Annotated in this window: 95 protein-coding genes, 1 tRNA gene and 1 pseudogene (2 of these 97 running past the window's edge); 49 read left to right on the top strand and 48 right to left on the bottom strand. The window is 71.6% G+C overall.

What is annotated here, in order from left to right:
* The 5 genes from ACFCXS_RS30765 to ACFCXS_RS30745 all read right to left on the bottom strand — a co-directional run.
* Positions 1-482: the 5' portion of an OFA family MFS transporter gene (locus ACFCXS_RS30765; protein ID WP_376646627.1), read on the bottom strand. It extends 910 nt beyond the left edge of the window; 482 of the gene's 1,392 nt are visible here — the first part of the coding sequence; the start codon lies at positions 480-482; its stop codon lies beyond the left edge, outside the window.
* 1 nt (position 483) lies between these two features.
* Positions 484-1,872: an OFA family MFS transporter gene (locus ACFCXS_RS30760; protein WP_376646626.1), complete on the bottom strand. Its 1,389-nt coding sequence runs from the start codon at positions 1,870-1,872 to the stop codon at positions 484-486.
* 122 nt (positions 1,873-1,994) lie between these two features.
* Positions 1,995-4,139, bottom strand: a complete 2,145-nt coding sequence (locus tag ACFCXS_RS30755; protein WP_376646625.1) for an acetate--CoA ligase family protein — start codon at positions 4,137-4,139, stop codon at positions 1,995-1,997.
* A gap of 4 nt (positions 4,140-4,143) precedes the next feature.
* Positions 4,144-5,385 (bottom strand): formyl-CoA transferase, encoded by a 1,242-nt coding sequence (gene frc, locus ACFCXS_RS30750; protein ID WP_376646624.1) that lies wholly within the window; start codon positions 5,383-5,385, stop codon positions 4,144-4,146.
* A gap of 10 nt (positions 5,386-5,395) precedes the next feature.
* A complete protein-coding gene (locus tag ACFCXS_RS30745; RefSeq protein WP_376646623.1) occupies positions 5,396-7,078 on the bottom strand; it encodes a thiamine pyrophosphate-binding protein in 1,683 nt (560 codons plus the stop codon).
* Positions 7,079-7,220: 142 nt separating this feature from the next.
* On the opposite strand from ACFCXS_RS30745, the gene sucC reads away from it, so the two are divergent.
* Genes sucC through ACFCXS_RS30730 form a run of 3 tightly spaced genes read left to right on the top strand, consistent with a single transcriptional unit; the run spans position 7,221 to position 10,845 of the window.
* Positions 7,221-8,351, top strand: a complete 1,131-nt coding sequence (gene sucC, locus ACFCXS_RS30740; RefSeq protein WP_376646622.1) for an ADP-forming succinate--CoA ligase subunit beta — start codon at positions 7,221-7,223, stop codon at positions 8,349-8,351.
* Between the two features lie 14 nt (positions 8,352-8,365).
* Positions 8,366-9,247 (top strand): succinate--CoA ligase subunit alpha, encoded by an 882-nt coding sequence (gene sucD / locus ACFCXS_RS30735; RefSeq protein WP_376646621.1) that lies wholly within the window; start codon positions 8,366-8,368, stop codon positions 9,245-9,247.
* 56 nt (positions 9,248-9,303) lie between these two features.
* Positions 9,304-10,845, top strand: a complete 1,542-nt coding sequence (locus tag ACFCXS_RS30730) for an aldehyde dehydrogenase family protein (protein ID WP_376646620.1) — start codon at positions 9,304-9,306, stop codon at positions 10,843-10,845.
* Between the two features lie 247 nt (positions 10,846-11,092).
* Here ACFCXS_RS30730 and ACFCXS_RS30725 read toward each other — a convergent pair whose 3' ends face one another.
* Positions 11,093-12,424 carry a DUF2254 domain-containing protein gene (locus tag ACFCXS_RS30725; RefSeq protein ID WP_376646619.1) on the bottom strand — a complete coding sequence of 444 codons (1,332 nt, stop codon included), beginning with the start codon at positions 12,422-12,424 and terminating at the stop codon, positions 11,093-11,095.
* A gap of 142 nt (positions 12,425-12,566) precedes the next feature.
* Between ACFCXS_RS30725 and ACFCXS_RS30720 the strand changes: the two genes are divergently transcribed.
* Positions 12,567-12,651 (top strand) — tRNA-Leu (locus ACFCXS_RS30720).
* A gap of 157 nt (positions 12,652-12,808) precedes the next feature.
* Here ACFCXS_RS30720 and ACFCXS_RS30715 read toward each other — a convergent pair.
* Positions 12,809-14,530, bottom strand: coding sequence for a sigma-54-dependent Fis family transcriptional regulator (locus ACFCXS_RS30715; RefSeq protein WP_376646618.1), 1,722 nt, complete (start codon positions 14,528-14,530; stop codon positions 12,809-12,811).
* 209 nt (positions 14,531-14,739) lie between these two features.
* Here ACFCXS_RS30715 and ACFCXS_RS30710 point away from each other — a divergent pair, with 209 nt between their 5' ends.
* The 6 genes from ACFCXS_RS30710 (at position 14,740) to fusA (ending at position 22,831) form a co-directional block, all read left to right on the top strand.
* On the top strand, positions 14,740-16,488 hold the full coding sequence (locus ACFCXS_RS30710; RefSeq protein WP_376646617.1) for an FAD-dependent oxidoreductase: 1,749 nt from the start codon (positions 14,740-14,742) through the stop codon (positions 16,486-16,488).
* Between the two features lie 78 nt (positions 16,489-16,566).
* Positions 16,567-17,436: a dioxygenase gene (locus tag ACFCXS_RS30705; protein ID WP_376646616.1), complete on the top strand. Its 870-nt coding sequence runs from the start codon at positions 16,567-16,569 to the stop codon at positions 17,434-17,436.
* Positions 17,433-18,563 carry a maleylacetate reductase gene (locus ACFCXS_RS30700; RefSeq protein WP_376646615.1) on the top strand — a complete coding sequence of 377 codons (1,131 nt, stop codon included), beginning with the start codon at positions 17,433-17,435 and terminating at the stop codon, positions 18,561-18,563. The genes ACFCXS_RS30705 and ACFCXS_RS30700 overlap by 4 nt, the downstream gene beginning before the upstream one ends.
* A 9-nt stretch (positions 18,564-18,572) precedes the next feature.
* On the top strand, positions 18,573-19,415 hold the full coding sequence (locus ACFCXS_RS30695; protein WP_376646614.1) for an NAD(P)H-binding protein: 843 nt from the start codon (positions 18,573-18,575) through the stop codon (positions 19,413-19,415).
* Between the two features lie 138 nt (positions 19,416-19,553).
* The gene (locus ACFCXS_RS30690; RefSeq protein ID WP_376646613.1) at positions 19,554-20,468 is read left to right on the top strand and encodes a YceI family protein; all 915 of its coding nucleotides are present in this window, start codon (positions 19,554-19,556) and stop codon (positions 20,466-20,468) included.
* Positions 20,469-20,788: 320 nt separating this feature from the next.
* Entirely contained in the window at positions 20,789-22,831 is a 2,043-nt protein-coding gene (gene fusA / locus ACFCXS_RS30685) for an elongation factor G (RefSeq protein WP_376646612.1), read from the top strand.
* Between the two features lie 162 nt (positions 22,832-22,993).
* Here fusA and ACFCXS_RS30680 read toward each other — a convergent pair whose 3' ends face one another.
* Entirely contained in the window at positions 22,994-23,614 is a 621-nt protein-coding gene (locus tag ACFCXS_RS30680; RefSeq protein WP_376646611.1) for an HDIG domain-containing metalloprotein, read from the bottom strand.
* A 169-nt stretch (positions 23,615-23,783) separates the two neighbouring features.
* On the opposite strand from ACFCXS_RS30680, the gene ACFCXS_RS30675 reads away from it, so the two are divergent.
* Together ACFCXS_RS30675 and ACFCXS_RS30670 are read left to right on the top strand one after the other, a co-directional pair.
* Positions 23,784-24,326 carry a hypothetical protein gene (locus ACFCXS_RS30675; protein ID WP_376646610.1) on the top strand — a complete coding sequence of 181 codons (543 nt, stop codon included), beginning with the start codon at positions 23,784-23,786 and terminating at the stop codon, positions 24,324-24,326.
* 71 nt (positions 24,327-24,397) lie between these two features.
* Positions 24,398-25,264, top strand: coding sequence for an alpha/beta fold hydrolase (locus tag ACFCXS_RS30670; RefSeq protein WP_376646609.1), 867 nt, complete (start codon positions 24,398-24,400; stop codon positions 25,262-25,264).
* On the opposite strand, the gene ACFCXS_RS30665 is transcribed toward ACFCXS_RS30670, so the two are convergent.
* A complete protein-coding gene (locus tag ACFCXS_RS30665; protein WP_376646608.1) occupies positions 25,234-26,193 on the bottom strand; it encodes an ATP-binding protein in 960 nt (319 codons plus the stop codon). The two genes, ACFCXS_RS30670 and ACFCXS_RS30665, sit on opposite strands and share 31 nt — an antisense overlap.
* Positions 26,194-26,302: 109 nt before the next feature.
* Between ACFCXS_RS30665 and ACFCXS_RS30660 the strand changes: the two genes are divergently transcribed.
* On the top strand, positions 26,303-27,835 hold the full coding sequence (locus ACFCXS_RS30660) for an ABC transporter substrate-binding protein (protein WP_376646607.1): 1,533 nt from the start codon (positions 26,303-26,305) through the stop codon (positions 27,833-27,835).
* Between the two features lie 146 nt (positions 27,836-27,981).
* Here ACFCXS_RS30660 and ACFCXS_RS30655 read toward each other — a convergent pair whose 3' ends face one another.
* Positions 27,982-28,743 carry a CDP-alcohol phosphatidyltransferase family protein gene (locus ACFCXS_RS30655; RefSeq protein ID WP_376646606.1) on the bottom strand — a complete coding sequence of 254 codons (762 nt, stop codon included), beginning with the start codon at positions 28,741-28,743 and terminating at the stop codon, positions 27,982-27,984.
* A gap of 108 nt (positions 28,744-28,851) precedes the next feature.
* Between ACFCXS_RS30655 and ACFCXS_RS30650 the strand changes: the two genes are divergently transcribed.
* The 5 genes and pseudogenes from ACFCXS_RS30650 to ACFCXS_RS30630 all read left to right on the top strand — a co-directional run.
* Positions 28,852-29,832 (top strand): zinc-binding alcohol dehydrogenase, encoded by a 981-nt coding sequence (locus ACFCXS_RS30650; protein ID WP_376646605.1) that lies wholly within the window; start codon positions 28,852-28,854, stop codon positions 29,830-29,832.
* A gap of 170 nt (positions 29,833-30,002) precedes the next feature.
* Positions 30,003-30,401: a 6-carboxytetrahydropterin synthase gene (locus ACFCXS_RS30645; RefSeq protein ID WP_030843501.1), complete on the top strand. Its 399-nt coding sequence runs from the start codon at positions 30,003-30,005 to the stop codon at positions 30,399-30,401.
* A complete protein-coding gene (locus ACFCXS_RS30640; RefSeq protein WP_376646604.1) occupies positions 30,398-31,603 on the top strand; it encodes a glycosyltransferase family 4 protein in 1,206 nt (401 codons plus the stop codon). The genes ACFCXS_RS30645 and ACFCXS_RS30640 overlap by 4 nt, the downstream gene beginning before the upstream one ends.
* Positions 31,600-32,727, top strand: coding sequence for an SAM-dependent methyltransferase (locus tag ACFCXS_RS30635; RefSeq protein WP_376646603.1), 1,128 nt, complete (start codon positions 31,600-31,602; stop codon positions 32,725-32,727). The genes ACFCXS_RS30640 and ACFCXS_RS30635 overlap by 4 nt, the downstream gene beginning before the upstream one ends.
* Positions 32,724-33,902, top strand: a pseudogene (locus tag ACFCXS_RS30630) (lysylphosphatidylglycerol synthase transmembrane domain-containing protein); the annotation flags it as partial. The gene ACFCXS_RS30635 and the pseudogene ACFCXS_RS30630, both read left to right, overlap by 4 nt.
* Before the next feature lie 143 nt (positions 33,903-34,045).
* Here ACFCXS_RS30630 and ACFCXS_RS30625 read toward each other — a convergent pair.
* The gene (locus ACFCXS_RS30625; RefSeq protein WP_376646602.1) at positions 34,046-34,774 is read right to left on the bottom strand and encodes a creatininase family protein; all 729 of its coding nucleotides are present in this window, start codon (positions 34,772-34,774) and stop codon (positions 34,046-34,048) included.
* Between the two features lie 41 nt (positions 34,775-34,815).
* Between ACFCXS_RS30625 and ribA the strand changes: the two genes are divergently transcribed.
* The 3 genes from ribA (at position 34,816) to ACFCXS_RS30610 (ending at position 37,828) form a co-directional block, all read left to right on the top strand.
* Positions 34,816-35,475 carry a GTP cyclohydrolase II gene (gene ribA, locus ACFCXS_RS30620; RefSeq protein WP_376646601.1) on the top strand — a complete coding sequence of 220 codons (660 nt, stop codon included), beginning with the start codon at positions 34,816-34,818 and terminating at the stop codon, positions 35,473-35,475.
* Between the two features lie 144 nt (positions 35,476-35,619).
* Complete coding sequence (locus tag ACFCXS_RS30615; protein WP_376646600.1) at positions 35,620-36,681, top strand: saccharopine dehydrogenase; 1,062 nt, start codon at positions 35,620-35,622, stop codon at positions 36,679-36,681.
* Entirely contained in the window at positions 36,671-37,828 is a 1,158-nt protein-coding gene (locus ACFCXS_RS30610; RefSeq protein ID WP_376646599.1) for a saccharopine dehydrogenase family protein, read from the top strand. Before ACFCXS_RS30615 ends, ACFCXS_RS30610 begins: the two co-directional genes overlap by 11 nt.
* A 9-nt stretch (positions 37,829-37,837) precedes the next feature.
* Here the strand turns inward: ACFCXS_RS30610 and ACFCXS_RS30605 are convergent, their stop codons facing one another.
* From ACFCXS_RS30605 to ACFCXS_RS30590, 4 genes are all read right to left on the bottom strand, one after another.
* Positions 37,838-39,067 (bottom strand): serine hydrolase domain-containing protein, encoded by a 1,230-nt coding sequence (locus ACFCXS_RS30605; protein WP_376646598.1) that lies wholly within the window; start codon positions 39,065-39,067, stop codon positions 37,838-37,840.
* Between the two features lie 127 nt (positions 39,068-39,194).
* On the bottom strand, positions 39,195-40,682 hold the full coding sequence (locus ACFCXS_RS30600) for an alpha/beta hydrolase (RefSeq protein ID WP_376646597.1): 1,488 nt from the start codon (positions 40,680-40,682) through the stop codon (positions 39,195-39,197).
* Between the two features lie 641 nt (positions 40,683-41,323).
* Positions 41,324-42,679, bottom strand: coding sequence for an MFS transporter (locus ACFCXS_RS30595; RefSeq protein WP_376646596.1), 1,356 nt, complete (start codon positions 42,677-42,679; stop codon positions 41,324-41,326).
* A 160-nt stretch (positions 42,680-42,839) separates the two neighbouring features.
* On the bottom strand, positions 42,840-43,505 hold the full coding sequence (locus ACFCXS_RS30590; protein WP_376646595.1) for a TetR family transcriptional regulator: 666 nt from the start codon (positions 43,503-43,505) through the stop codon (positions 42,840-42,842).
* Between the two features lie 142 nt (positions 43,506-43,647).
* Here ACFCXS_RS30590 and ACFCXS_RS30585 point away from each other — a divergent pair, with 142 nt between their 5' ends.
* Positions 43,648-44,547 (top strand): shikimate dehydrogenase, encoded by a 900-nt coding sequence (locus tag ACFCXS_RS30585; protein ID WP_376646594.1) that lies wholly within the window; start codon positions 43,648-43,650, stop codon positions 44,545-44,547.
* Here ACFCXS_RS30585 and ACFCXS_RS30580 read toward each other — a convergent pair.
* The 9 genes from ACFCXS_RS30580 to tkt all read right to left on the bottom strand — a co-directional run bounded on the left by ACFCXS_RS30580 (position 44,510) and on the right by tkt (position 55,911).
* Positions 44,510-45,235 carry a dienelactone hydrolase family protein gene (locus ACFCXS_RS30580; RefSeq protein WP_376646593.1) on the bottom strand — a complete coding sequence of 242 codons (726 nt, stop codon included), beginning with the start codon at positions 45,233-45,235 and terminating at the stop codon, positions 44,510-44,512. The two genes, ACFCXS_RS30585 and ACFCXS_RS30580, sit on opposite strands and share 38 nt — an antisense overlap.
* Positions 45,236-45,409: 174 nt before the next feature.
* Positions 45,410-46,876 (bottom strand): membrane-associated oxidoreductase, encoded by a 1,467-nt coding sequence (locus ACFCXS_RS30575; RefSeq protein ID WP_376646592.1) that lies wholly within the window; start codon positions 46,874-46,876, stop codon positions 45,410-45,412.
* Positions 46,877-46,934: 58 nt separating this feature from the next.
* A complete protein-coding gene (locus ACFCXS_RS30570; protein ID WP_376646591.1) occupies positions 46,935-47,522 on the bottom strand; it encodes a histidine phosphatase family protein in 588 nt (195 codons plus the stop codon).
* 3 nt (positions 47,523-47,525) lie between these two features.
* Entirely contained in the window at positions 47,526-48,410 is an 885-nt protein-coding gene (gnd, locus tag ACFCXS_RS30565; protein WP_376646590.1) for a phosphogluconate dehydrogenase (NAD(+)-dependent, decarboxylating), read from the bottom strand.
* Between the two features lies 1 nt (position 48,411).
* Complete coding sequence (gene pgi, locus ACFCXS_RS30560) at positions 48,412-50,076, bottom strand: glucose-6-phosphate isomerase (RefSeq protein WP_376646589.1); 1,665 nt, start codon at positions 50,074-50,076, stop codon at positions 48,412-48,414.
* The gene (gene opcA / locus ACFCXS_RS30555; protein WP_352096694.1) at positions 50,069-51,004 is read right to left on the bottom strand and encodes a glucose-6-phosphate dehydrogenase assembly protein OpcA; all 936 of its coding nucleotides are present in this window, start codon (positions 51,002-51,004) and stop codon (positions 50,069-50,071) included. Before opcA ends, pgi begins: the two co-directional genes overlap by 8 nt.
* Positions 51,001-52,674, bottom strand: coding sequence for a glucose-6-phosphate dehydrogenase (gene zwf / locus ACFCXS_RS30550; protein WP_376646588.1), 1,674 nt, complete (start codon positions 52,672-52,674; stop codon positions 51,001-51,003). The genes opcA and zwf overlap by 4 nt, the downstream gene beginning before the upstream one ends.
* A complete protein-coding gene (gene tal / locus ACFCXS_RS30545; RefSeq protein ID WP_376646587.1) occupies positions 52,671-53,816 on the bottom strand; it encodes a transaldolase in 1,146 nt (381 codons plus the stop codon). Before tal ends, zwf begins: the two co-directional genes overlap by 4 nt.
* Before the next feature lie 19 nt (positions 53,817-53,835).
* On the bottom strand, positions 53,836-55,911 hold the full coding sequence (gene tkt / locus ACFCXS_RS30540) for a transketolase (RefSeq protein ID WP_376646586.1): 2,076 nt from the start codon (positions 55,909-55,911) through the stop codon (positions 53,836-53,838).
* 136 nt (positions 55,912-56,047) lie between these two features.
* On the opposite strand from tkt, the gene ACFCXS_RS30535 reads away from it, so the two are divergent.
* Complete coding sequence (locus tag ACFCXS_RS30535) at positions 56,048-56,959, top strand: helix-turn-helix domain-containing protein (RefSeq protein WP_376646585.1); 912 nt, start codon at positions 56,048-56,050, stop codon at positions 56,957-56,959.
* Positions 56,960-57,059: 100 nt separating this feature from the next.
* Here the strand turns inward: ACFCXS_RS30535 and ACFCXS_RS30530 are convergent, their stop codons facing one another.
* A complete protein-coding gene (locus ACFCXS_RS30530; protein ID WP_376646584.1) occupies positions 57,060-58,454 on the bottom strand; it encodes a glycoside hydrolase family 16 protein in 1,395 nt (464 codons plus the stop codon).
* A 250-nt stretch (positions 58,455-58,704) separates the two neighbouring features.
* On the opposite strand from ACFCXS_RS30530, the gene ACFCXS_RS30525 reads away from it, so the two are divergent.
* The 4 genes from ACFCXS_RS30525 to ACFCXS_RS30510 all read left to right on the top strand — a co-directional run bounded on the left by ACFCXS_RS30525 (position 58,705) and on the right by ACFCXS_RS30510 (position 62,974).
* On the top strand, positions 58,705-59,214 hold the full coding sequence (locus ACFCXS_RS30525) for an SRPBCC family protein (RefSeq protein WP_376646583.1): 510 nt from the start codon (positions 58,705-58,707) through the stop codon (positions 59,212-59,214).
* Entirely contained in the window at positions 59,207-60,826 is a 1,620-nt protein-coding gene (locus ACFCXS_RS30520) for a phytoene desaturase family protein (protein ID WP_376646582.1), read from the top strand. Before ACFCXS_RS30525 ends, ACFCXS_RS30520 begins: the two co-directional genes overlap by 8 nt.
* A 43-nt stretch (positions 60,827-60,869) precedes the next feature.
* Complete coding sequence (locus ACFCXS_RS30515) at positions 60,870-61,751, top strand: SDR family oxidoreductase (RefSeq protein ID WP_376646581.1); 882 nt, start codon at positions 60,870-60,872, stop codon at positions 61,749-61,751.
* Positions 61,752-62,122: 371 nt separating this feature from the next.
* Complete coding sequence (locus ACFCXS_RS30510; RefSeq protein ID WP_376646580.1) at positions 62,123-62,974, top strand: oxygenase MpaB family protein; 852 nt, start codon at positions 62,123-62,125, stop codon at positions 62,972-62,974.
* A 16-nt stretch (positions 62,975-62,990) separates the two neighbouring features.
* On the opposite strand, the gene ACFCXS_RS30505 is transcribed toward ACFCXS_RS30510, so the two are convergent.
* From ACFCXS_RS30505 to ACFCXS_RS30490, 4 genes are all read right to left on the bottom strand, one after another.
* Positions 62,991-63,734: an IclR family transcriptional regulator gene (locus ACFCXS_RS30505; protein ID WP_376646579.1), complete on the bottom strand. Its 744-nt coding sequence runs from the start codon at positions 63,732-63,734 to the stop codon at positions 62,991-62,993.
* A complete protein-coding gene (locus ACFCXS_RS30500; protein ID WP_376646578.1) occupies positions 63,731-65,098 on the bottom strand; it encodes an alpha/beta hydrolase family protein in 1,368 nt (455 codons plus the stop codon). Before ACFCXS_RS30500 ends, ACFCXS_RS30505 begins: the two co-directional genes overlap by 4 nt.
* Entirely contained in the window at positions 65,095-66,393 is a 1,299-nt protein-coding gene (locus tag ACFCXS_RS30495) for an MFS transporter (RefSeq protein WP_376646577.1), read from the bottom strand. Before ACFCXS_RS30495 ends, ACFCXS_RS30500 begins: the two co-directional genes overlap by 4 nt.
* A gap of 128 nt (positions 66,394-66,521) precedes the next feature.
* Complete coding sequence (locus ACFCXS_RS30490) at positions 66,522-66,947, bottom strand: MarR family winged helix-turn-helix transcriptional regulator (RefSeq protein WP_376646682.1); 426 nt, start codon at positions 66,945-66,947, stop codon at positions 66,522-66,524.
* Positions 66,948-67,178: 231 nt separating this feature from the next.
* Between ACFCXS_RS30490 and ACFCXS_RS30485 the strand changes: the two genes are divergently transcribed.
* Genes ACFCXS_RS30485 through ACFCXS_RS30470 form a run of 4 tightly spaced genes read left to right on the top strand, consistent with a single transcriptional unit; the run spans position 67,179 to position 70,960 of the window.
* The gene (locus ACFCXS_RS30485; RefSeq protein WP_376646576.1) at positions 67,179-68,096 is read left to right on the top strand and encodes an SDR family NAD(P)-dependent oxidoreductase; all 918 of its coding nucleotides are present in this window, start codon (positions 67,179-67,181) and stop codon (positions 68,094-68,096) included.
* An 11-nt stretch (positions 68,097-68,107) separates the two neighbouring features.
* On the top strand, positions 68,108-68,983 hold the full coding sequence (locus ACFCXS_RS30480) for an amidohydrolase family protein (RefSeq protein ID WP_376646681.1): 876 nt from the start codon (positions 68,108-68,110) through the stop codon (positions 68,981-68,983).
* Between the two features lie 10 nt (positions 68,984-68,993).
* Positions 68,994-70,496 (top strand): long-chain fatty acid--CoA ligase, encoded by a 1,503-nt coding sequence (locus tag ACFCXS_RS30475; RefSeq protein ID WP_376646575.1) that lies wholly within the window; start codon positions 68,994-68,996, stop codon positions 70,494-70,496.
* 8 nt (positions 70,497-70,504) lie between these two features.
* Positions 70,505-70,960, top strand: a complete 456-nt coding sequence (locus tag ACFCXS_RS30470) for a MaoC family dehydratase (RefSeq protein ID WP_376646574.1) — start codon at positions 70,505-70,507, stop codon at positions 70,958-70,960.
* Here the strand turns inward: ACFCXS_RS30470 and ACFCXS_RS30465 are convergent.
* From ACFCXS_RS30465 to ACFCXS_RS30425, 9 genes are all read right to left on the bottom strand, one after another.
* On the bottom strand, positions 70,951-71,778 hold the full coding sequence (locus ACFCXS_RS30465; protein WP_376646573.1) for a PaaX family transcriptional regulator C-terminal domain-containing protein: 828 nt from the start codon (positions 71,776-71,778) through the stop codon (positions 70,951-70,953). The two genes, ACFCXS_RS30470 and ACFCXS_RS30465, sit on opposite strands and share 10 nt — an antisense overlap.
* 52 nt (positions 71,779-71,830) lie before the next feature.
* Positions 71,831-73,513, bottom strand: a complete 1,683-nt coding sequence (locus ACFCXS_RS30460) for a PHP domain-containing protein (RefSeq protein WP_376646572.1) — start codon at positions 73,511-73,513, stop codon at positions 71,831-71,833.
* A gap of 19 nt (positions 73,514-73,532) precedes the next feature.
* On the bottom strand, positions 73,533-75,368 hold the full coding sequence (locus ACFCXS_RS30455) for a LamG-like jellyroll fold domain-containing protein (RefSeq protein ID WP_376646571.1): 1,836 nt from the start codon (positions 75,366-75,368) through the stop codon (positions 73,533-73,535).
* A gap of 59 nt (positions 75,369-75,427) precedes the next feature.
* Positions 75,428-78,361: a glycoside hydrolase family 2 TIM barrel-domain containing protein gene (locus tag ACFCXS_RS30450; RefSeq protein ID WP_376646570.1), complete on the bottom strand. Its 2,934-nt coding sequence runs from the start codon at positions 78,359-78,361 to the stop codon at positions 75,428-75,430.
* On the bottom strand, positions 78,358-79,344 hold the full coding sequence (locus ACFCXS_RS30445) for an alkaline phosphatase family protein (RefSeq protein ID WP_376646569.1): 987 nt from the start codon (positions 79,342-79,344) through the stop codon (positions 78,358-78,360). The genes ACFCXS_RS30450 and ACFCXS_RS30445 overlap by 4 nt, the downstream gene beginning before the upstream one ends.
* 123 nt (positions 79,345-79,467) lie before the next feature.
* Complete coding sequence (locus tag ACFCXS_RS30440) at positions 79,468-80,316, bottom strand: carbohydrate ABC transporter permease (RefSeq protein ID WP_376646568.1); 849 nt, start codon at positions 80,314-80,316, stop codon at positions 79,468-79,470.
* The gene (locus ACFCXS_RS30435; RefSeq protein ID WP_376646680.1) at positions 80,313-81,197 is read right to left on the bottom strand and encodes a carbohydrate ABC transporter permease; all 885 of its coding nucleotides are present in this window, start codon (positions 81,195-81,197) and stop codon (positions 80,313-80,315) included. The genes ACFCXS_RS30440 and ACFCXS_RS30435 overlap by 4 nt, the downstream gene beginning before the upstream one ends.
* A gap of 126 nt (positions 81,198-81,323) precedes the next feature.
* Positions 81,324-82,601 carry an extracellular solute-binding protein gene (locus ACFCXS_RS30430; RefSeq protein WP_376646567.1) on the bottom strand — a complete coding sequence of 426 codons (1,278 nt, stop codon included), beginning with the start codon at positions 82,599-82,601 and terminating at the stop codon, positions 81,324-81,326.
* Between the two features lie 43 nt (positions 82,602-82,644).
* A complete protein-coding gene (locus ACFCXS_RS30425; protein WP_376646566.1) occupies positions 82,645-83,700 on the bottom strand; it encodes a carbohydrate kinase family protein in 1,056 nt (351 codons plus the stop codon).
* A gap of 149 nt (positions 83,701-83,849) precedes the next feature.
* Here ACFCXS_RS30425 and ACFCXS_RS30420 point away from each other — a divergent pair, with 149 nt between their 5' ends.
* The 5 genes from ACFCXS_RS30420 (at position 83,850) to ACFCXS_RS30400 (ending at position 90,901) form a co-directional block, all read left to right on the top strand.
* Positions 83,850-84,614 (top strand): DeoR/GlpR family DNA-binding transcription regulator, encoded by a 765-nt coding sequence (locus tag ACFCXS_RS30420; protein WP_376646565.1) that lies wholly within the window; start codon positions 83,850-83,852, stop codon positions 84,612-84,614.
* Positions 84,611-85,951: a 6-phospho-beta-glucosidase gene (locus tag ACFCXS_RS30415; RefSeq protein WP_376646564.1), complete on the top strand. Its 1,341-nt coding sequence runs from the start codon at positions 84,611-84,613 to the stop codon at positions 85,949-85,951. The genes ACFCXS_RS30420 and ACFCXS_RS30415 overlap by 4 nt, the downstream gene beginning before the upstream one ends.
* 57 nt (positions 85,952-86,008) lie before the next feature.
* On the top strand, positions 86,009-89,050 hold the full coding sequence (locus ACFCXS_RS30410; protein ID WP_376646563.1) for an alpha-mannosidase: 3,042 nt from the start codon (positions 86,009-86,011) through the stop codon (positions 89,048-89,050).
* A gap of 4 nt (positions 89,051-89,054) precedes the next feature.
* Complete coding sequence (locus ACFCXS_RS30405; protein WP_376646562.1) at positions 89,055-90,305, top strand: alpha-L-fucosidase; 1,251 nt, start codon at positions 89,055-89,057, stop codon at positions 90,303-90,305.
* 77 nt (positions 90,306-90,382) lie between these two features.
* Positions 90,383-90,901: a cupin domain-containing protein gene (locus tag ACFCXS_RS30400; protein WP_376646561.1), complete on the top strand. Its 519-nt coding sequence runs from the start codon at positions 90,383-90,385 to the stop codon at positions 90,899-90,901.
* A gap of 4 nt (positions 90,902-90,905) precedes the next feature.
* On the opposite strand, the gene ACFCXS_RS30395 is transcribed toward ACFCXS_RS30400, so the two are convergent.
* On the bottom strand, positions 90,906-92,042 hold the full coding sequence (locus ACFCXS_RS30395; RefSeq protein WP_376646560.1) for an ATP-grasp domain-containing protein: 1,137 nt from the start codon (positions 92,040-92,042) through the stop codon (positions 90,906-90,908).
* A gap of 257 nt (positions 92,043-92,299) precedes the next feature.
* Between ACFCXS_RS30395 and ACFCXS_RS30390 the strand changes: the two genes are divergently transcribed.
* Positions 92,300-93,160 (top strand): metallophosphoesterase family protein, encoded by an 861-nt coding sequence (locus ACFCXS_RS30390; RefSeq protein WP_376646559.1) that lies wholly within the window; start codon positions 92,300-92,302, stop codon positions 93,158-93,160.
* Positions 93,157-93,816: a 4'-phosphopantetheinyl transferase gene (locus tag ACFCXS_RS30385; protein WP_376646558.1), complete on the top strand. Its 660-nt coding sequence runs from the start codon at positions 93,157-93,159 to the stop codon at positions 93,814-93,816. The genes ACFCXS_RS30390 and ACFCXS_RS30385 overlap by 4 nt, the downstream gene beginning before the upstream one ends.
* A gap of 36 nt (positions 93,817-93,852) precedes the next feature.
* On the opposite strand, the gene ACFCXS_RS30380 is transcribed toward ACFCXS_RS30385, so the two are convergent.
* From ACFCXS_RS30380 to ACFCXS_RS30370, 3 genes are all read right to left on the bottom strand, one after another.
* Positions 93,853-94,077 carry a hypothetical protein gene (locus tag ACFCXS_RS30380; protein ID WP_031109019.1) on the bottom strand — a complete coding sequence of 75 codons (225 nt, stop codon included), beginning with the start codon at positions 94,075-94,077 and terminating at the stop codon, positions 93,853-93,855.
* Positions 94,078-94,256: 179 nt separating this feature from the next.
* Positions 94,257-94,787, bottom strand: a complete 531-nt coding sequence (locus ACFCXS_RS30375) for a toxin-antitoxin system, toxin component (RefSeq protein ID WP_376646679.1) — start codon at positions 94,785-94,787, stop codon at positions 94,257-94,259.
* Positions 94,788-94,819: 32 nt separating this feature from the next.
* The gene (locus tag ACFCXS_RS30370; RefSeq protein ID WP_376646557.1) at positions 94,820-95,479 is read right to left on the bottom strand and encodes a helix-turn-helix domain-containing protein; all 660 of its coding nucleotides are present in this window, start codon (positions 95,477-95,479) and stop codon (positions 94,820-94,822) included.
* A gap of 238 nt (positions 95,480-95,717) precedes the next feature.
* On the opposite strand from ACFCXS_RS30370, the gene ACFCXS_RS30365 reads away from it, so the two are divergent.
* The 7 genes from ACFCXS_RS30365 (at position 95,718) to ACFCXS_RS30335 (ending at position 101,895) form a co-directional block, all read left to right on the top strand.
* Positions 95,718-96,377, top strand: coding sequence for a hypothetical protein (locus tag ACFCXS_RS30365; RefSeq protein WP_376646556.1), 660 nt, complete (start codon positions 95,718-95,720; stop codon positions 96,375-96,377).
* Between the two features lie 72 nt (positions 96,378-96,449).
* The gene (locus ACFCXS_RS30360) at positions 96,450-97,604 is read left to right on the top strand and encodes an NAD(P)/FAD-dependent oxidoreductase (RefSeq protein ID WP_376646555.1); all 1,155 of its coding nucleotides are present in this window, start codon (positions 96,450-96,452) and stop codon (positions 97,602-97,604) included.
* Entirely contained in the window at positions 97,601-97,915 is a 315-nt protein-coding gene (locus ACFCXS_RS30355; protein WP_376646554.1) for a (2Fe-2S)-binding protein, read from the top strand. The genes ACFCXS_RS30360 and ACFCXS_RS30355 overlap by 4 nt, the downstream gene beginning before the upstream one ends.
* Positions 97,905-99,290 (top strand): FAD-dependent oxidoreductase, encoded by a 1,386-nt coding sequence (locus ACFCXS_RS30350; RefSeq protein WP_376646553.1) that lies wholly within the window; start codon positions 97,905-97,907, stop codon positions 99,288-99,290. The genes ACFCXS_RS30355 and ACFCXS_RS30350 overlap by 11 nt, the downstream gene beginning before the upstream one ends.
* Positions 99,287-100,177, top strand: coding sequence for a dihydrodipicolinate synthase family protein (locus ACFCXS_RS30345; RefSeq protein WP_376646552.1), 891 nt, complete (start codon positions 99,287-99,289; stop codon positions 100,175-100,177). Before ACFCXS_RS30350 ends, ACFCXS_RS30345 begins: the two co-directional genes overlap by 4 nt.
* Positions 100,178-100,182: 5 nt before the next feature.
* Positions 100,183-101,184 carry a proline racemase family protein gene (locus ACFCXS_RS30340; protein WP_376646551.1) on the top strand — a complete coding sequence of 334 codons (1,002 nt, stop codon included), beginning with the start codon at positions 100,183-100,185 and terminating at the stop codon, positions 101,182-101,184.
* Positions 101,185-101,223: 39 nt separating this feature from the next.
* The gene (locus tag ACFCXS_RS30335) at positions 101,224-101,895 is read left to right on the top strand and encodes a GntR family transcriptional regulator (protein WP_376646550.1); all 672 of its coding nucleotides are present in this window, start codon (positions 101,224-101,226) and stop codon (positions 101,893-101,895) included.
* Between the two features lie 64 nt (positions 101,896-101,959).
* On the opposite strand, the gene ACFCXS_RS30330 is transcribed toward ACFCXS_RS30335, so the two are convergent.
* From ACFCXS_RS30330 to ACFCXS_RS30310, 5 genes are all read right to left on the bottom strand, one after another.
* The gene (locus ACFCXS_RS30330; protein ID WP_376646549.1) at positions 101,960-102,895 is read right to left on the bottom strand and encodes a PDR/VanB family oxidoreductase; all 936 of its coding nucleotides are present in this window, start codon (positions 102,893-102,895) and stop codon (positions 101,960-101,962) included.
* A complete protein-coding gene (locus ACFCXS_RS30325) occupies positions 102,892-103,071 on the bottom strand; it encodes a hypothetical protein (protein ID WP_376646548.1) in 180 nt (59 codons plus the stop codon). The genes ACFCXS_RS30330 and ACFCXS_RS30325 overlap by 4 nt, the downstream gene beginning before the upstream one ends.
* Positions 103,068-104,138: a Rieske 2Fe-2S domain-containing protein gene (locus ACFCXS_RS30320; RefSeq protein WP_376646547.1), complete on the bottom strand. Its 1,071-nt coding sequence runs from the start codon at positions 104,136-104,138 to the stop codon at positions 103,068-103,070. Before ACFCXS_RS30320 ends, ACFCXS_RS30325 begins: the two co-directional genes overlap by 4 nt.
* 315 nt (positions 104,139-104,453) lie before the next feature.
* Positions 104,454-105,866 carry a non-reducing end alpha-L-arabinofuranosidase family hydrolase gene (locus ACFCXS_RS30315; RefSeq protein ID WP_376646546.1) on the bottom strand — a complete coding sequence of 471 codons (1,413 nt, stop codon included), beginning with the start codon at positions 105,864-105,866 and terminating at the stop codon, positions 104,454-104,456.
* A gap of 173 nt (positions 105,867-106,039) precedes the next feature.
* A complete protein-coding gene (locus ACFCXS_RS30310; RefSeq protein WP_376646545.1) occupies positions 106,040-108,352 on the bottom strand; it encodes a beta-L-arabinofuranosidase domain-containing protein in 2,313 nt (770 codons plus the stop codon).
* 515 nt (positions 108,353-108,867) lie between these two features.
* Between ACFCXS_RS30310 and ACFCXS_RS30305 the strand changes: the two genes are divergently transcribed.
* From ACFCXS_RS30305 to ACFCXS_RS30295, 3 genes are all read left to right on the top strand, one after another.
* On the top strand, positions 108,868-111,099 hold the full coding sequence (locus tag ACFCXS_RS30305) for an alpha-L-fucosidase (protein ID WP_376646544.1): 2,232 nt from the start codon (positions 108,868-108,870) through the stop codon (positions 111,097-111,099).
* 124 nt (positions 111,100-111,223) lie between these two features.
* Positions 111,224-111,652, top strand: a complete 429-nt coding sequence (locus ACFCXS_RS30300; protein ID WP_376646543.1) for a peptidoglycan-binding protein — start codon at positions 111,224-111,226, stop codon at positions 111,650-111,652.
* A 227-nt stretch (positions 111,653-111,879) separates the two neighbouring features.
* A complete protein-coding gene (locus tag ACFCXS_RS30295) occupies positions 111,880-112,839 on the top strand; it encodes a hypothetical protein (RefSeq protein WP_376646542.1) in 960 nt (319 codons plus the stop codon).
* Here the strand turns inward: ACFCXS_RS30295 and ACFCXS_RS30290 are convergent.
* Positions 112,818-114,101, bottom strand: coding sequence for an MFS transporter (locus tag ACFCXS_RS30290; protein WP_376646541.1), 1,284 nt, complete (start codon positions 114,099-114,101; stop codon positions 112,818-112,820). The genes ACFCXS_RS30295 and ACFCXS_RS30290 overlap by 22 nt on opposite strands.
* Positions 114,102-114,270: 169 nt before the next feature.
* Here ACFCXS_RS30290 and ACFCXS_RS30285 point away from each other — a divergent pair, with 169 nt between their 5' ends.
* A protein-coding gene (locus ACFCXS_RS30285) for a phosphocholine-specific phospholipase C (RefSeq protein WP_376646540.1) crosses the window boundary here: on the top strand, positions 114,271-115,343 show its 5' portion. 979 nt of this gene lie beyond the right edge of the window; the window shows 1,073 of its 2,052 coding nt (coding positions 1-1,073); the start codon lies at positions 114,271-114,273; the stop codon falls past the right edge of the window.

Raw genomic sequence — 115,343 nt, 5'->3', positions numbered from 1 at the left:
CAGGTGGCGTAGACGAGCCCGGCGCCGATGCCGCCGACCACGCCGAAGCCGAGGATCGCCAGCAGCACGTTGTCCAGGTGAGACAGGGCCAGGAACCCCAGCAGGCACAGGCCCGACCCGATGTACATGGCCGACCGGGCCGACAGATGGCCCTTCTCCCGCAGCCAGCCCGCCGGGAAGGCGATACCGGCCTGGAAGAACACCCAGACGCTGAGGATCCAGAAGGTGTTGCTCTGCGTCCAGCCGTGCGCGTGGGACAGGGTGTCCTCCGCGGAGCCGTACGCGTACTCGAAGACGCTGATGGCCATCATGGCGATCCACGGCAGATACACCATGATCTTGCGGGAGTGGCCGAGGATGTCCCGGTCGGTCTCGCCGACGCGGTACACACGGCCGTGGGAGTCGGTGACCTCGCGGTAGGGACGGTGTGCGGCGTCGGAGGGTAAGGGGGCGGTACGTGCTTCGTACGGATCTGCCGTCATGTCAGGCTGTGTCCTCGCCGAGCGGTTGCGGGTTGGGGGAGATGCGGCGCGTTTCCTTGTCGCGTCCCGGCGGTGTCAGGAACAGCGCCATGCAGCCGGCGAAGAGGGAGATGGAGCCGGCCAGGATGAAGGCACCGGAGTGCCCCCAGGCGCCGACGACCACGGCACCCATGCCGGCGCCCAGGCCGGAGACGAGCTTGGCGCTGTAGACCATGCCGTAGTTGGAGGCGTTGTTGTTCTCACCGAAGTAGTCGGCGGTGAGCGCCGCGAACATCGGGAAGATGGCACCGCCGCCGAAGCCGGAGATCGCGGAGAAGATCAGGAACAGGGTCAGGTTCTTGCTCTCGGCCGCCCAGAGGATGCCGTACTGGGCGAGGCCCAGGATGAGGCAGACGACCAGCAGGCACCGCTTGCGGCCGTACAGGTCGGAGAGCCAGCCGATGACGCCGCGGCCGGTGCCGTTGACGACCGCCTTCAGGGACATGGCCGTGGCCACGATCCCGCCGGCGAACCCCGCCTCCTCGCCGATGTCCACCTGGAAGGCGATGCCGAAGATGTTCACGCCGGACGTGCAGGCCAGGCAGAACCACATCAGGGCCACCCGGCCGGTCTTCCACGCCTCCTTGGGGGAGTACTGGCGCACCGCCGGAGGGTTCATCCGCAGCGAGCGGGCCGCGCGCGGGTCGTCCGGCGGGTTCAGCGGGTCGATCGTGGAGGGCCACCAGTTCTTGGGCGGGTCCTTGAAGAAGTAGCCGGAGCACGCGACCATGCCGGCCAGGAACACACCCACCGAGACCAGCACCCAGCGGAAGTTGGTCAGGTCCATGTAGCCGTTGAAGAGGAACACGAAGGGCACCGAGCCGTAGGCGAAACCGCCGTTGACGAAGCCGGTCTTGCCGCCCTTGCGCTCCGGATACCACTTGCCGACCATGTTGACGCAGGTGGCGTACACCATGCCCGCGCCCATGCCGCTGAACATGCTGAAGCCGATGTAGGCGAAGACCACGTGCGGCGCGAAGGCGAGGGACAGGTAGCCCAGCAGGGTGCCCGTCGCGCCGAGCATCATGGCCCAGCGGGCCGGCAGTTTTCCGCTCTCACGCAGTTTGCCCGCGGGGAAGGCCACCGCGGCCTGGAAGAAGACCCAGACGGTCATCATCCAGAAGATGTGCATGCTGTTCCAGCTGTGCGCCGTGTGCAGGGTGTCCTCGGCGGACGCGAACGCGTACTCGGCGGAGGAGATGCCCATCATGCCGATCCAGGGCAGGATCACCATCCACTTGCGCTTGCGGCCCATGATGTCGATGTCGGTCTCACCGAGGCGGTAGACGCGACCGTTCGCGTCGGTGACCTCCCGGTAGGGAACCGTGGTGGGCAGATCGGTCGTTGTCATGTCGTGTCGCACCCCTTGCGTCGAAAGATCTGGCCAGCGCCCCCTGTCCCATGCCTTTCGTGCGCGTGCGGGTCCCGGGGCCGGCCGACGCGCACCGTCGGCCGGCCCCCCGCTCACTCACCTCATGTACCGCCCCCCAGCCGTCCCGCCTCCCGCGCCCAGCGGTACTTCGCGCCGAGCACGGCCACCGGCTTCTCGGTCGTGTACGGATAAGCCACGACCCCGCGCTCGAAGAGGTACTGGCAGGCCTCCTCCACCTCCACGTCGCCCGCGAGCGACGCCACCACGGGTTTCTCGATCCCGCGCTCCCGGAATTCGGCCACCACGCGCGCGGTGAGCTCCGCGAACACCATGGGAGGAGTGACGATGGTGTGCCAGTAGCCGAGGACCAGCGCGTGGATGCGCGGATCCTCCAGCCCCAGCCGGATCGTCGCCTCGTACGTCGACGGCGGCTCGCCCCCGGTGATGTCCACCGGGTTGCCCGCGGCCCCGAAGGGCGGGATGAACTTCCGGAACGCCTCGTCCAGGTCCGGCGGGATCTCCATCAGGGACAGGCCGTTGTCCGTCACCGCGTCGGAGAGCAGCACCCCGCTGCCGCCCGCACCAGTGATGATCACGACGTTGTCGCCCTGGGGGGCGGGAAGCACCGGCAACGCGCGCGCGTACTCCAGCATGTCGTTCAGCCCCGGCGCGCGGATCACTCCGGCCTGCCGCAGGATGTCGTCGTACACGGCGTCGTCGCCCGCGAGGGCGCCGGTGTGCGAACCGGCCGCCTTGGCCCCGGCCGCCGTCCGCCCGGCCTTCAGCACGACCACCGGCTTCTTCGGCACGGTCGCCCGCGCGGCCTCCACGAAGGCCCGGCCGTCCTTGAGGTCCTCCAGGTGCATCGCGATGCAGTCGGTGTGCGGGTCCTCGCCGAACCAGGTCAGCAGGTCGTCCTCGTCCAGGTCCGACTTGTTGCCGAGCCCGACGATCGCCGACACACCCGTCTTGGTGGTGCGCGCGAAGCCCAGGATGGCCATCCCGATGCCGCCCGACTGCGAGGTCAGTGCCACCCCGCCCTTGACGTCGTACGGTGTGCAGAACGTGGCGCACAGGTCCTGCCAGGTCGAGTAGTAGCCGTAGATGTTCGGCCCCAGCAGGCGGACGCCGTGCCGCTCGGCGATCTCCACGATCTCCGCCTGGAGTTCGTGCTCGCCGGTCTCCGCGAACCCGGAGGGGATCAGCACGGCGTTCGGGATCTTCTTGCGTCCCACTTCCTCCAGGGCCGAGGCCACGAACTTGGCGGGGATCGCGAAGACCGCCACATCCACCTCACCGGGAACGTCCGTGACACTCTTGTACGCCTTGCGGCCCAGAATGTCATCGGCCTTGGGGTTCACCGGGTGGATCTCGCCCGCGAAGCCTCCGTCTACGAGGTTGCGCATCACCGAATTGCCGATCTTGCCCTGCTCGTTGGAGGCGCCGATCACGGCGACCGAGCGGGGCTGCATCAGCCGGCGCATCGAGGTGAGGATCTCCTCGCGCGAGTACTTCCGGCGCGGCGCGGGCTGGGACTCGGCGAGGATCACCCGGATGTCGGCCGCGACGGCCCCCTCCGCCGTGGCGATCACCGGGTTGAGGTCCACCTCGGCGATCTCGGGGAAGTCCGCGACGAGTTGGGACACCCGGCGGATCTGCTCGGCCACGGCCCACCGGTCCACGCCCGCCTGGCCGCGCACCCCGCGCAGGATCTCCGCCGACCGGATCGAGTCCAGCATCGACAGTGCCTCGTCGGCGGTCACCGGCGCCAGCCGGAACGTGACGTCCTTGAGCACCTCGACGAGCACTCCGCCGAGCCCGAAGGCGACCACCTTCCCGAACGTCGGGTCCGTGACCGCGCCGACGATGACCTCCTGTCCCTTCGGCAGCAGCTCCTGCACCTGTACGCCCGAGATGCGGGCGTCGGCGCTGTAGGCGCGAGCGTTGTCGATGATCGTGTGGAACGCGGCCCGTACGTCGGCCGCGCCCTCGACCCCGACGATCACACCGCCGGCGTCGGTCTTGTGCAGGATGTCGGGCGAGACGATCTTCATCACGACGGGCCCGCCGAAGCGCGCCGCGAACGCCACGGCCTCGTCGACGTCCGTCGCCAGTTCCTCGCCCGGTACGGCGATCCCGTACGCGTCGGCGATCACCTTGCCCTCGGGCGCGGTCAGCGCGGTCCGCCCCTCGGCCCGCACGGACTCCAGGAGGGACCGCACCCGCAGGACCCGGTCTTCCGCCATCACGTCAGATCACTCCGTTCGACTTGAGCAGGCGCACTTCCTCGTCGCCGAGGCCGAGTTCGCCGACGTACACCTCTTCGTTGTGCTCGCCGAGCAGGGGTGAGCTGGTCACGTCGACGGGCGAGTCGGACAGCTTGAGCGGGCTGCCGACGGTCACGAAGTCGCCGCGCTCGGGGTGCGGGACGGTGACGACCATCTCGTTGGCGACCAGCGAACGGTCCTCGATGATCTCCCGGGTGGACAGGATCGGCCCGCACGGGATGTTGTGCGCGTTGAGCCGCTCCAGCACCTCCCACTTGGGCAGGGTGGAGGACCACTCCTCGATCAGCTGGAACATCTTGCCCAGCTTGGGCAGCCGCGCCTCGGGCGTCGCCCACTCGGGGTCGTCGGCCAGCTCGGGCCGGCCGATGAGCTCGCTGATCGGCTGCCAGCCGACGGGCTGCACGATGACGTACACGTAGTCGTTCGGGCCGCCCGGCGCGCACTTGACCGCCCAGCCGGGCTGTCCGCCGCCGGACGCGTTCCCGGACCTGGGAACCTCGTCGCCGAAGTCCTCGTTGGGATATTCAGCGAGCGGCCCGTGTGCCAGACGCTGCTGATCCCGCAGCTTCACCCGGCACAGGTTGAGTACGGCGTGCTGCATGGCCACGTTGACCCGCTGCCCGCGCCCGGTGCGCTCCCGTTGGTAGAGCGCGGCGAGGATGCCCGCCACGGCGTGCACACCCGTCCCCGAGTCCCCGATCTGGGCCCCCGTCGCCAGCGGCGGTCCGTCCTCGAAGCCGGTGGTCGACATCGACCCGCCCATGGCCTGCGCGACGACCTCGTACGCCTTGAAGTTGGTGTACGGGCCCTCGCCGAACCCCTTGATGGAGGCATAGACGATCCGTGGATTGATCTCCTGGATGCGGTCCCAGGTGAAGCCCATCCGGTCCACCGCACCCGGGCCGAAGTTCTCGACCATGACGTCGGAGCGCCGGATCAGCTCGGTGAGGATCTCCTTGCCGCGCTCGGTCTTGGTGTTGAGGGTGATGCTCCGCTTGTTGCAGTTGAGCATCGTGAAGTAGAGGGAGTCGACGTCCGGCAGGTCACGCAACTGCTTGCGCGTGATGTCGCCGGTCGGCGCCTCCAGCTTGACGACGTCCGCGCCGAGCCAGGCGAGCAGCTGCGTCGCCGACGGCCCGGACTGGACGTGGGTCATGTCCAGGACGCGGATGCCTTCGAGGGCTTTGGTGGAGGTAGCGGTCATCGCGGGCACCTCACTTGTACATGGTCTGGTTCATGGTTCCGGGGGCGTACGCGTCGGGGTCGACCCAGACGTTGATGAGCGACGGCTTGCCGGACTCGCGGGCGCGCTGCAGGGCCGGGCCGATGTCGGCGGGGTCGCGGACCTCCTCGCCGTGGCCGCCGAGCATGCGGGCGAACTCGTCGTAGCGGACGTCGCCGAGGGTGTTGCCGATCCGCTCGCGTTCCTTGCCGTACTTGGCGGCCTGGCCGTAGCGGATCTGGTTCATGGAGGAGTTGTTGCCGACGATGCCGACGAACGGGAGGTTGTACCGGACGAGGGTTTCGAAGTCCCAGCCGGTGAGGGAGAACGCGCCGTCACCGAAGAGCGCGACGACCTCCTTGTCGGGCCGCGCCTGCTTGGCCGCGAGCACGAAGGGGACGCCGACGCCGAGCGTGCCGAGGGGACCGGGGTCCATCCAGTGCCCGGGCGACTTGGGCTGCACGACCTGACCGGAGAAGGTGACGATGTCGCCGCCGTCGCCGATGTAGATGGAGTCCTCGGTGAGGAAGTCGTTGATCTCGCTGACCAGGCGGTAGGGGTGGATGGGGGAGGCGTTCGACTTCAGGTTGGGCAGCCGCTTCTCCAGCGCGGTCTGCTCGGCCGCGCGCAGCTCGTCCAGCCACTCCTTGCGCTTGGACGCACCGCCGTTGATGCGTCCGGAGGCCGCCTCGGTGACCGACTTCAGCACCAGCCCGGCGTCTCCCACGATGCCGAGGTCGATGTCGCGGTTCTTGCCGACCGTGCGGTAGTCGAGGTCGATCTGCACGACGGTCGCGTCCGGGGACAGCCGCTTGCCGTAGCCCATGCGGAAGTCGAAGGGCGTGCCGACGATGACGATGACGTCGGCATTGGAGAAGGCGTACCGGCGGGAGAGCTGGAAGTGGTGCGGGTCGCCGGGCGGGAGGGTGCCGCGTCCCGCGCCGTTCATGTAGGCGGGGATGTTGAGGGTCCGGACCAGCTCGATGGCCGCTTCGGTGCCCCGGGTCGTCCAGACCTGGCTGCCGAGCAGGACGGCCGGCTTCTCGGCGTGCACCAGCAGGTCGGCGAGTTTCTCGATGGCCTCGGGGTCGCCGGCCGAGCGGGTCGAGGCGCGGTAGGCGCCTTCCTGCGGCACGCGTGCCTTGGCGGCCGGGACCTTGGCGTCCAGCACGTCGCGCGGAATCTCCAGGAAGGAGGGTCCGGGCGCGCCGTGGAAGCACTCGCGGAACGCCATGGACACCATGTCCGCGGCGCGGGCCGTGTCCGGCACGGTCGCCGAGAACTTGGTGATGGGGTTCATCATGTCGACGTGCGGCAGGTCCTGCAGGGACCCCATCTTGTGCTGGGTGAGGGCCCCCTGACCGCCGATCAGCAGCATCGGGGACTCCGCGCGGAAGGCGTTGGCGACACCGGTGACGGCGTCGGTCGTGCCGGGGCCCGCGGTGACCACGGCGCAGCCGGGCTTGCCGGTGATGCGGGCGTAGCCGTCGGCGGCGTGGGCGGCGACCTGCTCGTGGCGTACGTCGACGACCTCGATGCCCTCGTCGACGCAGCCGTCGTAGATGTCGATGATGTGGCCACCGCACAGGGTGTAGATGCGGTCGACCCCCTCGGCCTTCAGTGCCTTGGCTACGAGATGACCACCGGAAATCAAGTCCTGGGTGTCGTCGGGCATGGCGAAGTCCTGTCCCTTCGTAGGGGTTTGGAGCGGCTCGCAGTACATTGCATACAGTCGACGAATACTGTATGAAGCTTGTTATCCCGCATCCGGTGGGTGGTGTCCAGGGGGCGTGCGGCATTTTCAGTCAGGAGCCGAAATGGACCTGTACGAACACCAGGCAAGAGAACTCTTCGAAGAACACGGCATCTTGGTGCCGCGGGCCGAGGTGACCGACTCGCCCAAGGAGGCGCGCGGGATCGCACGCCGGCTCGGCGGCCGGGTCGTGGTGAAAGCCCAGGTGAAGACCGGTGGGCGTGGCAAGGCCGGCGGTGTGAGGATCGCCGCCGACCCGGCCGCCGCCGAGCTGACCGCGCGCCAGATCCTCGGCATGGACATCAAGGGACACACGGTCGGCACGGTGATGCTGGCCCAACCGGTCGCCATCGGGACCGAGTTCTACGTGTCCTACGTACTCGACCGCGCGGCGGGCCGCTTCCTCGCGATCGCCTCCGCGGAAGGCGGCATGGAGATCGAGGAGGTCGCCGCCACCCGCCCCGAGGCCGTGGCCCGTGTCCCCATCGACCCCGCCGAGGGAGTGACCACCGCGAAGGCGGGCGAGATCGCCGAGGCGGCGGAGCTGCCGCAGCAGGCCGTGGACGTCCTCGTACGGCTGTGGGAGGTCCTGGTCCGCGAGGACGCCCTCCTCGTCGAGGTCAACCCGCTGGTCCGCACGAAGGAGGGCCGGATCCTGGCCCTCGACGGCAAGGTCACCCTTGACGACAACGCGCGCTTCCGGCAGGCGCGCTGGGGCGCGGACGACGCGGAGCACGACGACGCGCTGGAGGCGGCCGCCGCCGCGAAGGGCCTCAACTACGTCAAGCTGGACGGCGAGGTCGGCATCATCGGCAACGGCGCCGGTCTCGTCATGTCGACGCTGGACGTGGTCGCGGGGTGCGGCGCGCGACCGGCCAACTTTCTGGACATCGGGGGCGGAGCGAGCGCCCGGATCATGGCGGACGGCTTGTCGGTCATCCTCTCCGACCCGGCCGTGAAATCCGTCTTCGTCAACGTCTTCGGCGGGATCACGGCCTGTGACGCGGTCGCCGACGGCATCGTGCAGGCCCTTCAATCCGTGCGGTTGACCAAGCCGCTGGTCGTCCGCCTGGACGGCAACAACGCGGCGCGGGGCCGGGCCATCCTCGACGAGCACGCGCATCCGCTGGTCCAGCAGGTCACCACCATGGACGGCGCCGCCGCCCGTGCCGCCGAACTCGCCGCCACGGCCTGAGGAGAGGGAACGCGATGGCCATCTACCTCACCAAGGAGAGCAAGGTCCTCGTCCAGGGCATGACCGGTGGCGAGGGCATGAAGCACACCCGGCGCATGCTCGCGGCCGGAACCGACGTCGTCGGCGGCGTCAACCCGCGCAAGGCCGGCCGCACCGTCGACTTCGACGACCGTGCCGTGCCGGTCTTCGGCTCCGTCGCCGAGGGCATGCGCGAAACCGGAGCCGACGTCACCGTCGTCTTCGTCCCGCCCGCCTTCGCCAAGGCGGCCGTCGTCGAAGCCGCCGACGCCGGCATCGGCCTCGCTGTCGTCATCACCGAGGGCATCCCCGTCCACGACTCCGTCGCCTTCGCCGCCCACGCCAAGGACAAGGGCACCCGCATCGTCGGCCCCAACTGCCCGGGCCTCATCACCCCCGGCCAGTCCAACGCGGGCATCATCCCGGCCGACATCACCAAGCCGGGCCGCATCGGCCTGGTCTCCAAGTCGGGCACGCTCACGTACCAGCTCATGTACGAACTGCGCGACATCGGCTTCTCCACCTGCGTCGGCATCGGCGGCGACCCCGTCGTGGGCACCACGCACATCGACTGCCTCGCCGCCTTCCAGGACGATCCCGACACCGAACTGATCGTCCTCATCGGCGAGATCGGCGGGGACGCGGAGGAACGCGCGGCGGCCTACATCCGCGAGCACGTCACCAAGCCCGTCGTCGGCTACATCGCCGGATTCACGGCACCCGAGGGCAAGACCATGGGGCACGCGGGTGCGATCGTGTCCGGCTCGTCCGGCACGGCCACCGCGAAGAAGGAGGCTCTGGAGGCGGCCGGGGTGAGCGTGGGAAGCACACCGACCGAGACGGCGAAGCTGGTGCTCGAGCGCCTCGCAGCGCGATAGCGGCCCGCCCGGACCGATTCCCGCCCCCGACTGTGCACCGAGAGCGGAGCAACCCCATGGCACCCACCCTCACCCTCAAGACCGGCACGTCCTGGTCCGACGCGTGGCAGCGCTGCCTCGCCGTCGCTCCCGAGGCCTTCCGCGACGACCGGCTCCTCAACCTCTGGAACGGCGCCTGGCAGGAGGACGGACGGGTCCTGCCCGCCGTCAGCCCGGTCGACGGCAGCCCTGTCGCAGGCCCACCCCGCCTGGACGGAACCACCGCCCACCGGGCCGTGTGCGCCGCACTCGACCAGCACCGCGCCTGGCGTCACCTCCCCCTGGAGGAGCGCCGGGCCCGGGTCGCGGCCACCCTCGACGCCCTCACCGAGCACCGCACGCTGCTCGCCCTCCTGCTCGTCTGGGAGATCGGCAAGCCCTGGCGCCTCGCCCAGGCGGACGTCGACCGGGCCATCGACGGGGTCCGCTGGTACGTCGACGGCGTCGAACCGATGCTCGCCGGCCGCTCCCCGCTGGACGGCCCGGTGTCCAACATCGCCAGCTGGAACTACCCGATGAGCGTGCTCGTTCACGCAATGCTGGTCCAGGCACTGGCAGGCAACGCGGTCATCGCCAAGACCCCGACCGACGGCGGTGTCGCCTGTCTGACCCTGGCCTGTGCTCTCGCCGCCCGCGAGGGAGTTCCCGTGACCCTCGTCAGCGGCAGCGGAGGCGAGCTGTCCCAGGCGCTGGTGCGGGCGCCCGAGATCGGCTGCGTCTCCTTCGTCGGCGGCCGCGACACCGGAGCCGCGGTGGCCACAGCCGTCGCCGACCTCGGCAAACGACACGTCCTCGAACAGGAGGGACTCAACACCTGGGGCTTGTGGAACCACTCGGACTGGGACACCTTCGCCGCGGTGATCCCCAAGCTCTTCGACTACGGCAAGCAGCGCTGCACGGCGTACCCGCGCTTCGTCGTCCAGCGGCACCTGTTCGACGCGTTCCTGGCGGCCTACCTCCCGGCGGTGCGCACGCTCAGGGTCGGGCATCCGCTCGCGGTGGAGCAGCCCGACGACCCGTACCCGGAGCTGGACTTCGGGCCGGTGATCAACGCGGCCAAGTCGAAGGAACTGCAGGACCAGGTCGCCGTGGCGATCGAACGCGGCGCCGTACCGCTGCACCGCGCCACGCCCGGCGACGCCCGCTTCCTGCCCGGCCAGGACACCTCCGCCTACGTCCAGCCCGTCACGCTCCTCAACCCGCCTTCGTCCTCCCCGCTGCACCACGCGGAGCCGTTCGGCCCGGTCGACACGATCGTCCTGGTCGACACGGAGGCGGAGCTGCTGGCCGCGATGAACGCTTCCAACGGCGCGCTGGTCGCCACCCTGTCCACCGACGACCGGGCGACGTACGAGCGGCTCGCCCCGCACATCCGCGCGTTCAAGGTCGGCCACGGCACGCCCCGCTCCCGGGGCGATCGCGACGAGCTGTTCGGCGGGCTCGGCGCGTCCTGGCGCGGTGCGTTCGTCGGCGGCGACCTGCTCGTGCGGGCGGTGACGCGAGGACCGCAGGGGGAGCGGCTGCCGGGCAACTTCCCGGAATACCAGCTGCTGCCCTGACCAGGGGGGCGCGTCCGGCGCCGGTTCCCCGCGGGGTTCGCGATGAGGGGGGCCGGCGTCGGACGCCGTAGCGGCCCGGCGTCCGGCGGGGGCCTGTGTGTGGTGCGGGCGAGGTCCGGCAGGTGGCCTGCGTGCGGGTGCGGGCGAAGTCCGGCAGGGGGCCTGTGTGTCGGTGCGGGCGACGCCCGGCAGCGGGCCTCGCCTGTGGGCACGGTCCGACGTCGGCCCGGCGCTCCGAGACGTCGTTTCAGCCGATGCCCTGCCGGTCCGGGCGCAGGGCGAAGTCCCGGTCCGGCGGGGTCGCCGCGGCGAGATCGACCGCCTGCCGGAGCAGTTCGCGGTGGCGCAGCAGCGGCTCCCGGCGCTCCGGCGGCGCGAGCAGGAGCAGGTCGTCGAGACCGGCCAGCATGCGCCGGGAGATCTGCGGGCTGCCGACGGCGCACCCCCGTGCCTCGGTGAACCCGAGATCCACCAGCTCGGTCCAGCCGGGCACGGGCTGCACCAGCCGCACCGCGCCGGCCCGGTCCCGGTGCAGCGCGGCGTCCAGCGGACGCCGGCTCAGCGCGGCCAGGAACTGGACGACGCGGTCCAGCGCCTGGACGGCGGTCGTCGGATCGTTGATCGCGGGGGACAGGGCACGCAGTGCGATGTCGGACAACTGCCGCAGTCCGAAACCGAGATCCTGGTGGTAGGTCCGCTCCACTCCCACCGAGATCGCGTAGCGCAGCGCCCTGCGCGGCGGGACCGGCCCGCCGTGCACCGCCAGCACGGGCATCCCGGGCACCACGAAGTCCCCGATCCGCGGGATCAGCCGCAGCACGACTCCGTGTTTGCGCCCCACCCGCACCAGGCGCGCGATGTGCACGTCCCGCAGCACTCCGGCCCGGCCCTCGTGCGGCACCCACGCGGTCTCGCTGCCCAGGCCCGGCGTGTCCGGCCCGCCCACCGGCACGGGCATGGAGGCGACCACGCGGAACGACTCCGAGGCGATCCGCGCGATCACATGGCTGATCCGCATCAGCCGCAGGGTGGCGTTCACGTACAGGACGAACAGCAGGAGGCTCAGGGCGACCATGCAGAGGGTGAGGACCGACTGCACCAGAGGCACCGTCGTGACGGCCCGGGGGTCGTCGACGCTGTCGAAGCTCGTCAGGACCAGCAGGGTCAGCACGAAGGTCGACAGGAAGACCGCGAAGGTCGCCTTGGTGATCCGGCTGCGCACGAAGAGCCGCACCACGCGCGGGGTGAACTGCCCGCTCGCCATCTGCACGGCCACCAGCGAGATGCTGAAGACCACACCGATGAAGGTCATCATCGCCGAGCCGACCGCGCTCACCACGGCCTTCGCGTCCTCGGCGAACCGCAGCAGCTCGCCGAGCGTCTCGTAGTCACCGTCCTGCTGGAGCGCGTCGACGACGGCCGCGTCGAGCGCCTCCGCGCCGACCCAGACCACGAAGACACCGACCATCGCCGCGGTGGGGGCGAACCAGAACGTGTCCCGCAAGTGCTCCCTGAGCGGCGACAGCGCACGCGGGCGACGCCCCGCCGAGGGTCTCTGCGTAACCATCCAGTCACTCATGGTGCGACCCTAGAGGTATCGGTGCGCGAGGTCCCGGACCCCCGCCAGGCGCACGGAAACGCAGGTGAAAGGCGCTCCGAAAGCTTGGTATGGTTGTCCATGTCGCCGCGGGGAACACCCCTGGCACGGCGGCAGACACCTGGTCCGGGTGGCGGAATGGCAGACGCGCTAGCTTGAGGTGCTAGTGCCCTTTATCGGGCGTGGGGGTTCAAGTCCCCCCTCGGACACAGACCAGCTCGGGCGGGTCGAGATCTTCTCGACCCGCCCGAGCTGTTGTGCTGTGGTGAGGCGCCCGAGCTGTCGGTGTCGCTCGAGTTGTCGGTGTCAGCCGAGCTGTCCGTGTCGCCCGAGGCGTTGTGCATCACCCCTCCCCCCCGGGGGGGATCAGCGCCGGTACCCCCGCAGCTTGCGGTACAGCGTCGCCCGGCCGATTCCCAGCGCGGCCGCCGCGCGAGCCTTGTTGCCCCCGTGGCGGCGCAGCGCCTCCAGGATCGCGGCCCGCTCGGCATGCTCCATCGGGCTGAGCGGACGAGCGGCCGGTCCTTCCCGGACCGCGTCCGGCAGCTCCGCCCGGCGGACCGGACCGGACACCCGCCGGTGCTCCGCGAGGGCTCGTACGACGTGAGCCAGCTCGGTGACGTTGCCGGGCCACGGGTAGCGCTCCAGCGCGTGCAGGGCGTCCAGGGTCCAGGTCAGCGGCGGTTGCCCGGGCGCCGTGCGGGGCGTGAGGGCCGGCAGGAGTTCCCGTATGTCCTCGGCGCGTTCCCGTAGCGGCGGCAGGGACACCGAGCGGGCGGACAGTTTGTCCAGCAGGCGCTGCAGGCAGGGACCGGCGGCCGCGCCGGGTGTGTAGGTGATCAGCAGCCGGCTGTCCGGGTGCTGGTCGAGCAGGGAGTTGAGCGCCGCCACGCCGGGCTGAGCGAGGCGCTCGGCGTGCCGGAGCAGGAGGAGGCGATCGGAGCGCCACCCGGGCAGGGCCTGGTCGAGGCCGGTGTCCCGCGCCGCGTCGGCGACCTGGACGGGGCTCTGCCCGAACAGCTCCCGTGCCAGCGCGGACTTGCCCGTGCCGCGCTCACCGGTGAGCAGCAGGGGCTCCCGGGAACGGGCCAGTTCGACGGCATGCCCGACGGCGTGCCGCCAGGAGACCGAGGAGCCGGTCAGGGTCACCGGCGGGGCCGGGACCGGGGCCGAGGCCTTTTGCTCCGGATCGTCGAGCGGTTCCAGGGCGGCCACGATCCCGATGGTCCTGCCGTCCCGGCACACCGGGGTGACGCGCGCGGTGCACCCGGCTCCCTCCGGCAGCGTCGCGAAGCCCGTGACGTCCGTGTCCCGCGCTCCGGCCGCCGTACGCTCCAGCACCCCGAGCACCTCGGGTGTCAGCAGCCGCTGCGCCGCCTCACTGACCAGCCGGTTGCGGCCGTCGAGTGCCGCCACGGCCCGGTCCGGCCCCCGCGCCGCCCGCAGGTAGGCGTCCAGCAACACCCGCTCGTCCCACCCGGCCCGTGCCCGCAGCTCCGTCTCGATCGCCGCGACCGTCGCCTCTGCCAGGGCCGCCTGCGGGTGCGGCGCTCCCGGGGCACACAATCGTGTCACGGCGGTCACGGTGCCCAGGATCTGTCCGCTCTGCGGCCCGAGCACCGGGACGCTGACCGCGGACACACCCTGCCACCGGTCGAGGAAGTGTTCGGGTCCGTGCACCTCGGCCCGGCCTCTCACACGCACGGCGAGCGCCGCGCTGTTGTGGCCGACCTTCTGCTCCGACAGGTCGCCGCACGCCCCGAACTCCGCCGTGTTCCCGGCCGTCCACAGCACGCGCAGCCGCTCATCGGTCAGGACGAGCACCGTCCCGTCCACGCCCCGCGCCGGGACGATCCGGTCCAGCACCGGCCGGGCGGCGCCGAGCAGTGCCGGCTCCCCGGCGAGCGGGGGACAGGTCGCCGGCGCCGCCAAGTCGTGCGGCACGCCGAAGAACCGCGCCCGCCGCCACGCCGCGACGACGTCCTCCGGCACGCCCCGGGGCAGCGGGCGCCCCGACAGGAACCGCTCGCGGGCGAGACCCAGGGAGGGCCGGGCGGTGGCTGCGGGGGAGGGGTCTGTGGTGGTCACGGCACGGCCCACCGTAACGGGTTCGGTTGAACAGGAAACAACCGCGGGTCCCGAAGCCCGGCTCCGCGGGGTCGCTCCACGAGGAACCCGGCGCCCCCTTCGCCGGAACCCGGTGTCTCGTAATGAGACACCCGCGCCCGGCCGGAGCACCCCATGATCATGCACGTTCCGCATCCGCCGCCCGAATCCCTCTTCCGCAGGAGCGCCGCATGGCCACCGTCGTCGAGACCGACGTCCTGATCGTGGGCAGCGGCCCGGCCGGTGCCTCGGCCGCGCTCGCCCTGAGCACCTACGGTGTCCCCAACATCGTGGTGACCCGCTACGCGCGCCTCGCCGACACACCCCGGGCGCACATCACCAACCAGCGCACCATGGAGGTGCTGCGCGATCTCGGCGTCGAGCAGGAGGTCGTCGCACAGGCCACCCCCCAGCAGCTGATGGGCAACACGACGTTCTGCACCAGCCTGGCGGGCGAGGAACTGGGCCGGGTGCGCTCCTGGGGCAACGACCCGCTCGTCCAGGCCGAACACGAACTCGCCAGCCCCACCCGTATGTGCGACATGCCGCAGCACCTCATGGAGCCGGTCCTCGTGAACGCGGCCGTCGCCCGAGGCACCCGGCTCCGCTTCGAGAACGAGTACCTCTCCCACACCCACGACGCCGACGGCGTCACCGCCACCGTCCGCGACCGGCTGCGCGGGGACACCTACGAGATCCGCGCCAAGTACCTGATCGGCGCCGACGGCGGACGGTCGAAGGTCGCCGCGGACGCCGGGCTGCCGATGGGCGGCCAGATGGGCGTGGCCGGCAGCATCAACATCGTCTTCGAGGCGGACCTGAGCAGGTACACCGCCCACCGCCCCTCCACCCTCTACTGGGTCCTCGCCCCGGGCGCGACGGTCGGCGGCATCGGCGCGGGCCTGGTGCGCTGCGTGCGCCCCTGGAACGAGTGGCTGATCGTCTGGGGCTACGACGTGAGCGCCGGCGCCCCCGACCTGACGACCGAGTACGCCGAGTCGATCGTCCGGAAGCTCGTCGGCGACGACGACATCCCCGTGACCGTCACCTCGTCCTCGGCGTGGACCGTCAACGAGATGTACGCCCAGACGTACGCCGACGGCCGGGTCTTCTGCGCCGGCGACGCCGTCCACCGGCATCCGCCGTCCAACGGCCTCGGCTCCAACACCTCGATCCAGGACGCCCACAACCTCGCCTGGAAGCTCAAGCTGGTCCTCGACGGCACCGCCCACCCCCGCCTGCTCGACAGCTACACCGCCGAACGGGCCCCGGTGGGACGGCAGATCGTCACCCGCGCCAACCGGTCCATCCGTGAGACCGCCCCGGTCTTCGAGGCCCTCGACGGGCTCTCCCCGCAGACCCCCGCGCAGCTGTGGGCCAACATCGCCGCCCGCAAGGACGCCACCGAGGCCGCCGAGAAGCAGCGGGCGAAGCTGCGCGAGGCGATCGCCTTCAAGGTCTACGAGTTCAACGCACACGGCGTCGACCTCAACCAGCGCTACCTCGCGGAGAGCTCCGCCGCGATCGTCCCGGACGGCACGCCCGACCCCGGCTTCACCCGCGATCCCGAACTGCACCACCAGCCGTCCACCCGGCCGGGCGCGCGGCTCCCGCACGCCTGGATCACCTCCGGCACCCGCACGCTCTCCACCCTCGACACCGTCGGCCGGGGCCGTTTCACCCTGCTGACCGGCATCGGCGGCGAGGACTGGGTGCGGGCGGCCTCGGCCCAGGACATCGAGATCGACACCGTGGTGATCGGACCCGGCCAGGAGTACGAGGACCCCTACGGTGACTGGGCACGCCTGCGCGAGACCTCCGACGCGGGCGCCCTCCTCGTCCGCCCGGACGGCTTCGTCGCCTTCCGTCACGCCGCCGCCGCTCCGGCCGCCGCGGAACTCCTCGCGGACGCGCTGCGGCGGATCCTCGGGCACGGGTGAGCGCCATCATGAGAGCACGGGTGAGCGCGCCATCATGAGAGATGGGGAAGAAGCGGACGTCGACGACGAGGAGCCGGGATGACCATCGATGCGACCAGGGCCGGCGTCACCGAGCAGGCCATCGCCAGCCTGCGCGGGACCACCGACCCGCGGCTGCGTGAACTGCTCACCGGCCTCGTCCGCCATCTGCACGACTTCGCCCGCGAGACCCGTCTCACCCAGGAGGAGTGGGCGCGGGCGATCTCCTTCCTGACGGCGACCGGCCAGGCCTGCACCGACACCCGGCAGGAGTTCATCCTGCTGTCGGACGTACTGGGCCTGTCCATGCTGGTGGAGACCCTCCACGGCGATCACGCGGCGGGGGTCACCGAGTCGACCGTGCTGGGCCCCTTCCACCTGACCGAGTCGCCGCCGCGCGCGCTCGGGGACGACATCGACCTGGTGGGCGGGGGTGAGAGGTGTGTCGTCAGCGGCCGGGTGCGATCCGCGGACGGCACCCCGCTGCCCGGCGCCGTCGTCGACGTCTGGCAGGCCGACGACAAGGGCTGCTACGACGTCCAGCAACCCGGCGTCCAGCCCGCGGGCAACGGACGCGGGCTGTTCACCGCCGACACCGAGGGCCGCTTCTGGTTCCGCACCTGCGTCCCGGCGGCGTATCCGATCCCCACCGACGGCCCCGTGGGCGGGCTGCTGCGCGCGACCGGGCGGCACCCCTACCGCCCCGCCCACATCCACTTCATCGCCGCGGCCGAAGGCCACACACCCGTCACCACGCACATCTTCGTGGCCGGCGGCGACTACCTCGACTCCGACGCGGTGTTCGCCGTGAAGCAGAGCCTCGTCCAGGACTTCACGGAGACCGACGACCCGGCGCTGGCCCGGGAGTTCGGCGTGGACATCCCCTTCCGCCACGCCCGCTTCGACCTCGTACTGGAGCGGTCCGCATGACGTTCCAGGACGAGTTCAGCTACGAAACCCGGCCCCAGCGGGTGGTCTTCCGGCCCGGCGCGGCCGTCACCGCGACCCCGGGCGAGGCGGCGCGCCTGGGCCTGAGGCGGCTGCTCGTGGTGTCCGGCAGCCGGGGCGAGCAGGTGGCGCGGGCCGTCGCAAACGCGCTCGGCGACAGCTGCGCCGGGCTGCACGCCGAAGCCCGGATGCACGTGCCCGTCGAGGACGCCGACCGGGCCGTCTCGGCCGTCCGGGCGGCCGGCGCGGACGGCTGCGTCGCCGTCGGTGGAGGCTCCGCGATCGGGCTCGGCAAGGCGATCGCCCTGCGCACCGGACTGCCGCTGATCGCCGTACCGTCGACCTACTCGGGCTCGGAGATGACGCCGGTGTGGGGCCTGACCGAGCACGGCACCAAACGCACCGGCCGCGATCCGGTCGTCCAGCCCCGCAGCGTCGTCTACGACCCCCGGCTCACCCTCTCCCTGCCGGTGGCGCTGACCGTGACCAGCGGGATCAACGCCGTCGCGCACGCCGTCGAGGCGCTGTACGCCCCGGACGTCTCACCGCTGGTGACGGTCATGGCCGAGGAGGGCGTCCGGGCGATGGCCGGGGCGCTGCCGCGGCTGGCCGGCGATCCGGCGAACCTCGACGCGCGCAGCCGGGCGCTGTACGCGGCATGGCTGTGCGGCGCGTGCCTCGGCGCGACGACCATGGGACTGCACCACAAGCTGTGCCACGTCCTCGGCGGCACCTACGGCCTGCCCCACGCCGAGACCCACACCGTCGTCCTGCCCTACGCCCTCGCCCACAACGCCCCGGCCGCCCCGCGTGCGTTGACGGTCCTGCGCCGCGCCCTCGGCAGCGACGACGTGCCCCGCGCCCTGTGGGACCTGGCCGGCCGCCTCGGCGCACCGCGCTCCCTCGCCGAACTCGGCCTGGCGGATGCCGACCTCACCCCCGCGGCGGCCCGGGCCGCGGGGGAGCCGTACGCCAACCCGCGCGAGGTGACGGAGGAGGGGGTACGGGGCGTACTGCTCGCGGCGTTCGACGGCGGCCCGCCGGACTCCGGCTCGCGGACAGAACCGGACTCCGGCTCGCGGACAGTAGGTGACCGCAAGCCTTCCTAGGGTCGTGGCATGACTCAGACGCAGCAGATCCTTGTCACCGGCGCCACCGGAACCGTCGGCCGTCAGGTCGTCGCCGAACTGCTCGAGCGGGGGCACCGGGTGCGTGCTCTCACCCGAGACGCGGGGAAGGCCGCCTTCCCGGCGAGTGTCGAGGTCGTCGAAGGCGACCTGACCGAGCCGGACAGCCTGGCCGCGGCCCTCGACGGCGTCACCGGCCTGCACCTGATCACCTTCGGGGACACCGCCTTCAGCCCGTTGGAGACCGGCCCCCGGATCCTGGAACTCGCCCGCTCCGCCGGTGTCCGCCGCGTCACCGTGCTGCACGGCGGCGGCCCCACCCCGCTGGAGGACGCCGTGCGCGCCGCCGACGGCGTGGACTGGACCGTGCTCATGCCGGTCGAGTTCATGGCCAACGCCCTGGAGTGGGCGGACGGGATCGTGGCCTCCGGCGAAGTGCGGGAGCCGTTCGTCGACCGGCTGAGCGCGATGGTCCACGAGGGCGACATCGGCGCCGTGGCCGCGGTCGCGCTCACGGAAGAGGGCCACGGCGGCCAGGAGTACGTGATCACCGGCCCCGACGTCCTCACCGTCGGCGACAAGGTGAAGACGATCGCGGCGGCCGCCGGCCGGGAGATCACCCTGGTCGAGCTGACCGAGGAAGAGGCTCTCGCGCAGTGGCGGGCGACGGGCCTTCCGGAGGACGTCATCGGCTTCCTGCTCATGGCGTACGGGAACACCCCGGAGGTGGGCCGTACGGTCTCGGGCACCGTGGAGAAGGTCACCGGCCGGCCCGCCCGCACCTTCGCCGGGTGGGCCGCCGAGCACGCGCACCGCTTCGGGGGACGGTCGTGACTGTCTCGTATTGAGACACCCGTGCCCGTGCCCGGCCCGTCAAGATCGACAAGGGGGTGTGACCGCAGCAAGGTGCGGCCGTCGGCATGCGCTGAATCGCCGACCGTACGGCCGCACACCCGAAGAAAGGTGACCACCATGGCCCTCGCACTGCTCCGGCGCCGGTGGCTCAAGAACACCTCCGCCGCAGCGGCGGGTCTCGCCCTCCCCCTTCCCGACGGCGCGGGCGCCGTGGCCCGCGAGGTCGTCGACCCGATGGGCTCGCCCCTGGCGTCCGCGGACGTCACCGTCACCGCCCTGGACACCCACCGCGTGGCCGCCCGCGGCACGACCGATCCGTACGGGTACTTCCTCGCGGCGCTGCCGCCCGACCGGTACAGCCTGCTCATCTCGGCGGAAGGCCTGCGGCCGCACCGCGAGACGATCGAGACGGGCCCGGGCGCCCCGACGAACCCCGAGCGCGTCTGGCTCCAGCCCGCCGAGGCGCTTCAGTTGCCGACGCCGGGAACCTGGCTCTTCGACCCGCCGCACACGGCGATCCGGTTCATCGCCAAGCACGTCGGGATGGCCCATGTGCACGGCCGTTTCGAACGCTTCGAGGGCGGCATCCGGATCGCCCCGGACATGGCCGACTCCCGCGTGCAGGTCCGGATCGATGCCTCCAGCATCACCACGGGCAACACCACCCGCGACAACCACCTGCGATCCGCCGACTTCCTCGACGTCGAGCGCTTCCCGTACATCGACTTCACGAGCGCCCGCTTCGCCTACCGGGGCGGCAGCAAGTGGACGCTGCAGGGCTCCCTCACGATGCACGGCGTCAGCCGCTCGGTGTCCCTGGACACGACGTACCTCGGCAGCGTGAACGGCGGCTACGGCCAGGAACTGCGCTGCGCGGCCCTGGCGACGGCGGAACTGCACCGCGAGGACTACACGCTCAACTGGCGCTCCATGCTGGCCCGCGGCATCGCGGTCGTCGGCCCGACGGTCCAGCTGGAACTCGACGTCCAGGCGATGTACCGCACCCACGACACGCCCACCCCGCCGGAATAATCCCTGGCTCCTCATCCCACGGTCTCCCTACACTCACGGACGGACCCGGCGCCGCCTACCGAGCGCCGGGCACATCGCGACGAACGAAGGGAGACGGCCATGCGTGACCACACCGCTGTCGCCGTCTCCCTGCCGCGCCACGAGGTGATCCTCGTGTCTTCGTCGTTCCGGTGCCCGCTGCGCGGCGGCACCGGCTGACCGGGTCGAACGCCTCAGACACCCATAGGCACTGACGTAACGTCAGTTTCGGTGCCATCTTCTCCGTTCTGCCCCGAAATCGCGCTGCCCCGTTTCCCGATCGCACCGAAAGGCCCCGGGCTGTGCGTACCCACTCGAACCCGCTCTCCGTCGTCCGCAACCTCGGTATCCTCGCCCACGTCGACGCAGGCAAGACCACCGTCACCGAACGGATCCTGTTCGCCACCGGCACCACCCACAAGCGCGGCGAGGTCCACGACGGCACCACCGTCACCGACTTCGACCCGCAGGAGCGTGACCGGGGCATCACCATCTTCGCCGCGGCGGTCAGCTGCGCCTGGGACGCTCACCGGATCAACCTCATCGACACCCCTGGGCACGTCGACTTCGCCGACGAGGTGGAGCGTGCGCTGCGGGTGCTCGACGGGGCGGTCGCCGTGTTCGACGCGGTCGCCGGTGTGGAGCCGCAGAGCGAGTCGGTGTGGCGGCAGGCCGACCGGCACGGCGTACCGCGGATCGCGTTCGTCAACAAGATGGACCGTGCCGGGGCCGACCTCGACATGGCCGTGGCGTCGATCCGGGAGCGACTGCACCCGGCGCCCCTGGTCGTGCAGTTGCCGATCGGAGCGGAGGACACCTTCACCGGCGTCGTCGACCTGGTGCGCATGTGCGCACTGCTGTGGGACGAGGGCGGCTCGGTCGAGGAGACGCCGGTGCCGGACGTCCTGCGGGACGAAGCCGTCGCACGCCGCCGCGCGCTGGAGGAGGCCGTGGCGGAACTGCACCCGGGCGCGCTGGAGGAGTTCTGCGGCACCGGCACGCTCTCCGAGGGGGCCCTCACCTCGGCATTGCGCGAACTGACCCGGGACGGTGACGGCGTGGTCGTGCTGTGCGGCTCCGCCTACCGCAACCGCGGTGTCGAACCGCTGCTGGACGCCGTCGTGGCCTACCTGCCGTCGCCCCTGGACGTGCCCCCGGTCAGGGGCACCCACGAGGGCGAGGAGCAGGAGCGCGCCGCCGACCCGGCGGCACCGGTCACCGCTCTCGCGTTCAAGGTGCACGCCACCCCGACGGGACGCCTGACCTGTCTGCGCGTCTACTCGGGCACGATCGAGAAGGGGGACACCCTGTGGGACGCGAGTGCGCGGCGCACCGAGCGGGTCGGACGGATCCTGCGCGTCCAGGCGGACCGGCACGCCCCGCTGGACCGGGCGGTGGCCGGGGACATCGTCGCCGTGACCGGGCTGAAGTCCGCACGCGCCGGCTCGACCCTGTGCGCGCAGCACACGCCGCTCGTCCTCGAACCGCCCGGGGTCGCCGAACCGGTGGTGTCGGCCGCGATCGAGTCCCGCCGGGCCGGTGACACCGACCGGCTCGCGTCGGGGCTGGCGCGGCTGACCGAGGAGGATCCCTCGCTGGTCGTGCGGACCGATCCGGAGACCGGGCAGACGGTGCTGTCCGGCATGGGTGAACTGCACCTGGAGGTGGCGGTCGAGAAGCTCCGGCGGGAGCTGGGACTGGAGGTCAACGTCGGTCGTCCCCGGGTCAGCTACCGCGAGACCGTCGGCCGGGGCGTGTCCGCTCTGGTGTACCGGCACGTCAAACAGGACGGCGGGGCGGGGCAGTTCGCCCATGTCGTCCTCGACGTGGAGCCGTGCGCGGAGGGAGGCTTCGCGTTCCGCTCGGCGGTGGCCGGAGGGCGGGTGCCGCAGGAGTACGTCCGGGCGGTCGAGGCGGGCTGCCGTGACACCCTGACCGAGGGGCCGCTCGGCGGTCACCCGGTCACAGGGCTGCGCGTCACGCTCACCGACGGGGCGACCCATGTGAAGGACTCCTCGGACACGGCGTTCCGCACGGCCGGCCGCCTCGGTCTCCGTGAGGCCCTGCGCGCCTGCGCGATGGTCCTGCTGGAGCCGGTCGTCGAGGTCACGGTCACCGTGCCCGAGGACGCGGTCGGCGGTGTGCTCGGCGATCTCGCCGCGCGGCGCGGCCGGGTGACCGGTTCGGTCAGCCGGGCCGGTGCGGCCGTCGTCACCGCCTCCGTGCCGCTGACCGAACTGTTCGGCTACGCGACCCGGTTGCGCAGCCGTACGCAGGGCCGCGGCACGTTCACGGCCCGTCCCACCGGCTACGCGCCCGCACCGGTCGCGACGCCGGTGCGGTAGGTACAGAACCGGCCCCTCCCTCCCCCGCCGGGGGGAGGGAGGGGCCGGTGCGCTGCTGGCCACGGGTACGAGACCACCGTCGACGGCACCGTGGACGTCCCCGTCGTCGGTGGTCCGGTGCCGTTGATGACGCGCTCGTACTGCCCGTTGCCGCCGAGAGTTCTACGCCTGAACGGAGGTCGCAGTGGCGTCTCCCGGCTCGAAACCCGGCAAGCCCCCGGTGAGGTCCGGCTCGCCGAACTCCGAGCGCAGCGCCTCGAAAGCGGTCACCTTGTCCTCGCCGAAGCGGCGGACGTAGGCGGCGTATTCGTCGGGGGAGAGGAGCACCGACGGCCGGGACTTGGTGTGGAACTTGTCCGCGTACATCACCAGCCTCTCCTCCTCCGTCACCGCGACAAAGTCGGCGGGAGGGAGGGGCAGTGCCTGGCTGACGATGTCGTGCCGTGTGAGTCCCACTCCGGTGTGGTGGGAGCAGAAGCGGCGGAGAGCCTCGGGGAAGCCCTCCGCTTCGAGGATCTCGTGGCCGAGCAGGCCGTGCCGGATGTAGTTCGCGTGGTCCAGCCGTCCGTCATCCCCGTAGAGGCGGTAGACGCCGATGTCGTGGAGGAGGCAGCCGGCGCGGACCAGCTCCGCGTCGAGGTGGGCGAGGTGGGGTGCCGAAAGGAGCTGCTCGGCGATTCCCGTGACGATCTCGCAGTGCCTGTGGACCAGGGTGAACGCCTCGGTGGTGGGCGCGTACTTCTCGTGCAGCGCCCGGATCTCTGCGGGGCCGGGAATCCTCATCGGGGGAGCGTAGCAACCGCTCGTCCGGCCGGGCCGGGAAGTTCCCGCAGCGGCACTTTTCACGCGATCGGATGGTGCCTCCGGGAGCGGGCACCCGCACGGCCTGCGGGCCGTTCGAGCTGGTGACGGGACTTGTCGTCCATTCTCAGCAAGGAGACGGGAGCACACCATGGGCCTGCACTTCCACCGCAACCCCGACGGCACCACGACAGGGCGCAACGAGGCCAACGGTTTCAGCGTGACACACGCCGAAGAGGAGGAGGTGAAACGGCAGTTGTACGAGGACGCAGGGTGGGAGTACACGCCTCCTCCACCCCCGGTTCGGCCCGGGTTCCATCGGTTCTCCTTGGTGCACGACGAGTTCCGGGCCTCCGGGTTCGGGGACGAGAGGTACGCGGGGCTGCGGGCCCACCCGCCGGAGGGGTGCGTGCCGGTCGACCGGGGGCGCTTCGCCCTGGAATGCGAACGGCGGGGGAAGACACTCCTGGACGCGGTCGCCGGCACGGTCGCGGAGGTCCGCCGAGAGCACGGCCTGGTCATGAACAGCCTGGGAGTCGAGAAGCCTCAGGAATGGTTCGACGCGGACAGCAAGGACGGATACGCCGCCGAGATCGTCGCGCACCTGGTAGTGATGGCAGCCGACCGCGCCCGACTGCTCGGATACGGGCGCAAGGACGTGGTCCGGCTACTCGATGCCACGGGGATCGAGTAGTGGACGCCCTGGTGGGCGGGGACCGCGAAAATCCGTTGTCCGGGACGTCGCCTCCTGACAAGGTCGCGCGCATGCCCGCTTTCACCGCACCGGACGGCACCACCTTGGCCTACCACGTGACGGGAGACGGACCGCCCCTGGTCTGCCTCCCGGGTGGCCCCATGCAGGACTCCGTGTACCTGGGAGACCTCGGTGGTCTGACGGCCCGCCGCACTTTGATCCGGCTGGACCTGAGGGGCACGGGCCAGTCCACGGTGCCGCGAGATCCGGTGTCGTACCGCTGTGACCGGCAGGTCGGCGATGTCGAGGCGCTGCGTGCGGAGCTGGGCCTGGAGCGGGTCGATCTGCTCGGGCACTCGGCCGGGGCGAACCTGGCCGTGCTGTATGCGGCCCGGCATCCGGAGCGCTTGGGCCGGCTCGTGCTCGTCACACCCAGCGTCTTCGCGGTCGGCCTCGCCGTCACCGCCGAGGACCGGCTGGAGACGGCGCAGCTGCGCCGGGACGAACCCTGGTTCGCCCCGGCGCAGGCCTCCCTGGAAGCGATCACGTCCGGCCGGGCGAAGCCCGCCGACTGGGACACGGTCGCCCCCTTCTGGTTCGGCCGGTGGGACGACGAGGCGCACCGGTTCCGCGCTGCCGAGCAGCAGCAGCGCAATGACGAGGCAGCGGCCCGGTACGCCTCCGAGGGTGCCTTCGACCCCGGCGCCACGCGTGCCGCTCTCGCCGAGTTGCCCTCACCGGTTCTCGTCCTCGCCGGGGAGTACGACATCGCCGCGCCCGTGCGCGTGATGACTGAGTACGCCGGTTTGTTCCCGCAGGCGGAACTGGCCGTGCAGAGCAGTGCGGGGCACTTTCCGTGGCGGGACGGGGCGGGTGCGTTCGTGACGGCTCTGGCGGCTTTCCTGGATCAGGCGTCCGCACCGATGCCCGGGACATAGTCCGGGTCCACCTGTGCCGCCAGGTCCTCGCCCGTGCGCGCGTCCGCCCAGGCATGGACGTTGCGCAGGTGGAACTCCACCGCGTGGCGGTGCAGCCGATGCCAGTCGCGGACCTCGGCGTCGACCGCCTCGCGCAGGACCGTGAGGGCATGGCCGTTGTGCGGTTCCAGCGACGCCAGTGCGTCCGGGCCGGACCCCGTTCGGCCCTGTTCCGCGGCGCGGACCCAGGGGGAGTGGACCAGGTGGGTCAGCAGGTCGTCGCCCACCTGTTCCTTGAGGAAGAGCAGATCGTCCTCGCAGGTCACCTTGTTGCCGACGACCGCGATGCGGACCCCGAACCGTTCGGCGTGGTCGCGGTACTGGCGGTAGACCGAGACGCCCTTGCGGGTGGGTTCGGCCACCAGGAACGTGATGTCGAAGCGGGTGAACAGGCCCGAGGCGAACGCGTCCGCGCCCGCCGTCATGTCGACCACGACGTATTCGCCCGGGCCGTCCAGCAGATGGCTCAGATACAGCTCCACCGCACCCAGCTTGGAGTGGTAGCAGGCAACACCCAGGTCGGACTCGTCGAACTCGCCCGTCACCATGAGCGGGACGCCCCCCGCCCGGCCGACGTGCCGGGCGTGCAGTTCGTCGTCGCCGAGCGGACGCAGGAGTCGGGACCCGCGGCCCGGCGGAGTCGTTTTGATCATCGACTCGGAGGAGGGGATGCGGGGGTTGTCGCCTCGTAGGTAGTCCTTGATCTCGGGCACGTGTGCGCCCAGGGGGAGTGCGGACTTCTCCTCACCGCCCAGCGCCTCGGCCAGGTGCTGGTTGATGTCGCCGTCGACGGCGAGGACCGGCGCGCCGGAGCGTGCCAGGTGGCGGGAGAAGAGCGCGGACAGCGTGGTCTTGCCGCTGCCGCCCTTGCCGACGAACGCGATCCTCACGACAACCCCACCTTGTTGAAAATGGATGTCATGTGGCTAGGTTTAGGGAGTGGTCGTCGCCCTTGTCAAATTGCTTGAGCCATTCGGGATTCACCTTGGTGCATAGGATGTGCAAGTGCGTATTTTCAGCAGTAAGAGTGCAGCCCGGTTCCTGGCTCCCCTCGTCCTCCTCACCCTTCTCCCGGGGCTGTCCGGCTGCTTCGTCTCTCCCACCGGGGAATCGTCGTCGAGGGGTGGGCCGTCGGGGCCCCGGTTGAGTGTCGCCCTCGCCTTCCCGCCCGCCGAGAACCTCTCGCCGTACGGAGCCGACGCCACGCTGCTCAGCCGGCTCGGCGTCACCGAGGGGCTGACCGCCCTGGACGCCAACGGTGCAGCGACCCCCGCGCTCGCCCGGTCCTGGCGCCGGGAGGACGACCGCACCTGGCGGTTCACACTGCGCGAGGCCACCTTCCAGGACGGCACGGACGTCACCCCGGCCGCCGTGGCCGCCGCGCTCACCCACGCCACGAAGGCCCGGCCCGCTCCCACCGCCCTCGCCGGAGTCACCCTCAGCGCCGAGCCCGACGGAGACAGCGGCGTCCGTATCACCACCGCCGACCCCGACCCCGTCCTCCCCCTGCGGCTGGCCGGTCCGAGTCTGGCGATCCTCTCCCCGAAGGCGTACGGGAAGGAGGGCGAGCGCCCGGGTGCCCCCACCCCCGTCGGCGCCGCCACCGGTCCCTTCGAGATCACCAGGGTCGACGGCGCCTCCGCCACCCTCGACCGCTACGCGGACTACTGGGGCGGCCTCGCCCACGCCTCCGGTGTCGACGCCCGCTTCGTCAAGGACGGCACCGCACGCGCCAACGCCGTCCGCACCGGGGACGTCGACATAGCCGAGGCGATCCCCGTCGCCCAGGCCGCCACACTCGACAAGCCCACTCTCAAGGAGGCCGGTACCACCCGGACCACCAGCCTGCAACTCAACACGCGGACCGGTCCCTTCAAGGACCCGGCGCTGCGCGCCGCCGCCCGCACGGCGATCGACACCTCGGCCCTCGTCAAGGGCGTCTTCGAGGGGTACGCCGACCCCGGCGCAGGCATCTTCGGACCCGCCGTCACCTGGGCCGAGAGCAAGCGCGTCAAGCCGGCCGGGCGCGCGAAGGCCGCCCGGCCCGACGGTGCGTCGATCACCCTCGCCACCTACGACAACCGGCCCGAACTCCCCGAGGTCGCCCAGGTCGTGCAACAGCAGCTCCAGAAGGCGGGCTTCACGGTGAAGCTGGAAGTGCGCGAGTACTCACGGCTGGAGAGCGACGCGCTCGCGGGGAAGTTCGACGCGTTCATAGGCGCCCGCAACAGCCTCCTGGACACCGGCGACCCCGTCGGCGTCCTCGGCAGCGACTACACCTGCGACGGCGGCTACAACCTGGCCCGGCTGTGCGACAAGAACGTCGACCGGGCTGTCGCCGAGGCCGTCGGGACCGACGGCACCGGTGAGCGGCAGGACGCCGCCATGGCCGCCGAGGCCGCGATCCTCGGCACGGACGCGGTCGTGCCGCTGGCCCACCAGCAGATCGTCGCCGGTGTCTCCACCAAGGTCCGGGGCGTCCTGCTCGACCCGTACGAGCGGGCCCTGGTGGGTGCCGGAACGCGTCGCTGACGGGCCGGTTCGGGCGGGCGGCTTCGTGCCGATCACTCAGCGAGCGCCCTGCGCGCCTCGGCCGCCCCGACCTGCGGCCGGATCCACCGGTACCTCCCGCACATCGAGGCGGCTCGCGGCCGGTGCGGGTCGTGAGCGGCCGGGTGTCAGCCGGCGACCAGCTCGCGCACCTGCCGTGAGGCCGGGCTTTGCTGGATCCGCGAGGTCCGGTACAGCCACAGCACGTCCCGCCCGAACGACCAGACCAGCAGGCCCAGCGCCAGGGCCGCGACCCCGAAATTGGCCGCGTACGGCAGCAGATCGGCGCCCGCCAGGAGCAGCAGCACACCCTGCAGCGCGGCGACGGTCTTGCGGGCGGTGCTCGGCGGGAGCGCGGCGGTCAGCCAGGGCCACACCTTGGCCGCGGCGACGAAGACGTAGCGCATGCCGCCGATCAGCAGCACCCACGGGCCCAGTTGCATCGACACGTACACGCTGAGCACCAGGATCAGGAAGGCGTCGACCTCCATGTCGAAGCGTGCGCCCAGCGGGGTCGAGGTGCCGGTGCGACGGGCGACCTTGCCGTCGACGCCGTCGAGGATCAGCGCCACCGCCGTCAGACCGACGAACAGCGACACCGGCGGTGAGCTCTGGAACGAGTCGGCGACCAGGGCCGTGACCCCGCCGACGAGGGTGGCGCGGCCGAGGGTGACCCGGTTCGCAGCGCCGAAGGAGCGCAGCCGGGAGCGGTGCAGGGCCCGGGAGAGCACCGCCCAGGTGGCGATCGCGAACGCGAGGCCGCTGAGCCAGCCCGCCGGCCCCATCCCGATCGCCGTGCCGATCAGGGCCAGCAGCAGGATCTGCACGCCCGCCCCCAGGGCGGTCTCCTGCTGTACGAGCCTCGCGTCGTAAGTGTTGTTCAGGGCCACCGAACACCCTCCGGCCGTGTGACAGAGTCGATCAACGCCGCTACGTTGTGCGCGGCCTGTGCACCCCTCGGTACGCAAGCAGCTTCCCGATCGTTCAGGAGGACTTCGATGAAGCACACCGGAGGCGCGTTCTGGATCGACTCGCCCGGACAAGGTGCGATCCGGGACGTCGCCCTGCCGGCGCCCGGCGAGGGCGAGGTGCTGGTCCGCACGCTGTTCTCCGGCGTGAGCCGCGGTACCGAGACGCTCGTCTTCCGCGGTGGGGTGCCCGCCAGCCAGCACACGGCCATGCGCGCGCCCTTCCAGGAGGGCGACTTCCCCGGCCCGGTGAAGTACGGCTACCTCAACGTCGGCGTCGTGGAGGAGGGGCCCGCAGAGCTCACCGGCCGCACGGTGTTCTGCCTCTACCCGCACCAGACGCGCTACGTCGTCCCGGCCGCCGCCGTCACCCCCGTCCCCGACACCGTGCCCGCCGAACGGGCCGTGCTCGCCGGGACCGTGGAGACCGCCGTCAACGCCCTGTGGGATGCCGCGCCCCTGGTCGGAGACCGGATCGCCGTGGTCGGCGGTGGCATGGTCGGCTGCTCGGTGGCCGCGCTCCTGGCCCGGTTCCCCGGGGTCCGCGTCCAGTTGGTCGACGCCGACCCGTCGCGCGCGAAGATCGCCGAGGCGCTCGGCGTCGGCTTCGCCACCCCCGAGGACGCCGACGGCGACCGTGACCTGGTCGTGCACGCCAGCGCCACCGAAGCGGGCCTCGCCAGGTCCCTGGAGCTCCTCACCGCCGAGGGAACCGTGCTCGAACTCAGCTGGTACGGCGACCGGCAGGTGAGCCTCCCACTCGGTGAGGCCTTCCACTCCCGTCGGCTCGTCATCCGCAGCAGCCAGGTCGGCACCGTCTCCCCGGCCCGCCCGAACCGCACCTACGCCGACCGGCTCGCCGTCGCCCTCGACCTGCTCGCCGACCCCGCGCTCGACGCCCTGATCACCGGCGAGTCCCCCTTCGAGGACCTGCCGGACGTGCTGCCCCGGCTCGTCTCCGGCGAGGTTCCCGCACTGTGCCACCGCGTCCGTTACGACGAGAGCGATTGACGCATCGGCTGACGATTCGTTCCATCCGGTACGAGTTGGCGACGACAAGAGGGCCTGACCTCAGAAAAGACGTACGACAGGCTGAACAGGGGAAGGCGACGGGCCGTACTACTCGGCATCCCCGGCACCGAGAGCGGGGAGCAGACGCGCCGCACCTGGAGGGTCGTCCGTTGTTCAGCATCACCGTCCGCGATCACATCATGATCGCCCACAGCTTCCGTGGCGACGTCTTCGGACCCGCGCAGCGCCTGCACGGGGCCACGTTCCTCGTGGACGCCACGTTCCGGCGCGAACAGCTGGACGAGGACAACATCGTCGTCGACATCGGGCTGGCCACCCAGGAACTCGGCGCGGTCGTCAGCGAGCTGAACTACCGCAACCTCGACAACGAGCCCGACTTCGCCGGAGTCAACACCTCCACGGAGTTCCTCGCCAAGGTCATCGCCGACCGGCTCGCCGAACGCATCCACAAGGGTGCGCTGGGCGAGGGCGCCAAGGGCATCGCGGGCCTGACCGTCACCCTGCACGAGTCGCACATCGCCTGGGCGAGTTACGAGCGTGCGCTGTGACCGACACGACCGTCGAACGGCCCGAGCACATGGGCCCGGCACCGGCACGGCTGAATTATGTTCCCGTGCAGCACGCCTCCCTGAAGAACGCCGAGATCATCCCCATGTCCCTGCGCACCGTGCACTTCGTACTGCCGGGCGGCATCGACGACCCGACGGCCCCCAGCGGCGGCAATGCCTACGACCGGCGCGTGTGCCTGGACCTGCCCGGCTTCGGCTGGCAGGTGACCAAGCACGCCGTGGCCGGTGACTGGCCCCGGCCGGGAGCCGACGCCCGTACGGAACTGGCCCGCGCCCTGGCCGCGCTGCCCGACGGATCCGTCGTGCTTCTCGACGGGCTGGTGGCCTGCGGCGTGCCGGAGATCGTGGTGCCCGAGGCGGAACGCCTGCGCATGGCGGTCCTCGTCCACCTCCCGCTCGGCGACGAGACGGGCCTGGACGCGGCGGTCGCCGCCGAACTGGACGCCAAGGAGCGGGCGGTGCTGCGGGCGGTGCCGGCGGTGATCGCCACCAGCGACTGGGCGGTCCGCCGCCTGGTCGCCCACCACGGCCTCCCGCCGGAGCGGGTGCACGTCGCCGCTCCCGGCGCCGACATCGCGCCGCTCGCGCCCGGCACCGACGGAGTGTCACGTCTGCTGTGCGTGGCCGCCGTGACCCCGCGCAAGGGCCAGCACCGGCTGGTGGAGGCGCTGGCCGCGGTGAGCGACCTGCCGTGGAGCTGCGTGTGCGTCGGCTCCCTGACCCAGGACCCGGAGTACGTCGACCATCTGCGGACCCTCATCGGGAAGCACGGCCTTCAGGACCGGCTGGAGCTGGCCGGTCCCAAGTCCGGCCCCGCGCTCGACGCGAGTTACGCCACCGCCGACCTGATGGTCCTCACCTCCTACGCCGAGACGTACGGCATGGCGGTGACCGAGGCGCTGGCCCGGGGCATCCCGGTGCTGGCCACAGACGTGGGCGGGCTGCCGGAGGCGGTCGGCCGCGCCCCCGACGGCGGGGTGCCGGGCATCCTCGTGCCGCCGGAGAACCCCGCCGCCATCGCCGCCGAACTGCGCGGCTGGTTCGGCGAGGCGGACGTACGACGCCGTCTGAAGGCCGCCGCCCGCAGCCGTCGCGCCGCCCTCGACGGCTGGGCGACGACCGCACAGAGCCTGGCGGCGGTACTGCGCCGGCTCCCGACCGAACCCCGGAGGGCCGCATGACGAACCCGGCGACGACGACCCAGCAGAGCGGGGCGATCCCGGCACAGCCCGGGCCGAGGGAGGTCACGGGCGTGACGGACGGCGTACTTCCTGACGGGAAGCCCGGTTCGGCGCAGACCACGGCAACGGGCGTCGCGGGCGCGGTTCCCGGCGGGACCGCGGGAATCGCGGGCCTGGGCTCCAGCGTGGAGTTCGTCCCGGGGTACGCGCCGGACGCCGTCATCCCCGGCGCCGGACCCAGTGGCAGGCCCGGCTCGCGGCCCACCGTCAAACTGCGTGAGGCCAACCCCGACGACCCGCCCCGGTACGCGCCCGAGTGGCTGGAGTTGCGGGAGCCGGCCGATGCCGCCGCACGGGCGCACGACCTGCTCGACCCGCTGCGGATACGGCTCGCCAACCTGCCGGGCAGGTCGGGCGTCGTCATTCACGACCTGGGCTGCGGCACCGGCTCGATGGGCCGCTGGCTCGCGCCCCGCCTGGACGGCGCCCAGCACTGGATCCTGCACGACCGGGACCCCTACCTGCTGCACTTCGCCGCCGTCTCCTCCCCGCGCTCGGCCGCCGACGGCTCCCGGGTCACCGTGGAGACGCGCCGGGGCGACGTCGCCCGCCTCACTCCGGACGCCCTGCAGGGCGCGTCACTGGTGACGGCGTCCGCGCTGCTGGACGTCCTCACGCGTGCGGAGATCGACACGCTCGTCGCGGCATGTGCCGGAGCCGGCTGCCCCGCCCTGCTGACACTGTCCGTCGCCGGGCGCGTGGAACTGACCCCGTCCCACCCGCTGGACGCGGAGATCGCCCGGGCGTTCAACGACCACCAGCGTCGCGACGACCTGCTCGGACCCGACGCGGCCACCGCTGCGGCGGAGGCGTTCTCCGAGCACGGCGCGACCGTTCGGCTGCACCCGAGCGCCTGGCGGCTCGGCCCCGACGAGGCCGCGCTCACCGAGCAGTGGCTGCGTGGCTGGGTCGGCGCCGCCGTCGAGGAGCGCCCCGAACTGCGGGCCGAGGCCGACGTCTACCTGAGCAACAGGCTGGCCGCCTGCGCGGCGGGCGAGCTGCGCGTCACCGTCCACCACGTCGACCTCCTGGCCCTGTCCCGCCCGGTGGGCGGAGCGTCATGAGCCCGCAGGCGACGGGCACGCGCCCGCGCACCACCCTCACCGGGCAGCCCGGATCGCCCACGACCGCCGGCGGCACCCGTGTGCCCGCGCCCTCAGGCCCGGTGGACACGGGCCGGGCGGACGCGGTCGTGCCGCGCCCGGTGGTGGTCGACGGGGGCGAGCCCGCCGCCTCGGCGGCCGGCCCCACCCGGACGGCCGAATCCCCGACCACCCGTCACAGCCCGGACGTCACCAGCTCGGACGTCACCGGCCCGGACGGCACGGGACTCGACGGCGCCGGCCCGGAGGGCTCCCGTGAGCAGGACGGCACCGGTACGTCGGCGCCCGGTGCGGTCCGCGCGGCCCTGGCCCGCCTCGGCTCCCCGAAGGCCCGTACGCATCTGGGCACCATCGCCGGGATCGCCATCCTGGGTGTGCTGTTCTGGCGCCTCGGTACCGGTGTCTTCCTGGACGGACTGCGGCGGATCGACGGCATGTCGCTGCTGCTCGCACTCGGCATCGGGCTCGTCACCACCGTGTGCAGCGCCTGGCGGTGGGCGATCGTGGCCCGGCGACTCAGGATCCGGCTGCCGTTCGGGCCGGCCGTCGCCGACTACTACCGCGCGCTGTTCCTGAACGCGGCCCTGCCCGGCGGCATCCTCGGCGACGTGCACCGGGCCGTGCGGCACGGGCGGAGCGAGGGGGACCTGCGGCGGGGCGTGAAGGCCGTCGTCCTCGAACGGACCGCCGGACAGCTCGCGTTGTTCGCCGCCGGGGCCGTCGTCCTGCTGACCATGCCCTCCCCGGTACTGGCCCAGGCCCGGCACATCGCCCAGCTCGCGGTCCTGACCGCACTCGGCGCACTCGCCGTCGTCCTCGCCCTGCGCATGAACCGCGCGGCACCCTCGCCCCGGGGCCGCAGGCTGCGCGCGTTCCTCGCCGAGGCCCGCGAGGGGTTGCTGTCGCGAAAGAACGGGCCCGGAGTGGTTGTCTCCTCCGTGGTCGTGCTGGCAGGTTACGTCGCGATGTTCGTACTCGCCGCACGGGTCGCCGGGACTGCCGCCTCCGTGGCCGTCCTGCTGCCCCTCGCCGTCCTCGCCCTGCTGGCGATGGGTCTGCCGCTGAACGTCGGCGGCTGGGGGCCCAGGGAGGGCGTCACCGCCTGGGCGTTCGGCGCCGCGGGCCTGGGCGCGGGCCGGGGGCTCGCCGTCGCGGTCGTCTACGGGGTGCTCAGCTTCGTTGCGAGCCTGCCCGGCCTGATCGTGCTCGTCGCCCGCTGGTACGCGGGCCTGCGGGCCGGGGACCGGGCGGCTCCCGGGGCCCCGGCGCCGCGGGGTGACTACGCGTCGGAGGTCAGCATCGAGAAATACGCCCCGAAGGAATCCGCGAGGCTCGCCAGGAGTTCCTTCCCCTTTTCCGCCGACCCCAGCGAAGGACGGCCGATGACACCGGAATCGGTATAGCCGGACATGCCGAGGGTCAGCAGATGACGCCGGTCGTCAGCGACGAAATCGGAAGTCTCATAACCGGGACGGAGCATTTCGGGATGAGCGTGCAGAAGGACGGAGGTCTCGATTTCCCCCGCGTGCATGTCGGTGAGCAGCGAGGTGACCACACCCGCCCGCTCGCGCGCCGCCTCCCAGTCCTCCGCGGCCGGGAAGAGCGCCATCCGCTCGCCGCGGGCGGAGGACTCCTGAACCACGTTGCCCAGCACGTAGTTGCCGCCGTGCCCGTTGACCACCACCAGGGCGTCGACCCCGGACCGGCGCAGCGAAGCCGCAATGTCCCGTACCACCGCATGAAGGGTCACCGAGGAGATGCTGACGGTCCCCGGCCAGGCCGCGTGCTCGTGCGAGCACGAGATCGTCACCGGAGGAAGGAGGTGCACCGGATACGCGCCGGCTATCTCCCGCGCGACGGCACAGGCGACGAGCGTGTCGGTCGCCAACGGAAGATACGCGCCGTGCTGTTCGAAGCTCCCCACGGGAAGCACAGCGACCTGCCGTGAGACGCCGGCAGTTCGCGTCCGTACGTCTTCCGTGGTGTCCGCCGGCACCAGATCACTCATATCGTCACGGCCTTTCGTCTCTGCTTAGGAACTCGAGAATCATGACAGACAACATTGGCGTACTCGGCAAGAAGGCACCGCAGCGGACCGGCGTGGAACGCGTCGTGAATGCCCCCTTGCCCACCGTGTACGGGAAATTCCAGGCGATCGGCTACATGGACCACGACCGCGGTGACGAACAGGTCGCGCTGGTCTACGGCGAGATCGGCGCGGACGACGTCCTCATCCGGCTGCACTCGGAGTGCCTGACCGGCGACGCCTTCGGCTCCCAGCACTGCGAGTGCGGTGACCAGCTCGACGCCGCCCTGCGCGCGGTCGTCGCCGAGGGCGCCGGTGTCGTGGTCTACCTCAGAGGGCATGAAGGCCGGGGCATTGGCCTGCTCGCCAAGCTGCGTGCGATGGCCCTGCAGGCGGAGGGCCTGGACACGGTCGAGGCCAACCTCGCCCTCGGCCTGCCCGTGGACGCCCGCGACTACGGTGTCGCCGCCCGGATCCTGGAGGACCTCGGCGTGCGGTCGGTGCGGCTGATGTCCAACAACCCGCGCAAGCGCGAGGCGCTGGTGGACCACGGCATCACCGTCGCCGAGACGGTGCCGCTGCTGATCCCGCCGTGCGAGAACAACATCACCTATCTGCGCACCAAGCGGGAGCGCCTGGACCACCACCTGCCCCACCTGGACGCGGTGGTCAGCTCCTCCTGACCGGCAACGCAGGTCCGGGTCTCCCGACGTGAGCTGGGCGAATCCGACGCGACCCTGAGGCGGGCCGCGTACGCTTCGTGGACGTCCGCCCCTTGAGCGTCGGCCCTTCAGCGGCCGACGCCTCACGCCGGAGGCCCACCTGGTATGACCGAGCTCCATCTGTGGCTGCGCCACGAGGCCCGCACGACCGAGCGACGCACTCCGATCGTGCCCGACGACGCCCGGCGGCTCGTCGGGCACGGAGTGGAACTGACCGTCGAGGAGTCCCCGCAGCGGGTCTTCCCGATCGAGGAGTACGAGGCGGCCGGCTGCCGTGTCGCGCCCGCGGGCTCCTGGGTGACGGCGCCCCGGGACGCCGTCGTGCTCGGCTTGAAGGAACTGCCCGACGCACCGGCGGGACTGACGCACCGGCACATCTTCTTCGGCCACGCCTACAAGGGCCAGCCGGGAGCGGCGGACCTGCTGGGCCGGTTCGCCGCCGGAGGCGGGGCGCTGTTCGACCTGGAGTACCTGGTGGACGGCACCGGACGGCGTCTCGCCGCCTTCGGGTTCTGGGCCGGTTATCTGGGCGCCGCCCTCGCCGTGCTCCGGCACCGGGGCCGGCTGCGGGCACCGCTGACCCCCACCACCAAGGAACAGCTGGACGAGACGCTGAAGCCGGAGGCCGCCGACGCCGGGTTCGCAGGTCTTGTCATCGGCGCCCTGGGCCGCAGCGGCCGCGGCGCCCGCACGGCCTTCGCCACCGCCGGTGCCGACCCGGCCTGCTGGGACCTCGCCGAGACCCGCGACCTCGACCGTGCCGCCCTGCTGCGGCACGACGTGATGGTCAACGCGGTGCTCGCCACCACCCCCGTCCCGCCCTTCCTGCGCGCGCAGGACCTCGACGCCCCCGACCGCCGCCTGCGCACCGTGTGCGACGTGACCTGCGACGTCGGTTCCCCGCTCAACGTCCTTCCGGTGTACGACGAGACCACCTCCTGGGACGAGCCGGTCCGCCGGCTGCGCGACGAGCCCCCGCTCGACCTGATCGCCATCGACAACCTGCCCTCCCTGCTGCCGCTGGAGTCCAGTACCGACTTCTCGGCCGCCCTGCTGCCCCACCTGCTCGACTTCGGCGTCTCCGGTGCCTGGGGACGCTGCCTGGAAAGGTTCCGTGAGGCGTTTCGCGCGCACGGCCTCGACAAGGGAGAGTTCCTTGACCACTGAACCGGCACCGGCGAGCGGCACCGTCCACTGGATCGGCGCCGGCCTGTCCACGGGCAGCGGTCTCGCAACGCTGTGCGACACCGCCGATCGGGTACGGCTCTGGCACCGCACCGAGAGCCGCGCCGCCGACGCCCTTCGCGGCCTCGGTCTCGCCGACCGGGCCGAGCCCCGTGCGTACACGCTGTCCGCGCTCGCCGGCGAACTCGCCCCGGGCGATGTCGTCGTGTCGATGCTGCCCGCGCCGGAACACGCCCCGCTCCTCACCGAATGCGTACGCCAGGGGGCGCACTTCGCGTGCTCCAGCTATGTGTCGGAGGCGGTGCTGGAACAGGTGCCCGCCGCCTTGAAGGCCGGGCTCGTCGTCCTCACCGAGGCAGGGCTCGACCCGGGCATCGACCACCTGTTCGCCCACGCCCTGGTCGCCCGGGCCCGGGAGGCGATCGGTGACGAGACGCCCGCCTCGTACACCTTCACGTCCTACTGCGGCGGGGTCCCCGCCGTCCCGAACGACTTCACGTACCGCTTCAGCTGGGCCCCCGCGGGTGTCCTGAACGCCCTGCGCTCCCCGGCCCGTTACCTCGAGGGCGGTGCGCAGACGGTCTCCGAGCGGCCCTGGGAGGCGACCCGGCGGCATGTCGTCGACGGGGAGACCTTCGAGGTCTACCCCAACCGGGACAGCGTCCCGTTCGTCGCGCAGTACGGGCTGCCGGACGTCTGGACACCGGCCACGTTCGTCCGTGGCACCCTGCGTCTGGAGGGCTGGCTGCGTGCCTGGGACGGTGTCTTCGAGGAGCTGAAGGCCGGCGACGACACCCGGATCGCCGCCCTGGCCCGGGAGCTGGCCGCCACGTACCCCACCACGGACGACGACCGTGACCGGGTGGTCCTGGCCGTGTCACTGGAGGTGCGCGCCGAGTCGGGGCGCACGTGGAAGGGCGGCTACCTCCTCGACCTGGTCGGCGATGCCGAGGAGAGCGCGATGGCCCGCTGCGTCTCACGGACTCTCGCCCTCGGCGTCCGCCACGTCCTGGACGGCTCCCTGCCGCCCGGCCTGAACCGCGCAGCGGAGACGGCCGCCCGGTCCGAGGAGTGGCTGCGTGAACTCGCGCACGAAGGCGTGCAGTTCAACCTGCGGGTGGACCATTAGCGGAATCGTTCAGTCCGTCAGGGCCTCGTGGATGAGCCGCTTGAGGTCCTTGAACACCGTGTGGGAGGTCCTGGGCCGTACCTGCGTCATGAACTGCACCGTCAGATCACGGCCCGGATCGACCCAGAACGTCGTCGTGGCCACGCCGCTCCAGCCGAAGGCGCCGCGCCCTGACGGGACCAGGGTGCGGGACGGGTCGATCACCACGGAGCAGTTGAGGCCGAAGCCGAGCCCGTCGTTGCCGGGTTCGTCGTGGGCGGGGCGGCTGCCGAAGGCCCGCAGGTCGGCGCCGCCGGGCAGGTGGTTGCGGGTCATCTGCTCCACGGTCCGCGCATCGAGCAGCCGCACGCCGTCGAGTTCGCCCCGGCGGCGCAGCAGTTCCATGAAACGGTGGTAGTCGTGGGCCGAGCACACCATGCCGCCGCTGCCCGACAGGAACCGCGGCCGGCCGCGCAGCGGCAGCCCCGCGATCGGCTCGATGCCGCCGCCCTCCGTCTCCCCGTACATCTCGGAGAGCCGGGGCGCCTGTGCGTCCGTGACGTGGAAGCCCGCGTCCGTCATGCCGAGCGGCCCGAAGATCCGCTCCGCGCAGAACACGTCGAGCGGTTGCCCGGACACGACCTCGATGATCCGGCCCAGGACGTTGCTGGCCACCGAATAGTTCCACTCGGTGCCCGGCTCGAACTGCAGCGGCAGACTCGCGTACACCTCGATGGTCTCGGCCAGGTCCGCGCCCGGCGGTACCGACGACTCCAGGCCTGCCTCGCGGTACAGGGCGTCCACGGGGTGGGTGTGGTAGAAGCCGAAGGTCAGACCCGAGGTGTGGGTCATCAGATGCCGCACGCGTATCGGGCCGTCGGCCGGGCGGGTCTCGACGTCCGGCCCTTCGCCGCCGACGTAGACCCGCGGCTCGGCGAAGGCGGGCAGGTGGGCGGAGACCGGGTCGTCCAGCGACAGCCGCCCCTCCTCCACGAGCAGCAGCGCGGCGACCGCGGTGACCGGCTTCGTCATGGAGTACACCCGCCACAGCGTGTCCGGCTCGACCGGCAGCCCGGCCGCGATGTCGCGCCGGCCGTGTGTCGTGAGGTGGGCGACGCGTCCGGCCCGGGCGACGGACACGAGGAAGCCCGGCAGACGCCCCTCGTCGACCAGCCGGGCGAAGTTCCGGTCCAGGCGGCCCAGCACCTGCGGATCCAGCCCCGCCTCACCCGGATCGACCTCTTGTCGCAGCTGTGCCATGGCTCGTCTCCCGTCGCGCTGGTCGAGATGAGATCCGGCATACCCCGCCCGGACCGCCTCAGACACCCATCGCGGTGCGGGAACGGTTCATGATCGCGCCGGAACGGCTGAGCGAGGACCCCGAGGGTCAGGACGGCACGGCCGGGCAGCTGGTGCCCCGCGGTGGGACGGCCAGGCCGGTGAGGTAGCCGTTCACCGCGTTCTCCATGCACGGCCCGCTGGTGACACTGCCGTGCCCGTGACCCTCGTAGGTGAGCAGCACACCGCTGCGGCCGAGCTGCCGGGTCACCGAGACGGCCCACGGGTAGCCGGTGGCAGGGTCGTGCAGCGCGTTGGACACCAGGATCGGCGGGGCACCGTTCACCTCCAGACGGTGCTGCGGGTTGGGGGTCGGTGCGCCCAGACACGCCGCCGTCATGTGGAGGGGCAGCAGGTGGGGCAGGTCGGGCGCGGTCGTGTTCATCATCGCGACGAGCGAGGCGTACTCCCGGTGGTCGCGTACCGGCAGGTGCCAGTCCGAGCAGAAGACCGGGGTGGCCGGAGGCAGTGGCGCCGTCGAGGTGGGCGACGCGGGCAGCGGCTCGCTCGCGTCCATCGCCGCGATCGCCGTGGCCAGGCCCGCGTGGTCGGCCTGGTAGAATTTCCGGAACGCGATCCTGTTGACCAGGTCCGAGGACGACAGCGAGGTGCCGGGCCGCGCCGGGTCCGCCAGCTCCCCGCGCCCGGCCCGGGCCAGCAGGCCCCGCCAGACGGCACGGACGTCGCGGCCGTGCAGCGCGCAGTCCGCGGCACCGTCGCACCACTTCACGAACTCCCGGAAGGAGTCCTGTGCCGTGGCCGCCTCGGACCGCAGGAAGGCGCGGGTGGTCGGGACGCTGTGGTCCATGACGCTCTCCAGCACCATCGCGCGCACGCGGCGCGGGTAGGTCTCGGCGTACTGCGCCCCGAGCATCGTGCCGTACGAGCTGCCGTGGAAGGTCAGTTTCCGCTCGCCGAGGGCGGCCCGCAGGGCGTCCAGGTCCCGCACCGTCTGGGCGGTGTCGAGGTGGTCGAACACCGGGCCGGTACGGGACCGGCAGTCGGCGCGGAGCCGCCTGTTGTAGGCGGTGGTGGCGTCGAAGTCGGCCTGGTCCTTCATCGCGGGCGAGGGCCGCTCGGCGAGCAGGGCGCCGGAGCAGGTCACGGGGTTGCTGCCCCCGACGCCGCGCGGGTCGAAGCTGACGAGGTCGAACCTGCGGCGGACCTCGGGACTGAACCGGCCGGCACCACGCACCACTCTCTCCACACCCGAGTCGCCCGGCCCGCCGGGGCCGAACACCAGGGAGCCGACGCGGGCTCCGGGACCGGTGGCCTTGCGGCGGGCGACGGCGAGGTCGAACCGCGGCCCGTCCGGGTCGGTCCAGTCGACCGGCACCGAAAGTGTCGCGCACTCGGCTCCCGGCGCCGCCGGGTCGTCACACGGCGCCCACCGCAGAGCCCCGGCCGCGGCGGACGGTGACGCGTGGCCGACAGGTGCGGCGACGAGGCCGGCCAGGACGGCCACGGCGGCGCCCACGGCCGTGGCTGTGCCCCGGACGTCGACGCGCCGCGACAATGATCTGCCCCTGAACGGCATGGAGCCTCCTGGCGAGAAAAGGCGGATGTGTCAGGCATGCGGATCCGGCCGGGAACCTGACATCACGTTAGGTGTGGGGCCACCTCAGTGGTGCTGCCGTCAGGGTCTTTTCCGGGTCGGGTCGGGGACCGCTCAGGGCCGCTCAGGAAGTCAGGGCTGAGGGCGGCCGGGCGTAAAAGAGCGGTCGGCCCACCGGACGGCCGCCCCGCGCGGGGCTCGGGCCTACCGGAAGCCGAGGCGCGGATCGGTGCCGGCCGCCGGCGTTGCCCCCGGTGACGAGGAAGATCTTGCCCTGGGCGGACGGCAGCCGGTGAACGTCCCACGGCCGGTTCCGGTTGCGGAAGACACGGTGACAGGCTCCTTGCTCTTGGGGAGGCCTGCTCAGGAGGAGCACCAACCCGCCCAAGGTCGCAACCTCCGCCGACGTACCGCCGACAGGAAGACGGGCACCGCCGGCAGAAACACGGACACCGCCGACAGACTGCCGACACCCTCCGGAGAAGCACCGAGAGCGATCGGTGAAGGCCCGGGGGAGGCTCCTCAGGGGCGCGGGGAACTGCGCGAACGCCCCCCACGCACCCGCACCCGAGGACCACCCCCGACCTGGCCTCCTCGCAAGCCGTCTGCGGACAACGGGGGCGTCAGGCCGTCACCTTCTCCGGCTGCGCGGCCCCCAGCCCGCCCCGTTCCCCCAGCGACTCCGTGGGAATCCGGTGGGTCTCCCGCGCCGACAGCGCGGCAAGCACCGGCGGCACGCACAACGCCGCCGTGAACAGCGCCACCCCCGACCAGTCGTCGCCCCCGGGCCCGGCGATCCGCGCCGCGAACGTCACCGCGAACCCGGCCGCCGCGAAACCGATCTGCGTGCCGATGGCCACGCCGGACAGCCGGACCCGGGTCGTGAACATCTCGCCGTAGAAGGCGGGCCACACCCCGTTCGCGGCGCTGTAGACCACGCCGAAGCAGACGATGCCCGTCAGGAAGGTCAGCGGGTAGGAGCCCGTGGAGACCGCCCACAGGTACAGGAACATCGTCACCGCGCTGCCGGCCGCGCCGATCAGGAACACCGGGCGGCGCCCGATCCGGTCGGACAGCGTCGCCCACAGCGGGATCGCGGCGAGCGCGACGACGTTCGCCAGGGCGCCCACCCACAGCATGGCCGTACGCGACATGCCGACCGCGTCGCTCGTGGCGTACGCCAGTGCCCACACCGTGAAGATCGTGCTGACCGAGGCGATCAGCGCGCCCGCGATCACGCGCAGCACATCCGCCCAGTGCTCGCGGAGCAGGATCACGAGGGGCAGCTTGACCACCCCCTCCTCGGCCTGCTGGGCGAAGGCCGGTGTCTCGTCCAGCTTGCGGCGGATGACCCAGCCGACGACGGCGACCGCGACGCTCAGCCAGAAGGGCAGCCGCCAGCCCCACGACAGCAGCTGGTCCTCGGGCAGCGCGGCGACCGGGATGAAGACCAGGGTGGCCAGCAACTGGCCGCCCTGCGTGCCGCTGAGGGTGAAGCTGGTGAAGAAGCCGCGCCGGCCCGGTGGCGCGTGCTCCAGCGTCATGGAGTTGGCGCTGGCCTGCTCGCCCGCCGCCGATATGCCCTGGAGCACCCGGCACAGCACCAGCAGGACCGGGGCGAGGCCGCCGACCTGGTCACGGGTCGGCAGACAGCCGATGAGGAACGTCGACAGACCCATCAGCATCAGCGTGAAGACCATGATCTTCTTACGGCCGAGCTTGTCCCCGAAGTGCCCGAGCACCAGCGCGCCGACCGGGCGGGCCGCGTACGCGACACCGAACGTGGCGAGCGACAGCAGGGTCGCCGTGGCCGGGTCGGACTCGTCGAAGAACACTTTGGGGAAGATCAGCGCGGCGGCGCTGCCGTAGATGAAGAAGTCGTAGTACTCCAGGGCGCTGCCGATCCAGGCGGCGGTCGCGGCTTTCCCGGGCTGACCGGGCGGGGCGGCGGGCCCTGAGGGCATGGCGGGGACGGACACGGCGGCTCCTTCGGGGGCTCCGCGCGGAGGCGGGGCGGGGCGACGGACGAACAGAGGGGCGTGCCGGATCGCGGCTAATTAACCCACTGGGTAGTTAGTAGGGGATGGCCAGTGATGCTGCGCCCGTGTGTTGCCGGTGTCAAGGGGTCGTGTCCCGGGTTCAGCGGGCCGTGCGCTCCGCCGTCAGATACGCGATCACCATGTCGCCGAGCATCGCGCGGTAGTGCGCGCGCTGCGCACCGTCGAGCAGGTCGCGGCCGAACAGGGCGCCGAAGGTGTGCCGGTTGGCCACCCGGAAGAAGCAGAAGGAGGAGATCATCGCGTGCAGGTCGACGGCGTCGACGTCGGCCGTGAACAGGCCCGACTCCTGCCCCGAGGCCAGGATCCGGCGGATCACGTCCAGGGCGGGGGAGCCGATCGCCCCGAGCATCTCGGAGCCGGCGATGTGCTGCGCCTCGTGGATGTTCTCGATGCTGACCAGGCGGATGAAGTCGGGGTGCTGCTCGTGGTGGTCGAAGGTCAGCTCGGCCAGGCGCCGGATGGCCGCGACCGGATCCAGATGGTCGACGTCGAGCTGCTGCTCGGCCTCCCGGATCACGCCGTACGCGTGCTCCAGCACAGCCGTGAAGAGCTGCTCCTTGCCGCCGAAGTAGTAGTAGATCATCCGCTTCGTGGTGCGGGTGCGGGCGGCGATCTCGTCGACCCGGGCGCCGTCGTAGCCGGCCCGGGCGAACTCCTCGGTGGCGACGTCGAGAATCTCGGCCCGCGTGCGGGCGGCGTCACGGATGCGCTCGCCGGATCGTGCCGGTTCTTCGACGCTGGTCATCAGGTTCCTTCGGGCGGAGGGTCCGGTGCCGGTGATTCTAGAAGCAGGGGCCCGCCCGCCCGTGGGGTCTTCCCGAGCCCGCGCTCGACTGATATAGCTAACGTACTAGTTCGTACATTAGCGAGCCGCTCGGGAGGCGCGCGTGCCCAAGGAGTCGTATCTCGTCGGACTGATCGGGTCCGGCATCGGCCCGTCCCTCAGTCCGGCGCTGCACGAGCGGGAGGCCGGCCGGCAGGGCCTGCGCCTGATGTACCGGCTGATCGACATCGACACCCTCGGCGTTCCGCCCGAGGCGGTGGGCGATCTGCTGCGGGCCGCCCGTGACCTGGGCTTCGACGGGCTCAACATCACGCATCCCTGCAAACAGCTCGTCATCGAACACCTGGACTCGCTCGCCCCGCAGGCCGAGGGGCTGGGCGCGGTCAACACCGTCGTCTTCGAGGACGGCCGCGCGGTCGGCCACAACACGGACGTCACCGGCTTCGCCGCCTCGTTCGCGCGCGGGCTGCCCGACGCGCCGCTGGAGAGGGTCGTGCAGCTGGGCGCCGGTGGGGCGGGGGCGGCCGTCGCGCACGCCATGCTCACCCTCGGCGCCGGGCGGGTCACCGTCCTCGACGCCCTGCCCGAGCGGGCCGCGGCCCTGGCCGGCTCCCTGAACCGGACCTTCGGAGAGGGCCGGGCGGCCGCCGCCTCCCCGGACCGGCAGGCGGAACTCCTCGCCCGGGCCGACGGCATCGTCCACGCCACCCCCACCGGCATGGCCGCCCACCCCGGCCTGCCCCTGCCCGCCGGGCTGCTGCACTCCGGACTGTGGGTGGCCGAGGTGGTCTACCGCCCGCTGGAGACCGAGCTGTTGCGCACGGCCCGCGCCCTGGGCTGCGCCACCCTCGACGGCGGCGGCATGGCCGCGTTCCAGGCCGCCGACGCGTTCCGCCTGTTCACCGGCCGGGAACCCGGCGCCGCGCGGATGCTGGCCGACCTGACCGAACTGGCGCCGGGGCAGATCACTCCGTCATGGGCAGGCACTCGGCGAGCAGGCTGACGACGTCACGCCAAGCCCGCTGCGCGTGCCGTGGGTGGTAGCCGACGCCGGGGACCACCGTGTGGTCGACCGGTGGGTGGTGGAAGGCGTGCAAGGCGCCGCCGTAGACCACCAGGCGCCAGTCGACGCCCGCGGCCTGCATCTCGGCGGTGAACGCTTCCCGTTGCGCGGGCGGCATGATCGGGTCCTCCGACCCGACCCCGGCCCACACCGGGCAGCGGATGCGCGCCGCTTCGCCCGGCCGGCCCGTGGTGGTTGCGTTGACTGTCCCGATCGCGCGCAGGTCGACGCCGTCGCGACCGAGTTCCAGCGCGATTGCGCCTCCGGTGCCATAGCCGACGGCGGCGATCCGGTCGGGGTCGGTCCGCGGCTCGGCGCGGAGCACGCCGAGCGCCGCGTGGCCGATGCCCCGTAGCCGGTCGGGGTCGGCGAGCAGTGGCATGCAACGGGCCCGCATCTCCTCGGGGTCGCCCAAGTAGCGCCCTCCGTGGAGGTCGAAGGCCAGTGCCACGTATCCCAGTCGGGCGAGCGCATCGGCTCGGCGGCGCTCGACGTCGCTGAGCCCCACCCCCTCGGGCCCGACCAGGACCGCGGGCCGGCGGCCGGCGCCGGCCGGGAGCGCGAGGTGCCCGATCATCGTCAGCCCGTCGGCCGCGTACTCGACCGTGCGTGTGGTGACTGTCGTCATGAGCCCCGACTGTAGTGATCGCCGAGCCAGGTGCGGCCGGTGTTCTGCCGCTGGCAGAAGACAGGTCTCGGGCGTTCTTCCGGAAGCACCCCGTCGGCAGTTCGGCTGAGCCGTAGGTCCCGGTTCGCGGCGCGTACGGCGGCGAGGCCCTCGGCGAGTTCGGAGCACGGGCGCTCACTGGCGGCTGACGGTCCGGGTGATGCCGGTGACGACGGTGGTGGCGAGGATCCAGCCCGTGAGCACGAGGGCGTAGGAGAGCCACTGGTAGCCGTCGGTGGGGGCGAACGCGGCCTCCTGGCCGAAGGAGATCACCGGCAGCAGCAGGTCGAGGGTGTAGAAGACCGGGTTGAACTGGGGTGCCTCGTCCGGCTTCAGCGGCGCGGGATGGTGCAGCGCGTAGACGAGCGAGCCGGCCATCAGCAGCGACACCAGCCAGCCCGCTGCCCGCAGGGGGCGGAAGCCGTAGCCGACGGTGGCGTCCTGCACATGGCCCCACAGCCGGCCGTACCAGGGCAGGGTGTCACGTCTGCGGCGCTGCTTGGCGAGCTGGACGAGCCGGGCGGCGGGATCGTCGCCGATCCTGCGGTAGGCGGCGGTCAACTGCTCGTAGGCGTGCGGGACGTAGCCCTCGCCGTCCCGTTCCAGCATCGCCAGCCGCCGCTCGGCGGGCTCGTGCGGGGTGAGGGAGGTGTAGACGAGACTGTTGAGCAGGACCTCGTCGGGCACCACCTCCGGCTCCAGGAACAGCACGTCCAGCTGGGCGCGGCGCAGGTTGAGGATGCCCTCCATGCGAGGCCCCTTGCGCAGCCAGAGTTCGCCGATGGTGCAGCTGCTGGCCCGCAGCGCCGCGTCACCCGGATTGGCCAGGGTCGCGTGCGACAGGTCGAGACGGCCCGCTATGTGCGCGCCGCGCAGGCCGATCCAGCCGAGCACGTCCGCCTCGCGCAGCCTGGTGTCGCCCTCCACCGTGAGGGTCTCCGCGTCCAGGGCCACCTCGCCCGCGCCGACCCGCAAACGCGCCTCGTTGAGGTCGATCGTGCCGTCGACCGACGCGCCGGACAGCCGTACCTCGCCGCATGTGCGCAACCCCGGCGCCGACAGGCCCTCCCCGATGGTCACATGGTTGAGCTGGAGTGCCGGCTGACCGGCGGGCGGTTCGCCGATGTCGGCCCCGTCCATGAACAGCGCGCCGGAGATCTGCGCCCCGCCGAGCCGTACGGGCCCGCCGAACCGGCAGTCCGACAGACGCAGCACGCCGTCCACGCGCAGGGTCTCGGCACTCAGGGCGGGCAGGACGGAACCGCGCAGGTTCAGCTGCCGCAGTCGCGCCGCGTACAGCACGGGCGGGTCCTCGAAGAAGCAGTCGCTGAGGCGCACGGGGTGGTCGACATCGGCGTACTGGAGGAGCAGTTCCCCGGTGATCCGCGCGCCGGCCAGCCTGAGGGCGGCGGTCTCCCCGTCCTCCTGCGGGGCGCTCAGCAGCAGTGCCCGCACCACGGCGGCCCGTACGGTCCGTTCGGGGCCCCATTGCGCGCCCCGTGCCGGGTCCTGGTCCGCCGCGTCCCGGAAGTCCACGTCCTGGCCGCGCGGAAAGGCGCGCCACACCCGCTCCTCGGCGGGCGTCATGTCGTCGATCTCCATCAGCGGGGACTCTGACGTGCCCGGCCGGAGGTGTCAACTCACCTCCGGCCGGGGCGCGTTACGCCCGGGTGTTCCACTCCGCGATCACAGGCCGGCCGTGCTCGGCCGACAGTCGGCAGACCGTCCCGGTCTCCAGCCGGAACAGCCGTCCCTCCGCCGGGGACAGACCCAGCCTGCGGGCGGTCAGCACACGGAGGAAATGGCCGTGCGCCACCAGCATCACGTCCCCCTCGGGCAGTGACTTCTCCGCCCGGGACAGCACCCGGTCGGCCCGTTCGCCGACCTCCTCGGGCGACTCGCCCGGCTCGCCGTCGGGGCCGGGCGGGCTCCCGTCGGTCCACAGGTCCCAGCCGGGACGGGTGCGGTGTATCTCCTCGGTGGTGACGCCCTCGTAGGCGCCGTAGTGCCACTCGTGGAGGTCCGCGTCCTGCACGGTCCCGGTCAGGCCCGCGAGTTCGGCGGTGCGCACCGCGCGGCCGAGGGGGCTGGTGAGGACCAGTGCGAAGGGGCGGTCCGCGAGGAGCGGGGCGAGCGAGGCGGCCTGCTCCTCACCGCGTGGGGTGAGGGGCAGGTCGGTGAAGCTGGTGTGCTGTCCGCTCCGGCTCCACTCCGTCTCGCCGTGGCGGACCAGCAGCAGATCTCCCACGTCCTACGCCTTCTTCGCCGACTCGACGGCGTGACCGCCGAACTGGTTGCGCAGCGCCGCGATCATCTTCATCTGCGGCGAGTCGTCCTGCCGGGAGGCGAACCGGGAGAAGAGCGAGGCGGTGATCGCGGGCAGCGGCACGGAGTTGTCGATCGCGGCCTCCACCGTCCAGCGTCCCTCACCGGAGTCCTGGGCGTAGCCCCGCAGCTCGGTGAGGTGCTCGTCGTCGTCCAGGGCGTCCACCGCCAGGTCGAGCAGCCAGGAGCGGATGACGGTGCCCTGCTGCCAGGAGCGGAACACCTCGCGGACGTTGTCCACCGAGTCCACGGCCTCCAGCAGCTCCCAGCCCTCGGCGTAGGCCTGCATCATGGCGTACTCGATGCCGTTGTGGACCATCTTCGCGAAGTGCCCGGCACCGACCTTGCCGGCGTGGACGTAGCCGTACGGGCCCTCGGGCTTGAGCGCCTCGAAGATCGGCTGGAGCCGGTCGACGGTCTCCTTCTCGCCGCCGACCATCAAGGCGTAGCCGTTCTTCAGGCCCCACACGCCGCCGGAGACGCCCGCGTCGACGAAGCCGATGCCGCGCTTGCTCAGCTCCTCGGCGTGCTTCTCGTCGTCCGTCCAGCGCGAGTTGCCGCCGTCGACCACCGTGTCGTAGGGCTTGAGAAGGCCCCCGAGCTGGTCGATGACGTGCTGGGTGGGGTCGCCTGCCGGGACCATGACCCAGACCGTGCGGGGCGCTTCCAGCTGGTTGACGAGGTCGGCCAGACTGCTCGCGTCCGACTTCTCGGGATTGGTGTCGTAGCCGATGACGGTGTGGCCGGCGTTGCGCAGACGCTCGCGCATGTTGCCGCCCATCTTGCCGAGACCCACAAGACCGATCTGCATGTCAGCTCACTTCCCGAAGTTTGCGGTAGGCGGCCACCAGCGCGGCCGTGGACGGGTCGAGACCGGGGACGTCAGCGCCCTCGGTCAGGGCGGGCTCGACGCGCTTGGCGAGCACCTTGCCGAGCTCGACGCCCCACTGGTCGAAGGAGTCGATGTTCCAGACGGCGCCCTGCACGAACACCTTGTGTTCGTAGAGGGCGATGAGCTGACCGAGGACCGACGGGGTCAGTTCGGTGGCCAGGATCGTCGTGGTGGGGTGGTTGCCCCGGAAGGTGCGGTGCGGCACCTGCTCCTCGGGCACGCCCTCCGCGCGGACCTCCTCGGCGGTCTTGCCGAAGGCGAGCGCCTGGCCCTGCGCGAACAGGTTGGCCATCAGCAGGTCGTGCTGCGCCTTCAGTTCGTCGCTCAGCTCGGCGACCGGCCGGGCGAAGCCGATCAGGTCGGCCGGGATGAGCTTGGTGCCCTGGTGGATGAGCTGGTAGTAGGCGTGCTGCCCGTTGGTGCCGGGCGTGCCCCAGACCACCGGCCCGGTCTGCCACTCCACCGGTTTTCCGTCGCGGCCCACCGACTTGCCGTTGGACTCCATGTCGAGCTGCTGGAGGTAGGCGGTGAACTTGGACAGGTAGTGGCTGTAGGGCAGCACCGCGTGCGACTGGGCGTCGTGGAAGTTGCCGTACCAGATGCCCAGCAGGCCCAGCAGCAGCGGGGCGTTGGCCTCGGCCGGGGCGTTGCGGAAGTGCTCGTCGACGATGCGGAAGCCGTCGAGCATCTCCCGGAAGCGGTCCGGGCCGATCGCGATCATCAGGGACAGGCCGATGGCGGAGTCGTAGGAGTAGCGGCCGCCGACCCAGTCCCAGAACTCGAACATGTTGTCCACGTCGATGCCGAAGCCGGCGACCTTCTCCGCGTTGGTCGACAGCGCGACGAAGTGCTTGGCCACCGCCTTCCCGTCGCCCCCGAGCCCCTTCAGCAGCCAGGACCGCGCCGAGGTCGCGTTGGTGATCGTCTCGATCGTGGTGAAGGTCTTGGACGCGACGATGAACAGCGTCTCCGCCGGGTCCAGGTCGCGCACCGCCTCGTGCAGGTCCGAGCCGTCCACGTTCGACACGAAGCGGAGCGTCAGCTCCCGCGCGGTGAACGGCCGCAGCGCCTCGTAGGCCATGGCCGGGCCGAGGTCCGAGCCGCCGATGCCGATGTTGACGACGTTGCGGATCCGCTTGCCGGTGTGGCCGGTCCACTCCCCGGAGCGCACCCGGTCCGCGAAGGCGGCCATCTTGTCGAGCACGGCGTGCACGGCCGGGACGACGTTCTCGCCGTCGACCTGTATCACCGCGTCCCGCGGGGCGCGCAGCGCGGTGTGCAGCACGGCCCGGTCCTCGGTGGTGTTGATCTTCTCGCCGCGGAACATGGCATCCCGCAGCCCGAACACGTCGGTGGCCGTGGCCAGCTCCTGCAGCAGGGCCAGCGTCTCGTCGGTGACCAGGTGCTTGGAGTAGTCGATCCGCAGGTCGCCCACGTGCACCACGTAGCGCTCGGCGCGGCCCGGGTCCGCCGCGAACAGCTCACGCAGCTCCGGTTGCGGCAGGGCGTCCGTGCGGTGGTCCTCCAGGGCGGTCCACTCGGGGCGCCGGCTGAGCCGGGGGGAGTCGGAAGGGGAGTCAGACATGAGCGGGGGTCTCCTCTGTCGCCTCGCCGTTCAGGGCGATGGCGTACATCTCGTCCGCGTCGAGGCGCCGCAGCTCCTCGGCGATCAGTTCGGAGGTCGCGCGGACCTTCAGCGCGAGGGTGCGTGACGGCTGGCCCGGCAGGGTCAGCGTGGCCAGCGGCCCCTCGGGGCGGTCGATGACGATCTCGCCGTGCTCGGTGCCCAGGCGCACGGCGGTCACGACCGGCCCGGCGGTGACCACGCGGTCGACCCGGACGTGCAGCCGCGCCTCCAGCCAGCGGGCCAGCAGCTCGGCGGCCGGGTTCTCGGCCTCGGCCTCCACCGCCGCGGAGACGATCCGCGCCCGGGCCTGGTCCAGCGCGGCCGCGAGCATCGAACGCCAGGGCGTCAGCCGGGTCCAGGCGAGGTCGGTGTCGCCGGGGGCGTACGAGCGGACCCGGGCCTGCAGCGTCTCCAGCGGGTTCTCGACGGCGTACAGGTCGGTGATCCGTCGCTGGGCCAGTGCGCCGAGCGGGTCCTTGGAGGGCACCTCGGGGGCGTCCACCGGCCACCACACCACCACCGGCGCGTCCGGCAGCAGCAGCGGCAGCACCACCGAGTCGGCGTGCTCGGACACCTCGCCGTAGGTCCTGAGGATCACCGTCTCGCCGGTGCCCGCGTCGGCGCCCACCCGGACCTCGGCGTCCAGCCGGGAGGACTGGCGGTCGCGCGGCGTGCGGGCGTGCCGCTTGATGACGACCAGAGTGCGCGAGGGGTGCTCGTGCGAGGCCTCCTCGGCCGCCTTGATGGCGTCGTAGGCGTTCTCCTCGTCCGTGACGATCACCATCGTCAGGACCATGCCCACGGCTGGTGTGCCGATGGCGCGGCGGCCCTGCACCAGCGCCTTGTTGATCTTGCTTGCCGTGGTGTCGGTCAGGTCGATCTTCATGGCCTGCGCCAGCTCCGTCCGTCTCGTGCGAGCATCTCGTCCGCTTCCCCGGGTCCCCAGCTGCCCGAGGTGTACTGTGCGGGCCTGCCGTGCGTGGCCCAGTACTGCTCGATCGGGTCGAGGATCTTCCAGGACTCTTCCACTTCCTGGTGACGGGGGAACAGGTTGGCGTCGCCCAGGAGCACGTCAAGGATCAGCCGTTCGTACGCCTCGGGGCTCGATTCGGTGAACGACTCGCCGTAGGCGAAGTCCATCGTGACGTCCCGGATCTCCATCGACGTCCCGGGCACCTTCGAGCCGAAGCGGACCGTCATGCCCTCGTCCGGCTGGACGCGGATGACGATCGCGTTGGAGCCCAGTTCCTCGGTGGCGGACGAGTCGAAGGGGGAGTGCGGCGCCCGCTGGAAGACGACGGCGATCTCCGTCACCCGGCGCCCGAGACGCTTGCCGGTGCGCAGGTAGAACGGGACGCCGGCCCAGCGGCGGTTGTCCACCTGGAGCCTGATCGCGGCGTAGGTGTCGGTCGTGGAGGAGGGGTCGATGCCGTCCTCCTCCAGATAGCCGCGCACCTTCGCGCCCCCCTGCCAGGCCGCCGCGTACTGCCCGCGCACGGTGTTCGCCCCGAGGTCCTGCGGCAGCCGCACCGCCTTGAGGACCTTGAGCTTCTCGGTGAGCAGCGAGGGGGCGTCGAAGGCGGCCGGCTCCTCCATCGCGGTCAGCGCCATCAGCTGGAGCAGGTGGTTCTGGATGACGTCACGGGCGGCGCCGATGCCGTCGTAGTACCCGGCCCGGCCGCCGATGCCGATGTCCTCGGCCATGGTGATCTGCACGTGGTCGACGTACGACCGGTTCCAGATCGGCTCGAACATCTGGTTGGCGAAGCGCAGCGCCAGGAGGTTCTGGACGGTCTCCTTGCCGAGGTAGTGGTCGATGCGGAAGACCTGCTCCGGATCGAACACGTCGTGCACGATGCGGTTGAGCTCCTCGGCCGACGTCAGGTCGTGCCCGAACGGCTTTTCGATCACCGCCCGGCGCCAGGAACCCTCGGGCGCGGCGGCCAGCTTGTGCTTCTTCAGCTGCTGGACGACCTTCGGGAAGAACTTCGGCGGCACCGACAGGTAGAAGGCGTAGTTGCCGCTGGTGCCCCGGGAGGCGTCCAGCTCCTCGATGGCGGAGCGCAGCTGCTTGAACGCCGTGTCGTCGTCGAAGTCGCCCGGGATGAACCGCATGCCCTCGGCGAGCTGCTGCCAGACCTCCTCGCGGAACGGGGTCCGGGCGTGCTCGCGGACCGCGTCGTGCACCACCTGCGCGAAGTCCTGGTCCTCCCAGTCCCGGCGGGCGAAGCCCACCAGGGAGAAGCCCGGCGGCAGCAGACCGCGGTTGGCCAGGTCGTACACCGCCGGCATCAGCTTCTTGCGGGACAGGTCTCCGGTGACGCCGAAGATGACGAGCCCGGAGGGCCCCGCGATCTTAGGCAGACGGCGGTCGCGTGCGTCGCGCAGGGGGTTCTCGAAGTGGGTGTCGGCGTGCTCCGTACGGGGAGCGTGACCGCTCACCCCGCTCTGCTCGACTCCGGCCGCCTCCTGGGCGGCCAGGGCCTCCTTCTCCTCCTTGGTCCCCTTCGTCTCCTGTTCGGCCGTCTGGGGGATGCCCTCGATGCCCTCGCTCATTCCGCGTCAACTCCCTTGTCGTTCAAGGACTTGGTGACCGCGTCCAGCAGCTCCTGCCAGGCCACCTCGAACTTGGCCACGCCCTCGTCCTCCAGTTGCCGCACCACCTCGTCGTATGCAATGCCGAGCCGTTCGACGGCCGCCAGGTCCGCGCGTGCCTGGGCGTAACCGCCGGAGACGGTGTCGCCCTGGACGTCGCCGTGGTCGGCGACGGCGTTCAGCGTGGCCTCCGGCATGGTGTTGACCGTGCCGGGGGCGACCAGCTCGTCCACGTACAGGGTGTCCTTGTAGGCCGGGTCCTTCACACCGGTGGAGGCCCAAAGGGGGCGCTGCCGGTTCGCGCGGGCCCCGCCCAGCGCCTGCCAGCGCGCCCCGGTGAAGACCTGCTCGTACGCCTCGTAGGCGAGCCGCGCGTTGGCCAGGGCGGCCCGGCCCTTCAGGGCGAGGGCCTCCTGTGTGCCCAGCAGCGTCAGCCGCTTGTCGATCTCGGCGTCCACACGGGAGACGAAGAACGAGGCGACCGAGTGAATCGCGGACAGGTCGAGGCCGTCCGCCTGTGCCTTCTCCAGCCCCGCGAGATAGGCGTCCATCACCTCGCGGTACCGCTCGAGCGAGAAGATCAGCGTCACGTTGACACTGATACCCGCCCCGACGACTTCCATGATCGCGGGCAGGCCCGCCCGCGTCGCCGGGAGCTTGATCATCACGTTGGGGCGGTCCACCAGCCAGGCCAGCTGCCGGGCCTCGGCGACCGTCGCCCGCGTGTCGTGGGCGAGGCGCGGGTCGACCTCGATGGAGACCCGGCCGTCCCGGCCGCCGGTCGCGTCGTACACCGGGCGCAGGACGTCGGCGGCGGCCCGGACATCGGCGGTCGTCATCATCCGGACGGCCTCGTCGACCGTCACACCGCGCACCGCCAGGTCGGCGAGCTGCTCCTCGTAGCCCGCGCCCGAGCCGATGGCGGCCTGGAAGATGGACGGGTTGGTGGTGACGCCGACGACGTTCCTCGTGGCGACGAGTTCGGCCAGGTTGCCGGACTCGATCCGCCGGCGCGACAGGTCGTCGAGCCAGATCGACACGCCCTCGTCGGACAGGCGCTTGAGTGCTCCCGCATTCGCGGTCGCTTCGGACACAGTGATCATCTTCTTTCGGGCGGTCGGTTCAGCCACGGGCGGCGGTGAGGGATTCCCGCGCCGCGGCGACGACGTTCTCGGGGGTGAAGCCGTACTCGGCGAACAGGGTCTTCGCGTCGGCGGAGGCACCGAAGTGCTCCAGGGAGACGATGCGTCCCGCGTCCCCGACGAAGCGGTGCCAGGTCAGGCCGATCCCGGCCTCGACGGCGACCCTGGCCTTCACGGACGGCGGAAGCACGCTGTCGCGGTACGAACGCGGCTGCTCCTCGAACCACTCCACGGACGGCATCGACACCACGCGGGTGGGCACGCCGGCGGCCTGGAGCTGCTCGCGCGCACCGGCGGCGACGTGCACCTCGGAACCCGTGGCGATGAGGATCACCTGGGGCGCGCCGCCCTCCGCCTCGAACCGCACGTAACCGCCGCGCGCCGCGGCCGGGTCCGGCTCGTAGGTGGGCACGCCCTGGCGGGTGAGCGCGAGGCCGTGCGGGGCCGGGGCGGTGCCGTGCCGCCTGAGGATCTCGGCCCAGACGACCGCGGTCTCGCCCGCGTCGGCCGGGCGTACGACATTCAGGCCCGGGATGGCGCGCAGCGCGGCCAGGTGCTCCACCGGCTGGTGGGTCGGGCCGTCCTCGCCCAGGCCGATCGAATCGTGCGTCCACACGTACGTCACCGGCAGCTGCATCAGGGCCGACATCCGCACGGCGTTGCGCATGTAGTCGGAGAACACCAGGAACGTGCCGCCGTAGACGCGGGTGTTGCCGTGCAGGGCGATGCCGTTCATCTCCGCGGCCATGGAGAACTCGCGGATGCCGAAGTGCACGGTGCGGCCGTAGGGGTCGGCCTCCGGCAGCGGGTTGCCCTCCGGCAGGAAGGAGCTGGTCTTGTCGATGGTGGTGTTGTTGGAGCCGGCGAGGTCGGCCGAGCCGCCCCACAGCTCGGGCACGATCGGTCCGAGGGCCTGCAGCACCTTGCCGGAGGCGGCGCGGGTGGCGATGGCCTTGCCCGGCTCGAACACCGGCAGCGCGTCCTCCCAGCCCTCGGGCAGCTCGCCCTTGCTGACCCGGTCGAAGGTGGCGGCCCGCTGCGGGTTCTCGCCCCGCCAGGCGGCGATCCGCTTGTCCCAGGCGGTGTGCGCCTCGGCGCCCCGGTCCAGGGCCAGGCGGGTGTGGGCCAGCACCTCGTCGGCGACCTCGAAGGACCGCTCCGGGTCGAAGCCGAGGAGGCGCTTGGTGGCCGCGACCTCGTCCTCGCCGAGCGCCGAGCCGTGGGAGGCCTCGGTGTTGCGCGCGTTCGGAGCGGGCCAGGCGATGATCGTGCGCATCGCGATGATCGACGGGCGCCCCGTCTCGGCCTGAGCCGCCCTCAGCGCCGCGTACAGCGCGTGCGGGTCGACGTCGCCGTCCTCCCGCGGCTCGATGCGCTGCACGTGCCAGCCGTAGGCCTCGTAGCGCTTCAGCACGTCCTCGGAGAACGCGGTCGCGGTGTCGCCCTCGATGGAGATGTGGTTGTCGTCGTAGAGGAAGACCAGGTTGCCGAGCTTCTGGTGGCCGGCGAGGGAGGATGCCTCGGCGGAGACGCCCTCCTGGAGGTCGCCGTCGGAGACGATCGCCCAGATCGTGTGGTCGAAGGGGGAGTCGCCCTCGGGGGTGTCCGGGTCGAACAGGCCGCGCTCGTAGCGGGCGGCCATCGCCATGCCGACGGCGTTCGCGACGCCCTGGCCCAGGGGGCCGGTGGTGGTCTCCACGCCGGCGGTGTGCCCGTACTCGGGGTGGCCGGGCGTCTTGGAGCCGTGTGTGCGGAACGCCTTCAGGTCGTCCAGCTCCAGCTCGTAGCCCGCGAGGTACAGCTGTGTGTAGAGGGTCAGCGAGGTGTGGCCGGGGGACAGGACGAAGCGGTCACGGCCGGTCCACTCGGGATCGGCGGGGTCGTGCCGCATCACCTTCTGAAAGATCGTGTAGGCGGCCGGCGCCAAACTCATCGCCGTGCCCGGGTGGCCGTTGCCGACCCGCTGGACGGCATCCGCCGCCAGCAGACGGGCGGTGTCGACGGCACGCCGGTCGAGTTCGGTCCATTCGAAGCTGTCCGCTGTCTGCGTGCTCATCTTCAAGAAGTCCTCGATCGGTGCGAAGGTGCTGGTCTGACGCGTTCAAAATTAAAAGTCTGACTTTTACGCCGGAAGGTCGCCGTGTGCCAGCCTGTGGTGAAAGTGGGACACCCACCGGCAGCAGGGTGCGCACATGGGGCGGGACGAGGGGTACTTGGTGGACATTGTGGACAGAACCATCCAAGGCGGCGACGGGATCGATACGTTCCCCTTCCCGGTCGAGCTCAGCGTCGGAGGCGTCGGCATGCAGGTCGCCCCGATGGGCGACACCTGGCCGTCCGGCGTACCGCTGGAGCGCGTGCACCGCATCGACTTCCACATCGTCCTGCTGTTCGGCGCGGGCCCGGTCCGGCACATGGTCGACTTCACCGAGCACGAGGCCACCGCCGGGGACCTGCTGTGGATCCGCCCGGGGCAGGTCCACCGCTTCTCGCCCACCAGCGAGTACCGCGGAACCGTGCTGACCATGCAACCCGGCTTCCTGCCCCGCTCGACCGTCGAGGCCACCGGCCTCTACCGCTACGACCTGCCGCCGCTGCTGCGCCCCGACCCGCCCCAACTCGCCGCCCTGCAAGCCGCGCTGAGCCAGCTTCGGCGCGAGTACGAGGACACGGCGACGCTCCCGCTGAGCCTGCACACCGCCGTCCTGCGCCACACGCTGACGGCGTTCCTGCTGCGGCTCGCCCACCTCGCGGCGAACTCGGCCGAGGCAGGGCGGCAGCGGTCCGACTCGACGTTCACCCTCTTCCGGGACGCCGTGGAACGGGACTTCGCCACCAACCACAGCGTCAGCGCCTACGCCGACGCGCTCGGCTACTCCCGCCGCACGCTGGTGCGTGCCGTGCGTGCCGCGACCGGGGAGACCCCCAAGGCGTTCATCGACAAGCGGGTGGTCCTGGAGGCCAAACGGCTCCTCGCCCACACCGAGCTGCCGATCGGCCGGGTCGGCGTGGCGGTCGGCTTCCCCGACGCCGCGAACTTCTCCAAGTTCTTCCACCAGCACACGGAGCAGACCCCGGCGGCGTTTCGCGCGGAGTTGCGCTGAGGGCGGCGAAGGGGGCTCCACGCGCGCGTGGAGCCCCCTTCCCGAGAACCGGAGTTCAAGTTCCTTCAGTGCCCGGGGTCGAGCCCCTTCTCGAGGGCCGTCAGCGCCCGAAGGTGAACCAGTTGACGTTCACGAAGTCGGCCGGCTGACCGCTCGTGAACGTCAGATACACGTCGTGCGTGCCCGTCACGGCGCTGATGTTCGCAGGGACGGTCCGCCACGACTGCCAGCCCCCGGTGCTGCCCACCGCGAAACTCCCGACGGGTGCGCTGCTCCGGCTGTCCAGCCGCACCTCGACCAGCCCGCTGACGCCGCCCGACGCTCCGCTCGCGACCCGGGCGCTGAACTGCCGGGCCGCCGTGGAGCCGAAGTTCACCCCCTTGAAGTGCAGCCAGTCGCCGTTGGCCAGGGCGCCGACGTTCTGCCCCCCGCCGGTGTCGGACGTCGTCTCGGTGATCACGCCGGACTGGCCGTCGTAGGACTCGGCCTGGATGGTGCCGTAGGCGTCGCGGCCACCGGTCGGCGGAGGCGTGGTGCCGCCGCCGGACGACAGCACCTGCACGTAGTCGACGACCATCGCGTGGCCCGGTTGCGTCCCGGCGTCCGGGCCGCCGCCGAACGCGTCGGGGAAGCCGCCGCCAATCGCGACGTTCAGGATGACGAAGAAGCCGTGGTCGGTGGCGTTCTTCCAGGTCGTCGCGTCGACCTGATCGGCGCGCACGGTGTGGTAGTTGACGCCGTCGAGGTAGAAGCGGATCTCCTCGACGCTCGTCGAGCGGTCCCACTCCATCCGGTACGTGTGGAAGCCGGCCTGGCAGGAGCTGCCCTGGCAGGTGGTCGAACCGCCGATGCCGCTGGTCTCGTTGCACGGGCCGCCCGGGGAGGTGCCGCAGTGCATCGTCGCGAACACCGTGTTCATGCCCTGGGTGTTCTCCATGATGTCCAGCTCGCCGACCGCCGGCCAGTTCCAGTAGTCGCCGCGGTAGGGGCCGCCCAGCATCCAGAACGCCGGCCAGTAGCCCTTGGCGGCGGCACCGGTGACGTTCGGCACCTGGATGCGCGACTCGACGCGGAGCCTGCCGCCGGCCGGGGGCCGGAAGTCGGTGCGGTTGGTCTCGATCCGGCCGGAGGTCCAGTTGCCGGCCGAGTCCCGCCGGGGCGTGATGCGCAGGTTGCCGTTGCCGTCGAGCGAGACGTTGTCCGTGCTGTTCGTCATCGTCTCGATCTCGCCCGTGCCCCAGTTCGCGGGGCCGCCCGGGTAGCCCTTGCCGGTCGCGTAACGCCAGTCGGAGGTGTTGACGCCGGAGCCGGCGGCGCCGTTGAAGTCGTCCACGAACAACTGCGTCCAGCCCGACGGGGGCGGGGGCGCGGAGGCGTTCGCGGACGGGGTGGCGACCGCGGAGGCGGCGGCCGCGAGCCCGAGGGTGCTGACCACGGCGACGAACGCCCGCCGCAGCGGGCGCCGTCTGGGGGAGGTGCCGGTGGTGTCGCTCATGTGGGGATGCCTCTCGGAGGGGAGACGGGGGAGAGCGAGTTTGAGAGCGCTCTCAAAGTGCCGTCAATGTGCTCCCCGCGGTCTGGGGCGTCAAGAGGTAAAGCCGGGATTGGTGCGGGGCGGTGCGTGAGTGCACTCCTTGAACGGGACCGCCCCGGCCCGGCCCTGCCGGGATCCGCGCTGTTGAACGAGGGGTTCGGGGGCACTCGGGGGGTCGACGGACTACCGGTCGAGGCAGCAGGAGGCATCCGTGGCTGTTCGCCATCACCTCATCCGAGTCGGCCCGGGCGCAGTGTGGGACGTCCTCGCCGACGGCCACCGCTACGCCGAGTGGGTGGTGGGCACCTCCGGGTCCCACCCGGTGCGCGGACACTGGCCGCGCACCGGAGCGGCGATCCGCTACGAGGTCCGGCTCGGCCCGGTACGGCTCGAGAACGAGACGACCGTCCGCTACTGCGACGAAGGCTCCCGGCTGGAGCTGGAGGCGCACGCCGGCGTGCTCGGCACCGCACGCATCGCGATCGAGCTGCAGCCCTGGGGTGAGCACTGCCTGGTGATCGTGGACGAGCACCCGCTGTGCGGCGCGGGCGGCCGGTTGCACAACGTCGGCTTCGAGGCGCTGATCCAGCTGCGCCACCGCGCCATGCTGGCCCGGCTGGCCAGGCTGTGCGAGGCGGAGGCACGGGTCCCGGGAGGCACCCGCCGCGGCCTCGGCCGGGTGACCGCCGGGCCCGACACGGGCGGAGCCCGGCATGCCTGACGCCGTGGTGATCGGCGCGGGCCCCAACGGCCTGGTCGCCGCCAACGTCCTCGCGGACGCCGGGTGGCACGTCGAGGTGCTGGAGGAGCAGCCCGAGCCGGGCGGCGCCGTGCGCCACGACCGGGGCGTCGACCCCGCGTTCGTCAACGACCTGTTCAGTTCCTTCTACCCCCTCGCCGCCGCCTCGCCCGTCCTGGCCGCGCTGCGCCCCGAGGAGCACGGACTGCGCTGGAGCCACGCGCCCAGCGTGCTGGCCCACCCCCTCACCGACGGCAGCTGCGCCGTCCTGGACCGGAATGTCGACGCCACCGCCGCGTCCCTCGACGCCTTCGGGCCGGGCGACGGAGCCGCATGGCAGCGCCTGCACGACGTGTGGGAGAGCCTGCGCCCCGACCTCCTGGACGCGCTGTTCACCCCCTTCCCGCCCGTCCGTGCGACGGCCCGGCTTGCGCTGCGGCTGCGGGCCGCAGGTGGCCTGCGCATGGCTCGCTCGCTGGTCCTCCCGGCGCGCCGCCTGGGGGAGGAGGAGTTCCGCGGCCAGGGCGGGCGCCTGCTTCTGGCCGGCAACGCCCTGCACGCCGACCTCGCCCCCGAGTCGGCGGGCAGCGGCGGCTTCGGCTGGCTGATGGCCATGCTGGGCCAGAGCTACGGCTTCCCGGTCCCGGCCGGTGGCTCCGGCGCCCTGACCACCGCTCTGGTGCGCCGCCTGGAGTCCCGGGGCGGACGGGTGCGCTGCGGTCAGCGCGTCGAGCGGATCGTCATCCGCGGGGGGCGGGCGCTCGGCGTGCGCACGGCGGCCGGTGACGCGGTGCGGGCCCGCCGGGCGGTCCTGGCGGACGTGTCGGTGCCCCTCCTGTACGGCGAGCTCGTCGAGCCCGAGCACCTGCCCGCGCAGATCCTCGACGACCTGAGGCGCTTCCAGTGGGACTTCGCCACGTTCAAGGTCGACTGGGCGCTCGACGGCCCCGTGCCCTGGCAGAACGAGCAGGCGTCCAGGGCCGGTACCGTGCACCTCTCCGACGGGATGGACGAGCTCACCCGCTTCGCCGCGCAGATCGCCATGCGGCAGGTGCCGGACCGGCCGTTCGTGATCTTCGGGCAGATGACCACCTCCGATGCCTCCCGTTCCCCGCAGGGCACCGAGTCCGCCTGGGCCTACACGCACATCCCCCACGAGATCGCCGCCGACGCCGCCGACGAGGGCATCACCGGCCGCTGGGACACCGAGGACCAGGAACTCATGGCCGACCGCGTCGAACGCCAGGTGGAGCGCTTCGCGCCCGGCTTCCGTTCCCTGATCCGCGGCCGCCGCATCCTGGCACCGCCGACCCTGGAGGCCCTCGACGGCAATCTCGCGGGCGGCGCCATCAACGGGGGCACCACGGCGATCCACCAGCAACTGGTCTTCCGCCCCCTGCCCGGCACCGGCCGCCCGGAGACCCCCGTGCCGGGCCTCTACCTCGCCTCCTCCGGAGCCCACCCGGGCGGCGGGGTGCACGGCGCGCCCGGAGCCAACGCCGCCCGGGCCGCCCTGCGCCGCCACCGGGCCCCCGGCCTCGCCGGCGCCCAGCGGCTCCTCGCCCACCGCGACCGCACCGGAGCCAGACGCTGATCCCGGCCCTCCGGGGACGGGCCCGACGCCGAAGGAAGGGCACATGCGCAGCAGCCCGCTCGCCGAGCGCACGATCGTCGTCACCGGAGCCGCCCGCGGTGTGGGCGAGGCCCTGGCCCGCGAGGTGGCCCGGCGCGGCGCCCGGGTGGCGCTCCTCGGCCATGAGAAGACCGCCCTGGACGCGGTGGCCGCCTCGCTGCCGGGCCCGGCGCTCGCCCTGGAGGCCGACGTCACCGACCTCTCGGCGCTGGAAGCCGCGGCGGAGGCCGTGCGGGACGGTCTCGGACGCCCGTCGGCCGTGGTGGCCAACGCCGGCATCGCCGAGGGCGGCTCGCTGCTCGCCTCGGACCCGGACACCTGGCGCCGCGTGATCGACGTCAACCTCACCGGCAGCGCCCGGACCGCCCGGGCGTTCCTGCCGGACCTGCTCGACACGGCGGGCTATTTCCTCCAGGTCGCCTCTCTGGCGTCGATCGGCGCCGCCCCGCTGATGAGCGCCTACTGCGCCTCCAAGGCGGGGGTCGAGGCCTTCGCGCACTCCCTGCGGGCGGAGGTGGCGCACCGCGGGGTCGGGGTCGGCATCGCCTACCTCAACTGGACGGACACCGACATGATCCGCGACGCCGACCGGTACGCGGTCCTGCGGGAGCTGCGCCTGCACATGCCCCCGCCGGCCCGCCGCGTCCACCCCGTGGAGGTCGTCGCCGCCCGCCTGGTCAGAGGCATGGAGCGGCGGCGTACCGCCGTCTACGCCCCGGGGTGGCTGCGGCTGGCCCAGCCGATACGCCCCGCCATGCCCCCGGTGGTCCTGCGCGTGGCGCGTCGCGCACTGCCCCGCCTGGAGGCCTCGGGCCCGGTCCGCTGCACCGGGCCGCTCGGCGCCGGCGGCCGGGCCGACCGTGCGGCGGCCGGGCCGGGCGCCTGACGACAGCGTCCCGGCCCGGTCCCGGGGCAGGCCCTGCCGCTGTCCCGCTGTCCCGCTGTCCCGCTGTCCCGCTGTCCCGCTGTCCCGGTGGCCCGGTGGCCCGGTGGCCCGCTGTCCCGGTGGCCCGGTGGCCCGCTGTCCCGGTGACCCGGTGGCCCGCTGTCCCGGTGACCCGGTGACCCGGTGACCCGGTGACCCGGTGACCCGGTGGCCCGGTGTCCCGTCGGCTCGGCTCCCCGATGGCCCGGCGCACCGGCGCACCGGCGCACCGGCGCACCGGCGCCCCGGTGGCTCATCGGCCCGCGGCACCGGCAGTCCCGGGCGGGCGCCGTCATGGCGGACACTGGTCAGCAGGAGAAGGGAGGCCGACCGTGCTGTCCGGAGTCCGAGACCAGCTGGGCCAGGCCCTGTTCCGCCGTGTCGCCGGCCCGGGCGGGCCCGCGACACGTGCCCGCATCCACCACACCCCCGGCCCGCGCTGGTTCGGGCCGGACCGGCCGATCCGCACGGTCCACGGTGACGCCTCGATGTTCATCGGGGGGCTGACCGCGCTGCTCCTGCAGTCCCTGCACCCCCTCGCGATGGCGGCCGTCGCCGGTCACTCCGGCTTCCGCGGCGACCCGTGGGGCCGGTTGCAGCGCACCAGCACCTTCCTGGCGGTCACGACGTACGGCACCGCCGCGGACGCCCAGCAGGCGGTCGACCACGTACGCGCCATCCACGAACGGATCCGCGGCACGACGGCGGAGGGCGTGCCGTACCACGCGGCCGACCCCCGTCTGCTCGGCTGGGTGCACGCGGCCGAGACGGACAGCTTCCTGCGCGCCCACGAACGCTACGGGGCCCATCCGCTGGACGACGCGGGCTACGACGCCTACGTCGCCGACACCGCACGTGTCGCCGAGGCGCTGGGAGCGGTCGACCCGCCGCGAAGCCGCACCGAACTGGCCGAGTGCCTGGCGGCCTACCGGCCCGGACTGCGGGCCACACCCGAGGCCCGTGCGGCCGCCCGCTTCCTGCTGTTCCAGCCTCCCCTGCCCCTGGCCGTCCGCCCCTTCTACGGAGGGCTCGCCGCGAACGCCGTGCACCTGCTCCCGCCCTGGGCGCGCGGCATGCTGTGGCTGCCCCGGGTCCCGGTCGTCGAGGACCTCGCCGTACGCCCCACGGGCCGGGCCCTGACCCGGACCATCCGCTGGGCCATGGCCCCGGCCCGCGAGACCTGACGGCGGCGACGGGGGCTCAGGGCTGCCACCCGAGCGCCCGCGAGATCCCGCGCGCCGCCACCCGCACCGCCGGGCCCAGCACCGGGACCTGGGCGTCCGCATGGGGCACCACGATCGATACGGCGGCGGTCACCGTGCCGTCCGCGCCACGTACGGGCGCGGCCACCGACAGTGCGTCCTCCGTGACCTGACGGTCGCTCACCGCCACCCCCGACCTGCGCACCTCGGCCAGCACCCGGCGCAGCCGCTCCGGGTCGGTGATCGTGTACGGGGTGAAGGACGCCAGCTCGCCCTCGCAGTACTCCTTCCGGAACACCGGGTCGCCGTGGGCCAGCAGGGCGAGGCCGACCCCGGTGGCGTGCAGCGGCCAGCGGGCGCCGACGCGGATGTGCACCCCCACCGCCGACCGCCCCGACAGCCACTCGATGTAGACGACGTCCCGCCCGTCCCGGACGGCCAGTTGCACGTTCTCGTGCGTGGCCTCGTACAGGTCCTCCAGATACGGCAGCGCGATCTGCCGCAGCGCGAGGCCCCGCGGGGCCAGCGCTGCGACTTCCCACAACCGCAGCCCGACGTGGTAGACGCCGGACTCGTCCCGCTCCAGGGCGCCCCACTCGGTGAGCGCGCCCACCAGCCGGTGCGCGGTGGTCAGGCTCAGCCCGGCCCGCCGGCTGATGTCCGTCAGGCACAGCGCCGGATGCTCGTGGTCGAAGGCCGCGAGCACGGACAGCAGCCGGTCGGGCGCGGTGGGGGTGGTCATGGCCGGGCGTCACGCCCCAGGTCGTAGGGGCGGGGGTAGGAGCTCGGGCGGTACGGCAGGTAGCGGGGCTCGGCCGTCGGGTCCTCGGCCCTCGCGCGGGAGTTGAGAGTGCCCGGCGAGGCGTCCCAGCGGCCGGTGTCCAGGCGGTGCTCCAGGGTGTGCAGGGCGGCCAGGGTCTCGCCCGGGGTGAAGGTGCAGTGGCCCGGGGCGTCGACATACGCCTGGCGGAGGAGCCCGACGGAGCCCGCCGCCGTGGCGGCCCGCCGGTAGGCGCTCTCCGACTGCACCGGGATGAGGGCGTCACCGGTGGTGTGGATGTTCAGCTGGGGGTCGGTGAGGCGGCCGGAGAGCACGCTGGTGTTGCGCATCCACCCCACGGCTGACGGGTCGGCCGAGATCCGGGGTGCCCGGCTCAGCGCCGAGAGATCGGTGCGCAACGACAGTCCCGCCTCCTTGTAGAGCTCCGTCACCTCTTTGTACAGCGGGGACCGTTCGAGCATCGAGCGGTAGTCGACGCCCGTGTTCCAGGACGGGTTGCCGCCCGCCCGGCTCTCCGCCTCCTGCCGCCAGCTGAAGGCGGGCCTCTGCAGCAGCCCCCGGACGGCGGTGAACTGGTTGGACTGCTGGGTCCCCCAGTCCGTGGGGCCCGGCCTGGTCTGCGAGGCGTCGTTGTAGCCGGGGATGTTGTGCAGCGCGGCGGCGAGGGCGATCCGGGCCCGGCCCTCGGGCGTCTGCTGGGCTGCGTCGACCTTCGTGGTGAGGGTCTTCGCGGCAGCGACCGCCTCCGCCTGGTCCGCGAACCCCGCGAGCCTGACACCGGAGTCCGGGGCGAGCAGGGTGCGCAGCGCGAACACCGGGTCCAGGGTGCTGTTCCAGTTGGCGACGCCGCCCTGCACCAGCCCGCACATCGACACCGAACCGTCGAACCGGCCGGCGTGCCGCTCGGCGAGCACGGTGGTGACAAAGCCGCCGTACGAGGTGCCCCAGGCCAGCGACCGCCGGGCCGGTCCGAACTTCTCGGTGAACAGGTCCAGGGTCGCCAGCTGGTCGGGCACCGCCTCGGTGACCGCCCAGCCGTTCGTCGCGTACGAGGAGCCGATCAGGGCGTAGCCCTCGGCCAGCAGCTTGTCCCGGGCGGCCGTACTCGGAGTGTTCTGGGCCCGCTTGGGGGATCCGGCCGGGGCGTAGCCGTGGCTGTACAGCAGCACCGTGCCGTTCCAGGACGCGGGCACGTCCATCACGTACAGCGCGCCGGAGGACAGCTCGCCCTCCACGTGGGCGGCGGTGGCGTCGGCGGCCTGCGCGGGCAGGGCGGTGGCGGCCAGGGACAGGCAGGCGGTCAGCAGGGCGAGGCGGATCCTCAACGGGGGGTTCCTTCCAGGGTGGGGGCGGTGGTGGGGGACTCCAGCGCGTCCGTGTGCGTCTCGCGCAGCCGCCACACGGTGACCGCGGTGACGGCCGCGCCGGCGCACAGCAGCAGCGACACCGGGGTGCTGCCGCCGCCGAAGGAGGCCAGCAGGCTGCCCGCGATCAGCGGGGAGAACCCGGCGCCGACCAGGGTCGCGCCCTGGTAGCCGAGGGAGGCGCCGGTGTAGCGGACGCGGGTGCCGAACATCTCGGTGAGCAGGGCGCCCAGCGGGCCGTACATCGTCGACTGGGCGACGCCGTGGCCCACGGACAGCGCGAGGATCAGCAGGCCGGGCGATCCGGAGTCGACCAGGGCCAGCACCGGGAACGCGAGCGCCGCCGAGGCGACGGCACCGGCGAGGACGACGGGCCGGCGCCCGACCCGGTCCGAAAGGGCGGAGGCGGCGGGCAGGACGACGAGGGCCACGCAGGAGGCGACGGTCACCGCGGTCAGCACCTGCGGCCGGGTGTATCCCTCGTCGACGGCGTAGGAGATCATGAAGCTGGTCAGCAGCGACTGGGCGGTGAAGGCGCCGATGCCCACGCAGGCGGCCAGCAGCACGGGCTTCGGGCGGCGCAGCACCTCCACGATCGGAGGCCGGTCCACCGGCTCCCTCCTGACCTGCGCGAACAGCGGGCTCTCGGCGACCTTCAGGCGCACGAACAGGCCGACGGCCAGCAGCACGATGCTCAGCAGGAACGGCACCCGCCAGCCCCAGGAGCGGAAGTCGTCGTCCGGCAGCGTGGCGACGAGCGTGACCACACCGGCCGACAGGACGGATCCGAGCGGGGCGCCGAGCTGGGTGAAGCTGGACCACAGGCCGCGCCGGGTACCACGGGCGTGCTCGGCGTGTTCCACGACCATCAGCATCGCCCCGCCCCACTCGCCGCCGATCGCGATGCCCTGCACCACGCGCAGGGCGACCAGCAGCACCGGCGCCCAGACGCCGATGGTGTCGTAGGTCGGCAGCAGGCCGATGAGGAAGCTGCCGGACCCCATCAGGACCATGGTCAGCAGCAGCATCGACTTGCGGCCGATCCGGTCGCCGAAGTGGCCGAAGAGGATGCCGCCGAGCGGCCGGGCGAGATAGCCCGCGGCGAAGGTGCCGAACGCGGCGATGGTGCCGACGGCCGGGTCGGCCCGCGGGAAGAACAGTTCGCCGAAGACGAGCGCGGCGACGGTGCCGTAGACGAGGAAGTCGTAGAACTCGACGGTCGTGCCGAGCAGGCCGGAGACGGCGACCCGGCGCAACTGCCGTGAATCGGGGGAGGGTTGAGGGGTTGACGGAGATGGCTGCACGGTGGGCTCCCTGGGGACGGGGCGCGGTTGATCCGTGAAGTTATGCATCCATCGTGCAGCCGTCAATCATTTGCACAACATCAGTTCAGGCCGTCCTCAGCGATCCGCAGGAGCAGCGCGTGCAGCGTCTCCCGCTCGTCCGGGTCCAGCGGGCCGAGCAGTTCACCGGTCACGCGCAGGCCGTCGTCGGCGGTGTCGCGGAGGAAGTCGCGGCCGCTCTCGGACAGGACGACGATGCGGCTGCGGCGGTCGTCGGGGGAGGGGCGGCGCTCGGCGAAACCCAGCTTCTCCAGGTCGTCGACCAGGCCGACGATCGCGCTCGGGTCGTAGCCGAGCCGCACGCTGAGTTCCCTCTGCAGGGCGCCGTCGGTGGTGGCGAGGAAGCGGAGCACCGCGTAGTGGCGCAGGCGCAGTCCGGACTCCTGGAGGCAGGCGTTGAAGAGCTGCCCCGAGCGCAGGCCCAGGCGGTAGAGCAGATAGCCGGTGTCGGCGTGCAGACCGCGCATCCACGGCTCATGGGCGTCGATGGGCTTCGGGGTGACGTTCTGGCGTGCGATGACGGGCTCCCTGGGCTCGGTGCTGCTTCCTGCTGATTCCAGCATCCCGCACCCGTGGGTCGACAACAACTATTGACGTCAACAATTATTGCTCTTAGCTTCGATCTCGCAGTCGAACCCGTGCGGCACGCAGCAGAACCCGTGCGACGCACCGTCGAACCCGTGTGAAGGGACCCACCCGTGCCCAGCATCGATCTCTCCGGCAAGGCCGCCGTCGTCACCGGCAGCGGCCGCGGCCTCGGTCTCGCCTACGCCCATGCCCTGGCAGCCCACGGCGCGTCGGTGGTCGTCAACGACGTCGACGAGGCGGTGGCCGAGGCGGCCGTGAAGTCCATCGCGGAAGCGGGTGGCAGGGCGGTCGCCGAAGTCGTCCCGGTCGGCACCTCGGAGGCCGCCGAGCGGCTGGTGGACCGCGCGGTCGAGGAGTTCGGCCGGCTCGACGTCCTCGTCACCAACGCGGGCATCCTGCGCGACAAGGTGCTGTGGAAGATGACCGACGAGGACTTCGACGCGGTGATCACCACTCACCTCAAGGGCACCTTCACCTGCGCCCGCGCCGCCGCCGTGCGGATGCGCGAGCAGGGCGAGGGCGGCTCGCTGATCCTGGTCGGCTCCCCGGCCGGGCAGCGCGGCAACTTCGGTCAGACGAACTACGCCGCCGCCAAGGCCGGCATCGCCGCCATGGCCCGCACCTGGTCGATGGAACTGGGCCGCGCGAACATCACCGTCAACGCGATCGTGCCGGTCGCCGCCACCGCGATGACCGAGACCATCCCGGCCTTCGCCCCGTACATCGAGGCCATGAGGTGCGGCGAGCCGCTGCCGGACTTCCTCCGTAAGGGCGAGGGCTTCGGCACCCCCGAGGACTGCGCCGCCCTGGTCCCCTTCCTGGCGTCGGAGGCCGCCCGCGGCATCACCGGCCAGGCCATCGGCATCGGCGGCGACAAGGTGGCACTCTGGTCGCATCCGCAGGAGATCAAGGCGGCGTACGCCGACGGCGGCTGGACCCCCGGCTCCCTGGCCGACGCCTTCCCCACCTCGGTCGGTGCCGAGCTCCAGTCGGTCGGCATCCCGGCGCCGAAGTTCCCGGAGGCGTGATGGACCGCTCGATGAACGTCGACGACCTGGTCGCGATCGACGTCCACACCCACGCGGAGGTGTCCTCCAAGGGCCACTCCTCCCTCGACGACGACCTGCACGACGCCTCCTCCGCCTACTTCAAGGTCGAGGGCAAGCGGAAGCCGACGCTGGAGGAGACCGCCGCGTACTACCGCGAGCGGAAGATGGCCGCCGTGATCTTCACGGTCGACGCCGAGTCCGCCACCGGCACCGCGCCCGTCCCCAACGAGGAGGTCGCCGAGGCGGCCGCCGCCAACGCCGACGTCCTCATCCCCTTCGCCTCCGTCGACCCCTTCCGGGGGAAGGCGGGAGTGAAGCAGGCCCGCCGCCTGGTCGAGGAGTACGGGGTGAAGGGCTTCAAGTTCCACCCCAGCATCCAGGGCTTCTTCCCCGACGACCGAGCGGTGGCGTACGGCCTCTACGAGGTGATCGAGGAGACCGGTGCGATCGCCCTCTTCCACACCGGCCAGACGGGCATCGGCGCCGGGGTCCCCGGCGGAGGCGGCATCCGGCTGAAGTACTCCAACCCCCTGCACGTGGACGACGTGGCCGCCGACTTCCCGCACCTGAAGATCATCCTGGCGCACCCGTCCTTCCCCTGGCAGGACGAGGCCCTGGCGGTCGCCACCCACAAGCCGGGCGTGCACATCGACCTGTCCGGCTGGTCGCCGAAGTACTTCCCGCCGCAGCTCGTGCAGTACGCGAACACGCTGCTGAAGGACAAGGTGCTCTTCGGCTCCGACTTCCCCGTCCTCACCCCCGACCGCTGGCTCGCCGACTTCGGCAAGCTGACGATCAAGGACGAGGTCCGGCCGAAGATCCTCAAGGAGAACGCCGCCCGCCTGCTCGGGCTGACGACACCGTAAGGGGCGTGACATGCGCAACGAGGGACTGGGGTCGTGGCCCGCACGCCGGGCCCGCAAGACCCCGCACCGCACCGCCCTGATCCACGGCGCCACGTCGGCCGACTACGCCACGCTGTACGACCGCACCACCCGCCTGGCCCACGCGCTGCGCGCCCGGGGCGTGCGCCGCGGCGACCGCATCGCCTACCTCGGCCCGAACCACCCCTCCTACCTGGAGACCCTGTTCGCGGCCGGCACGCTCGGCGCGGTCTTCGTCCCACTCAACATCCGCCTCGCCGGACCGGAGATCGCCTACCAGCTCGCCGACTCCGGCGCGCGGGTGCTCGTCTACGGCCCGTCCTACGCGGGTCTCGTCGCGGGCCTGCCGGGAAGTACGGACGTACGCCTCTACCTGGAGGTGGGCGGCGAGTACGAGGCGGCCGTGGCGGAGGCGTCACAGGAGCCGGTCGACGAACCGGTCGGCGCCGACGACACCTGCGTCATCATGTACACCTCGGGCACGACCGGCCGCCCCAAGGGCGCCATGCTCACCCACGGCAACCTCATCTGGAACGCGTTCAACGTCCTCGTCGACACCGACCTGATCGCCGACGAACGCGCCCTGGTCTCCGCCCCGCTGTTCCACACGGCGGGCCTGAACATGCTGACGCTGCCGGTCCTGCTGAAGGGCGGCACCTGCGTCCTGGTCGACGCCTTCGACCCCGATGCCACCTTCGACCTCATCGAACGGCACCGGATCACCTTCATGTTCGGCGTGCCCACGATGTTCGACCAGATGGCCCGCCACCCGCGCTGGCCCGGCGCCGACCTCTCCTCGCTGCGCATCCTCACCTGCGGCGGCTCCCCGGTCCCCACCCCGCTGATCGCCGCCTACCAGGAACGGGGCCTGACCTTCCTCCAGGGCTACGGCATGACCGAGGCCGCCCCCGGCACACTGTTCCTCGACGCCGAGCACGCCGTGAGCAAGGCGGGGTCGGCGGGTGTGCCGCACTTCTTCAGCGACGTCCGCGTCGTCCGGCCGGACCTGGCGCCGGCCGGGGTCGGCGAGGTCGGCGAGGTCGTCGTGCGCGGCCCGCACGTCATGCCCGGCTACTGGGGGCTGCCCGAGGAGACCGCCGCCTCCTTCGCAAACGGCTGGTTCCGCAGCGGCGACGCGGCACACGTCGACGAGGACGGCTACGTCCACATCGTCGACCGCATCAAGGACATGATCATCTCGGGCGGCGAGAACGTCTACCCCGCCGAGATCGAGGACCGGCTCCTCGCCCATCCGGACATCGCCGAGTGCGCGGTGATCGGGGTGCCGGACGACAAGTGGGGCGAGGTGCCGCGCGCGGTCGTCGTACCCCGCGAAGGCGCCTCCCTCGACCCCGACGAGGTGCTCGCGTCGCTCGCGGGCCACCTCGCCAAGTACAAGATCCCGAAGTCGGTGGTCCTCGCGGACGAACTCCCGCGCACCGCCTCCGGAAAACTCCTCAAGTCCCGTGTCCGTACCCGCTACGGCAACCAGTAAGGATCCGCATGAGCATCACCGTCAACGGCCTCGGCGAACTCAAGAAGCTCGCGGGCAGCGACCTCGGCACCAGCGAGTGGATCGAGGTGACGCAGGAGCGCATCGACACCTTCGCCGACGCCACGGGCGACCACCAGTGGATCCACGTGGACCCCGAGCGCGCCGAGGAGGGCCCCTTCGGCGCCACCATCGCGCACGGCTACCTCACACTGTCCCTCTTCATCCCTCTGTTCACCGAGCTGCTGGACGTCCAGGGCGTGACTACGAAGGTCAACTACGGTCTCAACAAGGTGCGTTTCCCCGCACCGGTCAAGGTCGGCTCCCGTATCCGCCTCACGGCGAAGCTCGCCGAGGTCGAGGAGGTGGCGGGCGGTGTGCAGATCACCGTCGAGGGGGCCATCGAGATCGAGGGCGGCACCAAGCCCGCCGCCGTGCTGCAGAGCCTGTCGCGGTTCTACGCCTGAGGCCGCGCGGGCACCAGGTCCAGAAGGCGTTCCGAGGCCTCGCGGACGAGCGGTGAGAGCCGCTCGTACACGGTCCGGAACGTCTTCTCGGCCTGCTCGGCCGGCCAGTCGTCCGGCAGGTGCCCGACGGGCAGCCGTGGGTCGCGCCGGACGATCTGCAACCACTCCGTCTGGAGCCGCAGCCGCAGCACGAGGGCGTCGTCGGCGTCCGGCAGGTCGTCCTCCCACGACTGCCAGCGCCCTACGAACCCCGCGTAGCGCCCGGCCAGGTCGGACAGCTCCCACGTCTCCTCGATCATCCGGCCGATGTCCGTACCGGTGTCCGCGTGCGCCCGGAAGACCTTCACGTGGGCGGACAGGCCGAGCTCGGCCACCAGGGCCGACACGTCGACCTCGCCGGGGGCGATCCACAGGCCGTTGAAGAGCGGACCGAAGCCGCTCCAGGTCAACCGGGAGCGCAGGTCGTGCCGCTGGCGCTGCCAGGACTCCGGCAGGGAGAAGCCGAGCAGTGTCCAGGTGCCGTCCCACCGGCGGTTGACGGCACCCGTCCGCCAGATCCGCTGCTCACCGTCGCGCAGCACCGCCTCCGAGCGCCCGGTCAGGCCGAAGTACATCCGGCGGCCCTCACGCTGCCTGCGCAGCAGGTCACGGCCCGCCATCCGGCTCAGCGTGGAGCGCGTCGCCTGCTCACCGATCCCGGCCCGGGCGAACACGTCGATGACGCTGCCGGAGTACACGCACACGTCACGGCCGAGCACCTGGTCGCCCAGGAACGTCAGCATCAGGGACTGGGGCCGCAGCGGCTCTTCACCGGTCACGCGGCCCACCGTACCTCCGCTCCCTCCCTCGGTGACCTGCTGGTACGCCGGGTCAGGACCCTTCGACGTCCACGAACACCGGGTTCGAGTAGAACCAGGTGTCCGCCCACGGATCACCGTCCCCGGGCGCGTGCGGGACGGGCCCGTGGGGGTCGGCCGAGGCGCCCAGGTAGCCGGCGCCGTTGCGGTTGCCGTCGCTGCCGCGCAGCCGGACGTAGAAGGACTCCGCGCCGGCGGTCAGGGGGACGCGCAGGGTGTAGGTGCCCTTGCGGCCGGAGACGTCCTCGGTCCGGACGACCCGCGTGTCGGGAGCCTGCCAGGCGTCGCGGTCGGCGACCGGCCCGCGCACCGCGCCGCGGATGACGTCCACATGCGCCAGCCCGGGCAGGATCCCCTGCGGGTTGGGCCGGGAGGCGGTCGTCACCGTGACGTTCAGGGTGAGCCTCTCGCCCTTGCGGACGCGCAGCCGGCCGCCGAGCGTCACGCCCCGGCCCCGGTCGTGGTCCCGGGTCAGGCGGACGTCGAGCCCGTCGAGCAGATGCCCGTGGTCGAGCCAGACCCGGCCCGCCCGCATCCCGGCCATCACCGCGCGGTAGCCGTAGCGGGTCACGCCCACGTGCGTACGGCTGAACTGGCCGGGCCAGAAGTCGCTGCCCGGCTGCGGAGTTCCGGTGTTCACCGGGTCGGGCAGCTTCCCGGTGTTGTCGAAGGTCTGCCCGGGCTGCCAGTCGCCGTTCCTCCAGGTGTCGAAGACGATCCGGTGGGCGTCGGAGTTGGTGGTGACCGAGAACAGCCGGCCCTCGGCGAGCATCGAGTCCCACAGGCCGCCGACGGTCGCGGTCGCCCAGTCGAAACCGCCGTAGGTGAGGTAGGCGTCCGCGGGGTAACCGGGCCAGGACTGCGCGGAGGGCTTGTTCTCGTACTCGCCGCGGACCGAGGTGGCGCCGCGCCAGCCAGGGATGGCCGCGCCCTGCGCACCGGGCGCGCCCTCCATGCCGATCATGATCTCGGGCGCCGCGTCCCGCCAGGCGCGCATCTCGTGCGGGGAGTCGATGCCGAGGCGCATCGGATGGTTGGCCAGCACCAGCACGTCGTCGACGTAGCCCGAACGACGCTGCCGGGCCAGCCACTTGATGGCCTCGACGGCGTGCGCCTCGTTGCGGGCGGTGTCCGCGTCGGCGGGGCCGCCCTTGTCGTAGGCGAGGAGCTTGCCGTCGTAGGCGCTCTCGAAGCGGGTCAGTACGTCGACCTCGTGCGGGCCGGGCGCGGTGAACACCGTGCAGTGCTCGGCGGCCGGGATGTACCACTCCAGGCCCTGGAAGATCAGCTGCCGCGGGTTCTGCGCCCGTGCCTTAAGGATCTCCCCGTGCTCCATCGCGGCCCCGAAGTCGGCGTGCCCGAAGTTGGAGTGCTCGGTGAACACCATCCAGTCCAGCCCGTACTCGGCGCCCTTCGCGGCCAGCTGGGAGAAGGTGTACTTGGCGTCGTGACTGTAGACGGAGTGGATGTGGTGGTCGCCGACGACGTAGGCGAGGTGCGGGTCCTCGCCTCCCGGCCGGGCGCTGTCACCGGCGGCCAGGGCGGGTGTCCGGGAGGTCGCCGCCGAGCCGAGGGCGAAAGCGGCGCCGAACAGGCCTGCGCGGCGCAGCAGCCCGCGGCGGGAGACGCCCTGCGGATCGAGGGCGGCGGGGGAGACGGACGGATCGGCCCAGGCGGGCAGTCGCTGCTCGGTCATGATCGTGGGCCCTTCGGGATCAGTGGTTCATGAAGGAGGTGACGGGCAGCGCCCGGGCGACGATCCGGACGTCGCCGAGCCTTCCGTGGAAGATCTGGTCGATCTTCCCGCCGTACTCGTAGCCGCCCAGCAGCCAGGGGAGCCCGACGGAGGCGACCCCGACCGCGGGCGCCTTGGGGTTGCGGACCGCCGGGCAGCCCTCGACGTACAGCGTGGTGTGCCTGCCGTCGTTGACGACCGCCAGGTGCCACCAGGTCTCCAGCGGCGTCTCCTGGCCCCAGTTGGTGGCGATGCCCTGCTGGTTCAGCGGGCGCATCGCCCACTGCGGCTCACGGTCGTTGGACAGCGACAGCGTGGCCAGGGGCTCGTCCGGGTCGTCGGCGGTCTTCCCCGCGGCGCCACCCGTGCCGGTGCGGGAGACCAGACCCGACCAGGCGTTGTGGTCCGGGTCCCAGTCGGCGGGCAGCCGGTAGAACGCCTCGATGGTGTAACCGTCCTCGAAGGTGGCCCTGTTCAGCGGGGCGCCTTCGACCGTGCGCAGGTAGGCGCCCTTCAGCGGGGACTTGAAACCCTGGAACTCCAGGCTGCCGTGGCCCGGCTGGTCGGGGTGGTGGTCGGCCGACCAGCCCAGCGTGCCGCCGTCCACCGTGACGAGGGAGAGGTCGTTGCCCCGCCCGGACAGGTCGCGGACCGTGCCGGCCGTGCCGTCGACGGGCTTCTCGAAGCGCCAGTACGCCACGGTGTCCGGCAGGAGCATCTTCGAGACGGACCGGGCCGGACGGGCGGGCACGGGCGCGAAGCCCGAGAAGCGCTCCTCGAAGTCGATCTCGACGGAGAACCGGTCCGCGTCGCCGCTCAGCTCCATCTCCTGCCGCTCCAGCTCGTTGAGCCCCTTCGCGGCCCGGCCCAGGATCCACGGCGAGAGGGTCTCCACGTCGATGACGCCCCGGTCCAGGTCGAAGCGGTAGAGACGGATCATCGCCGCACCGCCGAAGTAGCGGTTCTGATAGTTCGTCAGGTGCAGATGGACGTCGTGTCCGGCCGCGTTCTTCCGTGTCGCGCGTCCGGCGGGCCAGTAGTGCCCGCCGAGGGCCAGGAAGATCTGGTCGTGGTCCTCGATCAGCTGGTCCCACAGCTGCTGCCCGTAGTCGGACAGCGTGTCGTCCTCGACGACCAGCTCGTGGGTCGTGAGGATCACCGGTGTCTTCGGGTGCTTCGCCAGGACGCCCTTCGCCCACGCGTAACCCTGCGGCGACAGCCGCCAGTCCAGCGCGAGCACCAGCCACTCCCGGCCGCCCGCCTCGAACCGGTGCCAGGTGTTGTAGCCGTCCGGGGAGGCGCCGCCGAACGTCGGCTTGCCCTCGAACCGCCGCGGCCCGAAGGCGTCCAGATACGGGGTCGCGCCGCGCTGGTCGGTCGTCGACGACTTCACGTCGTGGTTGCCGGCCAGGACGCTGTAGCCGACACCCCGCCGGTCCAGCAGCCCGAAGGCCTTGCCGATCGCGGCGAACTCCTCCTTCGCGCCGTTCTGTGTGAGATCGCCGAGGTGGGAGAGGAAGACGATGTTCTCCTCCTCGCCGTGCTCCAGCAGATAGCGCAGCGACGCCTCCACCGGAGCCCCGTCGATGCTCGGACCGTCGAAGAGGTACTGCGTGTCCGGCATCACCGCGAGGGTGAAGCGGCGGCTGCCCGGGTCGGGACGACGGCGCGCGGGCGCCGCCTGCGCGGTGGCGCCCGGCAGCGCGCTCATCGCGGCGGCCGTCGCGCCGAGCAGCGCGGTGGCGCGGAGGAAACCGCGTCTTCCGGCACCGGCCTGGGGCGCTTCGCCCGGGTCGTGGTCATGCGAAACGCACATGGGTGCTCCATGGGGTGACTGAGAGGGGTGAAGGGGGTGACGGAGAGGGGGCGGGGGCCTCAAAGAACGCGCAGCGTCCAGCTCCAGCGATGGACGCCGGCCGGCACCAGATAGGAGGTGAAGGTGTCGGGCCCGCACGACGCCGTGCCGAGTCCGCGGTGTGCCGCGTCGATGTGCACCACGCACCCGGCCCGCGGCACCAGTTCGTCATGATGCGCGACGGCCGCGAGGCCGGCGGCGCGATGGCGGGTCACGGACACCTGACGGGGCCGGTCCAGCCGCACCGCGAGACCGCCCGCGCCGGGCGCGGACAGGGTGAACCGGCGCACGCCGTGCCGCCCGCCGCTCTCCTGGGGCCGCAGATACGGTGTGAACAACTCGTCCACCGGGAGGCGGTGGTGGCCGACCGGCGCGCCCGCGGCCCGGTCCGGGTACGACTCCCAGGGGCCCTGCCCGAACCACTGAAGGAGGTTCGGTCCGGCGGCCGTCTCGAACACGGTCCCCACCCGCGCCACGTCGTACAGCGCCTCGGGCAGTTCGGCGCACTCCTCGACGAGCAGCCCGTCCGCCACGGCCGTCAGCACCTGCTCGTGCCGGACGGTCCCGCCCGCGCAGAGGTAGTCGGACACGACGGTCACCCGGCCCGGTTCGCGCCGCACGGAGACGACCTCGCGGGCGGGCGCGTCCAGCCCCAGGTCCCGCCAGCGGGCCGCCATGCCGCCCAGTTCGTCGTTGTCGGTCGGCGCCCGCCACAGTGACAGCGTGGGCGCGGCCGTCAGCAGCGGATGGACCAGCAGCCCGTCCTCGTCGACCTCCACCGGACGGTCCGGGGCGGGGATGTGCTCGACCGGGAGCGCCGCTCGCAACCGCACCTGCGGCAGGCACACGACCGTGCCCTTCGGTGCCCACGGCTCGTCCCGGGCGGTCGTGACCCGCAGCGTCAGCCACGCCTCGCCGCCGTCCGCCGGCAGCGCGAGCGGCAGCGGCACCGCGGCGCTCTCGCCGGGCCGCAGCTCGGGCAGCTCGGCCGGAGCCGTCAGGGTCGTGCCGTCGGCGAGGGACAGCTCCCACTCGCCGGACAGCCAGTCCAGGCTCTTGAAGTGCTGGTGGTTGCGCAGGACCACGCCCTCATGCCGGAAGGACTCGATACGCACCGGCGCGGCGATCTCCCGGTGCTCGAACATCACGGGCTTGGGCGTGCGGTCGGGAAAGACGACCCCGTCGGCGATGAAGGCGCCGTCGTGGTCGGTCTCACCGAAGTCGCCGCCGTACGCCCAGCGGTACCCGGGCGCGGCGACACCGTTGTCATACAGCCCGGCGCCCCCACGCCCGGCCGGTCTGCCGTCGTTCACACGCTGGAGGATGCCGTGGTCCCAGAACTCCCAGATGAACCCGCCCTGAAGACCCGGGGTGCTCTCGATGGCCTCCCAATGGTCCGCCAGCGTGCCGTTGCTGTTGCCCATGGCGTGCGAGTACTCGCACTGGACGAGGGGCTTGGTCTGTGTCCCGGACAGGGCGTGCGCGAGGCACTCCTCCAACGGGGCGTACATCGGGCAGGCGATGTCGGAGGCCACGTCCGGATCGGCCCAGCCGCGCTTGGCTGCCCCCTCGTACTGCACGGGCCGGGTCGGGTCGTGGCGGCGTACCCAGCCCGCCGCCGCGTCGTGGTTCGCACCGTAGTCGGACTCGTTGCCCAGCGACCAGATGATGACGGACGGGTGGTTCTTGTCCCGCAGCACCATTCGTGAGACGCGGTCCACGAAGGCGTTCAGGTAGCGCGGGTCGTCGGCGATCTCGTGGGCGTGGTCGTGGGACTCGATGTCCGCCTCGTCGACGACGTAGAACCCGAGCTCGTCCGCCAGGTCGTACAGGGCCGGGTCGTTCGGGTAGTGCGCGGTGCGGATCGCGTTGAAGCCGAACCGTTTCAGCAGGACGAGGTCCGCGCGCATGTCGTCGTACGTCACCGTCCGCCCGGTCAGCGGGTGGAAGTCGTGCCGGTTGACGCCCCGGATGAACACGCGCTCGCCGTTGACCAGCAGGTCCCGTCCGGAGATCTCGACGTCACGGAAGCCGACGCGGTGCCGGGAGGTGTCGGCGACCGTGCCGTCGGCTCGGTGCAGGCGGACCGTCAGGCCGTACAGCTCGGGCGTCTCGGCGTTCCAGGTGCGCACCTGAGGCACGGTGGCGCGCAGCCGGGCCTCGCCGAGGAAGCCGGAGACCCGGTCGTCCTCGGCGTTGACGCGGTCGAACTCCGCGTCCTGCGTGAGCGGGTGCCCCGCCAGCTCCCCGCTGACGTACCAGCCCTCGGGCAGCGCCCCGCCCGCGTCCCGCACCCGGCAGTCCACCCGCAGGTCGCCGTCCCGCCGGGCCCGCACGGTCACGTCCGCCAGGTGCAGCGGGTCGACGGCGTACAGCAGCACCGAGCGGGTGATCCCGCCGTGCCACCACTGGTCCTGGTCCTCGATGTGCGAGGCGTCCGACCACTTCACGACGGTCAGGCGCACGGTGGCCTGCTCCCCGGGCCGCACCAGGCCCGTCAGGTCGAACTCGGCGGCCAGATGCGAGTGCTTCGAGATCCCGGCGGGCCGCCCGTCCACATGCACCAGCAGCACGCTCTCGGCGGCCCCGACCTGCAGCACGATCCGCCGCCCGGCCCACTCGGCCGGCACGTCCACGGGCCGCTCGTACACGCCGGTCGGGTCGGCGGCGGGCACGTGCGGCGGGAACTCGGGGAACGGCATGCGGACGTTCAGGTAGCGCGGCAGGTCGTCCGTGCCCTGCACGGTCCAGACACCGGGGACGCACGACGACGACCAGACCTTGCCGAGCGGGGCGTCGGGCGCGGGCAGCAGCTGGAAGCGCCAGTCGCCGTCGAGCGAGAGCGCTCCGGGGCGCCGGTCGACGGCGCTCATCGGCAGCCGGCCCCAGGAGGTCACCTCGGGGGCCTCCCAGGGACGCAGGGCGATCAGGGGATCGGGACGTTCGTCGGTCATGGCCATTCCGGAGTCGGTGCGGTGGGACGGGGCAGGACGCGGCCCTGCAGGCCCCAGGCGGGGTCGACGGGGATGCCGAGACGGTCCAGGGCGGTGGGGGCGATGTCGACGAGGCGGGGCGTGTCGAGCGGGGTGCCCACGTGCCCGCGGGGCGTGTCGAGCGGGGTGCCTCCGGGCCCGCCGGGTTCGGTGTGCCGGAGGCCTCCGGGGCCGCCGGACTCGGCGAGGGCGACGAAGACCTCGCGTTCGGCACGCGAGTCGCCGCCGTGGCCGCCGGAGTCGAGGTGACCGTGGTCGGTGGTGATCAGCACGGTCCAGAGCTCCCGGGCGCGTCCGGGATCCGACGCCCGGGCGTCGATCGCGTCCAGCAGGAGCCCGAGGTGGGTGTCCTGCGCGAGGAGGGCCCGGTCGTAGGCGGGGGAGAGGGGTCCGGTGGCGTGGCCCGCCTCGTCGGTGGCGCCGAAGTACACGAACAAGGCGTCCGGGTCGCCCTTGGTGAGCCAGCGCAGGGCGGTGCGGGCGACGCGGCGGTCCGCCTTCTCGTAGCCCCGGGATTCGCCGTTGTACCGCACCCGTCGGCCGATGGCCCGGCCGAGGGTGCCCCGGCGGACCAGGGCCGGCCAGGACACCGCGGCCGCCGTGCGCAGACCGGGACGGGCGGTGGCGGCGCGGGTCAGGAAGTCGGGGTAGCGGGCGTAGTCGGCGCCCTTGAAGTCGTTGCCGGTGACGCCGTGGCGCTCGGGCCACACGCCGGTGAGGATGCTCGACCAGCCGGGGCCGGAGTCGGTGTAGGCCGTGCCGGCCGAGGGCTCGTCGTCGGCCCGGCCGTAGGGGAGCATGCTCGTTCCGTGGGAGCCCGTGGCCATCAGGCCGTGCAGTACGGGTGCGGTGGAGGGGGAGCGGGTCAGCCGGTCGTAGCGCAGGCCGTCCATGCCGACGACGAGGACCTTGGGGCGTCGGGCCTCGGTGTTGACGTCCGTCACGGGGGTGCCCTTCTTCTGTGACTACTACGAGCTCGGGACCGACCGCCGGTTCTCGGCTGCGCGCCTGCGGTGGCTGGTCGCGCAGTTCCCCGCGCCCCTTACGGGGCGCCACCCTTCGGGCGCTCAACTGCCCTGCACCGCCCCCTCCGTCGCGCCCGCGATGAAGCCGCGGGCGAAGAGCGTGAAGACGACGACCAGGGGCACGGACGCCATGAGCACACCGGCCATGACCATGCTGTAGTCGGTGGTGTGGCCGACATGGAGCTGGGCCAGGGCCACCTGGAGGGTGAGGTGGCTCGGGTCGTTGAGGACGATCAGCGGCCAGATGTAGTCGTTCCAGGCGCCGACGAAGGCGTAGATGGCGAGGAAGGACAGCGCGGGCCTGATCATCGGCAGCACGATGTTCCAGTACTGGCGGAGGAATCCCGCGCCGTCGATGCGCGCGGCGTCGAGCAGTTCGTCCGGCACGCCGTTCTCGATGTACTGGCGCAGCCAGAAGATGCCGAAGGCGTTGGCGAGGGCGGGCAGGACCAGGGCCTTGAGCGTGCCGACCCAGCCGATGTCGGACATGAGGATGAACTGCGGCAGGACGGCCAGCTGGAGCGGCAGCATCATGAACCCCACCAGCATGGCGAACAGCGCCTTGCGGCCGGGGAAGTCGAACTTGGCGAAGACGAACGCCGCCAGGGAGTCGACGAACAGGACCAGGACGGTCGTGACGGTCGCGACGACGAGCGTGTTCAGCATCGACCCGAAGAAGTCGATGGTGTCGAGCACGTGCCGGACGTTCTCCAGCAGGTGGGAGCCGAAGGTCAGCTTCGGCGGGCTCTTGTAGATGTCCTCGGTGGTGTTCGTCGCCATGACGATCGTCCACACGAACGGGAACACCGAGATCAGGACGGCCAGGGCGAGGACGACGTGCGCGGTCAGGCCCTTGGGGCGCCGGGACCGCCTCGGGGCCACTGCGGTCATGACTTCCTCCCGCGCTGGACGACACGCCAGTTGATGACGACCAGCACCATGATCAGTACGAAGAAGGCCCACACGATGGCCGCGCCGTAGCCGTAGTCGTTGTTCACGAAGGCCGACTGGTAGAAGTACAGGAGCGTGGTCAGGCCCGCCTGGCCGGGACCGCCGAGGTTGGGGTTGGCGGCGTTGCTGCCGAACAGGACCTGGGGTTCGCTGAAGCTCTGCAGTCCGTTGATGGTCGAGATGACGACGGTGAACAGGATGATGGGCCGCATGATCGGCACGGTGATCCGGAAGAACGTCCGGATCGGTCCGGCCCCGTCCAGCCTGGCCGCCTCGTAGATCTGGGTGGGGATGGCCTGCAGGCCGGCCAGGTAGATGATCATGTTGTAGCCGGTCCACATCCAGGTCATCAGCAGCGCGATGACCAGCTTGATCAGCCACGGATTGCTCAGCCACGGGACGGGCGGGATGCCGACCGTGCCCAGGATCGCGTTGACCAGGCCGAAGTTGTTGCTGAACACGGCGCCGAAGAAGATCGACACGGCGACGATCGAGGTGACGTTCGGTATGTACAGGGCGATGCGGTAGAAGCCCTTGAAGCGGCGCACCGAATGCAGCAGCGTCGCCAGCACCAGGGCGCCGAACAGGGTGGGGACCGTGGACAGCACCCAGATCACCAGGGTGTTGCGGATCGACAGCCAGAAGACCGGGTCGTCCCAGAGGAACGTGAACTGCTGCAGGCCCACGAACTGCACGGTGCCCAGGCCGTCCCAGCGCTGGAAGGCGAGGTAGAGCGAGTAGAAGACCGGGAAGAACGAGAAGACGCCGAAGATCAGGAAGAAGGGCGAGATCGCCAGGTACTGCCGCCAGTGCGACAGCACACCGCGACGCCCAGGCCGCACGGTGTCCGCGGGCGGCGTGCGCCGCGGTCGGAAGCGGGCCGGGCCGGGCCGGCCGTGGTGCCGGGGCACCGCGGCGGCACCGGTGACCGGAGGGGAGGCCATCGCTCAGCTCACCCCCTGGCGCCGGGCGATCTGCTTGGCCTGGGCGACCGCGTCCTTCCAGGCGTCGTCGGGCTTCTTGCCCTTGGCCTCGATGCTGGACAGCTCGGTCATGAAAGGCGCCATGACGGCGGCGTCGGCGGGTGCCTCGTAGCTGGACGGGATGGCCTTGGCGGCCGGGCCGAAGACCTCGATGATCTTCTGCCCGCCGAAGAACGGGTCACCGCCCGTCATGGCCGGCATGGAGTAGGCCGCCGGTGCCGCGGGGAAGATGGCGGCGTCGGTGAAGCCGCGGGCGTCGTTCTCCGGGCTGAGGATCCAGCTGATGATCTTGAACGCCTCTTCCGGATTCCGGCACTGCTTGGGCAGGGCCAGGTAGGAGCCGCCCTGGTTGGCCGGTCCGCCGGGCATCGCGCAGACCCGCCACTTGCCCTTGGTCTTCGGGGCGGCCTGCTCGATGTCCAGGGCGTGCCACGCGGCACCGAGTTCGGTGGTCAGGGTCTTGCCGACGGCGGCGTTCCAGGTGTTGTCGTTGATCTTGGCGTCGAGCCCCAGGGTGTAGGGGCGGACCGCCGTGGTCCACGCCTTGCGGATGTGGTCCTGGTCGCCGATGAAGTGGTTGTCCTTGTCGATGAACCGCTCGGTGCCCTGTCCGACCGCCATGTTGAAGACCGAGCCGATGTTGTTGACCAGGTAGGTACCCGGCACCTTCTTGTGCAGCTCGGTGCCGAGCGCGAAGTACTCCTCCCAGGTCCCCGCCCGGGCGGCGACCTTGCCGGGGTCGGTGGGCAGTCCGGCCTTGTCGAACAGGTCCGCGCGGTAGAAGAGGGCGGTCGGGCCGATGTCGATCGGGAAACCGATCTGCTTGCCGTCCTCGGTCCGGGCCAGCTTCGTCTTCCAGTCCAGGTACTGGGACGCGATCTTCTTGAAGCCCAGGTCGTTCAGATCGAGGAAGCGGCCCGCGTTGGGCAGGAAGGACGCCATGTCCTCGCCCTTGATGCCGGTGATGTCGGGCACGGACGCGCCCGCGGCGAGGGTGGTGGTCAGCTTCTGCTTGAAGTCGCCGCCTATGGAGGCGGCGGTCAGCTTCACCTGGCCGCTGAAGTGCGACTTGGCCTCGGCGACCACCTTGTCGCTGAGCGCGCCTCCCCAGTACCACAAGGTGAGGTTCTTGCCGTTCTTGCTGCCGGCCGATCCGGAGCCGCCGCCGCAGGCGACGGTCAGGCCGGAGGCGGCCGCGGTGAGCGCGGCGGCCTGGAGGAAGCCTCTGCGAGAAAGGTCCACGGGTGACTCCTGTTGTTCCTGTTCGACGTGGAGAGGGGGAGGGTCAGAGCGGCCCTTCACAGGCGCGCGGACCGACGGGGAGGTGAGGGGCGGGCGGGGTGACGGGGGCGTGGTGGACGGGCGGCCCGGGATCGGCCGGGACGCGGTCGGCCAGGAAGCCGTAGGCGCGTCGCAGTCCGGGGTCGCTCAGGGAGCGGCGCCACCAGCGGCTGATGCCGTACCAGCCGGGGGCCGCGAGGGCACCACCGTGGTGCCGGACGGACAACCCGGCCGCGAGCACCGCGAACCGCAGCCGCTCCGCCAGCGGCCAGCCGCCGAGGGAGGCCGCGACGAAGCTCGCGGCGAAGACGTCGCCGGCGCCCGTCGCGTCCAGGACGTCGGTGTTCAGGGCCGGCACCTCGGCGTACTCGCCGGTGATCTGGTCGACGGCGATGGCGCCGTACCCGCCCCGGGTCACCACGGCGACCGGCACGAGCTCCGAGAGCGTGCCGAGCGCGGCCAGTGCGCTGTCGGTGCGGGTGTAGGCCATCGCCTCGGTCTCGTTGGGGAGGAAGGCGTGGCACAGGGAAAGCTGCTCCAGGAGGGCCGTCGGCCACTCCTGGGTGGGGTCCCAGCCGACGTCGGCGTAGATCTGCGTGCCGTTCGCGGAGGCCTTGGCGAGCCACTCGCGCGGGCGGGCCTCGAGGTGCACCAGGGCGGTCCGCGCGTCGGGCGGGTCGCCCATCAGCGCGTCCTGTGAGTACGGCGGCTCCTGGCCGTGGGTGAGCAGGGCCCGGTCGTGACCGTAGGCGACGGAGACGGTGACCGGGGTCGGCCAGCCGTCGGCCGTGCGCGAGAGCGAGAGGTCGACGCCTTCCTGGTCGCACAGGACGTCCCGGCAGTGCTCGCCGTAGAAGTCGTCGCCGAACACCGTGGCCAGGGACGTACGCAGGCCGAAGCGGGAGGCGGCGACGGCGAGGTTCGCGATGCCGCCCGGGCCGCAGCCCATGCCCCCGGTCCAGATCTCCTCGCCCGGTGTGGGCGGCCTGCCGAGCCCCGTGAGGACGAGGTCGTAGAAGAGCAGCCCGGTCAGCAGCACATCGGGCCGGTCGTCGTCCACGGATGTGTCCTCTCGCTCGCGGCTTCGACGGAGATCGTCAAAACTCTTCATTTCGGTGACCGGAATCGTGCGCCGCTCAGCGAGATTGGTCAATACCCGAGCAGAAATAAGCATGGCGATGATTGAAGATGACGAGTAATGTGCACGCCGTGCTGGCTGAACGACGACACCAACTCATCCTGCGGGCCCTGCGTGCCGGTGGGCCCGCGGCCGTGACCGACCTCTCGGAGCAGCTGGGGGTGAGTCCCGCCACAATCAGGCGTGACCTGGTCAAACTGGAAGAAGACGGACTGCTCACGCGAGTGCACGGCGGCGCCGTCGTGGAGGAGGGCGACCAGCCCTTCGCCGAGGTCGCCGAGGTGCGCGTCACCGAGAAGGACGCCATAGCCGAACGTGCCGCAGCGATGGTCAGGGACGGTCAGTCGGTGTTGCTGGACATCGGGACGACGGCCTACCGGCTGGCCCGGCAGCTGCACGGCCGCCGGCTCACCGTGATCACCAGCAACCTGGTGGTCTACGAGGAGCTCGCCGACGACGAGGGCATCGAGCTGGTCCTGCTCGGCGGCATGGTCCGCCGCGAGTACCGCTCCCTGGTGGGCTTCCTCACCGAGGACAACCTGCGCCAGTTGCACGCCGACTGGCTCTTCCTCGGCACCAGCGGGGTGCGGCCCGGCGGGCAGGTCATGGACACGACGGTCGTGGAGGTTCCGGTCAAACGGGCCATGATCAAGGCGGGCGAGAAGGTGGTGCTGCTCGCCGACGCGGCGAAGTTCCCCGGGCACGGGATGGCGAAGGTCTGCGGTCCCGAGGACCTGGACGCGGTGGTGACGAACGAGCCGGTCGACGCGGCGACGCGGGCCTCCTTCCAGGAGGCGGGCGTCGAGGTGGTCGTGGCGGGAAAGGTGCAAGCGTGAAGCTGACGATTCTGGGCGGCGGCGGATTCCGCGTGCCGCTGGTGTACGGGGCACTTCTGCAGGACCACGCCGAGGGCCGGGTGACCCACGTCGTGCTGCACGACCTGGACGCCGGACGGCTGTCGGCGGTGACACGGGTCCTCGCCGAACAGGCGGCCGGTGTCCCCGACGCGCCCGAGGTGAGCGCCACCACCGACCTCGACGACGCCCTGCGCGGCGCGGACTTCGTGTTCTCCGCGATCCGGGTCGGCGGTCTGGAGGGACGGGCGAACGACGAACGCGTGGCCCTGGCCGAAGGAGTGCTGGGCCAGGAGACGGTGGGCGCGGGCGGCATCGCCTACGGCCTGCGCACGGTCCCGGTCGCCGTCGACATCGCGCGGCGGGTGGCCCGGCTCGCCCCCGACGCCTGGGTCATCAACTTCACCAACCCGGCCGGACTGGTCACCGAGGCCATGTCCCGCCACCTCGGCGACCGCGTCATCGGCATCTGCGACTCCCCGGTCGGTCTCGGCCGCCGCATCGCCCGGGTGCTCGGCGTGGAGAACCCGGCGCAGGCGTGGATCGACTACGTCGGCCTCAACCACCTGGGCTGGGTGCGGGGCCTGAGCGTCGCCGGGCGCGACGAGCTTCCGCGCCTGCTCGCCGACCCCGACCTGCTCGGCTCGTTCGAGGAGGGCAAGCTCTTCGGCGTCGACTGGCTGCGCTCCCTCGGCGCGATCCCCAACGAATACCTGCACTACTACTACTTCAACCGCGAGGCCGTCCGGGCCTACCAGCAGGCCGAGAAGACCCGCGGCGCCTTCCTGCACGACCAGCAGGCCCGCTTCTACGCCGAGATGAAGAACCCGCACGCCCCCGCCCTCACGGTCTGGGACCGCACCCGGGCCGAGCGCGAGGCCACGTACATGGCCGAGAACCGCGAGACCGCGGGCGCCGGTGATCGCGACGAGGACGACCTGTCCGGCGGTTACGAGAAGGTGGCCCTCGCGCTGATGCGGGCGATCGCCCGGGACGAGCGCACCACCTTGATCCTCAACGTGCGCAACCAGCGCACGCTGTCGGTTCTCGACACCGACGCCGTCATCGAGGTGCCCTGCCTCGTCGACGCCAACGGCGCCCACCCCGTCACCGTGGACCCGTTGCCCGACCACGCCACGGGCCTGGTCTGCGCGGTCAAGGCCGTCGAGCGCGAAGTGCTGGCCGCCGCCGACTCCGGATCCCGCACGACCGCCGTGAAGGCCTTCGCCCTGCACCCGCTCGTCGACTCCGTCAACGTGGCCCGCAGGCTGGTGGAGGGCTATACCGAGGTCCACCCCGGGCTGGCGTACCTTAGGTGAGCACCGAGAGGTAAGCGCTTTCCCCGCCGCTCTTCCCCCGCTTCCTGGAGACATCCCATGCACGACGAAAGCCGCCGCATCGAGGAGCGCGTGCAGCGCCTTCACGACCAGCGCATCAAGTCCGCGATCTACGCGGCCACCGTCCCCTTCGAGGTGGAGGCCTGGCAGGCCCCGGGGGAGCCGGTCCCGTTCGAGGAGGCCGCCGCCGCCCCGTACGAGCCGTTCACCATGGGCACCCCCTGGGGGCCGCCCTGGGGCACCACCTGGTTCCGCATGCGCGGGCAGGTGCCCGCCGAGTGGGCGGGAAAGCGCGTCGAGGCCGTCATCGACCTCGGCTTCGTCGGCGACTGGCCCGGCAACCAGGCCGAGGCCCTCGTCCACCTCACGGACGGCACCCCCCTCAAGGCCGTCAACCCGCTCAACCAGTACGTCGCGATCGCCAACCCCGCACAGGGCGGCGAGACGGTCGACTACCTGGTCGAAGCCGCCTCCAACCCGGACATCCTCGCGGACAACTTCTCCAAGGTCACCTGGCTCGGCGACAAGCTCACCGCGGGCGACAAGCCCCTCTACACCTTCCGCAGCGCCGACATCGCGATCCTCGACGAGGAGGTCTGGCACCTCGACCTCGACGTGCAGGTGCTGCGGGAGCTGATGCTGGAGCTCGGCGAGCACGACCCGCGCCGGCACGAGATCGCACACGCCCTCGACCGGGCGATGGACCTCCTCGACCTGGACGACGTCTCCGGCTCGGCCGCCGCGGTACGCGAAGCACTGAAGCCGGTCCTGTCCAGGCCCGCGCACGCCAGCGCGCACACGATCTCCGGCGTCGGCCACGCCCACATCGACTCCGCCTGGCTCTGGCCGATCCGCGAGACCAAGCGCAAGACCTCCCGCACCTTCTCCAACGTCACCTCGCTCGCCGACGAGTACGACGACTTCATCTTCGCCTGCTCCCAGGCACAGCAGTACGAGTGGGTGCGCGACAACTACCCCAAGGTGTGGGCCCGCATCCAGGAGTCGGTCAAGAACGGCCAGTGGGCGCCGGTCGGCGGCATGTGGGTCGAGTCCGACGGCAACCTGCCCGGCGGCGAGGCCGTCGCCCGCCAGTTCGTGCACGGCAAGCGGTTCTTCATCGAGCACTTCGGCATCGAGACCAAGGGCGTGTGGCTGCCGGACTCCTTCGGCTACAACGCGGCCTACCCCCAGCTCGCCAAGCTCGCCGGCAACGAGTGGTTCCTCACCCAGAAGATCTCCTGGAACCAGACCAACACCTTCCCCCACCACACCTTCTGGTGGGAGGGCATCGACGGCACCCGGATCTTCACCCACTTCCCGCCGGTCGACACCTACAACGCCCGCTTCAGCGGCGTGGAGATGTCCCGCGCGGTCCGCAACTACGCCGAGAAGGGCGGCGCCTCCCGCTCCCTGGCCCCCTTCGGCTGGGGCGACGGCGGTGGCGGCCCCACCCGCGAGATCATGGAACGCGCCCGCCGGCTGGCGGACCTGGAGGGCTCCGCGAAGGTCGTCGTCGAGCACCCCGACGAGTTCTTCGCCAAGGCCCGCGCCGAGTACCCGGACGCACCCGTGTGGGTCGGCGAGCTCTACCTGGAGCTGCACCGCGCCACCTACACCTCCCAGGCACGCACCAAGCAGGGCAACCGCCGCTCCGAGCACCTCCTGCGCGAGGCCGAGCTCTGGGCGACCACGGCCGCCCTGCACGCCCCGGGCTACACCTACCCGCACGAGAAGCTGGACCGGCTCTGGAAGACGGTGCTGCTGCACCAGTTCCACGACATCCTGCCCGGCTCCTCCATCGCCTGGGTGCACCGCGAGGCCGAGGCCGAGTACGCCCGCGTCGCGCAGGAGCTGCACGCCCTGACCGCGCAGGCGGTGGCTGCGCTGGGCACCGGCGCACCCCGCGCCTTCAACACCAGTCCCTACGACCGCGCCGACGTGGTCCGCGCGGCCGACGGCGCACCGGTGTACGTGGAGGTGCCCGCGAACGGCTCCGCGCCCCTCGCCGACTCCGCGCCCCCGCAGCCCGTCACGGTCGACGGCCTGGTCCTCGACAACGGTCTGGTCCGTGTGGAGGTGGCCGGAGACGGCACCCTGTCCTCCGTCCGCGACCTGCGCGCCGGCCGCGAGGTCCTCGCCGAGCCCGGCAACCTGCTCCGCCTGCACACGGACCTGCCCAACTACTGGGACGCCTGGGACATCGACAAGCACTACAAGAACCGCTACACCGACCTGCTGGACGCCTCGTCCGTCACGGTCGTCGAACAGGACCCGCTGATCGGTGCGATCCGCGTCGAGCGGTCCTTCGGCAAGGGCTCCACGATCACCCAGACGATCACCGTCCGCGCCGGCAGCCCCCGCATCGACATCGAGACGGACATCGACTGGCACGAGGCCGAGAAGATCCTCAAGGCGGGCTTCCCCGTCGACATCAAGGCCTCGCACTCCTCCGCCGAGATCCAGTTCGGCCACATCCAGCGACCCACCCACACCAACACCACCTGGGAGGCGGCCCGCTTCGAGGTCTCCGGCCACCGCTGGGTGCACCTCGGCGAACCCGGCTACGGCGTCGCCGTCATCAACGACTCGACGTACGGCCACGACGTCTCCCGCACGGTCCGCGAGGACGGCGGCACCACGACCACCGTCGGCCTCAGCCTGGTCCGCGCCCCGCGCATCCCGGACCCCGAGGCCGACCAGGGCCGCCACCACTTCACCTACGCGCTGCTGCCCGGCGCGACCATCGAGGATGCCGTCGCCGAGGGCTATGCCCTCAACCTGCCGCTGCGGGTGGCCGACGCGGCCGGCGCCCCCGCACCGGTGGTCTCCGCCGAGGGCGCGGGCATCACCGTGGAGGCCGTCAAGCTCGCCGACGACGCCTCCGGCGATGTCGTCGTACGGCTCTACGAGTCCCGCGGCGGCCGCGCCACCGGCACCCTGCGCACCGGGTTCCCGCTCGCCGGCGCCCAGATCACCGACCTGCTGGAACGCCCGCAGGAGGAGGCGGAGATCACCGACGGGGCCGTCGCCCTGACGCTGCGGCCCTTCCAGATCCTGACCCTGCGCCTGCGAAGGGGCTGACCTCATGGCCATGCAGCCGTGGTTCGAGGACGCCAAGCTCGGCATCTTCGTCCACTGGGGCATCTACGCCGTCGACGGCGTCCAGGAGTCCTGGTCGTTCTACGACGACATCGTTCCGCACGACCGGTACATGTCCCAGCTCGACCGGTTCACGGCCGCCCGTTACGACCCGCGCGACTGGGCGAGGCTCTTCGCGCGGGCCGGCGCCAGGTACGCCGTCCTGACCAGCCGTCATCACGACGGGGTCGCCCTGTGGGACACGGCGCACGGCGACCTGAACGTGGGCCGTGACCTGATCGGCGGCTATGCGGAGGCCCTGCGCGAGCAGGGCCTCCGGGTCGGCCTCTACTACTCCCACTCCGACTGGAACCACCCCGACTACGCCTCCACCCGCAAGCCCGGCCGTCCGCCGGAGCTGGAGGACAACCGCTACTCCGAGGTCGCCGCCGAGTTCGAGGACCTCCAGGCCTGGGAGAGGTTCCTCGCCTACCGCGACGGCCAGATCCGCGAACTCACCCACCGCTACCGGCCGGACCTGCTGTGGTTCGACGGCGAGTGGGACCGCAGCGAGGAGCAGTGGCGCATCCCCGAACTCGCCGCCCTGATCCGCTCCGAGGTGCCGGACGTCGTCCTCAACGCCCGGATGCTCAGCGAGGGCGACTACGCCACCCCCGAGCAGGGCGCCCCCGTCCTCCCGCCGGAGGGCCCCTGGGAGCTGTGCCTCACCATCAACGACTCCTGGGGGCACCAGCATCACGACCATCACCACAAGTCCGTCGACCAGCTGATCCGCTACTTCACGGAGACCATCGGCGGCGGAGGCAACCTGCTGCTCAGCGTCGGCCCGCGGGAGGACGGCACGATCACGGACGAGCAGGCGCGGCGGCTGGAAGGGCTCGGCGACTGGATCGCCCGGCACGCCGAAGCCGTGTACGGCACGGTGCGGGGACTCCCGCCGGGCCACCACTACGGCCCGAGCACCCTCTCCAAGGACCGCCTCACCCTCTATCTGACCCTCTTCGACGCCCCGCGCGCCGAGATCAACGTCCGGGGCCTGCTCAGCGAGGTCCGCCGTGTCTCGGTCCTGGGCACCGGCACCGAACTGGCCCACAGCGTCACCGGCGGCCTCCACGAGACCCCCGGCATCCTCTGGATCGAACCCCCGACAGCCTCGGACCTCGACCCGCACGCCACGGTGCTCGCTGTGGAGCTGGAAGGAGAACTGGAGCTGTACCGGGGCGGAGGCCGCTTCTGACGGCGTCGAATTGACCCACGAAAACGGCATCCGAATGCCCCCTGCCGTGGGTCGCCCGGCTCCGTAGGGTCATTCTCATGACGACGACACAGAACGCAACGGGAAACAGCAGCGGCTTCGCACCGGTCCTCACCCGCGCCGCCGAGGCCGAGACGACACGCGACCCCAGCAGCGTGATGACCCTCCTCGCCGACTCCGGGAACACCGGAGGGCGGCTCACCAGCTACCGCTCGACGTTCGCGGAGGGCGCCGTCGGCGCCCCCGCCCACCTGCACACCGAGGCGTCCGAGATGTTCTACGTCATCGACGGCGCGCTCCAGGTGCTGGTGGGCGAGGAGATCACCGTGCTGAGGGCCGGCGACTTCCTGCTGGTGCCGCCGCACACGCCGCACGCCTTCGCCGCCGCGCCCGGTGCGACGGCAGACGTGCTGTTCGTCTTCACTCCGGGCGCGGGACGCTTCGACTACCTGCGGCTCCTGGGCCGGGTGATGCGCGGCGAGGCCGACCCGCAGGAGATCAAGGACTCCTCGGAACGCTTCGACAACCACTACGTCGACAGCCCCGTCTGGCGCGAGGCGCTCGCGGCAAGAATCTGATGCCTCAAAGGCGCAGCGCCTGGGCCGCCGCCCCGACGGCGCCGGACTGCTCGGCCGCGGCGGGCGCGGGTACCGCCGGGAGCGGCTCCGTCGCCTCGGTCCGCTGCTGCGGCAGCGACACCGGCCGCAGCGGACGCGGCCCCGACACCACCGTGTAGTCCTGGCCCAGGAACGGCGGGACCATCTCGCCCGGGTCCTCGCCGAGCGCCAGCTGCACCGCGGCCCAGGGGACGTTGACACCGCACTGGGACAGCTGGTGCAGTCCGCCGGCCGGGCGTGTGTTGACGTCCATGAGCACCGGCCGGTCGCCGAACATCCGGAACTGGATGTTGGACAGGTAGTGCAACCCGAAGCCCTCGGCGATCCGCCGGGCCGGGTCCAGCCACTGCTCGTGCAGGGTGAAGCCCCGGCGGCGGCCGTTCTTGGTACGGCCCACCACGAGCCGGACCCGGTTGTCCGGGCCGGTCAGGCAGTCGACCGACACCTCGGGCTGCTCCAGCCGCGGCATCACCAGCCAGTCCACCGGCTCCTCACCCTGCCGCAGCGCCTGAAGCACGAGATCGAGCGGTACATACGGGCTGGGGAACCCGCTCAGCTGCGTCAGCGAGAAGGGCGTACGCGTGATCACGCGGAAGCCCACCCCGCCCGCCCCGGACGCCGGCTTGAGGCACGCCTTGTGCCCGCCCGCCTCCAACTCCTCGACCGCCGCGACGAGTTCGTCCTCGGAGCGGACCCGGTACCACGGCGGCACCGGCACACCGATCGCCTGGACCGCCTCGTAGGCGATCACCTTGTCGTGGAAGACGGCCACGGCCTCGGGCGGCGGCGCCAGCACCGCCGTGCCGGCCGCCTCGAACTCGGTCCGGTGCGCCACGATCGCCGACTGGTGCAGCCGGGGCACGAACACGTCGATGCCGCGCCGCGCGCACTGGTCCAGCGCGAACTCGACGTACCCGGCGGGGGACAGGTTCTCGGGCTCCAGCTCGGCGGTGTCGGCGGCGGCCAGCACCGGCGAGTCGGGGTCGCCGTGGGTGGCGTGGATCTCGACGGCCCGGTCGCTGGGATTTCTCCGCAGCTGATCCATGAAGAACACGTTCTCCGCGTACGTGCGGTTGAGCCAGACGCGTACGCGAGAGACCATGCAGGCCGCCTTTCACGGTTCGCGGGCAGGGCTGAGCAGCCCGTGCCCGGGCAGGAGAAGGGAAGGGACACCAAACCGCCCCTGTGAAAGGGAAGTTCGTAGCGGTGGTGTTGGGCCAGATCATACGGCTTCGGCGGGCCCCCTCGTGCAACGCGCGTGTGAAGGAATTCTCCCGCCCCGGCCCTCGGACGGCTCTTGTCCCGGTCTCACGAATGTGATCTCTTGGTGACGTCCGGGGTGCGCTGAGGGGGCTTGAAGTGACGTCGACGGCCGATGGCGCCGCACAACTGCTGGCCATCAGCGATCTGCACATCGGTTATCCGGAGAACCGCGCCCTGGTGGAGGACATGCGGCCCGGGACGGACGACGACTGGCTGCTCGTCGCCGGGGACGTCGCGGAGACCGTGGCGGACATCCGCTGGGCCCTGAAGACGCTCGCGGGCCGCTTCCGCAAGGTCGTCTGGGTGCCCGGCAACCACGAGCTGTGGAGCCATCCGAGCGACGCCGTCACCCTGCGCGGCGTCGACCGGTACGAGTACCTGGTCGAGATGTGCCGCGAACTCGGCGTGACGACACCCGAGGACCCCTACCCCGTCTGGGAGGGCCCCGGCGGCCCGGTGGCCGTCGCCCCGCTGTTCCTGCTGTACGACTACTCGTTCCTGCCGGCCGGCTGCACCACCAAGGAGCAGGGCCTGGAGTACGCGCAGGGCACCGGCATCGTGTGCACCGACGAGTACCTGCTGCACCCCGACCCGTACCCGAGCCGGGAGGACTGGTGCCGCGCCCGGGTCGCCGCGACCGAACGCCGGCTCGCCGAACTGCCCGGCGACCTGCCGGTGATCCCGGTCAACCACTACCCGCTGCACCGGCACCCGATGGACGTGCTGTGGCACCCGGAGTTCGCCATGTGGTGCGGCACGGACCTGACCGCCGACTGGCACCGCAGGTTCCGCGTGCACACCATGGTCTACGGCCATCTGCACATCCCCCGCAGCACCGTCCACGAGGGCGTGCGCTTCGAGGAGGTGTCGGTGGGCTATCCACGCGAGTGGAGCAAACGGTCCCGGCCGCCGGGGCGGCTGCGGAGGATCCTGCCGGGGGAGGACGAACAGCGATGATCGGGGAACTGCTGCCGGAGACGGTGGTCGGCGTCGAGGCGTACGGGTACGAGGACGCGGACGCTGCGCTGTACCCCGAGGAGGCGGCCCTGCTGACACGGGCGGTCGACAAGCGGCGCAGGGAGTTCGCCGTCGTGCGTTCCTGCGCCCGCCGGGCCATGGAGAAGCTCGGCGTCGAGCCGCAGCCGCTCCTGCCCGGGGAACGCGGCGCCCCCGGCTGGCCGGCCGGACTGACCGGCAGCATGACCCACTGCGACGGCTACTGCGCCGCCGCGCTGGTCCGCGCCACCGACCTGGCGTCCCTCGGTATCGACGCCGAGGTCCACGGCCCGCTGCCCGAAGGTGTCCTGGAGTCCGTGTCCCTGCCGGCCGAGGCCGACCGGTTGCGACGGCTTGCGGCAGAACGCCCCGACGTGCACTGGGACCGCCTGTTGTTCAGCGCGAAGGAGTCCGTCTACAAGGCGTGGTTCCCCCTCACCGGGAAGTGGCTGGACTTCATGGAGGCCGACATCGAGCTCGCCGCCGACGGCACCTTCCGTGCGGAGCTGCTCGTCCCCGGGCCCTGGGTGGGCGCCCGCCGCCTCGGCCACTTCGACGGCCGCTGGACGACGGGACGGGGCCTGATCGCGACGGCGATCGCCGTACCGCACACCTGACCCCGCTCCCCGGCACCCGCCCCGTGGCACTCCCGGTCAGGGGCCGGGCTCAGGACACCAGTTCTCCAGGAGGCGGAAGAACGCCTCCTCGTTGCCGGTCAGTCCGGCGCGCTCCAGGGCCTGCTCCGCCTCGGCGAGGACCGCGGGCGGGACGAGCGGCGGGCTGCCCTCCAGGTCGAAGGCGGCCCGGACGGTGTGCAGCAGCCGCAGATAGGCCTGGACGGCGGTGCGTTCACGATCGGTCAGAACGGCGGTGGGCATCGGTCGGTTCTCCCCGTGTCGGCGTCGTCTCTCCCGCGCCCTCGCGGGCGCGTACGCCCCGCAACCGCGATGGCGCACCTCCAGCTTGCCGTCCACCACTGACAATCCGGTCCCGTCGCCCTCCGGTTCGCCCGCTCGGCGGAGGCGGACCGCCCCACGTCGCCGCACGGTGCGGCCCGTCAGCCCTGCGGTCCGCGGTACCCCAGCGACGCCTCGATCCGCCCCGCCAGGTGGTCCCGCTGCACCGGTCCCCGTGAGGACGAACCGGCGAGCCAGGCCCGGCACTTGCTGGCCAGCAGCAGGCCGAAGCTCTCGGCCTCCCGCTCGTCGTCGAGGTCGAAACGGGTGCGCGCGGCGACCTTCAGCACGGTCGCCTGGAGGTCGGCCCCGTCGTCGAGCAGCCTGGCCGCGACGGCCGCGCCCTCGACGTGGTGGGAGCAGTGGCCCGCCTTCATGTGCCACAGCTCATGGCCCAGGATCACCAACTGGTGATCGGGAGCGGTGCGTTCCTCGATCACGACCAGGTCCTGCTCGGCCATGTCCAGCCAGAGCCCGCTGGCGGTCCCGGGCGGAAACGCGGCCGTGCGGAAGCGCACGGGGCGGCCGCGGCGTCTGCTCATGCCGTCGCACAGGGCGGAGTAGAGCTCCTCGGGCCGAGCCGGCGCGGGGAGGGTCAGCTCCGCGACCAGCTCGCCGCACAGACGGCGCATTTCCTTACCGATGCCCACAGTTCTCCCCACGGTCACGACTCGGGCCGCTTGACGCTCTCCAGGAGCATGTCCAGCCACTCCGCGACCTTGTCGCGGTGCTGGTCGGTGGGCAGTTGCGCGGCACGCCAGGCGATGCCGCGCACGCCGTGGTCCTGCAGCAGCCGCTCCAGCGGGTCGTCCTGTGCCGCGGCCGCCTGCCGCTCACGGTCGGCGAGCTTCTGCAGCAGATCCTGCTCGGTGTGCTGGAGGGCGCTCACGAGCGCCTCGGGGTCCTCGGCCGTCAGGAAGCCGGCGTGCACCCGGAAGAACCGCTGGAGGGCGTCGCAGTGCTCCATGGTCGGCCGCCGGTCGCCGTTGATGAGAGCGCCGGCCTGCTGCCGGGACATACCGGCGCCGTCGGCGATCTCCTGCTGGGTGTACTTGCGGCCGTTGGGCTTGAGCCGGGTCCGGCGCAGCAGGTCCAGCCGCTGCAGGAACCGGGCCTGCACATCGGGCTCGCCCGCGGGCCTGCCGCACAGCAGGGCCCTCACGACCGGCTCCGGGACGCCGGAGGCGACGGACAGCCGGCCCGTGTCGAAGACCTCGGCGTGCGCCACGCCGAGCCGGTCGGCGAGCGCGCCGACACGGGAGACGACGGCCGGCAGCACGGCCGTCGGCGTGACGCCCGGACCTTCGACGAAGCCACCCGTCACCGACAGATCTCCTACGTATCTCACAGGCTTCTCACAAGTGGATGCCGTGACCTACCCCGGCGTGAACTTCCCGGAGCGTAGCCGGTGGTTCGAACTCACATCCAGGTCTCGCCACAACTGTGGCCAATTTCAGCCGTCAACAGACATGGAATGCCACGATAGTTGACACGCCTCAGCTCGGGGCAGCAGGATCGGGGCGCCGCGTCAAGGCCGCACAGGCAAGAGGGGTGACCTCCCGATGGCATATCAGGCAGGAGGGCAGCGGCCGGCACCGCGGCCCCTCCCCGAGACTCCCGAGGCACAGGCCTACCTGGAGGACTACGCCGGGCTTCTGGAGGGTGTCTCCTTCCCCGCGCTCGTCGTCGACCACTGCTGGGACGTGGTGCTCACCAACGGCGCCTTCCGGTCACTTTTCCGTGAGGTCGGCCCGCACCCGACGGCGATGCCGGGCGACAACTTCCTCAGGTTCGTCCTCTTCCACCCCGACGCCCCCACCGTGCTCGGCGATCACGAGGCGAGCTGGTGCCTGCCGATGCTCGCGCACTTCGCGCGGACCGTCGAGAGCCACGGCCCCGACCACGGGCTGCAGGCCGTCCGCCGCGACATCGCGCTGGATCCGATCATGGAGGCCGCCTACCGGCACGGCCTGCCGCACTGGATCCGCGCGGTCGGCGAGGGCGCCGTCGAGCAGGACGGTGCCGTGCGGCCGCTGCTGCACCCGGACCCGCACCGGGGCGCCACGGAGTGCCGGGTCGTCGTCGAGACGTCCAGGACGCTCGAGGAACTGGGGTGCGCCCGGGTCACGTTCGTCCTGCGTGAGGCTCGCCGCTCCGCGTCCCGGGAGCGCCGCAGCCGTCGTACCGCCTCCCACCTGAGGGTCGTCCCCGCAGCCGACTGAATCGCCGACGGGTCGCCGACCCGCCTCGTCGGCACCCTTCCCGGGTCCTGTGCTGTGTGACATAGTACTGACGTGAGCGAGTCGCTGACCTGCGATGTCGTGGTGGTCGGAGCCGGAGTGGTCGGCGCCGCGGCCGCCCTGTACGCGGCCCGTGCCGGCCTGGACGCCGTCGTGGTGGACCGGGGCCCGGTGGCGGGCGGCACGACCGGAGCGGGGGAGGGGAACCTCCTCGTCTCCGACAAGGAGCCCGGACCCGAGCTCGGACTTGCCCTGCTGTCCGCGCGGTTGTGGGCCGACCTGGCCCGGGAGGGGCTGGGCGGGGCCGTCGAGTACGAGGCCAAGGGCGGTGTCGTCGTCGCCGGCACGGACCGGGCCCTGGCCGGACTGGAGAAACTCGCGGCCGAGCAGCGCGCCTCCGGGGTCGAGGCGGTCCCGGTGCCGCCCGACCGGCTCACCGACCTGGAGCCGTATCTGGCCCCCGGCCTGGCCGGCGGCGTGCACTACCCGCAGGACGCCCAGGTGATGCCCGCCCTCGCGGCGGCCCACCTGCTGCGCGCCGCCGCGGCCCGGGTGTTCACCGGCCGGGAGGTGACCGGAGTCCTGCGCGGCCCGGACGGTGCGGTGCGCGGTGTACGGACCGACCGCGGCGACCTCCACGCCCCCGCGGTCGTCAACGCGGCCGGTACCTGGGGCGGCGAGGTGGCTGCCCGCGCCGGTGTGTCCCTGCCCGTGCTGCCCCGGCGGGGGTTCGTCCTGGTCACCGAGCCGCTGCCGCACCGCATCCGGCACAAGGTGTACGCCGCCGACTACGTGGCCGACGTCGCCAGCGACTCGGCGGCGCTGCAGACCTCCCCCGTGGTCGAGGGCACCCCGGCCGGACCGGTCCTCATCGGCGCCAGCCGCGAACGGGTGGGCTTCGACCGCTCGTTGTCGCTCCCGGCGCTGCGCGCGCTGGCGGCCGGGGCGACCGGGCTCTTCCCTTTCCTGGCCGGAGTCCGGGCGATACGGACCTACGCCGGCTTCCGGCCGTATCTGCCGGACCATCTGCCCGCGATCGGCCCCGACCCGAGGGCGCCCGGCCTCTTCCACGCCTGCGGGCACGAGGGCGCGGGCATCGGGCTCGCCACCGGTACCGGGCATCTGATCGCCCAGGTGCTGACCGGGCGGAGGCCCGACCTGGATCTCGGCCCGTTCCGTCCCGACCGCTTCACCGAGGAGGCCGAGTGAACCCGCTGGAACCGGCGGGGGCCGGACCGGGCCCCGCCTTCACGGTCACGTTCGACGGGCGGCCGGTGCAGGCCCTGCCCGGCCAGACGGTCGCCGCCGTGCTGTGGGCGGCGGGTGTCACGTCCTGGCGTGCCACGCGCGGCGGGGGCCGCCCGCGCGGGGTGTTCTGCGGGATCGGCGTCTGCTTCGACTGCCTGGTGACGGTCAACGAACGCCCCAACCGACGCGCCTGCCTGGTGCCGGTGCGGCCGGGGGACACGATCAGCACGCAGGACGGAACGGGCCATGAGGAGGCCGGTCATGCGGACTGACCTCGCGGTGATCGGCGCCGGGCCGGCCGGGCTCGCTGCTGCCCTGGCAGCCTCGGCGCGCGGCGTACGCGTCGCGCTCGTCGACGCCGGGACGCAGCCCGGCGGGCAGTTCTACCGGCAGCCCGGCGCAGGGCTGGGTGCCGGGCCGCCCGAGGCTCCGCACCCCCGGTGGCGGACCTGGGAGCGCCTGCGGGACGGGCTCGCCGCCAGTGCCGTACGCGTCCTGACGGATCACCACGTGTGGTGTGTGGAGCGCACCCCGAACGGCTTCACCGTGCACGCCCTGCTCGGGCCGGACCAGGAGGAGCCCGCCGAGGTGCACGCCCGCGCCGTGCTCCTGGCCACCGGCGGCTACGAGCAGGTACTGCCCTTCCCGGGCTGGACCCTGCCGGGTGTCGTCACGGCCGGGGGAGCCCAGGCCATGCTCAAGGGCGCACGGGTGGTGCCAGGGCGGCGAGCCGTCGTGGCCGGGACCGGACCGCTGCTGCTGCCCGTGGCGACCGGGCTCGCCGCAGCCGGCGTCGAGGTCGCCGCACTCGCCGAGTCGGCAGCCCCCGGGCGCCTCGCCCGTCACGCCCCGGCCCTGGCCGGCAAGTTCCCCGAAGGTGCCGGACACGCCGCCCGCCTGCTGCGCCACCGCGTCCCGGTCCTCACCCGCCATACCGTCGTCCGCGCCCACGGAGACGAACGGCTGACCGGTGTCACGCTCGCCGCGCTCGACGCCGAGGGCCGTGTCCGCCCCGGCACGGAGCGGCACCTGCCCTGCGACACCCTCGCCACCGGCCACGGCATGCTCCCGCACACCGACCTCGCGGAGAGCCTCGGCTGCCGACTCGACGGGCTCGCCGTGGCCGTCGACCCCGAGCAGCGCACGGACGTGCCCGGTGTGTGGGCGGCCGGCGAGGCCACCGGCATCGGCGGTGCCGCCCTGGCCCTCGCCGAGGGGCACATCGCCGGCTGCTCCGCCGCCGCCCACCTGCTCGACGCCGCTCCCCGCCCGCCAGGCACCGCTCCCGGCCCGGCCCCAGCCGCCCTCAAGGCCCGTACGAAGCTCAGACGATCCGCCGCCGCCCTCGAATCCGCCTACGCACCCCCCGCGCACTGGCCCGAGCAGATCACCGACGACACCGTGATCTGCCGCTGTGAGGAGGTCACCGCCGGGTCCGTGCGCGAGGCCCTGGACCTCGGGGCGGGTGACGAACGCACCGTGAAGCTGCTCAGCCGGGCCGGGATGGGCTGGTGCCAGGGCCGGATGTGCGGCACCGCGATCGCCGCTCTCGCCGGCTGTGCGCCCACCCCGGCCAAACGCCCGTTCGCCCGTCCCGTGCCGCTCGGCGTCCTCGCCCGGCCACACCCCCAGGAGGGACCGTCATGACCGAACACCGCCCCTGGCGCGGCGTCCTCGTCGCCACCGCGCTTCCGCTGAACGACGACCTCTCGGTGAACCACGACCGGTACGCCGAGCACTGCGCCTGGCTCGTCGACAACGGCTGCGACGGAGTCGTACCGAACGGCTCCCTCGGCGAGTACCAGGTGCTCACACCCGAGGAGCGGGCCCGGGTCGTCGAGACGGCCGTCGCGGCGATCGGCGGGGAGCGCGTCATGCCCGGCGTGGCCGCCTACGGGTCCGCCGAGTCCCGCCGCTGGGCCGAGCAGGCGGGCGAGGCCGGCTGCCGCGCGGTGATGCTGCTGCCCCCGAACGCCTACCGCGCCGACGAGCGTGCCGTCCTCGCCCACTACGCCGAGGTCGCCCGGTCGGGCCTGCCGGTCGTCGCGTACAACAACCCGATCGACACCAAGGTCGACCTCGTGCCCGAGCTGCTCGCCCGGCTGCACGGCGAGGGGCACATCCAGGGCGTGAAGGAGTTCTCGGGCGATGTCCGCCGGGCCTACCGGATCGCCGAACTCGCCCCCGAACTCGACCTGTTGATCGGCGCGGACGACGTCCTGCTGGAGCTGGCCGTCGCCGGTGCCAAGGGCTGGGTGGCGGGCTACCCCAACGCGCTGCCCCGGTCCTCGGCCGAGCTGTACCGGGCCGCCGTCGGCGGCGACCTGGACACCGCCCTGCCCCTGTACCGGCAACTCCACCCGCTGCTGCGCTGGGACTCACGGGTGGAGTTCGTCCAGGCCATCAAGCTGTCCATGGACATCGTCGGCCGCCACGGCGGCCCCTGCCGCCCGCCCCGGGTACCGCTGCTGCCCGAACAGGAGGCCGCCGTGCGAGCCGCCACCGAGAAGGCCCTCGCGGCCGGATCGAGCTGAGGACCATGCGCAGCAGACTCGTCCTGCACGCCGTCGACTCGCACACCGAGGGCATGCCGACCCGCGTGATCACCGGCGGCATCGGCACCATCCCGGGTGCCACCATGAACGAGCGACGGCTGTGGTTCCGCGAACACCGCGACGAGATCAAGCAGTTGCTGATGAACGAGCCGCGCGGCCACTCCGCCATGAGCGGCGCGATCCTGCAGCCGCCGACCCGGCCCGACTGCGACTGGGGCGTCGTCTACATCGAGGTCTCCGGCTATCTGCCGATGTGCGGGCACGGCACCATCGGCGTGGCGACCGTACTGGTCGAGACCGGGATGGTCGAGGTCGTCGAGCCGGTCACCACCATCCGGCTCGACACCCCGGCGGGCCCCGTCGTCGCCGAGGTGGCGGTCGAGGACGGCGCGGCCCGGGCGGTGACCCTGCGCAACGTCCCCTCCTTCGCCGTAGGCCTCGACCGCGAGGCCACCCTCGCCGACGGCCGGACGGTGACGTACGACCTCGCGTTCGGCGGCAACTTCTACGCCATCCTGCCGCTGGAGCGGTTCGGTCTGCCCTTCGACCGGTCCCACAAGGACGAGATCCTCGCCGCGGGCCTGTCCCTCATGGCCGCCGTCAACGCCGAGGACCCGCCCGTCCACCCGGAGGACCCCTCCATCCGCGGCCTCCACCACGTCTACCTGGCCGCCTCCGGCTCGGACGCCCGCCACTCCCGGCACGCCATGGCCATCCATCCCGGCTGGTTCGACCGTTCGCCCTGCGGCACCGGCACCAGCGCCCGCATGGCCCAGCTGCACGCGCGCGGCGAACTCCCGCTGCACACCGAGTTCGTGAACGAGTCCTTCATCGGTACCCGCTTCAACGGCAGACTGCTCGGCACGACCGAGGTGGCCGGCCGCCCGGCCGTGCTGCCCAGCTTCACCGGCCGCGCCTGGATCACCGGCACCGCCCAGTACCTCCTCGACCCCGAGGACCCGTTCCCGGCGGGGTTCGTCCTGTAGGCGCCCCCGCAAGCACACCTGAGAGGAACCCCGACCGTCATGGCTCCGCAGCACATCCCCGCCCTGCCCGTGCTGGGCAGCAGGAAGCCCAGTCACCGGGAGCGGGTCGCTGACGCGCTGCGGGCCGCCCTGATCGCCGGTGAACTGCGGCCGGGCGAGGTCCACTCGGCACCCGCCCTGGCCGCCCGCTTCGGCGTCTCCGCCACGCCCGTGCGCGAGGCCATGCTCGACCTGGCCAAGGAGGGCCTGGTCGACACCGTGCCCAACAAGGGTTTCCGCGTCACCGCCGTCTCCGAGCGGCAGCTCGACGAGTACACCCACATCCGGGCGCTGATCGAGATCCCCACGACGGCGGAACTGGCCCGCAGGGCCGACCCGGTGGCCCTGGAGGCGCTGCGCCCGGTCGCCCGGGAGATCGTCACGTCCGCCGCGGCCGGTGACCTCATCGCCTACGTCGAAGCCGACCTGCGCTTCCACCTCGGCCTGCTGGCCCTCGCCGGCAACGGCCACCTCGTCGACGTCGTGCGGGACCTCAGACGCCGCTCCCGCCTCTACGGCCTGACGGCGCTGGCGGAACAGGGGCGACTGCAGGCGTCCGCCGAGGAGCACCTGGAGATCCTGGACGCGCTGCTCGCCCGCGACGAGGAGGCCGTACGCGCCGTGATGGCCCGGCACCTCGGACATGTCCGGGGCCTTTGGGCCGCGCCCTGAACAGGCAGGTCCGACAGGGCGGGCGCTTTCCCGGGTCCCGGACGAGCGGACGGGGCGGGCGCTTTCACAGATCCAGGACGAGGCGCTTCCCGCGGCAGCGGGAGACGCAGATCATCATGGTCTCGCCGGCCGCGCGCTCGTCCTCCGACAGCACCGAGTCCCGGTGGTCGGGCTCGCCGTCGAGGACGTCGGTCTCGCACGTCCCGCAGGTGCCCTCGGTGCAGGAGTACAGCACCTCGACCCCGGCGGCGCGCACGGCGTCCAGTACGGACACGTCCGGCGCGACGGTGAGTGTTCGGCCGCTCTGCGCGAGCTCCACCTCGAACGCCGTCTCGCCGCCGCTCTCCTGCTCCTTCGGCCGGAACCGCTCGACGCGCAGCACCCCGGACGGGCACCGGGCCTCGACCGCGTCCAGCAGCGGCCCGGGACCGCAGCAGTAGACGAGGGTGCCCTCGGGTACGTCGTCGAGCACGGACGGCAGGTCCAGCAGGCCCGACTCGTCCTCGGGCGCGATCGTCACGCGGTCACCGTAGCGGCCGAGTTCCTCCGCGAAGGCCATGGACCCGCGCGTGCGTCCGCCGTACAGCAGCGTCCAGTCGGCGCCCGCCGTCTCGGCCGCCGCCAGCATCGGCAGGATCGGTGTGATGCCGATGCCTCCCGCGACGAAGCGGTACCGGGGAGCGGGCTCCAGACGGAAGTTGTTCCGGGGCCCGCGCACCCGCACCTTCTCGCCCTCGCGCAACTGCTCGTGCACATGGGCCGAACCGCCCCGCCCGGGGCGCTCGCGCAGCACCGCGATCCGCCAGGCGGACCGGTCCGCGGGGTCGCCGCACAGCGAGTACTGCCGTTCCAGACCGGGCGCCGCCAGGACGTCGACGTGGGCGCCCGGCTCCCAGGCGGGCAGTGGCTCGCCCAGCGGCCGGCGCAGGGTGAGGGCGAGCACTCCATCGGCCGCGAACTCCCTGCGTTCGACGATGAGTTCGGACTCGTACAGGCTCATGAACCGTTTCCTCGTGATGCGTCGACAAGGTGCCCCCGCGGATGGGCGAGCATCCACTCCCACATCTCGACGGGGTCCTGCGCGGTGTGCTCACGGCCGCAGTGGCACGTGCCGTGCAGGGTGTCGGTGCCGGGCAGCCAGGCGATGCGGTAGACCTCGCCGGTGGGAGCGGTCACCGGACCTTCTCCACGGGCTTCTCGCCCTGCTCCACCAGCCGGGCGAGGATGCGGCGGGCGGCCAGGCCGCCGGTGTCGATGTTGATGCTCAGCTCCTGGTAGCCGGTGCGTTCGGTGCCGAGGGTCTTCTGCAGCAGGTTGAGCGCGGTGACGTCCTGCATCACCACCGTGTGGTTGTTGCCCCGGAGGAACTCGGTGACCTCGGCGTCGTCCGTCGCCCAGTCCCGGGAGACCGCCCAGAAGTCGTACACCGTGCCGTCGCCGGACGGCGTGATCGCGTAGGTGATCTCGGTGTGGAAGCCGTTCGGGTCGCTGCCGTCCGCCTCGGGCAGCACCCCGACCGGGGCGATACGGCTGTGCAGCAGATACAGGCAAGGGGCGTGGTACTCGATGTCCTGCCAGCGGGTGATGCGGCCCTCGATGCCGGTCGACCTGGCGTAGAACGGCGGGCACGCGGCGTCGTCCATGTGCCTGCTCACCCGGACGATCCCGGCGCCCTCGTCGACCTCGGTGGTGATCGGCGTCTCGGCGACCTCGGGGGTGCCGATGTAACCGCCGTGCAGATACGTCTCGTGGGACAGGTCGAGGAGGTTGTCGACGAGCAGCCCGTAGTCGCAGTCGATGGGCTCCATGCCGCGCACGGTGACCCAGCCGGGGGAGTCGAGGTGCCGGGCCCGGGGGATGGTCTGCGGGTCGGCGAGCGCCGGGTCGCCGATCCACACCCAGATCAGCGAGTCCTGCTCGACGACCGGGTACGAGGCGACCCGGGCCGTGCGCGGCACCCGCTTCTGCCCGGGCACGTACACGCAGGTACCGGTCGTGTCGTAGGTGAACCCGTGGTAGCCGCACACGATCCGGTCCCCGTCCAGCCGCGTCGGCGCCTCGGACAGCGGGTAACGGCGGTGCACACAGCGGTCGTGCAGGACGACCGGCGTACCCTCCTCCTCGGTCCGGTAGAGCACGAGCGTCTCACCGAGGATCGTCCGGCCGAGCAACTCCCGCCCCACCTCGTGACTGTAGGCGGCGACGTACCACTGGTTCCTGGCGAAGGCGGTCATGTGAGGCATGGGGTTCCCGTCCCTGTCGGCGGGGCGTCGTCGCCCCGCGTGCCGTGGTTGGGAACAGGTTCCTGAGGGGTGTGGTTGCCGCGCAAGGCGGCTTCCGCCAGACGGAAGGTCTCTGTGAAGAGCTGGTCAGGTCCTTGCTGTGTGTCTTGCGCAGCACTGGTTCACACGGTCGCATCCCCAGCAGCGTCGGTCGGGCACCGCGGACACGGGGGCGGAGTGCCCAAAACTCACGGGTCTTCCCGGCCCGCACGGGGGAGGGCTTCCGTGCGGGCCTGATCGACGGGGTCAGGAGCTTGTGACCGTGTGCGGTCCGGGTCAGCGCCGCAGGGTGAGCAGACCCGGCCGGTACGGCAGCTTCACGTAGTCGGTCCCATCCGATGAGGGAGACCTGCCCTGGTAGAGGAACTGAAGGTTGCAGGGGTCGACGGTCATGGTCTGGTCGGCGTTGGTGCGGACCAGGTCACCATGGCTGATGTCGTTGGTCCAGGTGGCACCGCTGTTGGCCTTGCCGGCGAAGGGGCTGCTCTCGCTGCCGGCCTGGACCGTCCAGGGGCCGTTCAGGCCGGAGGCGGTGAACGAGCGGAAGTAGCGGCCGTTCGCTCCCATCGCCTCAACGATCATGAGGTACTGGTTCTGCCCCTGGACCTTGTAGACCTCCGGCGCCTCGAACAGCCTTTCCTTCGTGTCGCTCATGACCGTGGTGTACGACGAGCCGAAGCTGCCCGGGAAGTTCCCGATCGGCATGGTCGACTTGTAGATCTTGCCGTTGTCGTCGGCGAAGAACAGGTACATGTTCTGGCCGTCGCCGATCATCGTCGGGTCGATCGGGCCGCTCTCGGGGAGGCTGCCGGTGAACAGCGGCTGCGGCGCGGACCAGCCGTTGGGGTCGGTGGGGTTGCTGGACGTGCGGTAGGTGAAGGGCCAGGCGGTACCCCACCCGTTCGAGGTCAGCACCCAGATGTTCTTGGGCGCGAAGTAGAACAGTTTGGGTGCCACCGCCAGGCCCGGGCTCATCCCGGTCTGGGTGGCCGTCGCCATGTCCGACCAGTTCGTGAAGGGACGGAACGCCATCGTGCCCCACGACGATCCGTCCGAAGTGGTCGCGTAGACCAGTTGCTTGCCGTTGTAGGGCACGGTGGTGAAGTCCTTCAGCGCGACCCAGCCGTTCGACGGCTGTGCCAACGGGCCGGTGGACGCCCACCGGTATGCCGACGGAAGAGCACACGTGCCGCCCGGCGGTGCGGACAGGCCGCTCCACTTCTGGTTGCTGCCGCCGGTGCAGTTCCAGAGCTGCACCGCCGTGCCGTTGGCCGTGGCACCGCCGCTGACGTCGAGGCACAGCCCCGACTCCACCGCGACGACCGTGCCGTCGGAATTCACCCTCCACTGCTGGTTCGTACCGCCGTTGCAGGCCCAGAGCACCACCCGGGTACCGGCGGTGGTGGCGTGGCCCGGTACATCGAGGCACTTGTTGCCGTACACCGTCAGCTGGTTGTCGTCCGTCAGCGTCCACCGCTGGTTGGTCCCGCCCGAGCAGTCCCAGATCTGCAGGTTCGTCCCGTCCGTCTGACTGGCGTTCGGCACATCGAGACACCGGCCTGAACCAGTGCCGCGCAAGGCGCCGCTGGTGGCCGCCTGGGCAGGGTTGGCGACAAGTGTCGCCGCCGAAGCGACCAGGGCCGCGAGCACCAGGGACAGCTGCCTGCGGTGGAAACCACGTCTGCGCATGGGGGAGCCTCATTCCTTGATTCAGTAAGCCGTTCCGGTCGGCCCGGCAGAGGCCGCCCGGACTGTCGACGCGCTATGACCCGACCTCGATGTCCGTGATGTCGCACGAGGGTCGAAGAGCCGTGCAAGCGGGAGGGAGGACAGCGACCGCGATCTGGTTTCCGGTGCGAGCCTCAGTTTCTGACGACGCGCCATCGATTGTCGGCGGTGCCGTTGTCCGAGTCCTGGACCGCGAACGCGCCGACTGCGGTGGAGTTGCCCGCGATGGCGAGCAGCTTGCCGCTGTGCGCGTTGCGGATCTTGCAGGTCCCGTCCCCCTGGTCGAGCAGCGTCCAGCGGTGGTCGGCGGTGCCGTTGTCCGACCACTGCAGGACGGTTGCGTTGTCTGCCGTGGACATGTCCTGGACGCCGAGCACCTTGCCGCTGTGAGCGTTGCGCAGGCGGAAGCCGTTTCCGTCGGGGATCATGTGCCAGTCGTGGTCGGCGGTGCCCGAGTCGTTCCACTGCAGCGCGCGGCCACCGTCCGCCGTGGACATGTCCTGGATGCCCAGCACGAGACCGCTGCCCACGTTGGCGAGCCGGACGGTGCCGGCACCGGCGGTGTTCCAGTAGACGGTGTAGTTGTGTCCGTGCGCGTCGTGGAACGGGCCCAGACCGACGGTGGAGCCGTTGGCGCGGGCGGTGAAGGCGAGCGCGGTGCCGCCGGTCCGTGTGATCGAGGACGTGTCCAGCGCCGGGAGGGAGGTGAGCGCGGAGTCGCCGTAGTCGCCGGACAGGACCACCGGGCCGTAGGTGATCGCGGCGACGTTTGGATCGTCGTCGGCCGCTCGCAGGACGATCCGCATGGGCAGGCGGACGGTGACGGTGTCGCCGGAGGCCCACGAGCGGGTCAGGGTGGCGTAGCTGCCGGGGGCGGTGGTGATGTTCTGCGCCACGCCGTTGACGCTGATGGTGGCCCCGGCGGTCCAGCCCGGGATGCGGATGCGCATGGCCCAGGTTCCGACGGCGTTGCCGGTCACCCGCAAGTCTGTGGTGTCGCTGACTGGGTAGGCCGTGGTCTGGGTGACCGTGATCCCGCGCTCCGACCAGTTGAGCACCGACGGCACGAACAGGTTGACGATCAGCGTGTCGTCACTGCGGTAGTAGATGGAGTCCATCAGCCTGGTGTGCATCTCCAGGCCCGTGCCCTGGCAGCACCAGAAGGTGCCGTAGTCGGTGCTCCACGTGCCGCCGCCCCACGCCGGGCCCACGCCGCGTCGGCCTCCCGGGTTCAGCGGGGTGAAGTAGGTGATGTGGCCGTGGTCGTCCGCCGGGTTCTGCTGGCCGATCATCTGGTTCAGCCAGGCCTGCTCGTAGTAGTCGAACAGGGCGGCCCGGTTCGGGTCCAGCTCGAACAGTTCGCGGGTGAGGGTGAGCATGTTGAAGGTGTTGCAGCTCTCGCAGGTGTCCTTGTTCAGGTAGCCGGCGATGGCGTTCGGGGCGCGGAAGTGCTCCGCCTGGCTGTTGCCGCCGATGGCATAGGTGTGGTTGTCGACGCAGAAGTTCCAGGCGTTGGTGGCGATGTCGCGGTACCGGGTGGTACCGGTGGCCTTGTACTCCCGGGCGGCCCCGATCCACTTGGGCACCTGGGTGTTGGCGTGCAGTCCGCTGAGCCTGTCCTGGTGGGACGCCAGGGGGTCGAACACAGCGGCGTGGTCGAACCGCTTGGCGACGGTGAGCCACCGCGTGTCGCCCGTCTGCTGGTGGAGATCGGTCAGCACGGCGTTCATGCCGCCGAACTCGGTCTGGAGCATGTCCTGCATCTGCCGGCCGCTCAGCCGGCCGGTGCGCAGGTCGACCCATCCCGCGAGGGCGAGCAGCACGTCGCGGGCCTGAGCGCTGCCGATGAGGCGCCACACGTCCAGCAGGCCGGCAAGGGTCTTGTGGATGGTGTAGTACGGCACGTTGCCGTTGCCCAGGGTCCGCTGCTCGAGGGCGGTGAAGTCGGACTCGGGGTAGCCGGAGAGATACCCCGCGCTGAAGCCGGCGGCGCTGTTGTTGGCCTGGCATGCGGCCAGCCCCGCGACCATGGTGACTGCCTTGTCCCGGCAGGTGGTGTCCCCGGTCACCGCGTAGAGCTGTGCCCATGCGGTGAGGAAGTGGCCTTGGACGTGAGTGCGGAAGGGGAACGCCGGGGCGTCCCAACCGCCGTTGGCAGCCGCACCGTTGGTGGACAGCCGGTGGTTGGCGCGGAAGTTGTACAGCAGCCGGTCGACATCGACGAACCGCAGGTAGTTCCGCGTACGGTTCTGGTTGTCCAGCCAGCGGCTCGCCGTGAGCCGGACCTGGTCGAGCGCGAAGGGGTGCGCCAGGACCCCGATGCCGGCCCGTGTGGAAGGGGCGGCCGCCTGGGCGGGAGATGCCGGTGACAAGGACCCGGCGGCAGAGGTGGCGGCGGTGGCCGCGGCCCCCTGAAGCAGGCGCCGTCTGCTGACGGAGGAAGTCATCTTGCACCTTTCGGTGGGGCGAAGGTGGCTGGTGATCGTCGGTGCGCTGCGGTTGTTCCTGTTCGCCGGGCGACGAGAACCGGGACGCACGGGGGCGTGGTCCGATCAGTCCTCTCCACTGATACATGGGATGGATTAACGGATACGAACGTTGCCGCTGTCCAGTCTCGCGACACGAAATGGCCGGGCGTGCTTGTGAATTCGCCTCCGGCCCGCCCCCTGACGTCAGATCAGACATGGGAGGTGCCGAGAAGGAGTGCGGGGAGCGCGAGAGCTGGTCGACGTTCGGCGGCGCGCTCTCGGGCAGCCACAAACATGCCATGTTTGAGCTAGGACATTAAACGAATAACGCTCAAAAGGTACGGAAATGTAAGTCGCGAGAACACTTTCATCCCTGCACGCCCGTTGACAGCAGTGCGTCACATGGTCGAACTTCATGCGTAACCGCGACGTTCCAGAACCACAGGCGGCGCATGTCCCCCTGGTCCCTTGTCCCCCACTTCAGGGATGTCCTCATGTCGAGCTCTCTCAACAGACGCCAGTTCCTGTCCGCCGCCACGGGTGTAGCGGCAGCAGCCATCGCCGGCGGCGGCCTCGGGGCCGGCGTCGCCCGGGCGGCACCGAGCACGTACACGCCCGACTGGGACTCGGTCGACCGGCACCCGGCGGCTCCGGAGTGGTTCCAGGACGCCAAGTTCGGGATCTACTTCCACTGGGGTGTCTTCAGCGTCCCGGCCTTCGGCAACGAGTGGTACCCGCGCACCATGTACCAGGCCGGCGACTCGGTCCGGCAGCACCACATCGCGACCTACGGCCAGCCCTCCGCGTGGCCGTACCACAACTTCATCGACGGAGCCCGGGACCTGGCGGGCAACTTCGTGAAGTTCGCGCCGAAACTGAAGTCGGCCGGAGGCAACTTCGACCCCGACGAGTGGGTGCAGTTGTTCGTCGACGCCGGCGCCAAGTTCGCCGGGCCGGTCGCCGAGCACCATGACGGCTTCTCCATGTGGGACAGCCAGGTGAACGAGTGGAACTCGGTGAACAAGGGTCCGGGGCTCGACCTGCTGAAGCTCTTCTCCACGGCCGTCCGCGCCAAGGGCCTCAAGCTGCTGGTGGCCATGCACCACGCCTACAACTTCACCGGTTTCTACGAGTTCGCCCCCGCCCAGACGGACCCCGGCCTCAAGAAACTTTACGGGCAACTGGGTTCGGCCGCCGAGAACCAGCTCTGGTTCGACAAGCTCAAGGAGGTTATCGACCGCGCTCGGCCCGACATCCTCTGGCAGGACTTCAATCTGGACGAGGTCGACGAGCGACAGCGCCTGAACTTCCTGGCGTACTACTACAACCAGGCCGACAGCTGGGGCCGTGAGGTCGTCGCCACCTACAAGGACGGCATGAACGGCAAGGGCGAGGTCTTCGACTACGAGCGCGGCGGCCCGGCCGACCTCACCACCCCGTACTGGCTGACCGACGACAGCATCTCCAGCAGCAGTTGGTGCTACACCCAGGGCATCGGCTACTACACGTTCCAGCAGATGCTGCACTCCTTCATCGACCGCGTCAGCAAGAACGGCAACATGCTGCTGAACATCGCACCGATGGCGGACGGCACCATCCCCCAGGCGCAAAAGGACATCCTGCTCGGTATCGGAGACCACCTGAAGCGATTCGGTGAGTCGTTGTACGCCACCCGCGCCTGGGCCGCCTACGGCGAGGGCCCGACGAAGATGGGCGGCGGGTCGTTCACCACCCCGCACGCCGGCACGGCGCAGGACATCCGCTTCACCCGCAACAAGGCCGGCACCGTCCTGTATGCCACCGTCCTGGGCTGGCCGGGCGGTTCGCTGACGATCAAGACCCTCGGTTCGGAGCGGATCAACCTCGCCTCGCTGTCCTCGGTGAAGCTCCTCGGCACCACCGCCGGCACGTACATCGACCTGCCCGCCCCCACCCAGAACTCCTCCGGCCTCACCCTCACCCTGCCTTCCACGGCGCCCTACAGTGCCGGCGCCTACGTGCTCAAGCTCACCTTCTCCGGCGCGATCCCCGGCCTTCGGCCGCTCACGGGCGCCATCGCCTTCTCCGACGTGGACTACACCGGCAGCGCGGGAGTGTTCGCCGTCGGCGACCACACCGCGGCCGACCTCGCCGCGGCCGGACTGGGCACGCGCACCCTGTCCTCCCTGCGACCGGCCGCCGGGTACCAGGTGATCGGCTACTCCGGGGACGACTTCACCGGCACGTCCTGGACCTTCAACGGCGAGAACCCCGATCTGCGGACCACCGGCAACAACGACCAGATCGCCTCCCTGAAGGTCCGGTTCGACCCTGCGGCCCGCTTCCGGATCACCAACGTCACCAACGGACTCGCCCTGGACGGCGGCGGCGACGTCGCCTCCGGCTCCAACCTCAAGCAGTGGACCTGGGACGGCAGTCCCAACCTGCAATGGCAGGCCGAAGCGGTCGCAGGCGGTTACTACAGGCTGGTCAACCGCACCAACGGCATGGTCGCCGACGGCTGGGGCGCCACCGACGACGGCTCCCCGGCCCGCCAGGCGCCCTGGAACGGCGGCAGCAACCAGCAGTGGACCATCACCCCCAGGGGCGGCGACCGCTACTCGATCCACAACCGCACCACCGGTCTGGTCCTCGACGGCGGCGGCAACGTCGCTTCCGGCTCCCTCACCAAGCAGTGGACCTACGGCAGCAGCACCAACCTTCTGTGGACCTTCACCGCGCTGTGATTCCCGCACACCGTGCCGCCGCGACGTACCTTCCGTCAGGCAGAAGCAGTTGTCGCGTCAAAGAGTGAAATCGCAACGGATTCCCCGATTTCTTCATCACGAAGAATGCGCCTAATCTGGGCATATGGGAACCATGACGGAGTTCTACGTAGTGAAGCACGGTGACAACCTCAACAAGATCGCGTCCATGTTCCATGTGACGCTGAACCAGATTCTCGAATGGAATCCCCAGATCGAGAATCCGGACCTCATCCACCCGGGTCAGCGGATCCGGGTGTCCGCACCGGACATGCACGGTGAATTCGAGCCGTTCCCGGGTGCCGACTTCTTCCAGTCCTCCGTGACGAGCCCGGTCATCGAGGCCATGGGATTCCGTCTCATCGAGGAGGAGTGCTCGGCGTACGCCGCCGGGCCCGACTCCCAGTGGAGCGAGGCGGACCGGAAGTCGTACGCGATGTGGCAGCGCAAGCTCGGATTCACAGGCCACGACGCCGACGGCACGCCGGGCCGGAAGTCCTGGGAGAGGCTTCACGTACCCGCCGTCTTCGAGTGATCGGGATCGCGTCGGGCCGGCCTCCGCGGACGGCCTGGCGCGCACGGGCCAGGGCCCGTATCGCGTACCTCGAAACGGAATTGCGACACGAGAGCACCAGGCGGGCCCGCGGAGACCGGACGGCGCTCATCGAGGGAATGCGGGGGCATCTCGAAAAAGCACGTGCGGCTGCGGACGAAGATTTCGGATGGCGGAAACCGTGGTCGGGATCCGCTGCCCGCGAGGGCGTGTGCTCGAATATCCGCAGCGCCGAGGTACTGCTCATTCAACTGGTCGCGGACGAGGAGGCCGCAGGTCGCGCCAGTGAGGTCATGGCGCTGGTCCAGGATCATCTTGACGCCGACGACCCGCGCCGGGCCCGTCTCGCCCTGCGGATCCGCCCCATCACCGGCGGCGACATCACCCCGGCCGACCGGGACCTCATGGCCCGCGCGCTCGACGCCGCGTACAGCACCCTGGACGACGAGTTGGCCCGGGTGCGCAGTCTGCGCAACATCCTCTGGGCCGCCACGGTCGTCGTGACCCTCGGCGTGATCAGCCTGGCGCTCTACGGATGGCTGTCGCCCGGTTCGCTGTCGTTGTGCTTCTCGCCCCAAGGCGGCTCCGGAGACACCGTCACCGTCGTCTGTCCCACCGCCGAACACCACAACGAGTCCGCCGACGTCGACCCGAGCAGGCTGGCCGGTGCGACGGACATCCTGACCGTCGAGATCGCCGGACTCGCCGGTGCCGCCCTCACCGTCATCGCCTCGCTGCGCCGTATCCGGGGCACCGACTCCCCCTACATGCTGCCCCTCGCGTCGGCGGTGCTGAAGCTGCCGACCGGCGCCCTGTCGGCCTTCCTCGGGCTGCTGCTGATCCGGGGCGCGTTCGTCCCCGGCCTGAGCGACCTCGACAGCAGGGCGCAGGTCCTCGCATGGGCCGCGGCCTTCGGTGCCGCACAGCACCTGGTGACCCGGCTCGTCGACGACCGCGCCCAGATGACGCTGTCGGAGGTCCGCCAGACCACCGATGCCGTGGTCGACCGGGAGAGGGCCGCCGTCCGGGAGGGACTGTCCGCATCCGTCGCCGGGTCGCCCAATGGGGCGGGGCCGCACGACGTACCGAACGCGGGGCCGCGCGGGAACGACGGAGACGCTGAGCCGACCCCCGACGGCGGACCCCCTCACCGCCGCAGCGGCGCGTGAGCCGTCTCCGGCAGGCGCAGGTACACCACCGACGACACCAGGCAGATCACCGCGACGTACCAGGGGAACAGCCCCGAGTGCCCCTGCTCCTTGAACAGCGTGCCCACGTACGGGGCGGTGCCGCCGAAGAGGGCCACCGTCAGGGAGTAGGGGAAACCGATGCCGGCCGCGCGCACCCGGGGCGGGAAGATCTCCGCGTTCACGGCCGCGCTGATCGAGGTGAACCCGGTCAGCAGCACCATGCCCGCGCACTGCACGAGCAGCAGCACGGCGAACGAGTCGCTCAGGGTGTGCAGCAGGGGCACCGCGAGCAGCGCGAAGCCCAGGCCGAAGAAGAGCAGCAGGGGGCGGCGGCCGAAGCGGTCCGACAGCAGGCCGCCGAGCGGCTGCAGCAGGGCGAAGAAGGCCAGTGAGATCGTGCCCGCGAGCAGCGCGTCCGCCTTCTCGACGCCGGCGTTGAGTTCGGCGTACGTCGGCAGGTACGACGTCCACGTGTAGTACGCGATGGTGCCGCCCGCCGTGATGCCGCCGATGAGCAGCGACTCGCGCGGATGCCGGCGCAGCGCCTCGAACAGTCCGGGGCGGGGGGCCTGCTGCTGCTCGGCGCTGCGGGTCTCCTGCGCGCCCTGCCGGATCCAGAAGCCGACCAGGCTCAGTACGGCCCCGAGCACGAACGGCACCCGCCAGCCCCAGCCGTTCATCTGCCCGTCGCTCAGCGTGTCCACGAGCAGCGTGGCGACGGCGGAGGCGACCAGCTGCCCCACCGTCGTCGACACGTACTGGAAGCTGGAGAACAGCCCGCGCCGGCCGGGCCCCGCCGACTCCACCAGGAACGTCGTGGAGGCCGCGAACTCGCCGCCCACGGAGAGCCCCTGCAGCAGCCGGGCGAGGACGAGGACGACCGGCGACAGGACGCCCACGGCCGCGTAGGTCGGGGTGAGCCCGACCAGGAGGCTGCTGCCGCCCATCAGCAGGATGGTGACCGTGAGGGCGGCGCGCCGCCCGTGCCGGTCCGCGACCGCGCCCATCAGCAGACCGCCCACCGGCCGCATGAAGAACCCCACCGCGAACACCGCGAACGTGGACAGCAGCGGCACCAGTGAGTTGTCCGCGCTCTTGGGGAAGACCTGCGCGGCTATGTAGGTGGCCAGAAACGTGTAGGCGTACCAGTCGTACCACTCCACAGCGTTGCCGACCGAGGCGGCGAGGAGCTGGCGAACGGGCCGTTTCGTCGGCGGGGAAACCGTCTGCGTCTCTGTCACGCCCCTCACCCTCCCCTGCCGAGGCCGCGGCACACCCTCCGTACCGGCGACTTTCACACGAGTGTCACGTGCCCCTTCCTTGGCGTTTGGTGTCCCTGAAACACTCCTTCCGCGCAGATTCCGTCACGTTCCGGCCATCCCGCACCTCAGGATGAGAGGTCTGTCCTTCATGTCCGAAGTAAACCGGCGCCGCTTTCTCCAACTCGCGGGTGCCACCACGGCCTTCAGTGCCCTGTCCGCCAGCATCCAGCGTGCCGCCGCCCTTCCGGCGAACCACCGCACGGGGTCGATCGAGGATGTCGAGCACATCGTCGTCCTCATGCAGGAGAACCGTTCCTTCGACCACTACTTCGGCACCCTGAGAGGAGTCCGCGGATTCGGCGACCCCCGCCCGGTCACCCTCGACAACGGCAAACCGGTCTGGCACCAGGAGAAGGACGGCAAGGAGATCCTGCCGTTCCACCCGGACGCCGACGACCTCGGCATGCAGTTCCTGGAGGGCCTGCCGCACTCCTGGCCCGACGGGCACCAGGCCTACGACGGGGGCAAGTACGACCGGTGGGTGCCGGCCAAGGGCACCACGACCATGGCGTACCTCACCCGCGAGGACATCCCGTTCCACTACGCCCTCGCCGACTCCTTCACCGTCTGCGACGCCTACCACTGCTCGTTCATCGGCTCGACCGACCCGAACCGCTACTACATGTGGTCCGGGTGCACCGGCAACGACGGCACCGGCGGGGGCCCGGTCCTCGGCAACGACGAACTGGGCTACGGCTGGACGACCTACCCCGAACGCCTGGAGCAGGCCGGCATCTCCTGGAAGATCTACCAGGACATCGGCGACGGCCTCGACGCCCAGGGCTCCTGGGGCTGGATCCAGGACGCCTACCGAGGCAACTACGGCGACAACTCGCTGCTGTACTTCGACAAGTACCGCGACGCCAAGCCCGGCGACCCCTGGTACGACAAGGCCCGCACCGGCACGAACGCCAAGGCCGGTGACGGCTACTTCGACGTGCTGAAAGCGGACGTGAAGGCCGGAAAGCTGCCGCAGATCTCCTGGATCGCCGCCCCCGAGGCCTTCTCCGAGCACTCCAACTGGCCCTCGAACTACGGCGCCTGGTACATCGCCCAGGTCCTGGACGCGCTCACCTCCAACCCGGAGGTCTGGTCGAAGACCGCCCTGTTCATCACCTACGACGAGAACGACGGCTTCTTCGACCACGTGGTGCCGCCGCT

This window comes from Streptomyces sp. NPDC056373 (assembly GCF_042262425.1).
In the GTDB taxonomy this organism is placed as follows: domain Bacteria; phylum Actinomycetota; class Actinomycetes; order Streptomycetales; family Streptomycetaceae; genus Streptomyces.
This window is presented reverse-complemented; position numbering and strand designations above follow the sequence as displayed.

Coding starts and splice junctions, on each gene's coding strand:
- ACFCXS_RS30535 (WP_376646585.1), top strand. CDS start 56,048: ATGGGGCGGGACGAGGGGTACTTGGTGGACATTGTGGACAGAACCATC.
- ACFCXS_RS30635 (WP_376646603.1), top strand. CDS start 31,600: ATGACGAACCCGGCGACGACGACCCAGCAGAGCGGGGCGATCCCGGCA.
- gnd (WP_376646590.1), bottom strand. CDS start 48,410: ATGCAGATCGGTCTTGTGGGTCTCGGCAAGATGGGCGGCAACATGCGC.
- ACFCXS_RS30520 (WP_376646582.1), top strand. CDS start 59,207: ATGCCTGACGCCGTGGTGATCGGCGCGGGCCCCAACGGCCTGGTCGCC.
- ACFCXS_RS30505 (WP_376646579.1), bottom strand. CDS start 63,734: ATGACCACCCCCACCGCGCCCGACCGGCTGCTGTCCGTGCTCGCGGCC.
- ACFCXS_RS30605 (WP_376646598.1), bottom strand. CDS start 39,067: ATGGCACAGCTGCGACAAGAGGTCGATCCGGGTGAGGCGGGGCTGGAT.
- sucC (WP_376646622.1), top strand. CDS start 7,221: ATGGACCTGTACGAACACCAGGCAAGAGAACTCTTCGAAGAACACGGC.
- ACFCXS_RS30730 (WP_376646620.1), top strand. CDS start 9,304: ATGGCACCCACCCTCACCCTCAAGACCGGCACGTCCTGGTCCGACGCG.
- pgi (WP_376646589.1), bottom strand. CDS start 50,076: ATGTCTGACTCCCCTTCCGACTCCCCCCGGCTCAGCCGGCGCCCCGAG.
- ACFCXS_RS30760 (WP_376646626.1), bottom strand. CDS start 1,872: ATGACAACGACCGATCTGCCCACCACGGTTCCCTACCGGGAGGTCACC.
- ACFCXS_RS30450 (WP_376646570.1), bottom strand. CDS start 78,361: ATGACCGACGAACGTCCCGATCCCCTGATCGCCCTGCGTCCCTGGGAG.
- opcA (WP_352096694.1), bottom strand. CDS start 51,004: ATGAAGATCGACCTGACCGACACCACGGCAAGCAAGATCAACAAGGCG.
- ACFCXS_RS30575 (WP_376646592.1), bottom strand. CDS start 46,876: ATGGAGATCGACGACATGACGCCCGCCGAGGAGCGGGTGTGGCGCGCC.
- zwf (WP_376646588.1), bottom strand. CDS start 52,674: ATGAGCGAGGGCATCGAGGGCATCCCCCAGACGGCCGAACAGGAGACG.
- ACFCXS_RS30470 (WP_376646574.1), top strand. CDS start 70,505: ATGAGCATCACCGTCAACGGCCTCGGCGAACTCAAGAAGCTCGCGGGC.
- ACFCXS_RS30380 (WP_031109019.1), bottom strand. CDS start 94,077: ATGCCCACCGCCGTTCTGACCGATCGTGAACGCACCGCCGTCCAGGCC.
- ACFCXS_RS30340 (WP_376646551.1), top strand. CDS start 100,183: ATGCGCAGCAGACTCGTCCTGCACGCCGTCGACTCGCACACCGAGGGC.
- ACFCXS_RS30475 (WP_376646575.1), top strand. CDS start 68,994: ATGCGCAACGAGGGACTGGGGTCGTGGCCCGCACGCCGGGCCCGCAAG.
- ACFCXS_RS30690 (WP_376646613.1), top strand. CDS start 19,554: ATGGCCCTCGCACTGCTCCGGCGCCGGTGGCTCAAGAACACCTCCGCC.
- ACFCXS_RS30330 (WP_376646549.1), bottom strand. CDS start 102,895: ATGAGCCTGTACGAGTCCGAACTCATCGTCGAACGCAGGGAGTTCGCG.
- ACFCXS_RS30700 (WP_376646615.1), top strand. CDS start 17,433: ATGACGTTCCAGGACGAGTTCAGCTACGAAACCCGGCCCCAGCGGGTG.
- ACFCXS_RS30405 (WP_376646562.1), top strand. CDS start 89,055: ATGGCCATGCAGCCGTGGTTCGAGGACGCCAAGCTCGGCATCTTCGTC.
- ACFCXS_RS30705 (WP_376646616.1), top strand. CDS start 16,567: ATGACCATCGATGCGACCAGGGCCGGCGTCACCGAGCAGGCCATCGCC.
- ACFCXS_RS30350 (WP_376646553.1), top strand. CDS start 97,905: ATGCGGACTGACCTCGCGGTGATCGGCGCCGGGCCGGCCGGGCTCGCT.
- ACFCXS_RS30345 (WP_376646552.1), top strand. CDS start 99,287: ATGACCGAACACCGCCCCTGGCGCGGCGTCCTCGTCGCCACCGCGCTT.
- ACFCXS_RS30590 (WP_376646595.1), bottom strand. CDS start 43,505: ATGACCAGCGTCGAAGAACCGGCACGATCCGGCGAGCGCATCCGTGAC.
- ribA (WP_376646601.1), top strand. CDS start 34,816: ATGACAGACAACATTGGCGTACTCGGCAAGAAGGCACCGCAGCGGACC.
- ACFCXS_RS30580 (WP_376646593.1), bottom strand. CDS start 45,235: ATGACGACAGTCACCACACGCACGGTCGAGTACGCGGCCGACGGGCTG.
- ACFCXS_RS30395 (WP_376646560.1), bottom strand. CDS start 92,042: ATGGTCTCTCGCGTACGCGTCTGGCTCAACCGCACGTACGCGGAGAAC.
- sucD (WP_376646621.1), top strand. CDS start 8,366: ATGGCCATCTACCTCACCAAGGAGAGCAAGGTCCTCGTCCAGGGCATG.
- ACFCXS_RS30680 (WP_376646611.1), bottom strand. CDS start 23,614: ATGAGGATTCCCGGCCCCGCAGAGATCCGGGCGCTGCACGAGAAGTAC.
- ACFCXS_RS30490 (WP_376646682.1), bottom strand. CDS start 66,947: ATGCGCGGTCTGCACGCCGACACCGGCTATCTGCTCTACCGCCTGGGC.
- ACFCXS_RS30480 (WP_376646681.1), top strand. CDS start 68,108: ATGAACGTCGACGACCTGGTCGCGATCGACGTCCACACCCACGCGGAG.
- ACFCXS_RS30625 (WP_376646602.1), bottom strand. CDS start 34,774: ATGAGTGATCTGGTGCCGGCGGACACCACGGAAGACGTACGGACGCGA.
- ACFCXS_RS30710 (WP_376646617.1), top strand. CDS start 14,740: ATGGCCACCGTCGTCGAGACCGACGTCCTGATCGTGGGCAGCGGCCCG.
- ACFCXS_RS30650 (WP_376646605.1), top strand. CDS start 28,852: ATGAAGCACACCGGAGGCGCGTTCTGGATCGACTCGCCCGGACAAGGT.
- ACFCXS_RS30530 (WP_376646584.1), bottom strand. CDS start 58,454: ATGAGCGACACCACCGGCACCTCCCCCAGACGGCGCCCGCTGCGGCGG.
- ACFCXS_RS30440 (WP_376646568.1), bottom strand. CDS start 80,316: ATGACCGCAGTGGCCCCGAGGCGGTCCCGGCGCCCCAAGGGCCTGACC.
- ACFCXS_RS30320 (WP_376646547.1), bottom strand. CDS start 104,138: ATGCCTCACATGACCGCCTTCGCCAGGAACCAGTGGTACGTCGCCGCC.
- tkt (WP_376646586.1), bottom strand. CDS start 55,911: ATGAGCACGCAGACAGCGGACAGCTTCGAATGGACCGAACTCGACCGG.
- ACFCXS_RS30675 (WP_376646610.1), top strand. CDS start 23,784: ATGGGCCTGCACTTCCACCGCAACCCCGACGGCACCACGACAGGGCGC.
- ACFCXS_RS30670 (WP_376646609.1), top strand. CDS start 24,398: ATGCCCGCTTTCACCGCACCGGACGGCACCACCTTGGCCTACCACGTG.
- ACFCXS_RS30300 (WP_376646543.1), top strand. CDS start 111,224: ATGGGAACCATGACGGAGTTCTACGTAGTGAAGCACGGTGACAACCTC.
- ACFCXS_RS30755 (WP_376646625.1), bottom strand. CDS start 4,139: ATGGCGGAAGACCGGGTCCTGCGGGTGCGGTCCCTCCTGGAGTCCGTG.
- ACFCXS_RS30460 (WP_376646572.1), bottom strand. CDS start 73,513: ATGACCGAGCAGCGACTGCCCGCCTGGGCCGATCCGTCCGTCTCCCCC.
- ACFCXS_RS30375 (WP_376646679.1), bottom strand. CDS start 94,787: ATGCGCCGTCTGTGCGGCGAGCTGGTCGCGGAGCTGACCCTCCCCGCG.
- ACFCXS_RS30515 (WP_376646581.1), top strand. CDS start 60,870: ATGCGCAGCAGCCCGCTCGCCGAGCGCACGATCGTCGTCACCGGAGCC.
- ACFCXS_RS30455 (WP_376646571.1), bottom strand. CDS start 75,368: ATGTGCGTTTCGCATGACCACGACCCGGGCGAAGCGCCCCAGGCCGGT.
- ACFCXS_RS30695 (WP_376646614.1), top strand. CDS start 18,573: ATGACTCAGACGCAGCAGATCCTTGTCACCGGCGCCACCGGAACCGTC.
- ACFCXS_RS30310 (WP_376646545.1), bottom strand. CDS start 108,352: ATGACTTCCTCCGTCAGCAGACGGCGCCTGCTTCAGGGGGCCGCGGCC.
- ACFCXS_RS30600 (WP_376646597.1), bottom strand. CDS start 40,682: ATGCCGTTCAGGGGCAGATCATTGTCGCGGCGCGTCGACGTCCGGGGC.
- tal (WP_376646587.1), bottom strand. CDS start 53,816: ATGATCACTGTGTCCGAAGCGACCGCGAATGCGGGAGCACTCAAGCGC.
- ACFCXS_RS30400 (WP_376646561.1), top strand. CDS start 90,383: ATGACGACGACACAGAACGCAACGGGAAACAGCAGCGGCTTCGCACCG.
- ACFCXS_RS30410 (WP_376646563.1), top strand. CDS start 86,009: ATGCACGACGAAAGCCGCCGCATCGAGGAGCGCGTGCAGCGCCTTCAC.
- ACFCXS_RS30745 (WP_376646623.1), bottom strand. CDS start 7,078: ATGCCCGACGACACCCAGGACTTGATTTCCGGTGGTCATCTCGTAGCC.
- ACFCXS_RS30615 (WP_376646600.1), top strand. CDS start 35,620: ATGACCGAGCTCCATCTGTGGCTGCGCCACGAGGCCCGCACGACCGAG.
- frc (WP_376646624.1), bottom strand. CDS start 5,385: ATGACCGCTACCTCCACCAAAGCCCTCGAAGGCATCCGCGTCCTGGAC.
- ACFCXS_RS30725 (WP_376646619.1), bottom strand. CDS start 12,424: ATGAGTGACTGGATGGTTACGCAGAGACCCTCGGCGGGGCGTCGCCCG.
- ACFCXS_RS30335 (WP_376646550.1), top strand. CDS start 101,224: ATGGCTCCGCAGCACATCCCCGCCCTGCCCGTGCTGGGCAGCAGGAAG.
- ACFCXS_RS30315 (WP_376646546.1), bottom strand. CDS start 105,866: ATGCGCAGACGTGGTTTCCACCGCAGGCAGCTGTCCCTGGTGCTCGCG.
- ACFCXS_RS30365 (WP_376646556.1), top strand. CDS start 95,718: ATGGCATATCAGGCAGGAGGGCAGCGGCCGGCACCGCGGCCCCTCCCC.
- ACFCXS_RS30305 (WP_376646544.1), top strand. CDS start 108,868: ATGTCGAGCTCTCTCAACAGACGCCAGTTCCTGTCCGCCGCCACGGGT.
- ACFCXS_RS30385 (WP_376646558.1), top strand. CDS start 93,157: ATGATCGGGGAACTGCTGCCGGAGACGGTGGTCGGCGTCGAGGCGTAC.